The organism is Serratia sp. NPDC087055 (genome assembly GCF_044900985.1).
GTDB lineage: Bacteria > Pseudomonadota > Gammaproteobacteria > Enterobacterales > Enterobacteriaceae > Serratia.
Map to the genome: position 1 here is coordinate 115,149 of NZ_JBJDOG010000003.1, position 115,343 is coordinate 230,491.

96 protein-coding genes, 1 tRNA gene and 1 riboswitch (2 of these 98 cut by a window edge) are annotated in these 115,343 nt (G+C 54.9%); of the genes, 45 read left to right on the forward strand and 52 right to left on the reverse strand.

Annotated elements, in window-relative coordinates; all coding sequences use genetic code 11:
- The 9 genes from ACI2J2_RS16760 to ACI2J2_RS16800 all read left to right on the forward strand — a co-directional run.
- On the forward strand, nt 1–81 hold the 3' portion of the coding sequence (locus tag ACI2J2_RS16760) for a GNAT family N-acetyltransferase (RefSeq protein WP_209637428.1). The gene continues 330 nt to the left of window position 1, outside the view; only the last 81 of its 411 coding nucleotides appear in the window; its start codon lies beyond the left edge, outside the window; the stop codon is at nt 79–81.
- Nucleotides 82–106: 25 nt separating this feature from the next.
- Entirely contained in the window at nt 107–796 is a 690-nt protein-coding gene (locus ACI2J2_RS16765) for a PAS and helix-turn-helix domain-containing protein (RefSeq protein ID WP_209637426.1), read from the forward strand.
- A gap of 20 nt (nt 797–816) precedes the next feature.
- Entirely contained in the window at nt 817–2,112 is a 1,296-nt protein-coding gene (locus ACI2J2_RS16770; protein ID WP_404760472.1) for a cytosine permease, read from the forward strand.
- A gap of 622 nt (nt 2,113–2,734) precedes the next feature.
- The gene (locus tag ACI2J2_RS16775; protein ID WP_209637424.1) at nt 2,735–3,349 is read left to right on the forward strand and encodes a helix-turn-helix transcriptional regulator; all 615 of its coding nucleotides are present in this window, start codon (nt 2,735–2,737) and stop codon (nt 3,347–3,349) included.
- On the forward strand, nt 3,350–4,246 hold the full coding sequence (locus ACI2J2_RS16780) for a queuosine precursor transporter (protein ID WP_037416671.1): 897 nt from the start codon (nt 3,350–3,352) through the stop codon (nt 4,244–4,246). It begins immediately after the preceding gene.
- Nucleotides 4,224–5,066, forward strand: a complete 843-nt coding sequence (gene queF / locus ACI2J2_RS16785) for an NADPH-dependent 7-cyano-7-deazaguanine reductase QueF (RefSeq protein WP_209637422.1) — start codon at nt 4,224–4,226, stop codon at nt 5,064–5,066. Before ACI2J2_RS16780 ends, queF begins: the two co-directional genes overlap by 23 nt.
- Nucleotides 5,067–5,189: 123 nt before the next feature.
- Nucleotides 5,190–7,337: a phosphocholine-specific phospholipase C gene (locus tag ACI2J2_RS16790; RefSeq protein WP_404760473.1), complete on the forward strand. Its 2,148-nt coding sequence runs from the start codon at nt 5,190–5,192 to the stop codon at nt 7,335–7,337.
- Between the two features lie 86 nt (nt 7,338–7,423).
- Complete coding sequence (locus ACI2J2_RS16795) at nt 7,424–8,560, forward strand: ABC transporter substrate-binding protein (protein WP_265555978.1); 1,137 nt, start codon at nt 7,424–7,426, stop codon at nt 8,558–8,560.
- A gap of 160 nt (nt 8,561–8,720) precedes the next feature.
- A complete protein-coding gene (locus ACI2J2_RS16800) occupies nt 8,721–10,850 on the forward strand; it encodes a TonB-dependent receptor family protein (protein ID WP_404760474.1) in 2,130 nt (709 codons plus the stop codon).
- A 30-nt stretch (nt 10,851–10,880) separates the two neighbouring features.
- On the opposite strand, the gene ACI2J2_RS16805 is transcribed toward ACI2J2_RS16800, so the two are convergent.
- On the reverse strand, nt 10,881–11,777 hold the full coding sequence (locus ACI2J2_RS16805; protein ID WP_209637635.1) for a LysR family transcriptional regulator: 897 nt from the start codon (nt 11,775–11,777) through the stop codon (nt 10,881–10,883).
- A gap of 271 nt (nt 11,778–12,048) precedes the next feature.
- On the opposite strand from ACI2J2_RS16805, the gene ACI2J2_RS16810 reads away from it, so the two are divergent.
- From ACI2J2_RS16810 to abgT, 3 genes are all read left to right on the forward strand, one after another.
- Complete coding sequence (locus ACI2J2_RS16810) at nt 12,049–13,365, forward strand: M20 family metallo-hydrolase (protein WP_209637414.1); 1,317 nt, start codon at nt 12,049–12,051, stop codon at nt 13,363–13,365.
- Complete coding sequence (locus ACI2J2_RS16815; protein WP_404760475.1) at nt 13,362–14,813, forward strand: M20 family metallopeptidase; 1,452 nt, start codon at nt 13,362–13,364, stop codon at nt 14,811–14,813. Before ACI2J2_RS16810 ends, ACI2J2_RS16815 begins: the two co-directional genes overlap by 4 nt.
- A gap of 103 nt (nt 14,814–14,916) precedes the next feature.
- Complete coding sequence (gene abgT, locus ACI2J2_RS16820) at nt 14,917–16,443, forward strand: p-aminobenzoyl-glutamate transporter (RefSeq protein ID WP_265555975.1); 1,527 nt, start codon at nt 14,917–14,919, stop codon at nt 16,441–16,443.
- Nucleotides 16,444–16,486: 43 nt separating this feature from the next.
- Here the strand turns inward: abgT and ACI2J2_RS16825 are convergent, their stop codons facing one another.
- The 6 genes from ACI2J2_RS16825 to ACI2J2_RS16850 form a co-directional block, all read right to left on the reverse strand.
- A complete protein-coding gene (locus ACI2J2_RS16825) occupies nt 16,487–17,062 on the reverse strand; it encodes an Ail/Lom family outer membrane beta-barrel protein (protein ID WP_209637408.1) in 576 nt (191 codons plus the stop codon).
- A gap of 857 nt (nt 17,063–17,919) precedes the next feature.
- On the reverse strand, nt 17,920–18,066 hold the full coding sequence (locus ACI2J2_RS16830) for a hypothetical protein (RefSeq protein ID WP_404760476.1): 147 nt from the start codon (nt 18,064–18,066) through the stop codon (nt 17,920–17,922).
- On the reverse strand, nt 18,059–18,403 hold the full coding sequence (locus tag ACI2J2_RS16835) for a hypothetical protein (protein WP_404760477.1): 345 nt from the start codon (nt 18,401–18,403) through the stop codon (nt 18,059–18,061). The genes ACI2J2_RS16830 and ACI2J2_RS16835 overlap by 8 nt, the downstream gene beginning before the upstream one ends.
- Before the next feature lie 5 nt (nt 18,404–18,408).
- Nucleotides 18,409–28,368, reverse strand: coding sequence for a hemagglutinin repeat-containing protein (locus ACI2J2_RS16840; protein WP_404760478.1), 9,960 nt, complete (start codon nt 28,366–28,368; stop codon nt 18,409–18,411).
- A gap of 10 nt (nt 28,369–28,378) precedes the next feature.
- On the reverse strand, nt 28,379–28,909 hold the full coding sequence (locus tag ACI2J2_RS16845; RefSeq protein WP_209637396.1) for a toxin-activating lysine-acyltransferase: 531 nt from the start codon (nt 28,907–28,909) through the stop codon (nt 28,379–28,381).
- A gap of 10 nt (nt 28,910–28,919) precedes the next feature.
- Nucleotides 28,920–30,635, reverse strand: a complete 1,716-nt coding sequence (locus ACI2J2_RS16850; RefSeq protein ID WP_404760479.1) for a ShlB/FhaC/HecB family hemolysin secretion/activation protein — start codon at nt 30,633–30,635, stop codon at nt 28,920–28,922.
- Between the two features lie 578 nt (nt 30,636–31,213).
- Between ACI2J2_RS16850 and ACI2J2_RS16855 the strand changes: the two genes are divergently transcribed.
- From ACI2J2_RS16855 to ACI2J2_RS16880, 6 genes are all read left to right on the forward strand, one after another.
- Nucleotides 31,214–32,143, forward strand: a complete 930-nt coding sequence (locus tag ACI2J2_RS16855; protein ID WP_265555971.1) for an aminoimidazole riboside kinase — start codon at nt 31,214–31,216, stop codon at nt 32,141–32,143.
- 231 nt (nt 32,144–32,374) lie between these two features.
- Entirely contained in the window at nt 32,375–33,784 is a 1,410-nt protein-coding gene (locus tag ACI2J2_RS16860; protein ID WP_404760480.1) for a carbohydrate porin, read from the forward strand.
- Nucleotides 33,785–33,849: 65 nt separating this feature from the next.
- On the forward strand, nt 33,850–35,220 hold the full coding sequence (locus ACI2J2_RS16865) for a sucrose-specific PTS transporter subunit IIBC (RefSeq protein ID WP_404760481.1): 1,371 nt from the start codon (nt 33,850–33,852) through the stop codon (nt 35,218–35,220).
- Nucleotides 35,220–36,629 carry a glycoside hydrolase family 32 protein gene (locus ACI2J2_RS16870; RefSeq protein ID WP_404760482.1) on the forward strand — a complete coding sequence of 470 codons (1,410 nt, stop codon included), beginning with the start codon at nt 35,220–35,222 and terminating at the stop codon, nt 36,627–36,629. Before ACI2J2_RS16865 ends, ACI2J2_RS16870 begins: the two co-directional genes overlap by 1 nt.
- Before the next feature lie 21 nt (nt 36,630–36,650).
- Entirely contained in the window at nt 36,651–37,715 is a 1,065-nt protein-coding gene (locus ACI2J2_RS16875) for a LacI family DNA-binding transcriptional regulator (RefSeq protein ID WP_209637385.1), read from the forward strand.
- 10 nt (nt 37,716–37,725) lie between these two features.
- Nucleotides 37,726–38,544, forward strand: a complete 819-nt coding sequence (locus ACI2J2_RS16880) for a shikimate 5-dehydrogenase (protein ID WP_209637383.1) — start codon at nt 37,726–37,728, stop codon at nt 38,542–38,544.
- 48 nt (nt 38,545–38,592) lie between these two features.
- On the opposite strand, the gene ACI2J2_RS16885 is transcribed toward ACI2J2_RS16880, so the two are convergent.
- The 4 genes from ACI2J2_RS16885 to exbB form a co-directional block, all read right to left on the reverse strand.
- Nucleotides 38,593–38,874 carry a type II toxin-antitoxin system RelE/ParE family toxin gene (locus ACI2J2_RS16885; protein WP_404760483.1) on the reverse strand — a complete coding sequence of 94 codons (282 nt, stop codon included), beginning with the start codon at nt 38,872–38,874 and terminating at the stop codon, nt 38,593–38,595.
- Nucleotides 38,874–39,134, reverse strand: a complete 261-nt coding sequence (locus ACI2J2_RS16890; protein ID WP_404760484.1) for a type II toxin-antitoxin system ParD family antitoxin — start codon at nt 39,132–39,134, stop codon at nt 38,874–38,876. Before ACI2J2_RS16890 ends, ACI2J2_RS16885 begins: the two co-directional genes overlap by 1 nt.
- A gap of 138 nt (nt 39,135–39,272) precedes the next feature.
- On the reverse strand, nt 39,273–39,695 hold the full coding sequence (gene exbD / locus ACI2J2_RS16895) for a TonB system transport protein ExbD (protein WP_404760485.1): 423 nt from the start codon (nt 39,693–39,695) through the stop codon (nt 39,273–39,275).
- 3 nt (nt 39,696–39,698) lie between these two features.
- Nucleotides 39,699–40,673, reverse strand: coding sequence for a tol-pal system-associated acyl-CoA thioesterase (exbB, locus tag ACI2J2_RS16900; RefSeq protein ID WP_209637377.1), 975 nt, complete (start codon nt 40,671–40,673; stop codon nt 39,699–39,701).
- A gap of 455 nt (nt 40,674–41,128) precedes the next feature.
- Between exbB and metC the strand changes: the two genes are divergently transcribed.
- Both metC and ACI2J2_RS16910 read left to right on the forward strand, forming a co-directional pair.
- Nucleotides 41,129–42,325 carry a cystathionine beta-lyase gene (gene metC / locus ACI2J2_RS16905; RefSeq protein ID WP_209637375.1) on the forward strand — a complete coding sequence of 399 codons (1,197 nt, stop codon included), beginning with the start codon at nt 41,129–41,131 and terminating at the stop codon, nt 42,323–42,325.
- 153 nt (nt 42,326–42,478) lie between these two features.
- Nucleotides 42,479–43,141: a DedA family protein gene (locus ACI2J2_RS16910; protein WP_209637373.1), complete on the forward strand. Its 663-nt coding sequence runs from the start codon at nt 42,479–42,481 to the stop codon at nt 43,139–43,141.
- Nucleotides 43,142–43,197: 56 nt separating this feature from the next.
- Here the strand turns inward: ACI2J2_RS16910 and ACI2J2_RS16915 are convergent, their stop codons facing one another.
- On the reverse strand, nt 43,198–44,085 hold the full coding sequence (locus ACI2J2_RS16915) for an AraC family transcriptional regulator N-terminal domain-containing protein (RefSeq protein WP_404760568.1): 888 nt from the start codon (nt 44,083–44,085) through the stop codon (nt 43,198–43,200).
- 221 nt (nt 44,086–44,306) lie between these two features.
- On the opposite strand from ACI2J2_RS16915, the gene yqhD reads away from it, so the two are divergent.
- Together yqhD and dkgA are read left to right on the forward strand one after the other, a co-directional pair.
- Nucleotides 44,307–45,470 (forward strand): alcohol dehydrogenase, encoded by a 1,164-nt coding sequence (yqhD, locus tag ACI2J2_RS16920; protein WP_404760486.1) that lies wholly within the window; start codon nt 44,307–44,309, stop codon nt 45,468–45,470.
- A 414-nt stretch (nt 45,471–45,884) separates the two neighbouring features.
- Complete coding sequence (dkgA, locus tag ACI2J2_RS16925; RefSeq protein WP_209637366.1) at nt 45,885–46,709, forward strand: 2,5-didehydrogluconate reductase DkgA; 825 nt, start codon at nt 45,885–45,887, stop codon at nt 46,707–46,709.
- Nucleotides 46,710–46,753: 44 nt separating this feature from the next.
- On the opposite strand, the gene ACI2J2_RS16930 is transcribed toward dkgA, so the two are convergent.
- The 4 genes from ACI2J2_RS16930 to ACI2J2_RS16945 form a co-directional block, all read right to left on the reverse strand.
- Nucleotides 46,754–48,157 (reverse strand): GH1 family beta-glucosidase, encoded by a 1,404-nt coding sequence (locus tag ACI2J2_RS16930; RefSeq protein WP_209637364.1) that lies wholly within the window; start codon nt 48,155–48,157, stop codon nt 46,754–46,756.
- Complete coding sequence (locus ACI2J2_RS16935; RefSeq protein ID WP_020828661.1) at nt 48,154–48,483, reverse strand: PTS lactose/cellobiose transporter subunit IIA; 330 nt, start codon at nt 48,481–48,483, stop codon at nt 48,154–48,156. The genes ACI2J2_RS16930 and ACI2J2_RS16935 overlap by 4 nt, the downstream gene beginning before the upstream one ends.
- Complete coding sequence (locus ACI2J2_RS16940; RefSeq protein WP_404760487.1) at nt 48,480–49,799, reverse strand: PTS sugar transporter subunit IIC; 1,320 nt, start codon at nt 49,797–49,799, stop codon at nt 48,480–48,482. Before ACI2J2_RS16940 ends, ACI2J2_RS16935 begins: the two co-directional genes overlap by 4 nt.
- An 86-nt stretch (nt 49,800–49,885) precedes the next feature.
- Entirely contained in the window at nt 49,886–50,197 is a 312-nt protein-coding gene (locus tag ACI2J2_RS16945; RefSeq protein WP_209637361.1) for a PTS sugar transporter subunit IIB, read from the reverse strand.
- A 281-nt stretch (nt 50,198–50,478) separates the two neighbouring features.
- On the opposite strand from ACI2J2_RS16945, the gene ACI2J2_RS16950 reads away from it, so the two are divergent.
- Nucleotides 50,479–51,084, forward strand: a complete 606-nt coding sequence (locus ACI2J2_RS16950) for a transglycosylase SLT domain-containing protein (protein WP_209637358.1) — start codon at nt 50,479–50,481, stop codon at nt 51,082–51,084.
- A 559-nt stretch (nt 51,085–51,643) separates the two neighbouring features.
- On the opposite strand, the gene ACI2J2_RS16955 is transcribed toward ACI2J2_RS16950, so the two are convergent.
- A complete protein-coding gene (locus ACI2J2_RS16955) occupies nt 51,644–53,809 on the reverse strand; it encodes a YgiQ family radical SAM protein (protein WP_404760488.1) in 2,166 nt (721 codons plus the stop codon).
- 182 nt (nt 53,810–53,991) lie between these two features.
- On the opposite strand from ACI2J2_RS16955, the gene ACI2J2_RS16960 reads away from it, so the two are divergent.
- Entirely contained in the window at nt 53,992–54,861 is an 870-nt protein-coding gene (locus tag ACI2J2_RS16960; RefSeq protein WP_404760489.1) for a PfkB family carbohydrate kinase, read from the forward strand.
- 35 nt (nt 54,862–54,896) lie between these two features.
- Here ACI2J2_RS16960 and ACI2J2_RS16965 read toward each other — a convergent pair whose 3' ends face one another.
- Nucleotides 54,897–56,156 carry a nucleoside permease gene (locus tag ACI2J2_RS16965; protein WP_209637352.1) on the reverse strand — a complete coding sequence of 420 codons (1,260 nt, stop codon included), beginning with the start codon at nt 56,154–56,156 and terminating at the stop codon, nt 54,897–54,899.
- A gap of 80 nt (nt 56,157–56,236) precedes the next feature.
- Nucleotides 56,237–57,058 carry a xanthosine phosphorylase gene (gene xapA, locus ACI2J2_RS16970; RefSeq protein WP_404760490.1) on the reverse strand — a complete coding sequence of 274 codons (822 nt, stop codon included), beginning with the start codon at nt 57,056–57,058 and terminating at the stop codon, nt 56,237–56,239.
- A 131-nt stretch (nt 57,059–57,189) separates the two neighbouring features.
- On the opposite strand from xapA, the gene ACI2J2_RS16975 reads away from it, so the two are divergent.
- Nucleotides 57,190–58,128: a LysR family transcriptional regulator gene (locus ACI2J2_RS16975; protein WP_404760491.1), complete on the forward strand. Its 939-nt coding sequence runs from the start codon at nt 57,190–57,192 to the stop codon at nt 58,126–58,128.
- Here the strand turns inward: ACI2J2_RS16975 and ftsP are convergent.
- The 3 genes from ftsP to parC form a co-directional block, all read right to left on the reverse strand.
- Nucleotides 58,125–59,540: a cell division protein FtsP gene (gene ftsP / locus ACI2J2_RS16980; RefSeq protein WP_209637346.1), complete on the reverse strand. Its 1,416-nt coding sequence runs from the start codon at nt 59,538–59,540 to the stop codon at nt 58,125–58,127. The genes ACI2J2_RS16975 and ftsP overlap by 4 nt on opposite strands.
- Nucleotides 59,541–59,797: 257 nt before the next feature.
- Nucleotides 59,798–60,532, reverse strand: a complete 735-nt coding sequence (locus tag ACI2J2_RS16985) for a 1-acylglycerol-3-phosphate O-acyltransferase (RefSeq protein WP_209637344.1) — start codon at nt 60,530–60,532, stop codon at nt 59,798–59,800.
- A 364-nt stretch (nt 60,533–60,896) separates the two neighbouring features.
- On the reverse strand, nt 60,897–63,170 hold the full coding sequence (gene parC / locus ACI2J2_RS16990) for a DNA topoisomerase IV subunit A (protein ID WP_209637342.1): 2,274 nt from the start codon (nt 63,168–63,170) through the stop codon (nt 60,897–60,899).
- A gap of 316 nt (nt 63,171–63,486) precedes the next feature.
- Here parC and ACI2J2_RS16995 point away from each other — a divergent pair, with 316 nt between their 5' ends.
- A complete protein-coding gene (locus tag ACI2J2_RS16995) occupies nt 63,487–64,068 on the forward strand; it encodes an NAD(P)H-dependent oxidoreductase (RefSeq protein ID WP_209637340.1) in 582 nt (193 codons plus the stop codon).
- 33 nt (nt 64,069–64,101) lie between these two features.
- Nucleotides 64,102–64,410, forward strand: coding sequence for a putative quinol monooxygenase (locus ACI2J2_RS17000; RefSeq protein WP_209637631.1), 309 nt, complete (start codon nt 64,102–64,104; stop codon nt 64,408–64,410).
- Between the two features lie 26 nt (nt 64,411–64,436).
- On the opposite strand, the gene ACI2J2_RS17005 is transcribed toward ACI2J2_RS17000, so the two are convergent.
- The 6 genes from ACI2J2_RS17005 to nudF form a co-directional block, all read right to left on the reverse strand.
- Nucleotides 64,437–65,333, reverse strand: a complete 897-nt coding sequence (locus ACI2J2_RS17005; protein WP_404760492.1) for a LysR substrate-binding domain-containing protein — start codon at nt 65,331–65,333, stop codon at nt 64,437–64,439.
- An 83-nt stretch (nt 65,334–65,416) separates the two neighbouring features.
- Nucleotides 65,417–67,312: a DNA topoisomerase IV subunit B gene (gene parE, locus ACI2J2_RS17010; RefSeq protein ID WP_209637336.1), complete on the reverse strand. Its 1,896-nt coding sequence runs from the start codon at nt 67,310–67,312 to the stop codon at nt 65,417–65,419.
- 80 nt (nt 67,313–67,392) lie between these two features.
- Nucleotides 67,393–67,968 carry an esterase YqiA gene (yqiA, locus tag ACI2J2_RS17015; RefSeq protein ID WP_209637335.1) on the reverse strand — a complete coding sequence of 192 codons (576 nt, stop codon included), beginning with the start codon at nt 67,966–67,968 and terminating at the stop codon, nt 67,393–67,395.
- Complete coding sequence (gene cpdA / locus ACI2J2_RS17020; RefSeq protein ID WP_265555957.1) at nt 67,968–68,795, reverse strand: 3',5'-cyclic-AMP phosphodiesterase; 828 nt, start codon at nt 68,793–68,795, stop codon at nt 67,968–67,970. The genes yqiA and cpdA overlap by 1 nt, the downstream gene beginning before the upstream one ends.
- Nucleotides 68,796–68,822: 27 nt before the next feature.
- The gene (locus tag ACI2J2_RS17025) at nt 68,823–69,248 is read right to left on the reverse strand and encodes a DUF1249 family protein (RefSeq protein ID WP_209637331.1); all 426 of its coding nucleotides are present in this window, start codon (nt 69,246–69,248) and stop codon (nt 68,823–68,825) included.
- Nucleotides 69,248–69,880 (reverse strand): ADP-ribose diphosphatase, encoded by a 633-nt coding sequence (gene nudF / locus ACI2J2_RS17030; protein ID WP_037416554.1) that lies wholly within the window; start codon nt 69,878–69,880, stop codon nt 69,248–69,250. The genes ACI2J2_RS17025 and nudF overlap by 1 nt, the downstream gene beginning before the upstream one ends.
- A 283-nt stretch (nt 69,881–70,163) precedes the next feature.
- Here nudF and tolC point away from each other — a divergent pair, with 283 nt between their 5' ends.
- Together tolC and dhaR are read left to right on the forward strand one after the other, a co-directional pair.
- Nucleotides 70,164–71,675, forward strand: a complete 1,512-nt coding sequence (tolC, locus tag ACI2J2_RS17035; protein WP_404760493.1) for an outer membrane channel protein TolC — start codon at nt 70,164–70,166, stop codon at nt 71,673–71,675.
- Between the two features lie 153 nt (nt 71,676–71,828).
- Nucleotides 71,829–73,775 carry a dihydroxyacetone kinase operon transcriptional regulator DhaR gene (gene dhaR, locus ACI2J2_RS17040; protein WP_404760494.1) on the forward strand — a complete coding sequence of 649 codons (1,947 nt, stop codon included), beginning with the start codon at nt 71,829–71,831 and terminating at the stop codon, nt 73,773–73,775.
- Nucleotides 73,776–73,783: 8 nt separating this feature from the next.
- Here the strand turns inward: dhaR and dhaM are convergent, their stop codons facing one another.
- From dhaM to ACI2J2_RS17060, 4 genes are read right to left on the reverse strand one after another with little or no spacing between them, the layout of a single operon-like run.
- Nucleotides 73,784–75,217, reverse strand: a complete 1,434-nt coding sequence (gene dhaM / locus ACI2J2_RS17045) for a dihydroxyacetone kinase phosphoryl donor subunit DhaM (protein WP_404760495.1) — start codon at nt 75,215–75,217, stop codon at nt 73,784–73,786.
- A gap of 11 nt (nt 75,218–75,228) precedes the next feature.
- Nucleotides 75,229–75,861 carry a dihydroxyacetone kinase subunit DhaL gene (dhaL, locus tag ACI2J2_RS17050; RefSeq protein ID WP_209637313.1) on the reverse strand — a complete coding sequence of 211 codons (633 nt, stop codon included), beginning with the start codon at nt 75,859–75,861 and terminating at the stop codon, nt 75,229–75,231.
- Between the two features lie 9 nt (nt 75,862–75,870).
- Entirely contained in the window at nt 75,871–76,941 is a 1,071-nt protein-coding gene (gene dhaK / locus ACI2J2_RS17055) for a dihydroxyacetone kinase subunit DhaK (RefSeq protein ID WP_404760496.1), read from the reverse strand.
- Nucleotides 76,942–76,993: 52 nt separating this feature from the next.
- Entirely contained in the window at nt 76,994–78,100 is a 1,107-nt protein-coding gene (locus ACI2J2_RS17060) for a glycerol dehydrogenase (RefSeq protein WP_209637309.1), read from the reverse strand.
- A gap of 354 nt (nt 78,101–78,454) precedes the next feature.
- Between ACI2J2_RS17060 and ACI2J2_RS17065 the strand changes: the two genes are divergently transcribed.
- From ACI2J2_RS17065 to ACI2J2_RS17080, 4 genes are all read left to right on the forward strand, one after another.
- The gene (locus ACI2J2_RS17065; RefSeq protein ID WP_037416536.1) at nt 78,455–79,123 is read left to right on the forward strand and encodes a DUF1190 family protein; all 669 of its coding nucleotides are present in this window, start codon (nt 78,455–78,457) and stop codon (nt 79,121–79,123) included.
- Between the two features lie 3 nt (nt 79,124–79,126).
- Nucleotides 79,127–80,287, forward strand: coding sequence for a glutathionylspermidine synthase family protein (locus tag ACI2J2_RS17070; RefSeq protein ID WP_265555951.1), 1,161 nt, complete (start codon nt 79,127–79,129; stop codon nt 80,285–80,287).
- A gap of 123 nt (nt 80,288–80,410) precedes the next feature.
- Nucleotides 80,411–80,974, forward strand: coding sequence for a glucose-6-phosphate isomerase family protein (locus tag ACI2J2_RS17075; protein ID WP_265555950.1), 564 nt, complete (start codon nt 80,411–80,413; stop codon nt 80,972–80,974).
- Nucleotides 80,967–81,749, forward strand: a complete 783-nt coding sequence (locus tag ACI2J2_RS17080) for a glucose-6-phosphate isomerase family protein (protein WP_265555949.1) — start codon at nt 80,967–80,969, stop codon at nt 81,747–81,749. Before ACI2J2_RS17075 ends, ACI2J2_RS17080 begins: the two co-directional genes overlap by 8 nt.
- Nucleotides 81,750–81,804: 55 nt before the next feature.
- On the opposite strand, the gene ACI2J2_RS17085 is transcribed toward ACI2J2_RS17080, so the two are convergent.
- The 5 genes from ACI2J2_RS17085 to ACI2J2_RS17105 are packed head-to-tail and all read right to left on the reverse strand — an operon-like array spanning nt 81,805 to nt 86,156.
- Nucleotides 81,805–82,626 (reverse strand): PTS system mannose/fructose/sorbose family transporter subunit IID, encoded by an 822-nt coding sequence (locus ACI2J2_RS17085; protein WP_209637294.1) that lies wholly within the window; start codon nt 82,624–82,626, stop codon nt 81,805–81,807.
- A complete protein-coding gene (locus ACI2J2_RS17090) occupies nt 82,626–83,426 on the reverse strand; it encodes a PTS mannose/fructose/sorbose/N-acetylgalactosamine transporter subunit IIC (protein WP_404760497.1) in 801 nt (266 codons plus the stop codon). The genes ACI2J2_RS17085 and ACI2J2_RS17090 overlap by 1 nt, the downstream gene beginning before the upstream one ends.
- A 22-nt stretch (nt 83,427–83,448) precedes the next feature.
- Entirely contained in the window at nt 83,449–83,943 is a 495-nt protein-coding gene (locus ACI2J2_RS17095; RefSeq protein ID WP_404760498.1) for a PTS system mannose/fructose/N-acetylgalactosamine-transporter subunit IIB, read from the reverse strand.
- A gap of 9 nt (nt 83,944–83,952) precedes the next feature.
- On the reverse strand, nt 83,953–84,381 hold the full coding sequence (locus tag ACI2J2_RS17100; protein WP_209637290.1) for a PTS sugar transporter subunit IIA: 429 nt from the start codon (nt 84,379–84,381) through the stop codon (nt 83,953–83,955).
- Nucleotides 84,382–84,386: 5 nt separating this feature from the next.
- Nucleotides 84,387–86,156, reverse strand: a complete 1,770-nt coding sequence (locus ACI2J2_RS17105) for a class I mannose-6-phosphate isomerase (RefSeq protein ID WP_404760499.1) — start codon at nt 86,154–86,156, stop codon at nt 84,387–84,389.
- Nucleotides 86,157–86,370: 214 nt separating this feature from the next.
- Between ACI2J2_RS17105 and ACI2J2_RS17110 the strand changes: the two genes are divergently transcribed.
- Nucleotides 86,371–87,396, forward strand: a complete 1,026-nt coding sequence (locus ACI2J2_RS17110; RefSeq protein ID WP_404760500.1) for a LacI family DNA-binding transcriptional regulator — start codon at nt 86,371–86,373, stop codon at nt 87,394–87,396.
- Between the two features lie 14 nt (nt 87,397–87,410).
- On the opposite strand, the gene ygiD is transcribed toward ACI2J2_RS17110, so the two are convergent.
- Together ygiD and ribB are read right to left on the reverse strand one after the other, a co-directional pair.
- The gene (ygiD, locus tag ACI2J2_RS17115; RefSeq protein WP_209637284.1) at nt 87,411–88,193 is read right to left on the reverse strand and encodes a 4,5-DOPA dioxygenase extradiol; all 783 of its coding nucleotides are present in this window, start codon (nt 88,191–88,193) and stop codon (nt 87,411–87,413) included.
- Between the two features lie 254 nt (nt 88,194–88,447).
- The gene (ribB, locus tag ACI2J2_RS17120) at nt 88,448–89,101 is read right to left on the reverse strand and encodes a 3,4-dihydroxy-2-butanone-4-phosphate synthase (protein WP_209637282.1); all 654 of its coding nucleotides are present in this window, start codon (nt 89,099–89,101) and stop codon (nt 88,448–88,450) included.
- 110 nt (nt 89,102–89,211) lie between these two features.
- A riboswitch (FMN riboswitch) is annotated at nt 89,212–89,373 on the reverse strand.
- Between the two features lie 145 nt (nt 89,374–89,518).
- On the opposite strand from ribB, the gene ubiK reads away from it, so the two are divergent.
- A complete protein-coding gene (gene ubiK / locus ACI2J2_RS17125) occupies nt 89,519–89,797 on the forward strand; it encodes a ubiquinone biosynthesis accessory factor UbiK (RefSeq protein WP_209637280.1) in 279 nt (92 codons plus the stop codon).
- Between the two features lie 29 nt (nt 89,798–89,826).
- Here ubiK and yjeH read toward each other — a convergent pair whose 3' ends face one another.
- From yjeH to ACI2J2_RS17145, 4 genes are all read right to left on the reverse strand, one after another.
- Entirely contained in the window at nt 89,827–91,080 is a 1,254-nt protein-coding gene (gene yjeH / locus ACI2J2_RS17130) for an L-methionine/branched-chain amino acid transporter (RefSeq protein WP_404760501.1), read from the reverse strand.
- Between the two features lie 122 nt (nt 91,081–91,202).
- Nucleotides 91,203–92,633 (reverse strand): bifunctional D-glycero-beta-D-manno-heptose-7-phosphate kinase/D-glycero-beta-D-manno-heptose 1-phosphate adenylyltransferase HldE, encoded by a 1,431-nt coding sequence (hldE, locus tag ACI2J2_RS17135; RefSeq protein WP_404760502.1) that lies wholly within the window; start codon nt 92,631–92,633, stop codon nt 91,203–91,205.
- 93 nt (nt 92,634–92,726) lie between these two features.
- The gene (gene glnE, locus ACI2J2_RS17140) at nt 92,727–95,564 is read right to left on the reverse strand and encodes a bifunctional [glutamate--ammonia ligase]-adenylyl-L-tyrosine phosphorylase/[glutamate--ammonia-ligase] adenylyltransferase (RefSeq protein ID WP_404760503.1); all 2,838 of its coding nucleotides are present in this window, start codon (nt 95,562–95,564) and stop codon (nt 92,727–92,729) included.
- A 45-nt stretch (nt 95,565–95,609) separates the two neighbouring features.
- Nucleotides 95,610–96,917 (reverse strand): inorganic triphosphatase, encoded by a 1,308-nt coding sequence (locus ACI2J2_RS17145; RefSeq protein ID WP_209637272.1) that lies wholly within the window; start codon nt 96,915–96,917, stop codon nt 95,610–95,612.
- Between the two features lie 280 nt (nt 96,918–97,197).
- On the opposite strand from ACI2J2_RS17145, the gene ACI2J2_RS17150 reads away from it, so the two are divergent.
- Nucleotides 97,198–97,818 carry a TIGR04211 family SH3 domain-containing protein gene (locus ACI2J2_RS17150; RefSeq protein ID WP_037416495.1) on the forward strand — a complete coding sequence of 207 codons (621 nt, stop codon included), beginning with the start codon at nt 97,198–97,200 and terminating at the stop codon, nt 97,816–97,818.
- A gap of 124 nt (nt 97,819–97,942) precedes the next feature.
- Nucleotides 97,943–99,187, forward strand: a complete 1,245-nt coding sequence (locus tag ACI2J2_RS17155; protein ID WP_404760504.1) for a multifunctional CCA addition/repair protein — start codon at nt 97,943–97,945, stop codon at nt 99,185–99,187.
- Between the two features lie 39 nt (nt 99,188–99,226).
- Here ACI2J2_RS17155 and bacA read toward each other — a convergent pair whose 3' ends face one another.
- A complete protein-coding gene (gene bacA, locus ACI2J2_RS17160; protein ID WP_209637267.1) occupies nt 99,227–100,051 on the reverse strand; it encodes an undecaprenyl-diphosphate phosphatase in 825 nt (274 codons plus the stop codon).
- Nucleotides 100,052–100,182: 131 nt separating this feature from the next.
- On the reverse strand, nt 100,183–100,542 hold the full coding sequence (gene folB, locus ACI2J2_RS17165; protein WP_209637248.1) for a bifunctional dihydroneopterin aldolase/7,8-dihydroneopterin epimerase: 360 nt from the start codon (nt 100,540–100,542) through the stop codon (nt 100,183–100,185).
- A 107-nt stretch (nt 100,543–100,649) separates the two neighbouring features.
- Here folB and plsY point away from each other — a divergent pair, with 107 nt between their 5' ends.
- Nucleotides 100,650–101,288, forward strand: coding sequence for a glycerol-3-phosphate 1-O-acyltransferase PlsY (gene plsY, locus ACI2J2_RS17170; RefSeq protein ID WP_209637246.1), 639 nt, complete (start codon nt 100,650–100,652; stop codon nt 101,286–101,288).
- A gap of 35 nt (nt 101,289–101,323) precedes the next feature.
- Here plsY and tsaD read toward each other — a convergent pair whose 3' ends face one another.
- Nucleotides 101,324–102,337, reverse strand: coding sequence for a tRNA (adenosine(37)-N6)-threonylcarbamoyltransferase complex transferase subunit TsaD (tsaD, locus tag ACI2J2_RS17175; protein ID WP_209637244.1), 1,014 nt, complete (start codon nt 102,335–102,337; stop codon nt 101,324–101,326).
- A 326-nt stretch (nt 102,338–102,663) separates the two neighbouring features.
- Here tsaD and rpsU point away from each other — a divergent pair, with 326 nt between their 5' ends.
- The 3 genes from rpsU to rpoD all read left to right on the forward strand — a co-directional run bounded on the left by rpsU (nt 102,664) and on the right by rpoD (nt 106,819).
- Nucleotides 102,664–102,879 carry a 30S ribosomal protein S21 gene (gene rpsU / locus ACI2J2_RS17180; RefSeq protein ID WP_001144069.1) on the forward strand — a complete coding sequence of 72 codons (216 nt, stop codon included), beginning with the start codon at nt 102,664–102,666 and terminating at the stop codon, nt 102,877–102,879.
- A 136-nt stretch (nt 102,880–103,015) separates the two neighbouring features.
- Entirely contained in the window at nt 103,016–104,764 is a 1,749-nt protein-coding gene (gene dnaG / locus ACI2J2_RS17185) for a DNA primase (protein ID WP_209637242.1), read from the forward strand.
- A 219-nt stretch (nt 104,765–104,983) separates the two neighbouring features.
- Nucleotides 104,984–106,819 carry an RNA polymerase sigma factor RpoD gene (gene rpoD, locus ACI2J2_RS17190; RefSeq protein WP_209637240.1) on the forward strand — a complete coding sequence of 612 codons (1,836 nt, stop codon included), beginning with the start codon at nt 104,984–104,986 and terminating at the stop codon, nt 106,817–106,819.
- 49 nt (nt 106,820–106,868) lie between these two features.
- Here the strand turns inward: rpoD and ACI2J2_RS17195 are convergent, their stop codons facing one another.
- Nucleotides 106,869–107,321: an ester cyclase gene (locus ACI2J2_RS17195; RefSeq protein WP_404760505.1), complete on the reverse strand. Its 453-nt coding sequence runs from the start codon at nt 107,319–107,321 to the stop codon at nt 106,869–106,871.
- Nucleotides 107,322–107,340: 19 nt separating this feature from the next.
- Nucleotides 107,341–107,829: a G/U mismatch-specific DNA glycosylase gene (gene mug / locus ACI2J2_RS17200; protein WP_404760506.1), complete on the reverse strand. Its 489-nt coding sequence runs from the start codon at nt 107,827–107,829 to the stop codon at nt 107,341–107,343.
- Between the two features lie 147 nt (nt 107,830–107,976).
- Here mug and ACI2J2_RS17205 point away from each other — a divergent pair.
- Both ACI2J2_RS17205 and aac(6') read left to right on the forward strand, forming a co-directional pair.
- Nucleotides 107,977–108,053 (forward strand) — tRNA-Ile (locus ACI2J2_RS17205).
- A gap of 440 nt (nt 108,054–108,493) precedes the next feature.
- Nucleotides 108,494–108,934, forward strand: a complete 441-nt coding sequence (gene aac(6'), locus ACI2J2_RS17210) for an aminoglycoside 6'-N-acetyltransferase (protein ID WP_404760507.1) — start codon at nt 108,494–108,496, stop codon at nt 108,932–108,934.
- Here aac(6') and ACI2J2_RS17215 read toward each other — a convergent pair whose 3' ends face one another.
- Nucleotides 108,935–109,651, reverse strand: a complete 717-nt coding sequence (locus tag ACI2J2_RS17215; protein ID WP_209637234.1) for an HPP family protein — start codon at nt 109,649–109,651, stop codon at nt 108,935–108,937. It abuts the gene before it with no gap.
- Between the two features lie 171 nt (nt 109,652–109,822).
- Here ACI2J2_RS17215 and yfcF point away from each other — a divergent pair, with 171 nt between their 5' ends.
- The gene (yfcF, locus tag ACI2J2_RS17220; protein ID WP_404760508.1) at nt 109,823–110,461 is read left to right on the forward strand and encodes a glutathione transferase; all 639 of its coding nucleotides are present in this window, start codon (nt 109,823–109,825) and stop codon (nt 110,459–110,461) included.
- Nucleotides 110,462–110,531: 70 nt separating this feature from the next.
- Here the strand turns inward: yfcF and ACI2J2_RS17225 are convergent, their stop codons facing one another.
- Genes ACI2J2_RS17225 through ACI2J2_RS17235 form a run of 3 tightly spaced genes read right to left on the reverse strand, consistent with a single transcriptional unit; the run spans nt 110,532 to nt 114,567 of the window.
- Nucleotides 110,532–111,776, reverse strand: a complete 1,245-nt coding sequence (locus ACI2J2_RS17225) for an amino acid permease (protein ID WP_265555918.1) — start codon at nt 111,774–111,776, stop codon at nt 110,532–110,534.
- A gap of 58 nt (nt 111,777–111,834) precedes the next feature.
- Nucleotides 111,835–113,289 (reverse strand): NAD-dependent succinate-semialdehyde dehydrogenase, encoded by a 1,455-nt coding sequence (locus tag ACI2J2_RS17230; protein WP_404760509.1) that lies wholly within the window; start codon nt 113,287–113,289, stop codon nt 111,835–111,837.
- A gap of 12 nt (nt 113,290–113,301) precedes the next feature.
- On the reverse strand, nt 113,302–114,567 hold the full coding sequence (locus ACI2J2_RS17235; protein ID WP_209637227.1) for a 4-aminobutyrate--2-oxoglutarate transaminase: 1,266 nt from the start codon (nt 114,565–114,567) through the stop codon (nt 113,302–113,304).
- A 121-nt stretch (nt 114,568–114,688) separates the two neighbouring features.
- Here ACI2J2_RS17235 and ACI2J2_RS17240 point away from each other — a divergent pair, with 121 nt between their 5' ends.
- Nucleotides 114,689–115,343 carry the 5' portion of a PLP-dependent aminotransferase family protein gene (locus ACI2J2_RS17240; RefSeq protein WP_404760510.1) on the forward strand. Its footprint extends 812 nt past the window's final position, so only the first 655 of its 1,467 coding nucleotides appear in the window; the start codon lies at nt 114,689–114,691; its stop codon lies beyond the right edge, outside the window.

Genomic DNA, 115,343 nt, shown 5'->3' on the forward strand with positions numbered 1-115,343 from the left:
AAATTGGGCTATCAGGTTTACGGCAACTTAGGCGATTATGCCAAAAAGCATACGCGTCACTACCTGGCGAAAAAGTTATAACCCAATCTTAATCGGTGAGGTCAGAATGGATTCGCCCGATAAAAGTAATGAATTCTATTTGAAGGGCCTGATTGCCATGATGGAGCACTTAAGTGAGCCATGGGGCATCAAGGATCTGGCATCCCGTCATCTTTACATGAACCGGGCCGCCTACCTCTATACCAACACGCCATTAAGTTTTGATATAGCCGGTAAGCGAGACGACGAATTCCCCGCCGACTGGGCCGAATCTGCCGCCGATTTTGTCGAGCATGACAAAATGACCGAGATCTCACGCGATCGGGTTGCCGTGATAGAAACCCATTATTGGTATGGGAAAGACAGCCTGACACCGTTTATCAGCGAAAAACTGCCCATCTACAACGATAAGAAAGAAGTCTTCGGGGTGATGTGGAACGCCAAGCCGCTCAACACATTATCCCCGCTTAATTATATCAATCATCATAAACCCAGCGTATTAACCACGGAAACCAACAGCACTATTTTTACCCGTGCTGAACTGGACGTTATCTTTTTAATGTTGCAACGGCTGTCGGTGAAAGAAATAGCCAAAATATATAACATCAGCAATAAAACCATAGAAAACAGAATATATAACATTTATCAGAAATCTGATGTCCACACACAGCAGCAGTTTGAGGAGTTTTGCAAATATGCGCGTCTGGACAGCTATATTCCCGATCGCCTGATAGCGAAAGGCATCCAGTTTATTTAAATAGCAAGGAATACCTCACCGTGATCAAAATTGAAGACTATCCGTTAACCCGGGTACCTCAGGATAAAAGAGTCTCCTTTTTAAGCGTAGCTATCGTGCATATGGGCATGTTGACCGCTCTGGATCAGTTTATGCTTGGCGCCGTGTTGGGCCATTCCATGACGCTGATCGATGCATTCACCGCCATTTTTGTCGGCAGCCTGATTTTTGGCGTAGTGACCTACGGCCTCGGGTTGGCGGGGATGCGCGAAGGGATCTCCGGTAGCCTGCTCGCCCGTTGGTGCGGTTTCGGCCGCTTGGGTTCGGTCCTGATCGGTGTCGTCGTCGCTGTCAGCCTGCTGGGTTGGTTTGGCATACAAAATGCCATCTTCGCCAAATCGTTGGATTTCGCTCTTGGCAATAAACTGGGCTTTGGTCTGGCGGCCGGGCTGTCCGGTACCCTATTGACCATCCTGGTGGCGTTTGGCTTCAAGGCCTTGCGCATTGCCGCCAGAATTGCGGTGCCGATGTTTATTATGTTGGTGGCCTATATTTCCTATATCACCCTCACCGGCCATAATCTGCCGGAGATTATCCAACTTATGCCGCCGGGTGATCCGCTGTCGATCAGCGCCGGTATCACTATTGTGGTCGGCGGCGCTATTGTTGCCAGCCTGATGACCCCCGATTTAACGCGCTACTCAAAAAACAGCAAGCATGTATTTGGCGTGACCATTCTCACCATTGTCGCCGGAGAGTTCGTGGTTAACGGCCTGGCGCTGCTGATTGCCAAAACGCTCGGCACGGCGGATGTGGTCACCATCATGTCGCAAGTTGCCGGCGGTGCGGGCTTGCTGGTCGTCGTGTTCTCCACTTTGAGGGTTAACGACCTCAACCTGTATTCATCGTCACTGGGCATCGTCAACGCCGTTGAAGGCATGACCGGTAAAAGGCTGAAATACACCGCAACCACGTTAGTGATTGGCGTATTGGGCACCACACTTTCCGTATTGGGCATTCTGGATCGGTTTGTCGATTTCCTGACGGTACTTGGTGTGGTATTCCCGCCGATTATCGGCGTTATGTTGGTCGATTATTATCTGTTGCGCACTCACCGTAAAATTCTGGATGAGAGCCGCCAGGAAGGAAAACTGCCTGACCAGACGCCAACCATTGGCTGGACGGCCATCATCGCCAGTATTGCCGGCAGCATCGTCGGATTGGTGACTGAGTGGGGTGTGCCTACCATCAACTCGTTACTGGCCGCCAGCCTGCTGTACTGGGCGCTCAAATTGACAGTGAGCCGCTCTCAGAAACCGGCGTCTGCACAAAGCTAATCTGGCCTGAGTGATATTCTCCACTCTCTCACTGCCGGAGAGTGGGGAAATAAGAAACAAGTAGAAAAAGAAATAGAATCGCCGAGTGATAACGTCAAGGCATAAATAGATATCGGTCGGCTAACTAGCCGACTGGCATCAATATAGATTGGTGGGTTTTAAACTGTAGCGTTACAGCCGATGGCGTAATTGGGATTCCCTGGTGTCAGTAGCTAAAATATCCTTTATTACTCAGAGAATGGAAACGCCCCCTCTCCGAGCTTTTTATTATAGAAGCGGTCAGACGATTGCCTATTAACCCTTCTGATCGTCAATAAACACTTCAATATGGGTGAACATTAGCTCACAAAATCCACCCTGGTCAACACAAAAGTAGACACAAAACCCACTTTTGTGTTCACTTTTTACAGATTAAGACGTAAGTGATTGATTTGTATTTGATTACCTTTATTTCTCATTATGCGCACATTAATAAAAGCCTTCATGACCACGGCAAGGGATAGAGCCCCTTTCATTTTTAAAGTGTAATCAGCCGGTTACCGGCATAATCTCTGTGTCCGTTCTGGACAATGCCGGTGCGTGCGATATAGTAAAGCCGGCCAGAATATTGTAAGGAATGCTTATGAAGACCACTAACGCCCAGCGCAAAGTCAACATCATTAAGAATATTGAATATCTGATGCGCACACGGGGCGAAACCAAGGCATCCTTCTCTAACCGTACTGGCCTGACACGCACCACCATCTATAAAATCCTGGATGGAAAGGTCAACAATGTGCAGCAAGCCACCGTTAACCGGATTTCAGACTTCTTTGGCGTTTCCTGTGAGGAGATCGAAGACTATGATCTGGAAAAACTGGAGCTGCTCAACGAAACCCTTTCAACCGAAGGGAATAAAAACCCTTCTGCCATTCCTGTTATTCCTCAATCGCGATTTTTATCCGTTACGGGCTGGAAGATTGGGCAGTTGGTGACAGAGTTTCCTTTGACTTATTTCTTCGGCGATGAGTCAAATATGGTAGCAATGAAAATAGAGACCGAAATAAAAGGTTCATTTATCCCTGGCGAGGTCATTATTATAAAACGCCCGCCGGTGCTGGTTTGCAATTCGCCTTTATTGTATCACTCGGGAAAAAACGGTTTCTTTGTCATTAATGACAAAGAAGAAAGCAGCATGGAGAAAAACAATCAGGATACCGTGCAATTCCTGGGTTATATCTTTGGAGAAAGGCTATAAATGGAACCTAATCAAAAGTTCAAGCTATTGGGCTTTACCCGGCATGGCACCCTCGCGGCCAATGTCATGGTATTAGCCACCGGCAAAACCATCACTATGGGGCTCAATGAGCTGGCCGACAGCGAAATATCGGAAGATCTTAGCCGACATGAACTGCAGGCACTGTACCGCAAGATTTATGGCAACAATCAGCAGCAAACCGCTTATGAACTTAGCGATCGCCATGAGCGCTCTTGGTACGCCTACTTGATCATTACCGTGGCACTCAGCGTGATTTATATTTTTTCAACGCTGTGCGGCGTAAAGCCGATTCAAATTCCCGCGTTAAACCTGATCACACCACCAGCCATTTTTATTTATCCTCTCACTTTTATCCTCGTCGATATTTTAAACGAGTTTTACGGACTACGATTGGCCAGGCGCACCATCATCATCTCGTTTATGGCCAACCTGATTTTTGTGCTGGGCGTTTGGGCCACCACCCTGGTGCCGAGCATTCCACAATGGGAGTTCAGCAAAACTTATGACGGTATCGTCCACAGCATTATGGCGGTACTGGTTGCCTCCTCTGCGGCTTATTTAATTTCCGAGAATGTTAACTCCTACCTGCTTTGCAAAATCAAAGAGTTGACCAACTCCCGCTACCTGTTTGTGCGCGTGATCACCAGTACCGTTGTCGCCTCAGCCATCGACAGCGTGGTGTTCTGTACACTGGCGTTCTACAACGTCCTGAGCTGGGACATCATCAAAACCATGATCCTGTCGCAGTTCCTGATCAAGGTGGTCTATGCCCTGGTGGGCGTCGGCCCGATTTACGCCGCTCGTAGTCTGTTTAACCGCTATATCAATACCGATCTTGCAAGGAGCAACGAATATGCATATCAAAAAACAAGATAAAATCACCCATCTTGGCGCTAACTCCGATTACCCGGACCAGTATGCTCCCGAATTGCTCGAGGCCCTGCCGCGCGCACGCGGCCGTGATCTGATCGGTGTAGATGAACAAAACCTGCCGTTCCACGGCGTGGATTTATGGACCGCCTTCGAACTGTCCTGGCTCAACGCCAAAGGCAAGCCAGTGGTTGGCATTGGCGAGTTCACTCTGCCGCATTCTTCCACCAATCTGATTGAGTCCAAGTCATTCAAGCTGTATCTCAACAGCTTTAACCAGACGCGCTTTGACAGCGTTGAACAGGTGAGCGCCGCGATGCAAAAAGATCTGTCGCAGGCCGCCAACGGTCAGGTCGGCGTCAAACTCTATCCAGGATTGGACGGTTATTCATCGCAAATAGATCGCCTGCCGGGCATCAATATTGACGATCTGGACATCGCCGTGGATGACTTTGACTTCAAACCAGAATATTTGCACGGTGCAACCTGCGATCAAGCGGAAACCGTGACGGAAACGCTGTCCTCCAACCTGCTGAAATCCAACTGTCTGGTCACCAACCAACCGGACTGGGGCAGCGTGGTGATCCACTATCAAGGCCGGAAAATCGATCGCGAGCGCCTGCTGCGCTACCTGATCTCTTTCCGCCAGCACAATGAGTTCCACGAGCAGTGTGTCGAACGCATTTTTAACGACATCAAACAAAGCTGCCGGCCGGAAAAACTCAGCGTTTTCGCCCGCTACACCCGCCGCGGTGGTCTGGACATCAACCCGTTCCGCAGCGATTTTGAAGCCGAACCCACACTGGGTCGCCTGATCAGGCAATAAGCCTTCCTCAATAATGCCCCGATCCGGGGCATTATTTCTCCCCCTTTCATCTCCTTGTTATTTTTCGCCATTACCGTCGTTAACGACTATCTTCAAAGCAAACCTTGGGGAGTAAAACGACGCATGCCTGATTTTTCGCGCAGAGAAGTACTGCGGGCTGCCGCCATCGGATCGGCTTTTTCACTGTTACCTGCCTCGATCCGTAAAGCCCTGGCAATATCGGCCAATAACCGCACCGGCACGATTAACGATGTCGAACACGTCGTGATCCTGATGCAGGAAAACCGCTCTTTCGATCATTACTTCGGCACGCTGCCTGGGGTGCGCGGCTTTAGCGATCGTATTACCATTCCATTGCCCGACGATCGCCATGTGTGGCAACAACAAGGGACAGATCGACTGGTCTTGCCCTATCACCTGGACAGCAAACGCGGAAATGCTCAACGGGTTAGCGGTACACCCCACTCGTGGGTAGACGAACAGTCCGCCTGGGACAGCGGCCGCATGAGCGCCTGGCCCACGTACAAAACGCCGACCTCGATGGGTTATTACCGCCGCCACGAATTGCCCTTCCAGTTTGCGCTAGCAGAAACCTTCACTCTGTGCGACGCCTATCATTGTTCGATCCACGCCGGTACCAATACCAACCGCCTGTTCCACTGGACCGGGACCAACGGCCCGACTGCGGCCGACGTCGCGGTCGTGGTTAACGAATGGGACAGCCCCGGCCCCGTAGAGGTCGGTTACCAGTGGCATACCTATCCTGAGCGGTTGGAAGCCAGTGGCGTCAGTTGGAAGGTCTATCAATTTTTGCCGGATAACTTCACCGACAACCCCTTGGCAGGTTTTCGCCAATACCGCGCCGCCAGCGTTAAGGTCGGTAATCCGGCGCAGCCGCCGAAAGACTTCACCGCCTTTGTGCCCTACCGCGATGAACTCAATGCCGAAGCGCCGCTGTACAAAGGGAATGGCAATACCCTGCCCGCCGCCAACGGCAATGATTTGGGCGCGATGATAGCCGGTTTCCGCGCCGACGTTCAGCAGGGCAAACTGCCGCAGGTGAGTTGGATTATCGCACCGGCAGCCTATTCGGAGCATCCCGGGCCGTCCAGTCCGGTGCAGGGGGGCTGGTTTACGCAAGAAATTCTCAATGCGCTGACCGACAACCCCGAGGTGTGGAGCAAGACCGTACTGCTGGTCAATTACGACGAAAACGACGGTTTCTTCGATCATATGCCTTCACCTTCCGCGCCATCGCTACGCGAAGATGGCAGCTTTGCCGGCAAATCGACGGTGCCGTTCGACAGTGAAATCTTTCAACACGTTGCTCCACCTGGCTCGCAGGACCAACCCCCACCGGACGGCCGTATTTATGGCCCCGGGCCACGCGTGCCCATGCTGGTGCTATCGCCCTGGAGCCGTGGCGGTTGGGTCAATTCACAGGTGTTCGACCACACCTCGGTACTGCAATTTTTGGAGAAACGCTTTCAGGTGCATGAACCGAATATCAGTGCCTGGCGAAGGGCGGTGTGCGGCGATCTCACCTCCGCGTTCAACTTTGTCGATCCGAACGGAGAAACCTTACCCCGTTTGCCGGCCATCAGTCGCCACGCCGCCGACAGCCTGCGCCAACGACAGGAACAGTTGCCGCAGGTACCTCTGCCCCCCGCGGATAAGCAGCAATTGCCACACCAATCCCGATTGGCGCGTCCATCACGTGCACTGCCTTATCAACTGCACGTTGAGGCCACCAGCTACCCCGAGCAGCACAGGGTGACGCTCAATCTCTACAATACCGGGGCGCAAGGCGCGGTATTCCACGTTTACGATCGGCTGAATCTGGATCAGATCCCACAGCGCTATACCGTCGAGGCCGGCAAAGCCGTCAGCGATAACTGGTCAACAACAGACGAATACCATCTGTGGCTACTCGGCCCCAACGGCTTTCACCGTGAGCTACGCGGCACCCTTCTCCAATCACAGCCGGAAGTGCGTTTGAACCCACAGGGTGACGGCCTGTCGCTCACGCTCACGAACCCCGGTAGCCAGACAACAACGGTAACGATCGCCCGCTGCCCCTATACGCAACATGGCCCTTGGCACATTGAACTGCCGGCAGGTGGCCGCCATCAGCAAGCCTTTGACGCCAAAACCAGCGGCGGCTGGTACGATCTTTCACTAGAAGGTTCCCATGGCTGGCGACGGCGGTTGGCGGGCAGGCTGGAAACGGGCGAACACAGCGTCAGCGACCCACTCATGGGTAAAGCATAAGATATCCGCACTGGGGTGTTCAAAAAGCGAAAGGATATGGATTATCATTAGCTTCTTTATTCAACGCCCCATGCTCAAGGATCTCCATGCTCGCCGTTCTTATTGCCAAAACCAGCCGTTGGCTGGCCGCCTGCGCCCTGCTGCTAGCCAGTGCCGTTCAGGCTGCGCCAATCGTCGTGACCGACGTTGCCGGCCGCCAGGTTACCCTGCCACAACCGGCGAAACGCGTGATCCTGGCTGATGCCCGTGCACTGCTGGCGTTGAATATCCTGCACCCGCAGGAGCCGTTGAAAAACATCATCGCCTGGGACAATTCACTGAAGGTCAAAGCGCCAGATCTGGTGGAGGCCTACGCGAAGAAATTCCCGCAGGTGATGCAGATCCCCACGTTCGATAACCCATACGTCAGTGATTTCAGCGTTGAAAGCGCGGTGGTTCGTAAGCCAGATCTGATCATTTTCGACATCGGCCTGTTGAGCAAGTTGAAAGACAGCGGCGTGTTGACCCAACTGGAAAAAATCGGCATCCCGGTGCTGATTATCGATTTCCGCCAACAACCCCTCACGAACACCGTCGCCAGCATGCAGCTGTTGGGCAACGTATTTGATGAACAGCAGAACGCCGATGCCTTTATTCAGCTCTACCAGCAACGGCTCGCTCTGGTACGCCAACGGGTGGCGACGCTCAAGCCAGAGCAACGCCCTAGTGTATTTATCGAACGCAGTGCCGGCATGAAAGGCGAGCAATGCTGCAACACCTTCGGCAAAGGCAGTTTTGGCCAGTTTATTGATACCGCCGGTGGCAACAACATCGGCAGCACGCTGTTTGCGGAAATGGGCGGCGAAGTCAATGTGGAGCAGATGATCGCCAGCAACCCGGATTTCTATCTGATGACGGGTGCTGACTGGAGTCGCGGCCATAAAGGCACGATGGCAGTCCCCTTGGGTTACGCAACAGATGCCGCCACCACTCAGCAAAAGCTGGCTGTGTTGATGAACCGCACCGGTCTGAACGTGCTGAAGGCCGTCAAAGAAAAACGCGTAATGGCGATTTATCACCAATTCTATGATACGCCGTTGAATTTCATCGCGGTCGAGGCGATCGCCAAATTCCTGCATCCGGACTTATTTAAAGATATTGATCCGCAAGCGGATATTGAAATGGTACACCACAAATTCACCGCATTGGATTACAGCGGTGTGTTTTGGGTCACCGCGAAATAATCCTCACACAGGGCCCGTCAGCCGGGCCCTGACGTTCCTGTCGTCATTTAATTGCCCGCTGAATTATTCCGCAACAAAGTTATTTACTTGCCAATAATTATCATTAAGATTGTCATTTCTAAAAAAACACATCTGGGTTTGAAACTTTTAAGGCATTATTATGTCAATCCTTTTTCGTCTTTCTCTGTTGGCAGCGTCCGTTGCCATGGCGCTACCCGTCCTTGCTGCTGATAATAAATCTCAAAACCAAACGCCCACTGACAACATAACCGTTGTTGGCAACTGGCTGGATAACCCCGACACCAGCTCCGTATTGCTTAACCACCCTGGCGCAAGATCCATCGTTACCGAACAACAGATGCATGAGCAAGGCGATCAGACCATCGCCGATACGCTGCGTGGCGTGCCTGGCGTACAGGTACGCGACAGCAATGGCACCGGCGGTAGCGATATTTCGCTCAACGTCGGTGTGCGCGGCCTGACGTCTCGCCTCTCTCCCCGCTCCACCATTTTGATGGACGGCGTACCTTTGGCGGTTGCCCCTTACGGCCAGCCACAGCTGTCGATGGCACCGCTGTCGATTGGCAGCCTGCAGTCGGTTGACGTGGTACGTGGCGGCGGTGCGGTGCGTTACGGGCCACAAAACGTCGGTGGCGTGATTAACTTTGTCACCAAAGACATTCCGAAAACCTTTGGTGGCTCAGCCAGCGTGCAAACCCAGGGGGCCAGCCACGGCGGGTTGAAAACCCTGACCAGCACCTCGCTCGGTGGCACCGCTGACAACGGCTTCGGCGCAGAACTGCTGTATTCCGGCCTGCACGGCCAGGGCTATCGCGACAATAATGACAACACGGATATCGACGACGTCATGCTGAAAACGCGCTATGCGTTTACCGATCGTGATGAGTTTCTGGCCAATTTCCATTATTACGATGCCAAAGCAGGAATGCCGGGCGGGCTAAGCAGCGCGCAGTACGCACAAAACCCGTTCCAGTCGACCCGCCCGTGGGACCAGTTTGAAGGCCGTCGCAAGGACATGTCGTTCAAATATAAGCACCAGGAAGACGACAAGCAGTTCGAAGTACTGACTTACTTCACCGACAGCTATCGCGGTAGCAGTATCGAATCGGAAGGCACCGGCAAAAACGCCGGTATGAAGCGCATGGTGTCTTACCCGCGCCACTACTCCACCTGGGCGATTGAACCCAGCTATTCGCAGGTCTTCCGCTTCTGGGACATGGCACACGAGATCACCCTCGGCTACCGCTACCTGAACGAAACCATGGACGAGAAAGCCTCGCGCTCCGCCTGGTACAACCCGGCGAATATCGGCTCCACGCCGGAAACCCCGGATTACTACCAGCACACCTCCGGCGGCACGGCGGCCCACGCACTGTACATTGACGACACCATTAACGTCGGTAACTGGACGCTGACCCCTGGCCTGCGCTATGAAAGCATTCGCACCCATGTCGATGATTCATTCAACAACATCAGCCGCGAGAAGAGCTACAGCGAACCGCTGCCGTCACTGAATGTCATGTACCACATGTCGGACGCCTGGAAGCTGTTCGCCAACGCCAATACCTCATTCGGCAGCATGCAATACTTCCAGCTGACCAAAGGCGGCAACGGCAACCAGCCGGCACCGGGCCTGACAGCAGAAAAAGCCCATACTTATGAGTTCGGTACCCGCTATGACGACACCATCGTCAAAGCCGAAGCCACGCTGTTCTACATCGACTTCGACAACCAATTGCAGTACATCAGCAACGATGTGGGTTGGACCAACATGGGGGCGACCAAGCACAAGGGGATCGAGCTGGCACTCAGCTATGATCTCAGCGAACTCAGCCGCATGCTGGACGGCGCCAGCGTCTATACCAGCTACACCTACACCAAGGCCAGCACCGACAAAGGCGACTTCGCCGGTAAAGACCTGCCGTTTTATTCACGCCAGGTGTATACCGTCGGCACCCGCTACGCCACAGGTAACTGGGTGTGGAATCTGGACAGCTATGCTCAGTCCAAGCAGCACTCTCCGGGCACCGGGCCGGATTACGTGACCCAGGAAAGCGCCGACGGCCAGTTTGGTAACATCGCCGGGTATATGGTGTGGAATATGCGTGGGGAGTATAACTTTGGGCCGCAGTTGTCGAACCTGACGCTGGGTGCCGGGGTAAAAAACCTGTTCGATCAGCGCTACTTCACCCGCTCCAACGACAACAACTTTGGTAAGTACGTCGGTGAACCGCGCACCTTCTTCGTGCAGGGTTCCGTGGCATTCTAAGCATCAGCGCCCTCTTCGGGGGCGCTAATCTCACCGACAGTGCAGCCGAAACAAGCGCGCCAAGTGTGCGCCCATCGGCGTCAGCGTGGTGTCTTTACGCTGAATCAGATAAAACGTCGCCTTTGGCAGACTTTCCTCTAGCGCCAGCGGCACCAAATGCTTGCCCAATATCGGATCAGAGATCACATCTACCGATAAAATACTGACGAAGTCACTTTGCGCCACCAGGCTGGTGCAGGCCATAAAAGTCTCGCAGGTGACACTGATCGACGGCGCCATCCCCAAATCCCCGAACAAATCATGCAGCAGCCGGTAATAGCTGCCTTTTGGCGTCGGCATGGTCCAGTCGCAGTGCTGCAATTGCTTGAGCGACGTGGCCCCTTCCATCGGGTGGCCCTTCCGTACCACTACCTTGTACTCTTTCTCCATCAGCCGTTCGTACTGCAATTCGTTATCCAGGCTGCTGGGGTAATAGGTATTGACGGTAAAATCCAGTTCACCCTGGCGCAGCTCCGGGATCATCGACACCAACTGCCCTTCAACAATCCTGACTTTAACCTTCGGGTATTCACGATGAAACTGGGTAATCACCTGTGGCATCACCGTTCGCGCAATACTGCCGCCGACGCCGATATTCACCGATCCCCCTGCCAGCCCCAGCCGTTGCTGAATATCCTCCTGCGCTACGCGAAGTTCTTCGAGGATCAGACTGGCATGTTGGAAAAAGTTATCGCCGCAGTCGGTCAGCACCACACCCTGACTACGGCGAACAAACAACTTGGCTCCCAGCACCTGTTCCAGTTCCTGAATCGACTTGGTCAGTGCGGGCTGTGAAAGGCGTGAGGTGCGGCTGGCGGCGCGGATGCTGCCCTGTCGGCTGACTTCGACAAACGCACGTAATTGGTGCAATTTTATTGAGGCGGGCATAGGCAAAGGGTGATAACCGTTGTTTATCAATAGCAAGATATTGGCATCTTATTTAGCCTGATTCCATTGTGTACATTCGAAAAAAACATAATAAATAACCAAATTCTTATTTCGCTTAATTAAGCACATTTTCTGCGGCGATAAGCGCTCTTCACGGTAGTTAGTCACTAAATACGCCATTTTCATTAAATAGTTTCACCCTCTGATTCCAGTTCAGAGCACCACTGCTGCCCAGCGTTTATCTGGGCGCGATAACTAATGAGATATCCCAATGAATAATCCGCTTTCGATGTTGGTGACCGATTTGTACCCGCAACTCCAGGCCTGGCGCCGTGACTTCCACCGCTATGCCGAGTCCGGTTGGTTTGAGTTCCGCACTGCCACTTTGGTGGCTGAAGAACTGGACAAGCTGGGCTATCGCCTGCAACTGGGCCGCGAAGTCATTAATGCCGATGCACGCATGGGGCTTCCGTCAGCCGAAGCCTTACAAAGGCAAGAACAACGCGCCCGTGAACAAGGTGCGCTGGAAAAATGGCTGCCGCACTTTTCCGGCGGTTTCGCCGGTATTGTTGCCACGCTGGACACCGGACGCCCTGGCCCGGTGATCGCCTATCGGGTGGATATGGACGCGCTCGATCTCAACGAAAAGCTACAGCCGGACCACCTGCCGTTCCGCGAAGGGTTCGCCTCCTGCAACAGCGGCATGATGCATGCATGCGGTCACGATGGCCACACCACCATTGGCCTGGGGCTGGCACACGTATTCAAGCGCCTGGCACCACAGCTTAGCGGCACCATCAAACTGATTTTCCAACCGGCGGAAGAAGGCACCCGCGGGGCAAAATCCATGGTGGAAGCCGGCGTGGTGGACGACGTTGATTTCTTCACTGCGGTGCATATTGGCACTGGCGTACCCGCCGGTGAACTGGTGTGCGGCAGCGACAGCTTTATGGCGACCAGCAAGCTGGATGTGACCTATCGCGGCATAGCCGCCCATGCCGGTGCCAAACCGGAAGATGGCCGTAATGCCCTGCTGGCGGCGGCGCAGGCCACATTAGGGTTGTACGCCATCCCACGCCACAGCGAAGGCAGTTCACGCATCAACGTCGGCGTATTGCACGCCGGCACTGGCCGTAACGTGATTGCCGATCAGGCCTTTATGAAAGTGGAAACCCGTGGCGCCACCAACGCCATCAACGAATTTGTCTACCAACAGGCACTGAACGTGATCGACGGGGCAGCCAAAATGCACGGTGTGGAATACAACGTCACACTGATGGGGGCGGCACAAAGCAGCAAACCAACCCAACCCTGGGTGGACTATATCCACCAACAGGCGCAGAGCATCACAGAGCTGTCCTCCGTCGTTGATCGCCGTGAGCAGGCTGCCGGTTCAGAAGACGCGACCTACATGATGGAACGGGTCAAATCCCACGGCGGACAGGCCTCCTATGTGATTTTCGGTACCGAACTGAGCGCGGGGCACCACAACGAGAAGTTTGATTTTAACGAACAGGTCATGGCGGTTGCGGTGAAAACGCTGGCGTCTCTGGCGCTGAACCTGCCTACTTTCAGGAGCAAAGCATGAGCCATCCGCAACTGCTGGCATTTATCAATCACTACATTGACCAACACCAGCCACGTTTTAGCGCACTGAGCGACAGTATCTGGGATCACCCTGAAACACGCTTTACCGAAACCTATTCCGCCAATTTGCTGGCTGACGCGTTGGAGCAGGAAGGCTTTACGCTTGAACGTGGCGTTGGCGGCATTGAAACCGCGTTTATCGCCAGCTTCGGCAGCGGCCAGCCGGTGATCGCCCTGCTGGGCGAGTACGATGCCCTCGCCGGGCTCAGTCAACGGTCAGGCTGCGCCACACCAGAACCCTTAGTGGAAAATGGCAACGGCCACGGCTGTGGTCACAACCTGCTGGGCACTGCCGCGCTGGCGGGCGCCTTTGCCGTGAAAGCCTGGATGCAGCAGCAGCGCTTGACCGGCACCGTGCGTTTCTATGGTTGTCCCGGCGAAGAAGGCGGTTCCGGTAAAACCTTCATGGTGCGCGAAGGGCTGTTCGATGACGTCGACGCCGCCCTCACCTGGCACCCCGAAGGCTTCAGCGGCATGTTCAACACCAGCACCTTAGCCAATATTCAGGCAGCCTTTCAGTTCAAAGGGATCGCCGCTCACGCCGCTAACTCGCCACATCTTGGCCGCAGTGCGCTGGATGCGGTGACATTGATGAACACCGGCGCTAACTTCCTGCGCGAGCACATCGTGCAGGAAGCGCGGCTGCACTATGCGGTGACCAACACCGGCGGCAGTTCGCCCAACGTGGTGCAAGCCGACGCAGAAGTGCTGTACCTGATCCGCGCGCCGCAGCTCGATCAGGCGCAGGATATTTACCAGCGGGTGATCAACATCGCTAAAGGCGCGGCGCTAATGACCGACACCCAAATGACGGTGCGTTTCGATAAGGCCTGCTCCAACTACGTGCCGAACCGCAGCATGGAGCAGGTGATGTATCGGTATGTCTGTGACTTCGGCCTGCCGGAATACAGTGAGGAGGAGCGCAGATTCGCCACCGAGATCCGCCAAACGCTGAACAAGGACGACCTGCGCAATGCCAGGCTGAATATCGCCCGTACCGGCGGTGCGGCTGGCCGTGAATGGGTACAGCAGTTGGGTGACAAGGTGTTGATGGATGAGGTCGCACCTTATGTGGCATCGGAGGATTTGTTGTACGGATCGACCGATGTAGGCGACGTCAGCTGGGTGGCACCGACCGCGCAGTGCTTCAGCCCGTGCTTTGCATTCGGCACCCCGCTGCACACCTGGCAACTGGTAGCACAGGGCCGTACCTCTATCGCCCACAAAGGCATGTGCCTGGCGGGCAAGATCATGGCTGCCACTGCCATCGAACTGCTGAGCGACAGCAACCTTCTGGCAGACTGCCGACAAGAGTTCAAACGCCAACGCGCAGAACACCCCTACAGTTGCCCAATCCCCGCGGGCATTAAACCTTCACCGTTAAAATAACGACTACGCTGCAAAGGCCCGCAAACCGGGCCAGTAACAATAATTATAATTAAATCAAATAATAAAAAATAAACACAACAGGACAAACACAGAGGGTAAGTCAATGAGTGAGGTCACAACGTCAGCGAATAAAAGCCCCGGCCGCGTTTTTTACTGGGTAGAACGCATCGGGAATAAAATCCCCAATCCATTTTTACTGTTCGTCTATTTAATCGTTGTTTTAATGCTGGCCACCGCGCTGTTCTCCTGGCTGGACGTGGCGGTGAAGAACCCGGCCACCGGCGAGCTGATCAAGGTGAATAACCTGATGAGCGTGGCGGGCATGCAGTGGATCTTCCCGAATATCATTCATAACTTCAGCAGCTTTGCGCCGCTGGGTGCCATTTTGGCGTTGGTCATCGGTGCAGGGTTGGCCGAGAAAGTCGGGCTGTTGCAGGCATTGATGTACAAAATGGCCTCACGCGTTAGCGCCCGCTATGCCAGTTACATGGTGCTGTTTATCGCCTTCTTCAGCCATATTTCATCGGATGCCGCACTGGTGGTGATGCCGCCGCTCGGCGCGCTGATGTTCCTGGCGGTGGGGCGCCACCCGATAGCCGGGCTATTAGCCGCTATTGCCGGGGTGGCCTCCGGCTTTACCGCCAACCTGTTGATCGTGACCACCGACGTGCTGCTCTCCGGGATCAGTACCGAGGCCACCAAAGCGGTAGACGCCGCCGTTCACGTCAGTGTGATCGACAACTGGTACTTTATGGCTACCTCAGTGATCGTGCTGACCATCGCCGGCGCACTGCTGACCGATAAGTTTATTGAACCCAGGCTGCCAGAATGGCACGGCAGCGCGGAGGACAAGATCGAGGCGCTGACCCCGCTGCAAAACCGCGGGCTGATGATGAGTGGCATCGCCGCACTGGTGTTTATCGCCATTATCGCCGCCCTGGTGGTGCCGGAAGCCGCCCCGCTGCGCGATCCGAAAACCGGCTCGGTGATCCCATCGCCGTTCATTAAAGGCATTGTGCCGATCATCATCCTGTTCTTTTTCACCGTCGGCATTACCTATGGCGTGGTGACCAAACAGATCAAGCGGCCTGACGATATTCCCCACCACCTGATAGAGCCGATGAAAAGCATGGCTGGCTTTATTGTGATGGTGTTTCCGCTGTCGCAGTTCGTGGCGTTCTTTAACTGGAGCAACATGGGCAAGTTTATGGCCATCGGCCTGACCGACATGCTGGAAGCCGCCGGCATGAGCGGCGCCCCTGCGTTCCTTGGCCTGATGTTCCTCTCCGCCTTCCTGTGCATGTTTATCGCCAGCGGCTCTGCTATCTGGTCGATTCTGGCGCCGATCTTTGTGCCCATGTTTATGCTGCTGGGCTTCCACCCGGCGTTCGCACAGATGATCTTCCGCATTGCCGACTCCTCGGTGCTGCCGTTGGCACCGATGTCGCCGTTCCTGCCGCTGTTCCTCGGTTTCTTGCAGCGTTACCGCAAAGATGCCCAGCTCGGCACCTATTACGTGCTGATCCTGCCTTATCCGTTGGTGTTCTTTGCCGTGTGGATTTTGCTGCTGCTGGCGTGGTACGCACTCGGCCTGCCGATCGGGCCGGGGGTCTATCCAAAAATGGGGTAAGCGTGTTCGGCCTCCCTTCGGGGAGGCCTGGCTCATTCAACTATCAGAAACGGTAGCCAATGCCGATGTTGAAACCGTTGATAGAGCGATTTTTACCGCCTGCATCCAGGCTGGAGCCTTCATAACCGATATCCACCGCCAGATTTTCCATTGGGTTTACCTGGAAACCGACGCCGTACATAAAGGAGGTTTTCTTCTGGTTACCGCTTTCTTCACCCATATATTCGTAAGTGTCGTAAGCGTAATTGCTCCAGGAGGACGTGTAATCAACCTTGTTATAGTTCAAACCCAGCAACCCGTAAACGCTGATATATTGATTAAAACGGTATGCCGGGCCAACGGACAGCGAGTAATATTTCACTTCGGCATGATTATTAACCACATCACGATAAACATTGTACGATTCGTCCTTATCACCGCTCATATAGGTAAATGAGCTGATAACGCTGATTGGCGAATCCCACTCATAGCGGTATTTGATATTCACGCCGTTGATGTTTTTGAAGTCCTGCACCTTGCTCTGCGCATATCCGGCGGTAATAGTGCTTTGGCCAGCCTGTGCCGCAGCGCCGAAGCCCAAGGTAGAAAGGGCCAGAGTGGCAATAGCTAACTTTTTCATGCAATCATCCTTAATAGTAAGTGGAACAACTTAGGTACAAAAATAGCTTTCCATGCCGTATTAACGGCATAAATAATTGAATTAATCTTATCAAACCCAATAATAGATAAGGTTAAAGACTAGCAGGTCCGACATAATAATTAATCAGTGAAACCGGTAACTTGCGAACTGCCACGCATCAATAGTAATTCCTCCCGCCCAGCAAACCCGTTTTATAGTTATATCATTTGTATTTTCTTCAAACATTCATTAAGACTCTGGTGGCTCATCAGGGGGGTAGTTTTTTATTAGCGTTATACTCATCTATCTTTGCGAAAACCCATGAACCAACACCGGCTGCAACACCAACGATACCACTAACTACCAAAGAGTCTTTAAAAGATTGTTGAGTAAAGCGCAACTCACAAAATTTCAACAAATTACCACCCTTTCACTAACATAATGAATATAAGAAAACAAAAAAAGCAGTAAGCTAAGCTAAGCTAAGCTAAGCTAATAAATAACGTTTTAATTTTAGATTTATATAATGCTACATAAGAAATAATGTGATCACACCCGAGATCACTGCCCATTATCTCGTATACCTTTCAGACCTTTTTATGACGCCAACTGATGTCGTCGTGGCCCACTTCAACACAGTTAGAATCCTTTTATTTTCAAATACCGTACCAAAACTATCCCAATACCTAATATGCCTCCCCCCAAAACCTAGCTTTGCTGTATGCAATGCACGTTGCCAAGTCATATCAAAGTCACCATCCAGGAACCATAACACTCCGGCAAAGAACAAGTTCGACTAACAGTTTTTTCAGATCTCCCATCGTTCTCCCATCAGGATCGAACCAATATAAATCTCATTAAAAATCAACATAGTAAAACGCACGTGTGCAACCATAACCTTCAGGGAACAGCTCAGCTCTAGCTATGATCTTCTTCGCATCTTCCGGCCCTGCATTTATCAGGAGTTGACCTATTTTCTGATAATTCTCTTGCTCATTAATCATAATCCATCTCCTGATTATATCTTGGATCCAACACAACTAATGGTTCAGCCTCTTCCTCCCAGACTTTCTTCTCTCGTAATTGCCATTCCGTCGGTGCATCCCAAGAGGAAATGCACTGACGAATCGCTCTAATCACCATATTGAATTCATGGCTATCTAGCTCGACGAAATGGATTTGGTCAAGTGGAAGCATTTCCATTATCTTCTCATGGAGTTTGGGATGTTTTTTTTCCAACGCATCATCAATAAGTAACTCCAAAGCATCCGAAGCCCCACGATTCAATGTCACATGTAAACTTTTATCCGTAGTGTAACCGAAGAAAACTGTAGACCCCATAATACTTACCTCATAATAATAATTTTTGATTGCTGCGACTCAGGTAGTTTTTTTACAAAGTCTAAGAACACCTTTTGATTACCCGGTGTCAGCACACTAAAGTCCACAGGAACAATATCTGCCTTACCTAAATGGTCAAGAATTTGTTGTTGCCCTGCTGGAATTTTCCCCTCAATTGGAGATGTGGTCATATTTTTCTCATAGAACTTATTTAGACCATCAATTTCTTTCTGCGAAAGATTTTTCGTCGTATACATCAAATCAACAGTCTTTCCAGCCTGTGGTCCGCTGGTAATAACAAAGTCAGCACTTTTCTGCCCGGCGACTGAATCAGGTAAGCGCTCCATTGAGCCTAAAACCGTCTCCATTCTCGCTGCGGCTGCTGCCTCTGCAGGATTAAGTTTACCATTACCCATTGTATCGACCGTATTGAGACGCTTTTGCCCTTCAATTGGAGTGGCATTGATATTAATCTCATAAATGCCATCACTATTTTTTAGCAATGATGCATCTTTCAACACTATCTTATCAACTTTCCCAATAACCTTAGCAGCAACCTTCTCCGTGATTACCACCCCACCTTTCACTAGCCCGGCACCGCCAGCTGCTAAAGATGCAATATCAGTCAGCAGTTTACCGCCTTCAATACCCGAGTTAAACGAACCACTCGCACCTGCTTTTTGATACTCAGCTTCCATATTGTCGATGCGCTCAATATACGACTGTTTTACCGCATCAGACACATTACCGAGCACATCTCCACTGTTGAAAAGCTGTTTCAAAGCATCATAGGTTTCTACTGGGCTCAAGCCCATTTGCACGATACCTTCAACCGTGTCATATAGCCCAGCCGGAACCCCTGCAACCATCCCCGCCGCAAAGCTACCATCTTGGCCCGCATCTATCGCAGCCCATTTAGCCTGAGTACCCGCTTTACAGACCAGCGAGCCACAATCTGCTAACTCTTTATCTTTTTGAATTTTTTGGGCATCACTCAGATAATTATTCTCCACCGCGTTCTTGCCGCTTTGCGCACCTGCGACTGCATCCCCGGTGCCGTCACCCACTAGTCCGCCGGCCAGCCCTGCGGCTAATGTTCCCAGCGCACTCAGGGTCTGTTTTTGGTCTTCCGTCAGGTTTTCGGGCTTCACATCCGGGTAAAGCTCACCCGCTATGTAGCGCGCCATCAGTTCCCCGCTGGCCGCACCGGCTGCCCCCGCCAGGGCGCTGTTACCGCTGGCTTTGGCCGCTACCGCCCCCCACACCGCATGCGCCATCGCGTTCGCGGCAACGTTGGTGCTGCCGTCAGCATTGGTCGTCATCGCCTTGATGACCCCGGCCGCATAAGGGCTAAGCCCCCCGGCCATCGCCTGCGCAAGATTGTTGCCCGCCAGCCCCTGAATCGCCGCCGTGGCCGCCTGCATGCCTTTTTGAACTGAGCTGCCGGTACCCCACTCTTTCTGCGTCGCTTTGTAGCTGTCTGTCGCGTGCAACTTCTCGTTGTAGGCTTTCCACTCTTCCTTGTCAGCCCCTTTCTCCGGCTCTTTGATCCCTTTCTTCGCTAGCTCTGCCTTGCCCGCATTGATGGAGCGGATATCCCCCTCCGTCCGCGCAATGTCCATCGCCTGATTGCCGATCTCGCCGATCAGCTGTGCCTGCTGCAACCGTTTCTGCTCTTTCTCTTTGTCGAAGATCGGGCTTAACGTCTGGTTGGCGTGCTCGACGTCGCGGCTCAGATCGTTGACGTTCTGCGTCTGTTTGTCCTGATCGCGGATGATGATGGTGCCGTCACTCACCGCAGATTTGGTGGTGGAGCTGTCATGCCCACTGTTGTTGGCGCCCACCAGCAGGCCGTTGGCCATGTTGCCGGCGAACTGGCTGCCGATGCTGCCGCCGGAGCTGATGCCCACGCTCTGGTGTTCTACCTCGAAGTCCGCCTGATTGTGGATGTCCTTAAAGCCCAGCGTGCCGGTATCGAGTTTGTTTTTATCCGCCGTGGCGGTGCTGCCGATCACCGCGCCGTTAAGCTGGGTGTGCTCGCCCACCGTCAGGTCAAAGCCACCTTTACCGGCGAAGATACCCGTCTGCTCCTGCACGCTGTCGTAATTGCTGTGCATCTTGTCTTTGCTCAGGCTGATGCTGCCTGAACCTGTCATGGAGCCAAAGGTGAAGCTGCCGCCGGCGCTGGCGTTCTGCTGTTTGGAATCGTAACGATCGCTGTCCTGCTGGCTTTCCAGCAGCAGGTTGCGGCCCACGTCGGCCTTGACCGATTCGCCGGTGACCTGTGCACCGATCAGGTTGGTATCGCGCCCGCTGATAATGTTGACCTGATTACCGGCGTTAACCGTGGTTTCGGTGTGGCTGGTGCCGTTGCCTTTCTCGTTGCCTTTGCCCTTGTTGACGCTGGCGGAAACGCTCAGCCCAATGCCGCCGGACCCGACACCGATACCCACGCCCAGCGTACCGCCCTGGCTCTCGTTCTTGCCGTCCAGATACTGGGTGTTTTTGGCGGAAAGCAGGTTCACGTCGCGGTTGGCGTTCAGGGTCACGTCTTTGCCCGCTTGCAGTTGGCTGCCCTGCACCAGAATGTCGCCGTCCTGGCCCTTCACGCCGTTGCCGCTCGCGGTGATGCTCAGGTTGTTGCCCGCCGTCAGGCTGCTGCCCTGCGCGGTGCTCTGCCCGCTGTTTTGAGTAGAGGTGGAAGACTGGGAGCCATAGGAAATGCTGATCCCCACCATGTTGTTATTGGCCGGATCCGCGCCCTGTGCCTGCGCCAAACGCGCAGCCTGCACGGCCTGCACACCGCTCAACGCCGCTTTGGTACCCTGCAGTGCCGCCAGGCGGCTGTCGTCAGTGGATTTTGCCTGTTGCGAGGTTTCTACCGCGGTGTTCAGCGCACTGCCGACTGTACCGGAAAGCGCCAGCGTCAGGCCGGATTTTTTCTGCTCGACCTTGTGGGTCTGGCTGTTTTCATCCTGCGCCTGCGTCACCGACACATTCTTGCCGCTCAGCGCCATGTCCTTGCCGGCCACCAGCTCGGAGCCGGTCACCGCCAGATTATTGCCGGCCCCCAGGGTGACATTGCCGTTTACGCTACCGACGGTGCTGCCCTGATTGGTCAGCCCCTGTGCGGTGTCCGTGGTTTTCAGGCTTTCGGTACCGTAGCTGATGCCGATGCCGCCGCTGCTCATCAGGCCGGATTTTTTCTCCTGCTTGAGGTGCAGTTCGCTGTTGCTTTCGGTCGCACCGGTGATGCTCAGATCGTTACCTGCCAGCAGTTTCACGTCCTGAGTCCCGGCCACGCTGCTGCCCTGTACCCGCAGATCGTTGCCCGCCAACACATTAATGCTGTCGCCGCTCAGGGTGCTGCCCTGCACGGTCTGGCGATCCAGGGTGTCGCGGGTGGTGGTGGTGGTTTTCGACATAAGGCCGTTACCACCGGTCACCTTGTGGCGCTCGTCCAGATCGAGGGTGTTCTCACCGCTGAGAATATTGATGTCATGACCGGCATTGAGGTTCAATGCATCGCCGGCAGAAACCGTTGCCGCATGGGCAGTGATATCGTTCCCCGCGTTGAGGGTTACGGCCCCTTTGCCCACCACTTCGCTGCCTACCTGCTGGCTGTTGCCCTGTTTCAGGCTGTTGTCGCCATCCCAAACCAGGGTGTCGCGGCTGGCGGTAGTCACCGTATTCAGGGTGAGATCGCGCCCGGCATTCAGCACCGTTTGGCCGTTCTCACCGCTATTGACCACCTGCGCCGCATCCAGTTTGATGTCGCGACCGGCGTGCAGCATCAGCTTGCCGTCGGCCCCCTGCACGTACATGCCCGCCACGCTGTCGATGTTAGTGCGCTCGAAGCTGTTGGCACCGTTAACGCTCTGCGCCGTTCGGGTGGTGCTGATGGCATTGATGTCACGCCCGGCGCTGGCCAGCAGCGCGTTGTTGCCCTGGATCACCCCACCGATATTGTTGATGTCGGTACGAGCAATCAGGCCAACGTCAGCCCCCTGAATGTTGCCCGCCACGTTGGTGATGTTGGCGGCACTCAGTTTCACCACTTCACGCCCGGCGATATGGCCGCTGTTGAACAGGCCTTCGCCCAGGTTGAGGTTAACGTTACGCCCGGCAATCAACGCACCGGAACCGTCCAGATCGCCCGGTTGCATGCGGGCATACACCTGCGGCACCAGTACGTTTTGCTGGCTGCCGTCCGGCAGGGTGACTTTGGCATTCACCAACCAAACGATGTCTTTGGTCAACAGCCCCATTTGCTCTGGCGTCAGCGCCACGCCGACCTTCAGGTTATATTGCTGACTGAAAGCCACCCCCTGATCCATCAGCGCCTTAAACTGTTCTTCGTCGTTGTTGTAACCGTCCAGATAGCGCTGGCCGGTCAGATTGATCACCTGTTCACGGATCAGCCGCTGCTCGTAGTAACCGTCACCCAGGCGCTTCAGCACGTTGTTCGGGTTATTGGTCGCTTTAGCCAACATGTAATCCGAACCCAACCAGGCTTTTTGGTTGGTGAAACGCGGATCGGTCTCCACCAGGTACTGACCACCCGGTGCCGGATTGGTCTTGAACAGGCTGTTGTCTGGCAAGCGGGTGTCTGGCCCGACAATACGCACCACGCTGTCTGCCGCGTCACCCTGTTGGCTATTAACCTTGTTGGCGACTTCGAACTGCTGGCCCGGTTGCAGTGCCACCGCTTGAATCACCGGCAGCGCACCGCTGCCGATGGTCTGCATTCCAGCGGAAATATCGGTGCCGGTGACCACCGCATTGACCCCACCAGCAGCGCCGATGGCGGTATTGGTGCCCTGCTGCGTCAGCGGTGCAATGGCGATCGGGTTGCCTGCCACCTGGCCGTGGTCAATCAGTTGGCTCGGTTTCAGTGCAATGGTCTGAATGGTGGTCGGCGGCGTATAAGCCGTGGCATCGTGCCCCTGCTTGTCTTTCCCTTTCTTCTTGATGCGGTAATAGCTGGTCACTTCGCCGACGTCGGTGGTCAGGCGCTGGCCCGGTACCGACACGTTATCCACACTGCCGGCGTTAATCGCCAGCGTCCCCCCCGCGATCACCTGGCTCTTGTCGTTCAGCAGATGCCCGGCGTTGATCGCCATGTCGCCGCCCGCAATGATTTTGGCCGGATCGCTTTCCTTGATCTGGGTTTCCTGCACCCTGCGGTTGTAGTCGTATTGGCTGAATCTGTCGTTGTTATGACCGGTTTTCCCGGGAGTGTTCAGGTTCAGCAACGAGTCTGATGAATTGCGGTCAACAAAGACGCCCTCTTCCCCTGCTTTCCAGCGCACCGGATCGCCCGACTGCTGGTACTCGGTGACTTTTTCGTTGGAAACGGTGACCAATTCGGTACTGAAACGGTCGTTGACGTTATTGATCTGCCCAGCCGATATAGCCATGTTGCCCGCAGATTCAATGGTCGAGCTGTGATTGTTAATGGTGCCTGCCTGACCACTGGCCAGAGAGTTGGCATCCAACAATCCGCCAACGGCCATATCGCCACCGCTGTAAATCAACCCGTGATCGTCGTTATTCAGCGTTTGGGTGCCGATATCCACCCGCTCGCGCCCGGCTAGCGTCGCGGCGGTGCCGTTTTCCGCCAGATTGTTGAAGGTCGCAGTTTGCACGCCGATGGCGTCGCCATAAATACGGCCGGTGCCGATGTTGTTCAACGTGTTGGCCGTCAGCAGGGTGTGCTTGCCGTCGATCAGACCGTAGTTGGTCAGGGTGCCGTTCACCGTCAGCCAATCCTGCCCGGCGTTGATCTCGCCGCTGACGGCGTTAAACAGGTTATTGGCGTGCAGATCGAGCTTGGCACCCGCCAGCAGTTTGCCGCTGTTGGTCACATCGCCCGGCGTGGTGAAGTTGAAATTACCGTTGGCAATCATCTCACCGCTGTTATTGATGCCCTGAGCGCTGACCAAATTGATATCGCCCAGCGACAACAATTGCCCATCACCGCCGATCGCGTTGGCGTTAATCTCCAGCAGCTTGCCGGCTTTGATCGTGCCGCCGGTGTTCAGAAGATTAAGCCCTGCCCCCTGCAACTGCAGGTTTTCACTCGCGGCCAGTTGGCCAGCGGTATTATCCAACTGCCCATCGTTGGTCAGGGTGAGTTGTTGGTTAGCCAGAATGCTGCCACCACGGTTGCTTAACGAACCGGTGTTAAGCGCTACGGATTGGCCTTCCAGCCCTTTATTTTCCGCCTTGGTGCCGTCGTTGATGAACTGCAACGCATTAAGCGTCACGGTAGCACCGCTGCGGATCAGCCCCAGAGCGTTGTCGATAAGCCCCTGCGCGCTGTCCAGCAACAAATTGCCGACCGCCTGAATTTGCCCGTTACGGTTATCCAAACCCGCGCTGGCAAGCCGGACCGCCTTCTCACCGATGATCCGCCCGCCGTTACTGTTGTCCAGTTTCAGTGCCGTCAGGGTGAAATCGCCTTTGGCGCCCAACGTACCGCCCTGGTTATTGAGGTCACCGCTGCTGAGTTGCAACTCGCCTAAGCTGTGCAAGGTGCCGTTCAGGTTATCCAACAACTGTCCGTGGGTGTCGACGCGCATATCACCGCCCGACTGCACCAGGCCACTCTGATTATTCAGGCCGCCCGCGCCGGTGGTATTCAGCACCAATGCCTGTTGCGCCACCAGTTTGCCGCCACCGTTCAACAGCGCTTCGGCGTCAAGCTGCAAGCCTTTACCGGCGATGACTACGCCCTGGCCGTTATCGAACACACCAGTGGTAAGGGTCATGGCGCCCTGGCTGGTGATGCCGCCTTTGTCACCGCTGTTGGCATTAGTCAGCCGAGCGACGGTCAGATCTAACCCTCCACCGCTCTGGATCAAGCCACCGTCGTTGTTATTGAGGCTGTTGCCGTGCAGCTCCAGCGCCGTCTGCGCCGCCAATTGGCCCGCGCGATTTTCCAGCAGGCCAACGTTAATCTTCGCCGCATCGGCGCTGACCAAGGTGCCCCGATCGTTCACCAGGTGCGCGCTGTCCAACTGCAGTTTTTTGCCTGCGCCAATCACCCCCAGATTGCTGTTATCCAGCAATTCTTCGGCGTTCAGCACCATATCCTGGCCGGATTTAATCGCCCCACCCTGATTATTGGTCACCTTGGTGGTCGCCGACAGTTGCTTCTCGGAAGCCAGCGTGCCGCGGCGGTTATCCAGTTGATCGCCATGCAGTTGCAGGTCACCTGAACTGGCGATAAAGCCGGCCTGGTTATTCACGTTACCGCTGGTGATCGCCAGTTTGCCCAGGCTGCTGATCCCGCCATTCTTGCCGCTGTCGAGGTTGCTCAAGGCCTGGCCCTGAGTATCGATGCGTGCATCGCCACCCGCCTGCAATAGACCACCGTCGTTAGTCAGCGCCAGGCTGTTGATGTTTAGTGTTTGCTTGCCGACCAACGTGCCTTTGCTGTTATCGAGCGTTCCGGTGAACAGATCGGTCGCGCGCGCGCCCACCAGCATGCCCTGGGTGTTGTCCAGCGCACCACTGTGGATAGTCAACGTACCCTGGCTGAGGATACCGCCGGTCTCACCGCTCAGGCGGTTGCTCAATGCTGCGCCCTGGGTGTCAAGATGCATGTTACCGGCAGATTGCAGCAGGCCGCCGTCATTGGTCAGCGCACCACTGCTCAGGCTCAGATCGCCTGTGGCGGCGATAATACCCTGCTGGTTGTTCAGCGCACCCTTGCCGAGCGCCAGTGAAAGCGCACCACCTACCACCTGCCCGGCCTGATTTTCCAGCCCGGCACCGGTCAGTTGTAGGGCCTGTTTGGCCTCGATACGACCACCGTGATTATCCAACGCCTGTCGCGCCGCCACTTCAGCGCTGCCCGTCGCGGCAGAAACCAGCCCTTTGCGGTTATCCAGCTTGTCCGCCTGCAGCTGCGTGTTGCCGCTGGCTGCCAGTTGCCCCTGTCGATTATCGATAGCGCCACTGACCTGAGCCTTCAGGCTGCCGTCCTGCGCGGCAATCACTTTGCCGCTCTGGTTATTTAACTGCGCGGCATTCAGCGTTACATTGCCGTTGGCCGCCAGTTGGCCGTCCTGATTATCGATCCCCTTCCTGGTGCTAAGGCGCATTTCACCCGTGCCGCTCTGTACCAGTTGCCCCTTGCGGTTAGACAGGCTCCCGGCATCCAACGCGATGTGCTGCGCCGATGTCGTGCCGCCGTCCAGCACGTAGTCGCCGCCCTGCATACTGAGCTGGCCGTTGGACAGCAGTTTGCCGCTATCGCCCTGCAGGCGGCCAGTATTCACCGCCAGCGAGCCTTTGCCCGCATGTACGATTTCACCGCTCTGGTTATCGATCGCCTCGGCCGTCAACGTCAGCCCGTTACCGTTACTGGCGATGCGACCGCCGGCATTATCCAATTTACCCTGTGGGTTCAGCGTTAAATCATCACTGCCAAGCTGGGTGATTTCGCCCTTCCGGTTCGACAAATCATGTGCATTCAGCGCCAGTTTATTCGCCGCCAGCTTGCCACCCTCATTATTGAGGAACTTGCCGCTGCTGGCCGTCAGCTGCTGCGTGGCTTCAACCTGCGCATTGGCCGTGGTCAAGTCCCCAGGCCCCGCATCCAGCGTGACTTGAGTAGCAGCAGTGCGGCTGCCGCTGATGTCCATACCCTGCCCATTAGCGTGCAGATTACCCGCCGCCAAATTTTGGCCCTGCGCGGTCAGTTTGCCGCTGGTGGTTAACGCCAGTTCGCCGCTGCCACCCAGCTTGCCATCTTGCTGCACACCGGCTGCCAGCGTACTGCCTTTGCTGCTGTTCAGGCTGGCTGCCTGGAGGCGCACATTATTGCGCGCGGCGATAGAGCCGCTGTTTTGCACATCACTTTCACTACTGACACCAGCATTACCGGCTGCAAACAGCGAACCGCTGTTACCGACGCCGCCTTTCGACGCCAGCTGCATGTCGCCGCCGCTGCTGATTTTGCCGCTGTTTTCAATACGACCGTCGGCGGTTACCACCACGCTACCGGCTTGTGCGCCGATATTACCGGCATTGCGCACCCCGACGCCGGTTTCGGTACCGATCATGCGGATCTTACCGGCATACATACCGCCCAACTTCGCCACGTCTACCGCCAATTGCGGGCGTGTAGCGGGATCGTCACCTTGTTTGTCGATCTGCTGATGCGCCGCATCGACCTTGTTGCGACCGGTCGTGACCTGAAGATCGTTAGCCCAAAGCCCAGCGTTGATCTTCGTCGATCGCGCAATGATCTCGGTATAATCCTGCCGTGAACTGTCCATACCGGCACCTTCAACCACCACTTCGCCGCGTTCAACGTTAAAGCCCGTCAGGTTGCCGTTATTCATTTGCGCCTGGCCGGTGGTCAGGGTGGCTCTGTTGGCATTGATAAAGCCGCAGCCATTACAGGTAATGCCGGACGGGTTGGCGATAACCACTTGCGCACGCTGGCCGGCCACTTCGATATAACCGTTCAGGCGACTCGGATCCCGGGAGTTGACCTCATTGAGGATCACCTTGGCTTCGCCTTTTGCCAGCCAGGGGTTACCGTCGACCCAACCGCCCTGCTGCGTCTGGGTCATTTTATGGGAGTTGTTGAGGATCGCGCCCTGCTTGTCGACATCAAACTGGCTGTAGGTATTACGAGAAACCCCGCCGGCGCTTGGCGTTTGGATATTGACCTGTGGCGTACCGTTGGCGCTGTTGACGATGGTCGGCTGCTGGCCACCCGGCGCATTACCGTCGGCAATAATCGCTGCCTGCACCGGCTGTATAGCCCCCAGAGCTATCAGTAAACTGAAGCTAACGGGGCTGATTTTGCCGATACACTGGCTCAGCGTATGGCCCAGACCCGGTGAACGAGCAGACCCGGCACGACCGGAACGGGCGATATCCGCCACCACCATCAGCATGCCACGCGCTTTGTTGAAAACGATACGATACAGGTTCTTGTTCATGGCAATGTCCTTATTGAATTTCTGATGGCTCGACGGCTAACGGGCGGTCCGCCCACCATTGCTGCGCTTGCTGATGGCTGACCTGTGCACCTTTAAAGTTCACCACGCGTTTGCCGCGTTGCGCCCCCCGGTGATACAACGCCCGTACACACAGGTGCGGGAATATCTCCCTGACCATCAGATTACGCATTTCCCGCGTATGGCCGAACGGCGCGATCCAGTCGCAGAACCACAAGCGATCGCCGCTGTTCCAGTCACTTTCTTGCATATTTACTGCCGGTTGCGTCAAATAGCGTGCTTCAGCGTCTTGACTCATCCAGGCCCAACTGAGGAAAAACACCGGCTGATTTTGCTGTGAAACCAACACATATTGTTGTCGCTTGATGATCGGCAGCAACAGTGTCGGTAGCGTGTGCAGCGGCGCATCGCGATGCATCGGCGAATGCATCCACAACCAGACGGCAGCCCCAAAGGCTTCCGCTTCACTGTCGTCACCACCGAGGATCAGCGGTGCTCTGATATCGTATTCGCCTATGCGCATCGTCGTGCCCTCAGTAGTTCCAGCTCAGGTTAAAGCCCAGGGTGACCGGGCTGGTGCTGAACCTCTCAGGTTTGGAAAACGGCACGCCGGCAAACAGATCGTAACCGACCTTAAAGGCATAGCCGCGCAGGCCAACCACGCCACCGGCCAAGTGTTGACCGGCCAGATAGTCAGAACCGTAGCCCCCCACTTCGCCGTAGTCGGCACCGAGGTACAGTTCTTGCCCCTGCAATGGCGTGCGCCAGGCCAGATCGTTACGGACGAACCAGCCGTGGTTAGCGTTCAGGGTGCGCTCGCCATCAAAGCCGCGTACCGTCCAACGGTTGCCGATAGCAAACTGGTCTTGCGGCGTCAGCGGCGTATTGCTGATCTGGCGCTGGTATTGCACGTTGTAGCGGAAGTTCTGGCTAAACAGGCTGAATGGCACGTCAAGCTGGGCATTTAGCTGCACAATTTTGCTCAGTGCAGTGGCTTCGCCAAAGGTCTCTTCCGGCGCAGGCAATGCGCCGAACCAGCGGGTTCCGCGTTGATAACTGACGCCCGCGTCCAACGTAGCCTGTTGAATATAGTGGCGATGCTGTAATCCCAGCCGCCAACCGGAGGTACGCCGTCGCTGCACGTCCAATTCGGTGTCATTGATGTAGTTGCTGGATTCGCGTGCCAGCACGTCGTAGGTCAGCGTGGTTTTCTGGCTGCCGTTGCGGTGCAGCACTCGGCTAAGCTGGAAATCCAGATTTTTGCTCTTGCCGCTATAGCGATAATCCACATAGGGGCCAGCGACGGTCTGGTGGTAGTCATAACTGTTAGCGGTCACCCCGGCCATCCAATAACCGAACGGCACCGAGTAGTGCCCAGTAATGTTTTTGGAGCCTTTGCCACCCTGGTTTTGCAGATCGGTAGATCCCGAGATATAGAACAGATCGCTGAGTGAGAACGGGTTATCCAGCGATAGCGTCAAGCCCCCCTGATAACGCCCGGTGCTCTTGGTGCCAGAATCATCCAACGAAGCGCCAATGCGCCACATGCGCTCCTGCTTCCAGCTCAGGGCAATATCACTTTCTCCGGGTTGTTCACCGGGAATGATTTCCATGTTGGCCTGTACCGTCGGCAAACGCTGGAGATTTTCCAGCCCTTGTTCGATATCGCGCAGATCCAGCAGGTTGCCGGCATGGGCCGGGAATGTGCTGTAGGGTTGAATGTAATGGCCGCTGTCCGCCGTCAGTTTCACCTGCCGCACGTAGCCCGGCACCACCACCAACCTCAGCTTACCGCTTTTCAGATCCTGCGTCGGTGCCAACACGCGGGTGGTGATATAGCCGTGATCCACCAGCCGGTTTTGCAGGGTGCTCATCAGCAGGTTAATGCCCTGCCCGCCCAGGCAGCGGCCCTGCGCCTGATCGGCGATACGCTGCAACGGCAGCCAATGAGGGAGTTTGTCCTGACCGGTTAACACCACCTGATCGATAGGGAAGCAGGTTTTTTCCTGCGGGAAAGCAATGCGGCCAAAGCTGGACGAAGGTGGAGACAAACGCACATCCGGTGTCGGTGGTGTCAGCTGTTGCTCCAGCGCCTTTTGTCGCTGCTGCTGTATGATCAGCTGTTCGTTGCTTGTCGTTGCCGCGTGAAGCGGTAGGCTGTATATAAACAGCGGCAAGACAACGGAGCCTAATGGAATACAACCCTTACGCACAACAAGGCTGAGCGACGAGTAGGCGGAATGGCGCATGACTTTTTCCCTGTCGAAAGACAAATAAAAGATAAGAATTGTAAAAAAACGCAAACATTATGCGCACGAATAGCTCACGATCAACTTAATTTTGGTCCGTAATGGGCGCCAGATAACAAAATACCTAATATAAACACCGTGCGTCACTCATATATCCGCCCTAAATTACACCCAAAAGAAACATGTAAGACATTGATATATTTAAGATAAAATTAAAATAAACTTGAGGGATCTATTAATTAACATGAATAATTGCATCTAAACCATGCAATTATTCATCACGGCGCGATTATACCCAGCAGCCACCTTGATTTAGGAAATATCCTATTTAAAATCACCGCCACATTTTATTATCCGTATTTGGAAATTACACTTTCCATTAATCTGACTTTTATTTTTTAATTATAATTGTCAACACGTTACTTATTCCCTCTTGCTATAACTTATTTCCTATTTCTGCATTTTATGGCCCGCCATATGCGACTTTACCAGCAGGTTTCGGATTCTTTCGTTGCAATGCTAAACCGGTTCTTCTATTTTAGCTCGCCATCTGACACGGGTGAAAACAGGGGTTGAACATGGTTAATCGCGTATGGGTGCTGGGCGACGCAGTCGTCGATCTGGTTCCTGAAAATTCAAACAGTTATCTTAAATGTCCCGGCGGTGCTCCCGCCAATGTGGCGGTGGGTATCGCCCGCCTGGGCGGCGACAGCGCCTTTATCGGCCGTGTGGGTCAAGACAGCTTTGGCGCGTTCTTACAGCAGGTGCTTAGCGAAGAGCAGGTCGATACCTACCATCTGTCACAGGACCCCGACCACCACACGTCCACTGTGGTAGTGGATCTCGATTTGTCGGGCGAACGCTCCTTCACTTTCATGGTCACCCCCAGCGCCGACCTTTTCCTGCAACCTGATGATTTGCCCGATTTCAACGCAGATGAATGGCTACACGTCTGCTCTATCGCCCTGTCGCAGGAGCCAAGCCGCAGCACCACGTTTACCGCCATGGAGAACATCAAGGCAGCCGGTGGCTGGGTCAGTTTTGACCCAAATATTCGCGAAGAGGTTTGGCGTCAGCCGGAAGCTCTGCGTCCCTGTTTGCAAAAGGCGTTGCTACTGGCGGACATCGTGAAAATCTCGAAAGAAGAGCTGAATTTTATCAGCAGTATCGGTGAGTTAGAGAGCGGCATCGATTGGATGATGCAGCGCTACCCGCTCCGTTTACTGCTGGTGACACTCGGCAGCGACGGTGTGTGCATGCACGACGGTAAGCAAATTCGTCACTTCCGCGCCCCATCGATCACCCCCGTCGACACCACCGGCGCCGGCGACGCTTTCGTCGCCGGTTTGCTGGCGGCACTGGCACAGCTTGGTACTCTGCCACAAGAAGAACAGTGGTCAGCAGTCATCGCTCAGGCCCAGGCCTGCGGCGCACTGGCCACCACGGCCAAAGGTGCAATGACCGCGTTGCCACGGACCGACGAGTTGCAAGATTTTCTCCAGCGTTAGTCCGTTAAGCGTACATCCGGCCCCCAATCCCCTCGCCTGAACCATTGGCTCTGGGGGCCAGAGCACACCATTTTCATCATTAGGGTGTAATTTGCGGGCTTGATCACAATAGCTGAATCGGGTTAGCAAACTTGATTGCAAGCCGCCTTTCAACTCACTATCTTCCATCATGAAAAACCGGTTTAGCATTTTAGCAAAAATAATAACAACCTTCCCGGATGATAGAAAATCATGAAGAAACTAAGCTATCTGGCAGTAACAACAGGGCTCCTTATCTCTACCTCTGCGGCAGCAGCAGGCGCCAACGACAGTATCGAAGCGCGTCTGAATGCACTGGAACAACGGCTGCAACAGGCCGAACAGCGGGCCAGTCAGGCAGAAACGCGTGCTACGGCAGCGGAACGCAAGGCCCAGCAATTGGAGCAACGCACCGCCAACACCGAGCGGCAAACCGTGCAGGTGGCACAGCGCACCACGACGTTGGAAACCCACGCCGCACCAGCCAGCAACCTGCAACTCACCGGTTTAACCGATCTGAAGCTGTACGGGGACGTCGAGTTCAACCTGGACGGAGCCAGCCGCAGCGGCCAGCTTACGTCGCTGAAAGGCAGCGACAATAAAGACTGGAAGCCCGGCAACAAGGAACGTTGGGATATCAACGGCCGTATTCTGGTCGGCGTTGACGGCTACCGCCGCAACCCGGACGGCAATTTCTCCGGCTTTAGCGTGCAGCCGCTGGCGGACATGACCGGCAAGATGAACCTCGACGATGCGGCCTTCTTCTTCGGCAACGAAAAGAACTGGCAGACCAAGATTGGCCGCTTTGAAGCCTACGACATGTTCCCGCTCAATCAGGACACCTTCATCCAGTATTCCGGTAATACCGCCAACGATCTGTACGCAGACGGCTTCGGTTATATCTACATGATGAAAGAAGGCCGTGGCCGCAGCAGCAGCGGCGGCAACCTGATGCTAAGCAAGTACGCCGGTGACTTCTACTTTGAACTCAATACGCTGGTGGAAGACGGCACCTCGTTGTTCCAGGACGACGCCTACCACGGTAACAGCCTGGATAAGAAGAAAAACGTCACCTACCTGCGGCCGGTAATTGCCTGGAAAAAAGACCAGCTCAGCGCGGCCGTCGCGATGGAAAGCAACGTGGTCAACAATGCCTACGGTTATCATGACAACCAGGGACAATTCGTCGACCAGTCCAAACGTAACGGCTACGGCATGACCCTCAGTTGGAACAACACCGCCACCCATCCAGACAACGGCGTGGTCGCCAACCTGAGCACCGCCTATCTCGACGCCTCTGGCGAGCAGGACTTCACCACCGGAATAAACGTGCTGTGGCGCCGCTTTGAAGTGGGTTATATCTACGCCCACAATAACATTAAAGAGTTCAATACTGCCGGTATGGCGGCCGACATCAGCAACCCGCTGAGCGAGCCGGGCAAATATGACATACACACCATTCATACTTCGTACCAAATACCAAACATCATGAATATGAAGAACTTCAATTTGTACCTCGGCGCTTACGTTTCAATGCTGGAAGCCAATGCCGAGAACAAGATCGCCAACGCCAACAACGATCAGCGCTATGGCGTACGCGCCAGATTCAAGTACTTCTTCTGACGCTGCTGAACTGATTTCCGCCGCGAAAAACCGCGGCGGTATTTTTATTGATTAAGGGAGTGAACATGGACATTACCGCAACCGCCAACGCGCTGTTGCCGCTACTCGGCGGCAAAGAAAACATTGCCAGCGCCGCCCACTGCGCCACGCGTCTGCGCCTGGTGTTGGTGGATGACAGCAAGGTAGACAAAGTGGCGATCGGCAAGCTGGACGGCGTGAAGGGCTGCTTTAGCAACGCCGGACAGATCCAGGTGATTTTCGGCACCGGTTTGGTCAACAAGGTACACGCGGAATTTATCAAGGCGGCCGGCGTCAGCGAATCCAGCAAGTCTGAAGCCGCCGACATCGCGGCAAAGAAACTTAACCCACTGCAACGTATCGCTCGCCTGCTGTCGAACATCTTTGTTCCGATCATCCCGGCGATCGTCGCCTCTGGCCTGCTGATGGGCCTGCTTGGCATGGTGAAAACCTACGGCTGGGCCGATGCCAACAGCGCTGTGTTCGTGATGCTGGACATGTTCAGCTCTGCGGCGTTTATTATTTTGCCGATCCTGATCGGCTTTACCGCAGCACGTGAATTTGGCGGTAACCCCTATCTGGGAGCCACACTCGGTGGCATTCTTACCCACCCTGCGCTGACCAACGCCTGGGGCGTCGCCGGCGGTTTCCACACCATGGATTTCTTCGGGTTGGAGATCGCCATGATCGGCTATCAGGGCACGGTGTTCCCGGTGCTGCTGACAGTGTGGTTTATGAGCGTGCTGGAAAAACAGCTGCGTAAAGTGATCCCCAACGCGCTGGATCTGATCCTGACGCCGTTCCTGACGGTGGTCATTTCCGGCTTCATCGCCATGCTGTTTATCGGCCCTGCCGGCCGTGCGCTGGGTGACGGCATCTCCTTTGTCCTCAGCACGCTGATCACCCATGCCGGCTGGTTTGCCGGCTTGCTGTTCGGCGGCCTGTATTCCGCCATCGTGATCACCGGTATTCACCACAGCTTCCACGCCGTCGAAGCCGGGCTGCTCGGCAACCCGAATATCGGCGTCAACTTCCTGCTGCCGATCTGGTCGATGGCCAATATTGCCCAAGGCGGTGCCTGTCTGGCGGTCTATTTCAAAACCCGCGACGCCAAGATTAAAGCGATTGCGGTGCCTTCAGCCTTTTCCGCCATGCTCGGTATTACCGAAGCCGCGCTATTCGGTATCAACCTGCGTTTTGTGAAGCCCTTCCTGGCGGCGCTGGCGGGCGGTGCACTCGGCGGTGCCTGGGTAGTGGCCAATCACGTCGGTATGAACGCGGTCGGGCTGACCGCAATCCCGGGGATGGCGATCGTGCAGGCCAGTTCATTGGTGAGCTATATCATTGGCCTGGTGATCGCCTTCGGTAGCGCCTTTATTCTCTCATTACTGCTGAAATACAAAACGGACAGTGAATAATGGAAGAACACGACTTAATGAAACAGGCTGTTCAAGCCTTGATGAGCGGCATGCCAAAGGCGCTGCGCGATCCGCACCGCCCGGCGTGGCATTTGGCGCCTAGCGTCGGCTTGCTTAACGATCCCAATGGGTTCATTCAGCATAACGGCGTCTACCATCTGTTTTATCAGTGGAATCCGCTGGGCTGCGATCACCGCAACAAATGCTGGGGCCACTGGCAATCGACGGACCTGGTCAATTGGCAGCATCAGCCGGTAGCCCTGGTGCCGGGTGCCTGTTACGACAGCCACGGCTGTTATTCCGGTTCGGCGGTCGTGGCGGACGGCAAGATCACGCTGGTCTATACCGGCAACGTGAAATACGCCGAGGGTTCTCGCACCGCTTATCAGTGCCTGGCGCAAGAGAATGCGCAAGGGGGCTACGACAAACTTGGCCCAGTGTTGCCGCTGCCAGCAGGCTACAGCGGCCACGTCCGCGATCCAAAAGTTTGGCGCCATCAGGACGCGTGGTACATGGTGCTCGGCGCACGCGATCTGCAAGATCGTGGCAAAGTCCTGCTGCTGCGTTCCGACGATCTACGCAGTTGGCAATTGCGGGGGGAAATCGCCGGTTCGCAGCTTAATGGCATCGGTGACTTCGGTTATATGTGGGAATGCCCCGACCTGTTCACGCTGGACGGTGTCGAGGTGCTGATCTGCTGCCCGCAAGGGCTTGAAGCGCAGGCCGAACGTTACCTCAACGTTTATCAGGCTGGCTATTTCACGGGTAAGCTGGATTATCAACGGGCCACTTTTGACCATCAGGACTTCCACGAGTTGGATGCCGGATTCGAATTCTACGCACCGCAGACCACTCTGGCCGAAGACGGCCGCCGACTGCTGGTGGGTTGGATGGGCGTGCCAGAACAGGACGAGGATTATCATCCGACGCGGCAATATGGCTGGATCCACACCATGACTTGCCCGCGCGAACTGTCATTGCAGAACGGCAAACTGTACCAACAACCGGCACGCGAACTGCAACAGCTGCGAGGCACAAGCCAACAATGGCAAGGTGCCGCCGACAGTGCGCCATGCTTGCCTGTCGATAGCGCGGAGCTGCTGCTGACACCGCAAGGGAGGTTCAGCGCTAACGTCGGCGATGCCATTGTGCTGGACTGGGACGGTGCCTTGCTGCGGCTGACGCGTAACAACCTGCGCGACGGGCAGCCGGAACACCGCTACTGGCGCGGTGATCTGGCCCACTTGCAGATACTGTTTGACCACTCCAGCGTGGAGATCTTTATCAACCACGGCGAAGCGGTCATGAGTGCACGCTACTTCCCCGGCCCGCAACCGCTGTTGCAACTCGGTGGTGATGCGCACCTGGCGCTCGAACACTGGTCGCTGGCGCCATGCATGCTAGAATGACGCATCCTTCGATGAACTCAGATGCCGTCAGTGAAAAAAAATAAACGCATAACCATCAGTGATGTTGCCGCACTGGCCGGCGTGTCTAAATCGACCGCCAGTCTGGTGCTTAACGGCCGCAGCAAGGAATACCGGGTGTCTGATGACACCCGCGATCGTATCTTGGCACTCGCGGCCGAGCACCACTACCAACCCAGCTTCCACGCCCGTTCGCTGCGTTCTACGCGTAGCCATACGTTGGGGCTGGTGGTGCCGGAAATGACTAACTACGGTTTTGCGGTAATCTCACGCGAGCTGGAAACCCTGTGTCGCGAGGCCGGTTTGCAGTTGCTGATCGCCTGCACCGATGAGAATCCGGCACAAGAAATGATGGCGGTGAACAGCCTGGTACAGCGCCAGGTCGACGGTCTGATTGTCGCCTCCAGCCAGCTCACCGATACCGAGTATCAAAAAATCAATGCTGGCCTGCCGGTGGTACAGATGGACCGTCTGATTACTGGCTCCGACCTGCCGCTGGTGATCACTGACTCGCTGACATCGACCGCCACCCTGGTTGAAAACGTGGCGCGCCAACACCCGGACGAGTTTTATTTCCTGGGCGGACAACCGCGCATCTCACCAACACGTGACCGGCTGGCCGGTTTTCAGCTCGGCCTTGAACGTGCCGGAGTCGTCTGTAAACCAGAATGGATCATCAACGGCAATTATCACCCCAGCTCCGGCTACGAGATGTTCGCTCAACTGTGCGCACAGCTGGGCCGGCCGCCAAAAGCGTTGTTTACCGCCGCCTGCGGCCTACTGGAAGGGGTATTACGTTACCTGAACCAGCACCAGTTGATGGAAAGCGATTTGCATCTGTGCAGCTTCGACGATCACTATCTGTTCGACGGCCTAACGCTGAAAATCGACACCGTGGCGCAGGACTGCCGCGCGCTGGCACAACACAGTTTCGACATGGTCAGCGCACTGATTGACGAGCGGCCATTAGAACAGAATGCGCTATACCTGCCGGGCAGTATCCACTGGCGGCATGCCGGTTCTAAAGCACTGCTCGACCAGCACCCGGTTTTTCCTTTTCCCGGTTAAGGAGCTCAACATGAGCCGTGAGATTAATAAAGATACCCAGCTGTGCATGTCGCTGGCAGGCCGCCCAGGCAACTTCGGTACTCGTTTCCACAATTACCTGTATCAGGAACTGGATCTGAACTTCATCTACAAGGCGTTTACCACCCAAGATATTCAGGCTGCGGTGGGCGGCGTTCGCGCATTGGGTATTCGCGGCTGCGCGGTATCGATGCCATTCAAAGAGAGCTGTATTCCCTTCCTGGACGCGTTGGATGCTTCCGCCACGGCGATTGAGTCAGTCAATACTATTGTCAATGACAACGGTTTTCTGCGGGCTTACAACACCGACTATATCGCCATTGCCAAACTGTTGGCGCAACATCAGATCCCGGCAGAAACATCCTTTGCCCTGCGCGGCAGCGGCGGCATGGCGAAAGCGGTCACCGCAGCACTGCGTGACGCCGGTTTCAAAAACGGCCATATCATCGCCCGCAACCCGGAGGCTGGACAGGCTCTGGCTAGCGCATACGGCTACCAGTGGCTGGCAGAAGTGGGTGAGTTACAGGTGGATATGGTGATCAACGTAACGCCAATCGGCATGGCCGGCGGTGTAGAAGCGGAGCAACTGGCCTTCGCGCCAGCGACTGTCGATGCGGCGAAAATCGTCTTCGACGTCGTGGCGCTACCCGCGGAAACGCCGTTGGTTCGTTACGGGCGTGAACACGGTAAACGCGTGATTACCGGGGCAGAAGTGATTGCATTGCAGGCGCTCGAGCAGTTTGTGCTTTATACCGGCGTACGCCCAACCGATGAGCAAATCGCCCGCGCTGCGGCGCACGCTCGCGGCTAAAGGATGTTGAACGTTAGGGGCTGAGCAGATGAGCCAGCGCTTAACGTTCTAACGACAAGCCAGCAAACGCAAAATATTCCTCGCACCGTGGAATACTCGCTGGATCCTGACATTATGTTGCATCGCAGTAAAAACGATAAGGTATTTGCCATAGGCGCTAATCCTGACGTTCCGGCCAAGCTCAGGGCGCTTTTGATAGGTGTCCGGCGACTCGCCGATACGCTGGCATTGGCTATACAAACTCAGAGCACGCACCGGATTTTCCTGCGCAATAGAGTCGCCAATATTTTCAATGCCACATATCGCCGCCGACGATATTGTTAGCCCCATTAGCCACTTCCATTATCCACCATCCGTTGGTATTTAGTCCGTAAACGCGCAAATGCTTCCTCCGCCGGAACTCCCTCACCACTTTCGACTCCCTGCGCAATAGCGACTCGCAACTGTTCAATTTTCATCGCCCGCTCATGCTCTTCGAGCAGGCGTAGACCTGCTCGAATCACTTCGCTGACGTTGCCATAACGCCCGCTGTCAATTTGCTCATGAACGAACTTTTCAAAATGAGGGCTTAAAGCAATGCTTGTTGGCATGGCCGACCCCGGAAAGTAGTGTTAATTACTATCTATTAGTATTTTCATGTGTTGAAGGCGCGTCAAACTTTTGTACAAAATTCAGGCAATAAAAAAGGGCGCCTGAGCGCCCTTCTATCCATTGGTGATGTCAGCCCGTTATTTGGCGGCGCCTTCCATCCCCACCAGCCCGACTTTCAGGTAACCGGCTTTACGCAGCGTATCCATCACGCTCATCAGCGTTTCATAGTCCACGCTCTTATCCGCCTGGAAGAAGATAGTGGTCTCTTTGTTCGCCTGCGTCCGTTGATCCAGCACCGACGTCAGTTGCTCTGCACTGACAGCTTGCTCGCCAACATAGAGCTGTTTGTCCGCTTTCACCGACAGGAACACCGGTTTTTCCGGGCGCGGCTGCGGTTTGGCGGAGGACGCCGGAAGATCGACACGGATATCTACCGTTGCCAGCGGCGCGGCCACCATAAAGATGATCAACAGCACCAGCATAACGTCGATAAACGGCGTCACGTTGATTTCATGCAGTTCGCCGCTGTCGTCCAAATCTTCATTTAAGCGCATCGCCATAACTCACCCCACCCGCAGTTGGTGTGAATGCTGTGAACGTTTGGCTTCCGCCGTAGCGGCCAGATCCAAATCGCGACCCAGCAGCAGCAGAACCTGCGCCGCTACGTCGCCAACCTGTGCACGGTGGCCACTGATCACGCGGGCAAAGATGTTATAAATCACTACCGCCGGGATCGCGGCGACCAAGCCCAGAGCGGTGGCCAGCAGCGCTTCTGCGATGCCGGGTGCAACGACTGCCAGGTTGGTGGTCTGCGAGTGAGCGATGCCGATAAAGCTGTTCATGATGCCCCAAACGGTACCGAACAGACCGACAAACGGCGAAATGGCACCGATGGTCGCCAGGAAGCCATTGCCACGGCCCATATTACGGCTGTAGCCCGCTACGCGGCGCTCCAGACGGAAACCGGTACGTTCCTTGATGCCGTTGTTGTCGTTGGATGCCGCCGACAGCTCCAGCTCGTTCTGTGCATCGTTCAGCAATACGGAACTGATGCTCTCGTCCGAGAAGCTTTGCGCCAGCTCAGAGGCTTCGTCCAGCGAGCGGACGTTGGCTAACGCCAACTGTTCACGGCGCAGACGGCGCTTGGCGCGGAACAGTTCGCTGCCTTTAGAGAACAAGATGGTCCAGGTGACAATAGATGCCAGCACCAAACCGATCATCACGATTTTTACCACGATGTCCGCATGTTGGTACATGCCCCAAACGGACAGGTCCATACCGCGGGTTTCTGGCGGTTGGATGGTCGGTTGTGGGTTCACCGGCGTGACATTTTCCGGCGTGGCTGCAACAGCAGGCGCCGCAGCCGGAGTAACGCTTTCGGTAACGGCTGGATTAGCCGCCGGTGCTGCCTGAGCGCTACCGGCCAGACCCACCACTAATACCATTGAAGCGATCAGACCGCGGCCGAATGCCTGGCCCCATTGCGCCCGGCCCTGACCGAACGATCCTTGATTTAAATTCTTGCCAGCCGTTTTCACGCTGTGCCTCCACCCGTTACCAATCAAAATTGAGGAATAATTCAGCGTGCGATCATATCAAACCACTCAGGGATTGATAGTAGTTCTCATTATTATTTACCAAATAATCGGGAAAATTATCGCCACGGCGTCCGCAACGCTCTCCCGCTAACCCATTCGCGACCTGTTCGGCCCTATAAGCACCTTTTATAAGGTTTTTCGTCACTTTTACGGCACAGGGCTGCAACAACGTCATCGTTTTATCGCATTTTGTCGTCACATCACGAATTTACCGATAAATCCGCTTGGTCATTGCAGCCCTGCAGAAGGATGACGTCCAGGAACAGCATCAGACAGAGGATTGCATCCGTTTCTGCATTTGGCAGTTAAAACGTCTGGATGGCTATTAAATGTCATGCTACCGTAAGGACTCTCGTAAATGGCCCGTGAAGACCCAATAAGGTGAGCCCGCTCCCATGACGTCAAAGAACATCGAAACCACCCTGATCGGCGCCGGGCGCAGCAAGCGCTATACACAGGGCTCCGTCAATCCCGTCACCCAGCGCGCTTCTTCACTGGTCTTTGATTCCGTCGCAGCCAAAAAACACGCCACCGCCAAGCGTGCTCATGGCGAGCTGTTTTATGGCCGGCGCGGCACCCTGACCCATTTCGCGTTGCAAGATGCGATGGTCGAACTGGAAGGCGGAGCGGGTTGTGTGCTTTACCCTTGCGGTGCGGCGGCGGTTTCCAACGCCATCTTGTCCTTCGTCAGCGCTGGGGATCACCTGTTGATGACCGGTTCTGTCTATGAACCAACGCAGGATTTTTGCACCCATATCCTGAGCCGTATGAACGTAACGACGACCTATTTCGATCCATTAATAGGCGCCGATATCGCCGGGCTGATTCAGCCCAATACGCGCGTGGTGTTCCTTGAATCGCCGGGTTCGATCACCATGGAGGTTCAGGATATCCCGGCGATGGTGCAGGCTATTCGTGCCGTGGCGCCGGACGTGGTGATCATGATCGATAACACCTGGGCAGCCGGCGTACTGTTCAAGGCGCTGGATTTCGACATCGATATTTCGATTCAGGCGGGCACCAAATACATTATTGGTCATTCCGATTACATGCTGGGCACTGCCGTAGCAAACCCACGCTGTTGGGATCAGTTGCGTGAATACTCTTATTTGATGGGCCAAATGGTGGATGCCGATACCGCGTATATGGCCAGCCGCGGGCTGCGCACGCTGGGTGTGCGTCTCAAACAACACCAACAGAGCAGCATTGAGGTCGCTAACTGGTTGGCCGACAGGCCTGAGGTGGCCGTGGTCAATCACCCCGCGCTGCCCAGTTGCAAAGGCCATGAGTTTTACCGTCGTGACTTCAGCGGCTGCAACGGCCTGTTCTCTTTTGTACTGAAGCAGCGTCTCAGTGACGTGCAGTTGGCCGATTACCTGGATAACTTCAACCACTTCAGCATGGCGTATTCCTGGGGTGGCTATGAATCACTGATCCTGGCTAACCAACCGGAAGAACTGGAAGCCATCCGTCCGGCGGGCGGCGTCGATTTCTCCGGCACGCTGGTACGCCTGCATATTGGCCTGGAAAACGTGCAGGATCTGATCGCCGATCTCGCTGCCGGGTTCGAGCGTATTACCAACGCGCACTGATACATCGCCTGTTACAGCGGTAATTTTATTCGCCTCGTTTAATGTGTGCTTAAGCTATTAGCGGTACACTAGGCGGGTAACTGTCAGATACGGTCAACACCGCATCCTGGGGTACGTAGCTCCAGGCGCAACCGGCATGCAACAGGATATATAATGGATGTATTACGAGAGATTGTTCATGCGCTTTGGCAGCAGGACTTCATAGCCCTTGCCGATCCAAGCGTCATTTGGGTGGTTTATGCTGTACTTTTCACCACGCTATTCTTAGAAAACGGATTACTGCCAGCTTCCTTCTTACCCGGTGACAGCTTATTGCTGCTATCTGGCGCATTGATCGCCAAAGGCGTAATGGCCTTTGTGCCTACGCTGATCATTTTGACCCTTGCCGCCAGCCTTGGTTGTTGGCTGAGCTACCTGCAAGGCCGTTGGCTGGGCCACACTAAACTGGTAAAAGGCTGGTTGCTGCAGCTGCCCGCCCAATATCACCAGCGGGCGCACAACCTGTTTAACCGTCATGGCCTGATGGCACTGGTGATTGGCCGTTTTCTGGGCTTTGTCCGTACCTTGCTGCCCACCATGGCCGGCATCTCTGGCCTGAACAGCACGCGTTTTCAGTTCTTTAACTGGTTGAGCGCCGTAATTTGGGTGGGTGCCGTAGTTGGCCTCGGCTACGCCTTCAGCCAGATCCCGTTAGTGAAACGCTACGAAAGCCAGGTGATGACAGGGCTGATGATCCTGCCGCTGGTTCTGTTGCTGGCTGGCCTGCTGGGTGCCATGTTGGTTATCTGGCGCAAAAAACGCGCAGCCTCTTCCTGATGCGTTAACGGGCGGCAGTTGCCGCCCGTACAGTTCAATCCGCATTAACCTGCAATCTACCCTTCCATCATCAGTGGAGGGTTGTCGCGCAGCCGGGCCACTTCGTCGCTCGGCGTCACGCCGAAGAAGCGTTTAAATTCGCGACTAAACTGCGAAGCGCTCTCATAGCCAACGCGGATCGCCGCGGTGCTGGCCTTTAAACCATCATGCACCATCAGTAAACGGGCTTTGTGCAACCGATAGGATTTCACATACTGCAACGGCGAGGTATTCGTCACCGCTTTGAAGTTATGGTGGAACGCCGAAATGCTCATGTTCACCTCACCCGCCAGCTGTTCGACGTTGAGGCTGTCCGCGTATTGGTTCTCAATGCGCCGCAGCGCCTTGGCGATTTGGCTAAAGTGGGTATGGCGATTAACCAGCTCCTGCAGCGACGCTCCACAGGCACCACGCAATATGTAATACAGGATTTCACGTACAATCTGTGGCCCCAGCACCCGCGCGTCGAGCGGTTTGGCCATCACATCCAACAAGCGTTCGGTGGCGCACAATAGCTCTTCCGATAATTCAGCCAGGTTCACCCCACTGCTTTCTCGGCGCGGTTTCATCAGGTAGTCATCGTCGCCGATGTCGATCAGCAAATCCTGCAGCATCTGGCTATCGATATTCACGGATAACCCCACCAGTGGCAATTCTGGGCTGGCAAAGGTTTCACATTCGAAGGGCAAGGGCACCGTCATCAGCAGATAATTACGCGGGTCGTATTGGAATACCCGGTTACCGCAGTAACCCACCTTGTGACCCTGGAAAATGATCACTACCCCGGGTTCGTACATCACCGGTTGACGTGGGCAATGGCGGTCGACGTAGAGGATTTTCACCAGTGGCACTGGCGAGGGCGTATAACCGTTACTCTCGGCAAAACAGGCTGCCTGGCGCGCCATGCGGCTGCGCAGCTCATCAATGTCACTCACAGAAACACCCTCTTACACTAAGAATAATCCGGCATAAATAATAGTTTAAAACTCTATTTTTCTACAACGCTTTGTAGAAATAGGCAAGACTCGGGCAGGAATGTGCATTGTGCTGCGGGGCCAAGTTACTGACAATACCCCTCAGATATTTTGCGCCACCGGCGCTTGTCTTATGCAGAAGAGAAATAACCATGCAAAACTTTATTCTTCATACCCCAACCAAAATTCTGTTCGGCCAAGACCAAATCGCGGGTCTGGCGCAACAAATCCCTGCCGACGCCCGCATTTTGATCACCTACGGTGGTGGCAGCGTGAAAAAAAACGGTGTCTTGGATCAGGTCTATGCCGCGCTGGCGGGCCGCAATGTCCTGGAATTTTCCGGCATTGAGCCTAACCCAACCTACGAAACGCTGATGAAAGCGGTCGAGGTCGTGCGTGCAGAAAACATCGACTTCCTGCTGGCTGTTGGCGGCGGCTCCGTCGTGGACGGCACCAAGTTTATCGCTGCTGCAGCCCGCTACACCGCAGATAACGATGCCTGGCATATCCTGAAAACCGTCGGCAGCGAGATCAAAGACGCAGTGCCTATGGGTTGCGTACTGACATTGCCGGCCACCGGTTCTGAATCCAACAGCGGCGCAGTGATCACCCGTAAAAGCAGTGGTGATAAGCAGCATTTCTTCTCGCCACACGTACAGCCTTTGTTCGCCGTGCTGGATCCGGTCGTGACCTATTCACTGCCACCGAGCCAAATCGCCAACGGTGTGGTCGACGCCTTTGTTCACACCCTCGAGCAGTACCTGACCTATCCGGTTGACGCCAAGGTGCAAGATCGCTTTGCCGAAGGCCTGCTGCTAACCTTGCTGGAAGATGGCCCACGTGCGCTGGCTGAGCCGGAAAACTATGCGGTGCGCGCCAACGTGATGTGGAGCGCCACTATGGCGCTGAACGGTTTGATCGGCGCGGGTGTGCCGCAGGATTGGGCAACCCATATGCTGGGTCATGAACTGACCGCCATGCACGGCCTGGATCATGCCCAAACGCTGGCTATTGTCCTGCCTGCGTTGTTGATCGAGAAAAAAGCACAAAAACGCGAAAAACTGCTGCAGTATGCCGATCGCGTTTGGGGTCTGCGTGACGGTAGCGAAGACAGCCGCATTGACGGCGCTATTGCCGCCACTCGCGCCTTCTTCGAAAAAATGGGCGTGCCGACCCGCATGTCAGATTACCAGCTCGACGGCAGCTCAATCCCAGCGCTGCTCGATAAGCTGCACCAGCACGGTATGACCGCGCTCGGCGAACACCAGGACATTACCCTGGAAGTGAGCCAACGCATTTATGAAGCGGCGCGTTAATCGCAAACTCGCGATTTACTGCTAGGCTTTAGTTTCAACGACCCTCCTGCGCCCGACCGATCACGCTCGCCGGGCGCAGTGCCAAGCACGATTCCGATATCGTTGAAATTTGCTTAGCGAACTCAGCACTACCCCTGTTTGCCAGCTAGAATCTACTGATATAGCCTAAATAATTCGAGTTGCAGGAGGGCGGCAAGAGCGTGCATCCCGATGAGCTTACTCAAATAAGTGATTTGGGATACAAATCTGCCGGGAGCAGATTTGAACGCTGCTTGCAGCGGCCCCTTTAGGGGCGTGGCCCACGGATGGGCCACGTAACCGTTTGCAGCCAACACCGCTGCAGCTTGAAGTATGACGGGTATCGCTGTTCCTGGTGCATGCAGCACCGGGCAATCCGTTGACAAGGAGATACGCATGACAACGCAACAACCCATCATCAAACTCCACGATGGTAATCTGATGCCGCAGTTGGGTCTCGGCGTTTGGCAGGCGAGTATTTCAGAAACCACCAATGCGGTGCTTAAAGCGCTGGAGGTGGGCTATCGCTCGATCGATACCGCTGCGATCTACAAGAACGAGGAAGGGGTCGGCGCTGCGCTGCAAACCTCCTCGATTCCCCGCGATGAACTGTTTGTCACCACCAAACTGTGGAATGACGATCAGGGCGACCCACAGGGCGCACTGGAAACCAGCCTGGAAAAGCTCAAGTTGGACTATGTCGACTTGTATTTGATCCACTGGCCGAAACCCCAGCAAGACCAATACGTGGACGCCTGGCGCGGGCTGATCAAACTGCGCGAACAAGGGCTGGTTAAAAGTATCGGGGTATGTAATTTCCATACCCCGCATCTCCAGCGCCTGCTGGATGAAACCAATGTCGCCCCGGTGATTAACCAGATCGAACTTCACCCACTGCTGCAACAACGCCAATTGCGTGCCTGGAATGCGACGCATCACATCGCTACCGAATCCTGGAGCCCTCTGGCACAGGGTGGTGAAGGGGTATTCGATCAACCCGTCATTAAATACCTGGCAGAAAAATACGAGAAAACACCGGCGCAAATCGTGGTGCGTTGGCATCTGGACAGCGGTCTGATCGTGATCCCGAAATCGGTCACGCCTTCCCGCATTCGTGAAAACTTCGAGGTCTTTGATTTCAAACTGGATAAAGACGAACTGAGCGAAATCGCCAAGCTGGATATCGGCAACCGTCTCGGGCCGGATCCAGACTCACTGTAATCTGACTCGGCCCTCTCCGCCTGAGAGGGCCACTTTATTCCCCGCTACAGCTGCTCACCGTTGGTGGCAATCACCCGCTGATACCAGCCAAAGCTCTGCTTTTTCTTGCGGGCCAGATTGTTGTCGTGATCGACATACACAAAGCCGTACTGTTTCTGATAGCCGTTAAGCCATGAGAGCAAATCGATAAACGACCAAGGGTAGTAGCCGCGTACATCAGCCCCCTGTTCGATCGCCGCACCGATCGCCTGAATATGATCGCGCAGGTAGTCAATCCGTGGTTGATCACGCACTTCTCCCTCGACGATCGGATCTTTGGCGCCCAATCCGTTCTCGGTAATGTAAATGGGGATGTTGCCATAGCGTTTGACGATACGCCCAATAGCATCGGTTAGCCCCTGTGGGTACACTTCCCAGTCCCAATCGGTGTAAACACCGTTCGGATTGCGTACCAGTTTGAACAGCCCTTTGAAACCCAATTCACGCCCGCTGCCCTTTTGGCCACTGGTGTTGATGGCATAGCCGTCCACGTCGTCGTTATGCGCCACCATTTCACGCTTGTAATAATTCAGGCCGATAAAATCTACGATGTTCTCCTTCAGCAGTACCTCATCGCCAGGTGCAAAATAGGGTACGCCAAAGGCCTGCTGCGCCATCGCCAAGAGCTCAGCCGGGTATTCCCCTTTTAGCACCGGATCGTACAACCAATGCGTGAAGATCCCTTCAGCGATCTCGCAAGCGCGTCGATCCTCCGGTGAATCGCTGATCGGATCGTTCGGTTGCAACACGTTGACGAAGCCGATCTGCCCCTTGATCTGCATTTCCCGGAAGCTTTTCACCGCACGGGCATTCGCCAAAAACACATGGTGGCAGGCCTGAATACCCTTCTTAGGATCGGTTAACTTGGGCGGATGCGCCCCGGTGATATAGCCCATACCGATAAACACGATGGTTTCATTAAAAGTGGACCAAAGCTCAACCCGATCGCCAAAACGTGCATAGCACAGACGCGCATATTCATCGAAAGCATCGACGATCTCTCGCGATTCCCAACCGCCAAAAGATTCTTGTAGCGCTTGCGGCAGATCCCAGTGGTACAGGGTGATCATCGGCTTGATATTGTGCTTAAGCAATTCGTCGATCAAGTCGCTGTAGAATTGGATCCCTGCTTCGTTCACTTCTCCCCGGCCCTGCGGCAACAGCCGTGGCCAGGAGATCGAAAATCGGTAGGTCTGCATACCCAATTCGGCCATTAGCGCCACATCTTCGCGGAAGCGATGGTAGTGATCGACCGCGACATCGCCGTTGGTACCCTGATAAGTGGTGCCGGGCAGATGGGAGAAGAGATCCCAGTTGGACAGGCCTTTACCGTCAGCATCAAAACCGCCCTCAACTTGGTATGATGCCGTCGCGGCCCCCCAGAGAAAATCCTTCGGAAATACGCTCATTGGTTTTTCACCCCGTTCTGTTCCAGTAATCGGTAAATTCTCACCAGCTCCTCCACCAGATCGCGCGCTAGCATGGCGTTCATGATGTGATCCTGTGCATGCACCATAATCAGGTTGACCGGTAACTTGCCTTCCCCCTCGTCAAATCCAATCAATTCAGTTTGAGTGGCATGGGCACGCTTGGCTGCCAACTGCGATTCCGCCAGCAAAATGTCTACCTGATCCCACTGGTATTTACGCGCAGCGTACAGCGCCTGCATGGCGCAGCTGCGCGCCTCACCGGCGTTGATGATCAACTCCATGACTGCCGTTTCCATATCCATCATTCTGTGACTCCTTGCGTCTGTTCTATCTGATCCGCTTCGCTCACTTCCTGGTCCAACAGCTGTTGCTCATAGACCTTGAAGAACGGGTAATAAATCAGTGCTGATACCGCAGCCAACAGCAGCACCAACAGCGCCGCGCGGAAATCCCAACCGGTGGCCCAGGCCGCACCAATCGGGGCGGGTGCCGTCCAGGGTACTACCGAGATCACTCTGCCGATCAGATCCAGTTTCACCGCCACATAGGCGATGATCGAATTGACGATCGGCGCGGTGATAAATGGGATAAAGAAGGTGGGATTCATGACGATCGGTGTGCCGAAGATCACCGGTTCATTGATGTTGAAGCAACTGGGCACCAGACTCAGCTTGCCGATCGAACGCAGATGCGCCGACCGGCTGCGCAGATAAAGCAGCACCAGTCCGAAGGTGGCGCCAGATCCGCCGATAACGATAAAGAAGGTCCAGAAGGCTTCCATAAAAATGTGTGGCATCGGCTGGCTGGCGGCCAACGCGTCCTGGTTGATACCCAGGTTGGTGAGCCAGAACGCCTGCAGCATGCCAGAGACGATCACCGCACCATGTATGCCGGCAAACCACAGCAAGTGGCCGATCAGCACAGCCAGCAGGATCGCCGGCAATGAGTCGGCGGCGGAAATCAGTGGCTGGAACAACGCCATGATCGCCTGCGGCAACAACAGGTTGAATTGGTGCTGCACCAGCAAACTAAGTGGATACAGCGTGATCACCACCGCCAGGATCGGAATCAGCAGATCGAACGATTGCTTGATCTTGGCTGGCACCTGTTCCGGCAGTGAGATACCGATGTTTCGCACCTTGAGAAAACGGATCAACTCAGTGGTATAGATCGCCACCAGAATGGCGGTGAAGATCCCCACGCCGCCCAAGGCCGCCGTCGGTAACATCTTCTCGGTTTGCGGCGCGGCGACCAATAAAAACGACATCAGGGCCAGCATCGCCGCCATAAAGGGATCGAGTTTATAACTTTGCGCTAAATTGTAAGCAATCGCAGCCGTTATATAGATGGACATGATCCCCATCGTCATATTAAACGGGGTAAGAATGGCAACCTGATGTTTTTCTGCCGTACCCAACCACCATTGGGCTATTCCCCAACTGCTGTCAGCAGAAAAAGGCGGATACGCGAAAACCAGTAAAAATGAGCCGACGATCATAAACGGCATGGCGGAAATAAAACCGTCGCGGATCGCCATAATATGTCGTTGAGTCGATAATCTACCGGCAATCGGGCTGATGCGGTTTTCAATAAAATTGAATGCGGCCTGGCTGATACTCATGGTTCAACCCTCGGGACGTTCTGAGTCAATGGTCACAGGGCGAGAAAGCCTACGGCAGCGCGCTGCGGCAGGCGGCCCCGGTAGGATTAGCGTGGTTCAATCATCGCCAACGCTTCGGCAAGGATTTTATCGCCACGCATCATGCCGTAATCCATGCTGTTTATAACCGCAATGGGTTTATTTTCCCTGTCGGCGATCTTTTTAAAGTCGGCCAATTTATATTTAATCTGCGGACCAAGCAGGCAGCACTGGTAATTTTCCAATGTTGCTTCAAATTCATCTATACCGACGGCGATAATATCAACCTCAATACCCTGCTGTTCGGCAGACTTTTTCATTTTATTCACCACCATGCTGGTCGACATCCCGGCTGCGCAGCATAAGAATATTTTTTTCATCCGTTCTCCTGGGGTCAATAGGTGCAAATGATTCAGTTGAGGAATGAGTATGGTTTCAAAAATGAAAAAACAGCAACCGGTTTCAGTAACCGGTTACAGTGTTTGAACAGGTTCTGTGAAGGAGATCCAAAATTGCTGCCGATACCTCATTCATCCTGTCGAAAGCGCCCGATCCCCCTGTTTTTTACTAAAGATCTTTCCGGCAGCTGACGTTATGATGGCGGCACCCGGCCCCGTCCGCCGGCCCAATACCGTTAAAAATAGATAACGCACGGAGCACAATGAAATCTTCCCTATCACAGTGGTCACGCCTGAGCATACTTTGCGTCATGCTGATCCTGGCCGGTTGTTCCAGCAAAAAGCCACGTACCAGCTACGATGCTCATGCTTTTGATGATGCGATCGAAGATGCTGCGGATAAATACAACGTCGATAAGAAGCTGATCACGGCAATGATCAAAGTAGAATCCAGCTTTAACCCAGCCGCAATCAGCCGATCCAATGCTATCGGTTTAATGCAGTTGAAAGCAGATACCGCGGGGTGCGATGCCTATCGCTACAAAGGTAAACGCGGTTGCCCGGACGACGACGATTTGCTGGATCCTGATACCAACATCGATCTTGGAGCAGCCTATCTGGCCGTCTTGCAAAAACAGCAGCTTAAAGGCATCAACAATCCCGTCACCCTGCGTTATGCCACCATTATCGCCTACGTCAACGGCACGGGCGCACTGTTACGGACGTTCTCCAGTAACCGTCAGCAAGCCATTTCGATGATTAATAATCTGTCACCAGAAGCCTTTAACTGGCATGTGCGTAAGTATCATCCAGCCCCGCAGGCACCGCGCCATTTGATGAAAGTGGAAGCCGCCTACGATCAATTGTGATTTTCAGACGTAAAGAGAAAACCTTGGGGTGAATGCCAATCGGTTAAGGTGTTTTTAGCAAGTTCAGCGTTCTTTTCGGTCGATAAACGCGCAAAGCACCATGAGGATCTTGCGCCTCGACCGAGCAAGGGGCCGTAAGCGCGGCCCCTTGCAAACCGCGCTCTTCCCCGCTCAGACGGTTGGCTACGCCAACGGCTCTCACTTCATCACGCCGCATCACGGCTGGCTATGACAGGCGTCCATGGCGGTTTCGCCTATGCGTTGTGCTTGCGTTCGACGTCTTCAGGGCGCCCAACCGCGTGCTCATCTCATCATTTCCACTGTATTTCATCGCGCAACGTCAAACTGAGGCACAGGATGCTCAGTGGCTACCAATGTGGGTGGGGTAAAGGGGCCACGCCTTCGGCCCCTCCAATTGCCGTTCATTGTGGCTACAGAGAAATAGAGGGTATTTACGGCAATTCTACCTGCACTGAACCAACAGGAACCGAATAAAAAAATGCCGACCAGCTTTAACTGATCGGCATTAAACCCAGGGACGGAAGCCAATACCTACCCGTTACGGCTTACCATTACGGATAGGCTTACGCGGTGGCTTATTGGTCGGCGTACGCTGACAGGTAATATCAGTATGCTTGGTCAGCGCCGGACGAGTATGGCGTTGCAGACGCTTCGCTTCACGCTGTTCGTCGATGGTCGGTGCCGGCACCAGGCACTCGCGACGGCTGCCGATCAGGTGCTTCATGCCCATCTCTTCCAGCGCGGTGCGGATCATCGCCCAGTTGGCTGGATCGTGATAACGCAACAACGCTTTGTGCAAGCGACGCTGACGATCGCCCTTAGGTATCACGACGTCTTCACTCTTATAACCCACGCGGCTCAATGGGTTTTTGCCGCTGTAATACATGGTGGTGGAGTTAGCCATCGGTGACGGATAGAAGTTCTGCACCTGATCAAGGCGGAAACGGTTTTTCTTCAGCCACAGCGCCAAATTCACCATGTCCTCATCACGGGTGCCCGGATGTGAGGAGATGAAATACGGGATCAGGTACTGTTCTTTGCCTGCCAGCTTAGAATAATGGTCAAACAGCTGTTTAAACCGATCGTAGCTGCCCATGCCCGGCTTCATCATTTTCGACAGCGGGCCTTCCTCGGTGTGTTCCGGGGCAATCTTCAGGTACCCCCCCACGTGGTGGGTCGCCAGCTCTTTGATATAACGTGGGTCTTCCACAGCCAGGTCATAACGTACGCCAGAGGCAATCAAGATCTTCTTGATGCCCTCCAGTGAGCGTGCACGGCGGTACAGCTTGATGGTTGGCTCGTGATTGGTGTCCATGTAGGTACAAATCTCTGGATACACACACGAGGCGCGGCGGCAGGTCTGCTCAGCGCGCGGATTGGTGCAGCGCAGCATGTACATGTTTGCCGTCGGACCACCCAAATCGGAGATTACGCCAGTAAAGCCCGGCACTTTGTCACGAATTTCTTCGATTTCACGAATAATGGAGTCTTCTGAACGGCTCTGGATGATGCGCCCTTCATGTTCGGTGATCGAACAGAATGAACAACCGCCGTAGCAGCCACGCATGATATTTACCGAGAAGCGGATCATGTCATAGGCTGGAATGGTTTCCTTGCCATAGGACGGATGCGGAATACGCTGGTACGGCAGGGCAAATACGCTGTCCATTTCCGGCGTAGTCAACGGGATCGCCGGTGGGTTAATCCACACGTAGCGATCGCCATGTGACTGCATCAGTGCACGCGCACAGCCCGGGTTGGTTTCGTGATGCAGAATACGCGAAGTGTGCGCATACAGCACCTTGTCGGCCTTCACTTTTTCAAAGGACGGCAGCAACACATAGGTTTTTTCCCACGGCTTGGGTTTGGCTGCGCGTACGGTCACCGGCTTGGCTTCCGGCTCCGGCTTGCCACCGTCTGCGCACGGCAGATCGTCACCGTAAGGATTTGGAATTGGCTCAATGCGGCCCGGCTTGTCCAAACGGGTAGAGTCCACACCGGTCCAACCCGGCAACGCACCTTTGCGCATCACCGCCGTATTGCGGATATCGTGGATCTCGCTGATTTTCTCGCCCGCAGCCAGACGGTGTGCCACTTCCACTAACGGGCGCTCGCCGTTACCGTAAATCAGCATGTCAGCTTTAGAGTCAACCAGCACCGAACGACGCACGGTATCCGACCAGTAATCGTAGTGAGCGATGCGACGCAGGCTGGCTTCGATGCCGCCCAGCACGATCGGCACGTCTTTATAAGCTTCTTTGCAGCGTTGACTGTAAACCAGCGTCGCACGATCCGGGCGTTTACCGCCCACGTTGCCGGCGGTATAGGCATCATCGTGGCGCAGTTTACGGTCGGCGGTATAACGGTTGATCATCGAATCCATGTTACCGGCAGTGATGCCGAAGAACAGGTTCGGTTTACCCAGGCGCATAAAGTCTTCTTTATTGCTCCAGTCCGGCTGGGCAATGATGCCAACGCGGAAGCCCTGCGCTTCCAGCATGCGGCCGATGATTGCCATACCAAAGCTTGGGTGATCGACATAAGCATCACCGCTGATAATGATCACGTCACAGCTATCCCAGCCCAGTTGATCCATCTCTTCGCGCGACATGGGTAAAAATGGCGCAGTGCCATAACATTCGGCCCAATAAGGCTTATAGGAAAATAATTCACGATCGGGTTGGATTAGGCTGGTGGTGCTCATTCTCGTGCTCTTTTACAGGTTAATTAATCGCCGGGCGGCGATTATACGCACTAGTAGCAAAAAGAGCATGGTTATTTCACACATTAGTCACATCACAACGGGCTTGCCTCTCGACTCTGCACGCCTGCGCCGTCATCATAGCGCATTCTGTTCGGCCCACCGGTCGGCAGCGGAGGACATGAATGAATGAGTTTTTAGCAGTAAAGCCGGTCCTGGTTCTGGGCAGTGCGATCGGTGAAGTGACGCTCACGCAGGAACGGAAGATTGGCGGCAGTGCGTTTAACATTGCGCGAGCACTGGTGCATTTGCAGGTGCCGGTGATCAACGGCATGCCAGTCGGCAACGGTGACTGGGGGGCCGCGATTGAAGCAGAAATGGAGCAGATGGGCCTGCCGGTGCTGCTGCGCCACGGCCAAATGGACAATGGCCAGTGCCTGATACAGGCGTCGTCCAACGGAGAGTCGGTTCTTGTTATCGAGCCCGGCTGCGAAACCCAGTGGAATAAAGCCCAGCTGTCCACCCTCCCGTTGACTGAAGACACCCTGATCTACATCAGCGGTGAGCAATTGGTTGGGGACAACGGTGAAGCATTGCGCGATTGGCTGACGCGCCTCCCCTTCGACCAGCGCCGTCTTATCGTTCCGGGTTCCTATGTCGGCCAACTCGATGAAGATTTCTTCGCCATGCTCAGCGACAGCGACAGCCTGCTGATGTTGAACCGTAGCGAAACGACCACATTGTGCGGTACAGGTGATGTACTTGCCGCTGCCCGAGGGTTCGCCAGCGCTCATAACCTGACGCTGATTTGCCAATTGGACCGCGATGGTATCTGGCTTTGTGATGGCGACGCCCAAGCGCTGCAAATTGCCGGCGGTTCGGTTGAAGACGCCAGCCCAAGCGACGCTCGCTGCGTCGGTCTGTTGGCTGGGCTGTCGGCCGGTTGGTCCGTGCCACAGGCCGTCGATCTGGCCAACCGTGTCGCTGCTGAATGGGGAGCAAATCCGGGCTCTGTCGAGGTACCGAGCAGGCAACAATGCTTTCCTCACGTTTGAATCAAAATGGGCGCATCCAGGCGCCCGTTTCATTTTTAATGTGCCCGTTGTACTGGCCCCGCATGCTCCTCGGGCCGATGCTGATAATTAAAGGTCAGCGCAAAAACGATGCCCAAGACCAACGTATACAACGCGAAGATCAACCAGATACTCTGCCAATCTTTTATGCCGTTGCTAGTGAAGTAATCCACGACTTCGCCGCTGGCAATCGCCCCCACATAAGCCCCGATCCCGTTAACCATGGTCATAAACAGCCCCTGAGCACTGGCGCGGATACGATGGTCCGCCTCTTTCTCAACAAAAATAGCCCCCGAAATATTAAAGAAATCAAAGGCACAGCCGTACACGATCATCGACAGCAGCAGTAAGACAAAACCGAAACCGGCTGGGGTGCCATACGCCAAAAACAAGAAGCGCAGCGTCCAGGCCGCCATACTGATCAGCATCACCTGTTTAATGCCGTATCGGCGCAGGAAGAACGGGATCGTGAGGATAAAGAACACCTCGGAGATTTGTGACAACGACAACAGCACCGCCGGGTATCTGACGCTTATGCTGTCTTGATACAGCGGATTGCTCGCAAAATCGTGCAGGAAGGGATTACCGAAGGTGTTAGTCACCTGCAGCGCAGCGCCCAGCAGCATGGCAAACAGGAAAAATAACGCCATGCGTCGCTGACGGAATAGCACCAGGGCGTCCAGCCCCAACACGCTGAGCACACTTTTTGATGTTTCCACCCTGCTGGTCGGACAGTTCGGTAACGTCAGCGAATAGAAAGCCAACAGTAGCGATACCCCAGAGGCCAAATACAGTTGCATATTGCTGAGTTCAATCTTGCTAAAACCGACCAACCACATCGCGACAATAAAACCGACGGTGCCATAGACCCGTACCGGCGGAAAATCTTTCACCGTGTCGTAACCCTGTTTCTCCAGACAGAAGTAGGAGATGGCATTGGAAAGCGAAATCGTGGGCATATACACCATGGCATTGAACAGCATGACCCAGAACATCACCATGGGCTGATCAACCTGCGCCGCGCAGTAAAGTGCTCCTGCACCGAGCAAATGGCACAACGCATACAGGTAGTTGGCTTTGATCCAACGATCGGCCAGGATGCCCGCCAATCCTGGCATAATCAGCGCTGCGATCCCCTTCGCGCTGTAAACCATGCCCACCTGCAGCCCACTGAAATGCAGGGTGTTAATCATGTAAGATCCCAGCGTGACCAGCCAGGCTCCCCAAATAAAGAACTGCAGAAAAACCATCACCTTCAGTCGCGTTTTTATAGCCATCACCATCACCTTATTATTTTGATTAAAACGATGATTTGCACGGCAAGGCCCCTGTGCCCTGCCGCGAAGGGACTAGAGCATTACAGCGTTTTGAAGAACTCACGGATCAGGCGCATAAAATCCTCTGCCGCCAGTGCAGCGCAGCTCAGGGTTTGCTCATGAGACAACGGCGTATCGGACAACCCTTCGGCGTAGTTGGTCATCGCGGACACTACCAACACCTTCAGCCCGCAATGGCGTGCAGAAAGCACTTCCGGCACGATAGACATACCCACCACATCACACCCCAGCGTTTGCATCATGCGGATTTCCGCTGGGGTTTCGAAGTTAGGCCCGGTGTAAGCGGCAAAGACCCCTTCTGCCAGCGGGATACCCACGCGTGCAGCCACCTGAGCCAGTTGGCTGCGCAGTTCGGGATCGTAAGCGTTCGCCAGGCTAAAGAAGCGCGGGCCGAAACGCTCATCGTTGTCACCGACCAATGGCGATTCAGGCATGAAGTTGATGTGATCGGTAAGCGCCACCAGGCTGCCCGGCGGTACCGATTGACGCAACGAACCGGCGGCGTTGGTCGCCAGCAAGAATTCGCAACCGAGCAATTTGAAAGTGCGCACGGCAGTGGTCATGACCTGCATGCCGCGGCCTTCGTAGTAGTGTCCGCGCCCTTTCATGCACAAGACTGGTACGCCCTCCAGCCAACCGGCAACCAGTTGCCCAGCATGGCCCACTACACTGCTTACCGGGAACCCCGGCAGCTCAGCGTAGTCGATGGTCACCGTGTCGGTCATGACCTCTGCCAACGCACCCAGCCCCGAGCCCAGTATCAGCGCCGCTCGCGGTTGGAAACCCGGCAAGCGGGTGCGGATTACATCAGCACAGGAAAAAGCATCTTCTTGATTAAACATTGTATTCTCTTCTGTGAGGGGGGAAGTCACCCCATAGTAGAGAGCGATGTCCAACGGCGACCAATACATTATTGGCAGCCTATTTATTCCATTTACCTATAAATTGTCAGTCTCAGGAGGCCATCATCAGCATGAAGCAGCCCCAGCAAATGCCCGATCCGAGCCGGATTAATTTCCGCCTGCTGCACTATTTCCGCGTCGTGGCAGAGGAGATGAACTTCACTCAGGCGGCACTCCGGCTAAATATTTCGCAGCCGCCGCTTAGCAAACACATCAAAGATCTGGAGAGCCAGCTGGGCGTCGCATTATTCAAACGCACCACACGCTCAATGGCGCTGACACTGGCTGGCCGAACGCTGTTTCGCAACGTGGAAATGTTGTTGGATCAAGCCGGGCATGCGCTGAATCAGGTTCAGCAATTGGGCCGCGGTGAGGCGGGCCACATGGTCGTTGGCATGGTCGGTACCTCGATATGGGGTGGATTGATACCAGCACTCAAGCGCTTTGCCGGGCAAACGGCCAATATCACCTGGGCTTTAAACGAACTGACGCCCAGCCAACAGATCACGGCACTGCAAAAGCGTCATATCGATATTGGCGTCTGGCGGGAAGCCAGAGAACAAGTATTACCGGGGTTGGCGAGTCAATTACTGGCGCGGGAGAATATTGCGGTGGTGCTGCCACTGGAACACCCACTGGCGCACGCAGAAAGCCTCCCGCTCTCGGCGCTGAGGCATGAAAAGTTCATGGTATTGCCGCCACACGAGGCCAGCCTGGGCTTGTACCTGCATAACCTCTGCCTGCAGCAAGGGTTTAAACCCGATATCGCCTATCAGGTCAACGAACCGCAAACCCTGATGGCGCTAGTGGCCGAAGGTTACGGCATCACACTGCTGCCGGACAGCTATGGGCGCATTCCGTGGCCTGGCGTGCGTTTTTGCCCGCTACAGCAGGCGCCATCGGCAGATTTGTATGCCATTTATCATGCAGACAGCGCAACGCCGGTCGTACAGGCATTTCTGGACATGCTGCGTGCGGGTACGCAAGAGGAGTCCACACAACATGCTTAAAGTGCCGGCTGCACCATAAACTGACCTGCGCTACCGCGATCCGCCATTTCAAGCGTCTGGCTGTAGAAAAGGAACGGGAAGTGCTCCGAAGTGGACTGATTGAAATACACCAGCAGCTCGACGTCGCCATCGACCCATACCGTGTCCTTCCAGCCGCGATCTTCTGCCATCGGCTGCGCGCCGTTGACGCGTTTCACCAGGAACTGTACGCCCTGAATATGGAACGCCTGCGGCGTATCCGCATGGATATTCCAGCGTTCCCAGCTGCCTTGTTGCGTTTGAACATCAATGCGGTTCATGTCCCAGATCGCCCCGTTGATCCCAGCCTGGCTGTCGCCCAAACGGAATTCGCGGGTACGGCTGACGCTACCATCCAGCAGTTGATCCGCCAGCAGGCGCATTGGCAAATTATCGGTCACCAGTGGCAATAGCCCTGTCGGTTTCAACGTCAACACCTGGGTTGAAACCAGAATACTCGACGGCTCAAACAGCCCGCGCAGACGATCCATAATACCCGCTGCTTCACCGGCGGTGATTGTCACTTCATCGCCTTTAGACATGTCGATAAGCACTTCACGGCGCTCACCGGGTGCCAACGAAAGCTGTTGTACCGCAACCGGCGCAGGCAGGAAACCCTGATCGCTGGCGATAACGTTAAGTGGCCGGCCATCACTCAATTGCAGCATGTAGCGACGCGAATTGGAGGCATTGAGCAGACGCAAACGCACCCAACCACGTGATACTTCAACGTACGGGTTTTGCACACCGTTAACCAACAGCGTATCGCCAACAAAACCGCCCTGTGACGGCGGATCGTATTCCGGCGTACCGAAGTTATCTAATCGCTTGTCTTGAATAATCAGCGGGAAATCATCAACACCATAATGATTTGGCAGCGGCAGCGCCTTGCTGACTTCATCTTCAATCAGCCACAGCCCTGCCAAACCGTTGTAGACGTGAGGTGCCATACGGTTAGGCGTGCTGGCGTGATACCAGCAGGTGGTTGCGTTCTGGCGGATAGGCAGCACAGGTGACCAGTCAACGTTAGGCGACATCATGCGGGGGGCGCCGCCCACCAGCGTCCCCGGTACCTGCAGACCGCTGATGGTCATCGCCACCGGCTCTGGCAGACGGTTGCTGTAGATCAGCTTTACGTCATCACCGTTATAAACCCGCACTGTCGGCCCAAGATACATGCCGTTAATCCCCCACACCGAGGCTTTACGGTTATCCATAAATGCCCAATGGGCACGCTGCAGCGTTAAAAACAGCGGCTGTCCACGACGGGATTCAAGCAGGGGGGGAATAGGTAACGGGGTCTGCATTCCGCTCGCCTCAGCCCTCAGCGGCACGGATCCTGCGCACAGCGCCAAGCCCGATGCCTGAATAAACTGACGTCGACTGAGTGACATATTTTCTCCATGAAAAACAATAACTACACCCAAAATACTCGGCGTTCCATCAAGGCAGTAAGAGCGAGAATCCCCAAGAGCCTACGCAAGTCAGTGGCTGAGGTAAGCGCGCGTCGCCAACACAGATGCAACGTTTACTATAACGGGTATAAACCGTGTGCAAAGACCGGGCCCCTGACCATCAGATTAGCAGGAGCCCGGGCGTTAACGGCATTTGACGCCGTTTAAAAGTTCATTCTTTGAAGCCGGTAGGAATATTATTTTCCGGCTGCGTTGCGCTGGGCCACTTCTGCATCCAGCTCGGCAATTTTCGCCAGCATCAGCGCATGGCAATGGGCCGCCAACTCACGCACATTTTCTTTACTGTAATGACTAATATCGACCGGTTCTAACATTTCGACGATCGCATGGCCATTATTCCAACGGTTAAGATTAATTTTACCGCTGGTCGTGGAAACGCAAATCGGCACAATTGGCACCCCAGCGGCAATCGCCGCGTGGAATGCGCCCGTTTTAAACGGCATCAGCCCGCGCCCGCGGCTACGGGTGCCCTCTGGAAACATCCAGATCGAAATATCGCGTTTTTTAAACTGTTCGGCTACCTGTGCAATGGTGCCATGTGCTTTGGCACGATTATCACGGTCAATCAGCAAGTTACCCGTCAGCCAATACAATGGGCCGAAGAAAGGAACCCACAGCAGGCTTTTTTTACCCACGGTCACGGTGCGCGGCTGCACCGCCTTGGCGGCCGTCACCATGTCGTAGTTATTCTGGTGGTTGGCGATGTAAATGCAGTTGCCGTTTTTGGCCGCATCGGCCGGCACGCGAACTTCCACCTTCAAACCGAATAACCCGGACAGGCGGCCAAACAGGTGACCGAAGGTCGCCACATGGCGGGGATCACGCGGGCTGAACAAACAATAAATAGAACCGAAGATGCACACCAAAATACAATACAGAGTGGCAAGAATGGCACGCAAAATTAATAACATAACAACCTCATTAGCACACTGCCGACGCAGCCTGATGCGCTGCGTAGATCCCTTTTTCCCTTCATACTTGAAGCTGCATCTGTGTTGGCTGCGTCCGCGCACCCCAGTCACTTAGTTTACTAAGCTCCCAGGGATTTACGGCCTTGCCGCCTTGATGCAACTTCAATTATTTTGGGTAAACTCATTCTTTGATTGCAGGGGCTGAAAACCTGCCCTGCATTTTTTTGCTATTTTCCCGCCAGCCGGCGATACGCACAATAATTTTATGCAGAGAAATGTTAACTATTTGAAAATAATTGCCGATGGTGGGAAATCAAGCGGGCGCAGCATGCTGCGCCCGCTTTGTTATCCTGCTGCAGTGAGCTTACTCTTCGCTGTCACCTGTAGGGGCGCGCGCCGGTGCGTCAATCTCTACGCGATCGATTCGCTGCAGCCCGCGTGGCAGTGAGGTACCTTTACGGCCGCGCTCCGCACGGAATTTCTGCAAATCTTCCGGACGCAACGTCAGCTTACGTTTGCCCACATGCAGAGTCACAGAGGTTTGCGGCGGCAGCACGAACAACCACGCTAACTTGTCTTCACCCGATGCGGCCTGCGCTGATGGGATAGAGACAATCTTGTTGCCCTTGCCCTTCGACAACTGCGGCAGATCTGCAACCGGGAACAATAACATGCGCCCTGCCGCGGTGATCGACAACAGCATGTCGTCGTTACCGTGAATCTCCATCGGTGCCAGCGCCTTGGCGTTATCCGGCAGGGTAATCATCGCTTTGCCGGCACGGTTACGCGCCACCAAATCGTTGAAGGTACAGACGAAGCCATAGCCGGCATCGGACGCCATCAGCAGCTTCTGATCGTCTGCCGCCATCAGCACTTGCTCAATGGTCGCACCCGGCGGTGGCGTCAGCTTACCGGTCAATGGCTCGCCCTGACCACGTGCCGAAGGCAACGTCAGCGGATCAAGCGCGTAACTGCGGCCTGTGGAGTCGATAAACACGACCGGCTGGTTGGTCTTGCCGCGGGCCGCACTGCGGTAGCTGTCACCGGCCTTGTAGCTCAGACCACTTGGATCGATATCATGGCCCTTGGCACTACGCACCCAGCCCATTTCAGACAGCACGATGGTCACCGGCTCAGACGGCACGAAGTCATGCTCGCTCATCGCCTTGGCTTCTGCACGCTCGGTAATCGGCGAACGACGATCGTCGCCATAAGCCTGCGCATCTGCCTGGATCTCTTTTTTGATCAGAGTATTCAGCTTGCGCTCGGAGGCCAGTAACGCCTGCAGTTGATCGCGCTCTTTCGCTAACTCATCCTGCTCACCACGGATCTTGAACTCTTCCAACTTCGCCAAGTGACGCAGTTTCAGTTCAAGAATGGCTTCTGCCTGCGTATCAGAAATGCCAAAACGCTGCATCAGCACCGGCTTGGGTTCGTCCTCACTGCGGATGATGTGGATCACTTCATCGATATTGAGGAACGCCACCAGCAAACCTTCCAGGATATGCAGGCGTTTCAGGACTTTTTCCAGACGGTAGTTCAAGCGGCGGCGCACTGTGTCACGGCGGAATGCCAGCCATTCGGTCAGGATTTCCACCAGCCCTTTAACTTGCGGTCGGTTGTCCAGGCCGATCATATTCATGTTGATTCGGTAGCTTCGCTCCAGATCGGTCGTGGCAAACAGGTGATTCATCACCTGCTCCAGATCGATACGGTTGGAGCGCGGCACAATCACCAACCGCGTTGGGTTTTCATGATCGGATTCGTCACGCAGGTCTTCAACCATTGGCAGCTTTTTGGCGCGCATTTGGCTGGCGATCTGTTCCAATACCTTGGCACCGGAAACCTGGTGCGGCAACGCGGTGATCACCGCACTGCCGTCTTCTTTCTTCCAAACGGCGCGCATGCGAACTGAACCGCGGCCATTTTGATAAATTTTGCGGATTTCGTCGCGCGGCGTAATGATCTCGGCTTCCGTTGGGAAGTCCGGCCCCTGTACGAACTCGAGCAAGTCTTCAAGCGAAGCACCCGGCTTGTCGATCAATGCCACCGCGGCGGCGGCCACTTCACGCACGTTATGCGGTGGAATATCGGTCGCCATACCGACGGCAATGCCGGTAGTGCCGTTCAGCAGAATGTTGGGCAGGCGAGCCGGTAACATCTTCGGCTCCTGCATGGTGCCGTCAAAGTTCGGTACCCAGTCAACGGTACCTTGACCCAATTCGGCCAACAACACTTCCGCATACTTGGACAGGCGGGATTCGGTATAACGCATCGCGGCGAAGGATTTCGGGTCATCCGGTGCACCCCAGTTCCCTTGGCCGTCGACCAGCGGATAGCGATAAGAGAACGGCTGGGCCATCAATACCATCGCCTCATAACAGGCGCTGTCGCCATGCGGATGGTATTTACCCAGCACGTCCCCCACGGTACGGGCAGACTTTTTGAATTTGGCGCTGTTATTCAGCCCCAGCTCAGACATGGCGTAGATGATGCGGCGTTGTACCGGCTTCAAACCGTCACCAATGTACGGCAACGCCCGATCCATGATGACGTACATGGAATAGTTCAGATAGGCGTTTTCAGTAAACGTGTGCAGCGGTAAACGCTCTACACCGTCATGAGTCAGATCACTCATTACTCAATTATCCTCAGACCGTGGCTTGGCAATCCCTGGACGACAAAGGGTTGATTCTGTCCGCGATAGTAACTCATCAGCGGGGTGGCTGTCACAGATGGCGCAGCAATCGTCCGGTAAAGCCCGCTCATCCGCTCGTTTTATTCGAAATCCCGTCATTTGACGCGCATTTGTTGACTCAGAGTCAACACTGTTGTGCGCTGGATCCCATTTTTACTTACACGGCTAACAATTACACTCCCTATCAGCGAAAAGCTTCCCGCCCCTCTGGCGCGGAAAGCATCACATATTTTCATTCTGACAGGTGCCGTGAAAAATGAGCAATATCCTGATTATCAATGCGAAAAAACAGTTTGGTCATTCTAATGGCGAACTCAACCAGACCATGAGCGACGTCGCGGAAAGCTTCCTTCGCGATGTGCAACATGAGGTACAGGTCACCGTCGTCGATGAAGGTTACGACATCGACGCCGAAGTGCAAAAATACCTGTGGGCAGACGTGGTGATTTACCAGATGCCGGGTTGGTGGATGGGCGAACCCTGGATCTTGAAAAAATATATCGATGAAGTGTTTACCGCCGGGCACGGTAGCCTGTACGCCAGCGACGGTCGCACCCGCTCCGATGCCAGCAAGAAATACGGCTCAGGTGGCCTGATCCAAGGCAAGAAATACATGCTGAGCCTGACCTGGAACGCGCCACTGGAAGCCTTTACCGACCCAGATCAGTTTTTCCATGGCGTCGGGGTCGACGGGGTGTACCTGCACTTCCATAAAGCCAATCAATTCCTGGGCATGGAAGCGCTGCCGACCTTCATCTGTAATGATGTGATTAAACAACCGGATATCGACAGCGACATCGCACGTTATCGCGCGCATCTGACAGAAATTTTTGCTTAACTGGCATGATGCATGTCAATCAATGAGGTAGTGATGATCACCGTAATTGCAGAAATCAAGACCAAACCCGGCCACCGTGAAACCGTGCTGAAAGCGATTGAGAAACTGGTCCCCTTAGTGCTGGCGGAAGACGGTTGTAGCGAATATACGCCGATGGTAGACAGCCACACGCAGGCACCTTGGCAGAAGTTATCGCCAGATTCGGTGTTTATGCTGGAAAAGTGGGCCAGTCAGGCGCATCTGGAAAAACACCTGGATATCGCTCACATGCATCGCCATCGTGACACCATCAAAGACAGCGTGTTGGGCGTAACCATTCACGTGCTGGGTAACGCACTGTAAGCCCTTCAGGGGCCGCCTGACGGCCCCTACAATGTCTGCGTATCAATATGCGCGCTGACATAGTCCAGAAAACAGGTAATACGCGCTGCCAATTGGGTATTGCGGTAATACACCGCATTAATGGGCTGACGCACGTCCAATGTCTCCGATGCCAGTAATGGCACGAGCCGCCCGTTACGTTGATCGTCTCTCGTCATAAAATCAGCCAACTGCACGATCCCTTCACCACGCAAGGCCAACTGACGCAGCGTTTCACCGCTGGAGGCGGATATTGTCGGTGTAATGGCAAAATGCTGTGCCTGCTGATAGCGCAGCGGCCACAGATTGAGCGATTCCGGCTGCGTGAAACCGAGCAGGCAGTGGTCACGTAACGCCTCGACACTGCCAGGGATGCCATTACGGGCAAGATAGTCTGGGCTGGCTAAAATGCGTAAGCGGCTGGCACCCAACAAACGTGCATGGATGGTCGAATCTCTCAAGGCACCAATACGAATGGCAATATCGGTACGTTTCTCGAGCAAGTCGATAATCAGATTGTCGGTATTGAGCTCCAGCTCAATCTGCGGATAACTGTGGCGAAACCCTGCGACCAACGGCACGATCACGTGCTCCATAAAGGGTGCGGCGGCGTTGACTCGCAGCTTGCCGGCCGGGATCAGCCTGCGTAGCGCCATCTGTTCTTCCGCATTCTCCACCGAGCGGATAATGTCTCGCGCATGACTGAGAAAGTTTTGCCCTTCTTCAGTCAATTCCAAGCGACGCGTGGTGCGGCGCATAAGGGTCGTTTCGAGTTTTTTTTCCAACCGGCTGAGCGCCCGGCTGATACCGGAGGTGGTTTGGCCGAGCTGTTCGGCGGCGGCGGTGATGGAGCCGCTGTCGACAACCGTGGTAAACGCCAATAATTCTTCGAGGGTGATTTTCATGCATTCCGCCCTGAGTGGTCAGGCGCCACACGCAACGCCCCTACGGGAAGAAGGCCCGGCAAGGTGCCGGGCCTGACAGTCGGTCAGACAGAGAGCTCTGCCATATCGCCTTTGTCTTGCAGCCAGTTACGGCGGTCTTCAGAACGCTTCTTGGCCAACAGCATGTCCATCATCGCCAGCGTTTGATCCACGTCATCCGCATCCACCGTCAATTGCACCAGTCGGCGGGTATTAGGATCAAGTGTCGTTTCACGCAGCTGCAATGGGTTCATCTCGCCCAGCCCTTTAAAGCGCTGAACGTTTGGCTTGCCCTTTTTGCGTTTCAACTGATCCAACACGCCCGCCTTTTCTTCTTCATCCAGCGCGTAGAACACCTCTTTACCAAGGTCGATACGGTACAGAGGTGGCATAGCCACATATACGTGGCCGCCTTTGACCAGCGAGCTGAAGTGGCGCACGAACAACGCACACAGCAATGTAGCAATATGCAAACCGTCGGAGTCCGCATCCGCCAGGATACAGATCTTACCGTAACGCAGTTGGCTCAGGTCTTCACTGTCGGGATCAATGCCGATCGCTACGGAAATATCGTGTACTTCCTGCGAGGCCAACACTTCGTCCGAAGACACTTCCCAGGTATTCAGGATTTTGCCTTTCAGCGGCATGATCGCCTGATACTCGCGATCGCGCGCTTGCTTGGCTGAACCGCCCGCCGAGTCCCCTTCTACCAGGAACAATTCGGTCATGTTCAAATCTTGAGAAGTACAGTCGGCCAGTTTACCCGGCAGTGCCGGGCCGCTGGTCAGCTTCTTACGGACCACTTTCTTGGCGGCACGCAGGCGGCGTTGGGCGCTGGAAATAGCCAGTTCAGCCAACTGTTCCGCCGCTTGGATATTCTGATTCAGCCATAGGCTGAAGGCGTCTTTCACTACGCCGGAAACGAATGCCGCACACTGACGCGAAGACAGACGCTCTTTGGTCTGCCCGGCAAACTGCGGATCCTGCATCTTCACCGACAGCACATAGGCGCAGCGGTCCCAGATATCTTCAGCAGACAGTTTCACGCCACGCGGCAGGATATTACGGAACTCACAGAACTCGCGCATGGCGTCAAGCAGGCCCTGACGCAAACCGTTAACGTGGGTGCCGCCTTGCATTGTTGGGATCAGGTTCACGTAGCTTTCGGTTAACAGCTCACCGCCTTCCGGTAGCCACAACAGCGCCCAGTCTACCGCTTCGGTATCGCCGGAGAAGTTACCGACGAACGCCGCTTCCGGCAACGTGATCAGGCCGTTGACGGCTTCCATCAGGTAGTCGGTCAGACCGTCCTGATAGCACCAGCGTTGCTCGGTGTTGTTCACCTTGTCGATGAAATAGATTTCGACCCCAGGGCACAACACCGCTTTGGCTTTCAGCAAGTGACTGAGGCGCGATACCGAGAAACGAGGGCTGTCGAAGAACTGTTCGTCAGGCCAGAAATGGATGCTGGTACCGGTATTGCGCTTGCCGCAGCTGCCCGTCACCGCCAATTCCTGCACTTTATCGCCGTTTTCAAAGGCAATGCTGTAGACGTTGCCGTCACGCTTTACGTTAACTTCCACCCGCTTCGACAGGGCGTTAACCACAGAGATCCCTACGCCGTGCAGGCCGCCGGAAAACTGATAGTTCTTATTGGAGAATTTACCCCCCGCATGCAGACGACACATGATCAACTCAACCGCAGGCACGCCTTCTTCAGGGTGGATATCCACCGGCATACCGCGGCCATCGTCGATCACTTCCAGTGACTGATCGGCGTGCAAAATCACGTCGATGCGCTTGGCGTGACCGGCCAACGCTTCATCGACACTGTTATCTATCACCTCTTGACCAAGGTGATTGGGGCGCGTCGTGTCGGTATACATGCCGGGACGACGGCGCACTGGTTCTAGACCGCTGAGTACTTCAATGGCATCAGCGTTATAGCTGGATTGAGTCATCGTTGATTATTTTTTCGTGGTTAAAGGAAGGTGCCGGAAGCGTCTGCTCGATTCCCTTCGTGGTTCAAACCGCAGCCGGGTTATAGCCCTAAAAAATCCACAATCTGGGGGAAGTAGTGCTCGAAACCGACGAAGGCATGGTTTCCACCCGACTCCACCGTCTGTCGGCACGCGGTGTAATAGGCGACCGCTTGCCCATAATCGAGAATTTCATCGCCCGTTTGTTGCAGTAACCAGATTAAATCCGGTGACTCCAAGGGATCGATCTGCATCGTTTTCAGATCGTAAACGTGACGTGACTCTAACACATATTGCTGACCGGTGTAGGGGTTCTCGTTTTCGCCAAGGTAGTCAATCAACAGCTCAAACGGCTTCACCGCAGGGTTAACCACTACCGCTGGCAGTGAAAAACACTGTGAAAGCCAGGTCGCGTAGTAGCCTCCCAGTGAAGAACCGACCACGCCTATCGTCTGCCCGGCACGCTCCATCACCATGTTCTCGATCATCTCGGCGGCATCCGCCGGGAAAACCGGCAACTGCGGCACCAACATCTCAATATGCGGATGATGCTCAGCCAGCCACGCCTTGAAGGACGTTGCCTTCGCCGAGAGCGGTGAACTGTTAAAGCCGTGCAGGTAGAGCAATGTAGAAGGCATCAATATCCATCCGAATCCATGTCGGGGCGGAAATCGTCGTTTTCCAACCGGAAAACCTGTGTCTCGATGCGGCCATCGGGCAGCAAGTCAAGGTAGCGCCAGCCGGGCGAAACGTCGTCGATAGTAAAGTTGGTGCAATGTGGTTTGAATTGCACGCACGTAGACGGCGACGCCAATAAACGCCGCCCCTGCCACTCCAGATCCAGCTCCTGGTGAATATGTCCACACAGCAGCGTGTTCACTTTCGGGTAACGCAGCAATACTGCCCCCAGCATATGCGGGTTGCGCAGGCTGTGTTGATCAAGCCAGGTGCAGCCGGAAGGCAGCGGATGATGGTGCAACAGCATCAAAGTATAGCGATCGGGGTAGGCCTGAAGACAGCGCTCCATCCATTCGAGCTGGTATTCACTCAGTTCACCGTGCGGTACACCGAATACCTGGCTGTCCAGCAACAACACCTGCCAGTGATCGCCCACCAGCACGTGTTTTGACGGGGCAATGCCCGCAGCGGCCAGCGCGTCGACCATCGCTGGCTGAAAATCATGGTTACCCGGGAGCCAAACGCAAGGCGCCGGCAATCGTGCAATACCTTCAGCAAAATGCCGGTAGGCAGCCAATGAATGATCCTGCGCCAAGTCACCGGTGGCGACGATCAGATCAAAATCACGCTGTTGCGCCTTGATAGCGTCCAATACCGCATGATAGCTACGATAGGTATTGATGCCGAGCAACGTCTCATTTTCGCCGGCAAAAAGGTGGGTATCTGTTATTTGTAGAATCCTGACCCTGGCCCCACTTGCCACGGTCGGTTTAAACAGGCTTTCCAAATGGTGTCCTTTGTTATCTCAGTCTGTCTAACAAACCGGAACCGCCATCGCTCCATGCGCCAAACAGTAGCGCAACCAATCAGCAAGAAACTGGTTAATTTGATGCTTTTCGTCGCGTTGATGCAACTTTTTGTTGGGATAATCATAACGTGCTTTAAAGCGATAGATCTGCTGACTTGAACACACTTCCGCAACCATCGCATCATGATAAAGCCTTACCGTCATCGCAGGCAGGCTCCAATAGCTTACCGCCGGTGCGGTCTGCTCAATCTGCACCAGCGAGGTATAGCGCGTGGATTCAACAATAGTCAGACGATAACTGGCGCCGTTCACCTGATAAGTCACCGTTTCACCCACTTCATCATTGCGCGGCAGCAAGCGGCGCAATTGCGCGAAGTTGGTTTCGCACACTCTCATCATTTCGGGGAAATCAGGGGTATAGCGCTGTTTCATTAGTTAGCCCACTCTTTTCTTAACGATTCATGGTGCAACGCCAGCCACTGCAAAGCAATCACTGATGCCGCATTATCAATCGCGCCCTCTTCAACCCAGCGGTAAGCCTGTTCGCGGCTAACCACATGGACACGGATATCTTCATGTTCCTCTTCCAGTCCATGGATACCTTCCGCTGTGGTAGCGTCCACCTCACCCACCATGATCGACAGACGTTCACTGGTGCCGCCAGGGCTGGCCAGGTAGCTCAATACGGGCTTACAACGTCCAACCACAACGCCGGCTTCTTCTTGCGCCTCGCGGCGGCAGACGTCTTCGACACTCTCACCGGTTTCGATCATACCCGCCACCATTTCCAGTAGCCAGGGCGAACTACTGGTATCGACCGCAGCGATCCGCAGTTGTTCAATCAGCACCACTTCGTCGCGTACCGGGTCGTAAGGCAGCAACACCGCCGCATGCCCACGCTCGAAAATTTCGCGTTTAATCTCAGGGCTCATTTCACCGTTGAACAAGCGGTGGCGAAAGCGATATAAATTGAGTGAAAAAAAACCACGATAAAGCGTCTCACGTGCAATAATTTCTACATCATTTTTATCGAGAGTAACGGGCGATGGCTGTGAGTGGCTCATAAGCGAATTCTCCTGCATGAGTATGCCGATAAAATAAACAGTTTTGATGACAGAAACGGCGGGATAATCTTCCGCGGCTTTATGTTAGATTGTGAGCCATGATATCAGGTGTGACGTGCGCAGCCAGTTGAACTAAGGTAAACAGGCGCCCTGAAAGGTAAAAGTTACGCAAGATGGCACATTCAGCCACCTGAGGCGTACAAGAGACTCTGCTAGAATCGGCAACTATTTCGTCTATCGTCAGCGCTAACATAGCAATATTGCTGCACAACAAGGAATGCAAATGAAGAAACTGCTCCCCCTTCTTATCGGACTGAGCCTGGGCGGCTTCAGTGCAATGAGCCAGGCAGAGAACCTGCTGCAGGTCTACAAACAGGCTAGGGAAAGTAACCCGGATCTGCGCAAAACCGCCGCTGACCGTGACGCCGCATTCGAAAAAATCAATGAAGCGCGCAGCCCGCTGCTGCCGCAGTTGGGTTTGAGTGCCGGTTACAATTACAATAATGGCTATCGTGACAGCAATGGCGTCAACAGTAATGTAGCCAACGGCTCGCTGGCCCTGACCCAGACTATTTTCGACATGTCCAAATGGCGCGCGCTGACGCTGCAGGAAAAAACCGCCGGGATTTCCGACGTGACGTATCAAACCGCCGCGCAAACGCTAATCCTCAACACCGCTACGGCTTATTTTAACGTGTTGAGCGCCATTGATACGCTGTCTTATACCCAGGCGAATAAACAAGCGGTTTATCGTACCCTGGATCAGACCACTCAACGCTTTAACGTGGGTCTGGTAGCGATCACCGACGTGCAGAACGCCCGTTCATCCTACGACACCGTGCTGGCGGCAGAAGTGACTGCCCGTAACAACCTGGATAACGCGCTGGAATCCCTGCGCCAGGTGACCGGCACTTTCTACCCGGAACTGGCATCGCTGAACACCAGTGCCTTCAATACCAAGCGCCCGGAAGCCGTCAACAACCTGCTTAAAGAAGCCGAAAGCCGCAACCTGAGCCTGCTCTCAGCCCGTCTGAGCCAGGATCTGGCGCGTGAGCAAATCCGCTCGGCGCAAACTGGCTACATGCCAACGGTGAACCTGAACGCATCAACTGGCCTTACCAACACCCAATACAATGGATCGGTGACCCACAACAACGATCGCTATAAAGACTCTGATGCAGGCCAAAACCAAATTGGCGTATCGCTGAGCGTGCCATTGTATAGCGGCGGCCAAACCAACTCACAGGTGCAACAGGCGCAGTACAACTTCGTCGGTGCCAGTGAACAACTGGAAAGCGCGCACCGCAGCGTCGTGCAGACAGTCCGTTCTTCGTTCAATAACGTGAACGCGTCTATCAGCAGCATCAACGCATACCAACAGGCCGTTGTTTCTGCGCAAAGTTCATTGGACGCAACCGAAGCCGGTTATCAGGTGGGCACCCGTACCATCGTTGACGTGCTGGACGCAACCAGTACGCTGTATAACGCCAAGCAACAGCTCTCCAGCGCGCGTTATACCTATCTGATTAACCAATTGAACATCAAGTCCGCACTCGGTACCTTGAACGAGAACGACCTGATGATGCTGAACGGTGCATTGGGCAAGCCAATTTCTACGTCGCAAGACGTGGTCGCGCCACAGACCACCGCACAGGACGCTTACGCTGAAGGCTATAACGGTAACGCACCTGCGCCGCAAACGGCAGCACCGGTTGCGGCCACCCGCGCCTCTGCGCCAGCAGCAAGCACCACAACCCAGCCAGTACGCAATAGCGGTAACCCATTCCGCAATTAATACGCGCACGACGCTGAAAACGGAGTTCGGCCTTTGCCGCACTCCGTTTTTTTTTGTTTTGTCACGGCTTCTGCCAGCCGTCTCACAGCCCGCCCCCCACCCAGTGGTGGTATCATTATGCGATGGCTTTATACCCAAAATAAACGGGATCAGATGGATAACACTTCGCGTTGGCAACGCCTGATAGAAGGTGAACTGCCTGCGGCACAACGCCCTGCCCCCACCATTTATGCGTCCTGGCTGCGTTGCCGCAGCCTGATGCAACCGGCGGTCTGGAAAGCGCCGCACTGTGCGCTCGGTGCCACTTTCAACTCCATCTGTCAGCGTAAGAATGACCTGCTGACGCTCGGCCAGGCGGCGTTGGAAGACGCCTGTGAATACATGGAACAGCGCCGCTGCTTGCTGATGATCCTCGACGAAAGCGGCTGCATGCTATGGTTGTGCGGCGATCCCCTGACGCGCGAGCATTTGCAGCTATTGGGTTTCACCCCCGGCGCCTATTGGGCCGAAGGGGATATAGGCACCAATGCGCCGTCGCTGGCGGCGGCGGAGGGGCACCCGGTCCAGGTGCGAGGCAGCGAACATGTGCGCCAGGCGCTGCACGACTGGTCCTTCTGCGCCACGCCGGTTTATGACAACAGCGGCCGTCAGCGCGGTTCCATTGCGCTGGGCTGCCTGCTGGCCGACTGTGCCGCCGGCGATCTTTCTCTGACGCTGGCACTGGCACGCGAGATCGGCAATTCACTGAATGCCGACAGCCTGCTGGCAGAGTCCAACCGCCATCTGAACCAGCTTTACGGTCTGCTCGATGGGGTGGATGACGGCGTCATGGCCTGGGATCATCGTGGCTACCTGCAATACATCAATCAGCGTGCCGCGACGCTGCTGAAGCTCGACGAACAGCACAGCCAAGGCAAACCACTGACACAGTTACTCACGCTACCCGCCTTACTCAATCGGGCCATTGCCCAGCGTCAGCCACTGCAACATGTTGAAGTGACCTTCGAAAGCCAGCGGCAGTTTATCGCCGCGCTATTAACGCTAAAGCCGATCTTCGACGGCGAGCGCTGTAGCTTTATCGCCCTGTTGCACCCTATTGAACGGCTGCACCAGTATGTCAGCAGCCAGTTGGGGCGCGTCAGCCACAGTTTTGAACAGATGCCTTCCGCCTCATTGGAGATGCGCCGGTTGATTCGTTATGGCCAACAAGCGGCAAAAGGCCAGCATCCCATCTTGCTGTGCGGCGAGGAAGGTGTCGGCAAGGAGCTGCTCAGTCAGGCAATCCACAATGCCAGCGAGCGCGCCGCCGGGCCTTATATCGCCATCAACTGCCAGTTATTGCCGGAAGCACAAGGGCTTCGCGAACTGCTGGGTAGCGATGCCAACGAAGAAGAAGCGGGCCAACTGAGTAAGTTTGAACTTGCCAATGGCGGCACGCTGTACCTGGAGCAGATAGAGTATCTGCCGGCAGAAATGCAGTCGGCTCTGTTACAGGTGCTGAAGACTGGCGTGGTGATGCGGCTCAACTCTAACCGCGTGATCCCGGTTGATGTACGGGTGATCGCCAGCAGTGCAGCTAATCTCCCGTTGCTGGTGCAGCAGAACCGCTTTCGCCGCCAACTGTTTTACAGCCTGCAGGCGTTTGAGATCCAGATCCCCGCACTGCGCCAACGGCTTAGCGACATTCCACTGCTGGTAAAGCACCATTTGCGCACGCTGGAGCAACATTTCCAGTGTCGCTTCCGGGTGGATGATGAAGTCATGGCCCAGCTTGGGCTGTATTTGTGGCCCGGGAACGATCTGGAGTTGAAAGGCATCGTCGAACGCACGGCGATGATGTGCCACGGCCACCACCTTCAATTGGCGGATTTACCCGATCACCTGCTGAGCCACCAACCTTTGTTAGAAAGTGAACCACAACCGGGTATGCCGCTGTTAACGCTGGCGGAAATGGAACGCCAGGCGATTATCCGCGCGGCTAAAATCAGCCGCGGGCAATTGAACGAAATGGCGCAGCTACTGGAGATTGGCCGCACCACGCTGTGGCGGAAAATCAAACAATATCAGATTGATATCCGCCAGTTTAAGCTGCGTGCCTGAACGCCCTCTCAGTGGCTGAGTTGCAGCACACCGCGTGCTGCATCCAGCATCGCTTTCTGGCCGTTACGGGTTTTACTCATACAGTCGTTCATACCCACCATCATCGGTATACCCATCGCCTTGGCGAGGATCGCGCTGTGTGACAGTGCATTGCCACCACTCAGGCAGATGCCAAGCACTAAACGACGATCGAGCATGACCACATCAGACGGCATCAGTTCATCCATCACCAGAATTGCCGGGGCTGTGAGTGTAATCGGCGGCAATGGCTGCTGCTGCAGATGGCTCAGGGTGCGGCGCAGCATATCGCGAACATCCAACTCACGCGCCCGCATATATTCGTCGTCCAGCGCACGGTATTCCTCGGCTATTGCGTCCATTTCCTGCTGCCAGGCCTGCTCGGCGCTGCATTGCTGGCGGGCAATACGGCTGTAGGCCGCCTGCTGCAGATCCGGATCGTCCAGCAGCATGCTGTGGGCACCAAAAATCGCCGCCTGCGGTTTACCAATTAATGAGCCGGTACGTTCCGCCAACCGGTTCAGATCACTCAACGTATGCTGTAGCGCCTGCCGTAACCGCTGTTGTTCATTCAGTACGTCGTCGGCACCAATCTGGCGTTCAACACCCTTCGGCCAGAAACTGTAGGCCTGCCATACTGGCCCGCTGGTTACGCTTTCCGCCACCGGAATGCCGTGTAACGAAGGCAGGCTCTGCTCAGAAACCGTTTCGCCAAAGTGCTGCTCTGCCAATGCGCGAAACGCCGCCAGCGCCTGTTCGGCCTGCACGCCATCTGCAATCAGCTGGATGGTGTCGCCGTGGCGAACCTGCAAAAGTGCCAGTTGGTTAAGGCTACGCGGGTTGGCATACTGGCCTTGCTTTTCCAACACCAGTTCTGCATCAAAAGGTGCCAGTACTTCCGCCAACCGTGCCGCTGGGCGCGCATGCAGCCCATGCGGGTTCTGCACCGTCCAACTCACACGTTTTCCCTGGATCAACGGTACTTCAACCTTTGAGGTGGCCGGCGCAGCGGCTTCGCCTAACTGCGCCTGTTTGGCCTGTAACGCCCCCTGTGCTTCAGCCAGTACCTGTTCTAACCCCGCACCGGCATTAGCGGCGACCACGGCCGCCAATGTGCCTTCAACCAGCGGTGCCGAACACAGCCTGACTTTAGCGGCCAAAGCCGGATCCAACAGATCAATTGCAGTTTCAGCGCTCAACAGTGCGCTGCCCAAATCCATCAGCACCACAATGCCCACGCCGTCGGCCACTGACTCGATCGCTTCCATCACTTTGATCGCATCCGTACCTATCGGGTTATCCACATCATCGACACCCGCCGCCAACACCAGTTTGCAACCCTCGCCGCGCATCATCTGCAACGACAGCTCCTCAACGCCGCGCGCCAATTGCGCACTGTGTGAAACTACAACGATATTGATCATCTCGCCTCCTGCTATTGACCCGCGACCTCTGCCAGCGTTTTCATCATCAACATTACGGACGTCGCCCCCGGATCCTGATGACCGATACTGCGCTCACCCAGATAGCTGGCTCGCCCTTTCCGCGCCTGCATGGTGATCGTACTTTCGACCGCCTGTTCTGCCCGTTCGCCGGCACGTTGCAAAGCTTCCGCCACGCTCAGCTGCTGTTGCGCTGACTGGCCGAGGCTTTCAACGACCGCCCACCAAGCGTCACACATGGTTTTATCACCCGGCTCTGCCTTGCCACGCATCACCACGCCATCAACGCCTTCCTGCACCATTTGATGCAGCTCAGCCAAATCCAGGCTCTGTTTGGCGTTCGCCGCCTGCGCCGCCCGAATAAAGAATGTGCCAAACAGTGGGCCACTGGCACCACCGACACTGGACAACAGCGTCATGCCGGTGTTTTTCAGGATAAAACCAATGTCTTTGTCCGCGACCGAAGGCAATTTCTCCACGACCTTATTGAAGCCACGATTCATGTTCAGCCCGTGGTCGGCATCGCCGATTTCGGTATCTAACTGGGTTAAAAAATCGCGCTGCTGGGTAAATACCTCACCGCAGCGCATTAGCCAATCGACCACCTGTTGTTTGGTTAACGCCATGATTCCTCCTCAGCAACCCCAACGCAGCGCAGGCGTTTTCACCGGCGCATCCCACAAGGACAACAACTCGTCATCCACCTTCAGCAACGTGATAGAGACCCCTTGCATATCCAAAGACGTGCAGTAGGAACCCACCAGGCTGCGCTCAACGATCATCCCAGCTTCTGCGCAACGCTCTGCCAAGCGGTGATAAACGCCATACAATTCGGACAGGGGTGTCGCGCCCAGGTTATTGACCAATGCAATCACTCGGTCGCCGCGCGTCAGCGGTTGTTTGGTCTGCACTTCATCGCGCCATTCCCCCTGCTGGCGATCCCAAACGCGAATCGTACGCTGGTAGTGGCCGTGCTCGATCAGCGTATGGAACATGTCGTCCACCGCCGCATTGAGTGTGGTGAAGGGACGCCGTGCAATGCCCGGTTCGCCATGGATACCGACACCGAATTCCATCTCGTTTTCCGCCAGCACAAACGACGGCTTACCCGCTGCCGGGACGGTACAGGCACCCAGCGCAATGCCGATCGAATGTCCGTGGTTATTGATGCTGTGGCCCAATGTCACGATGCTATCCAAATCGTCACCGCGCGCCGCAGCAGCACCGAGCAATTTTTCCATCAATACGGTATTCGCCACTCCGCGCCGTCCTGCGGTGAACAGGCTGTCTTTAACCGCGACATCGTCGTCGACCAGCACCGTCGCCACCTGGGTACCGCTGTCATGCAGCAGTTCGGTCGCCGTTTCAAAGTTCAGTACGTCGCCGGTGTAGTTTTTAATCAGCAACAATACCCCGGCACCACCGTCAATCGCCTGGCCACATTCGTACATTTTGTCCGGCGTGGGTGACGTGAAAATCTCACCAGGGCAAGCCCCATCGAGCATGCCTTCGCCGACAAAGCCACAGTGCATCGGCTCGTGGCCACTGCCACCACCGGACAGGATCGCCACCTTGCCCGCAACCGGCGCGTCAACACGGGTGACAAACACCGGCTCCTGATGCACCAACAACTCAGGATGTGCCTCTGCCAACCCCAGCAGTTGCTCTTCCAGTACCGACTCAACGTTATTGATCAGTTTTTTCACGGTTATTTCCTCATGTGAGCAATGGGGCGCAGCCTGCTGCGCCCCTGCGCGATTAGCGTGAGTGTTGTTGCAGCCAGGCGCTGCCCAGCCGATCTGCCGTCAAGATTGCTGCCTGCACGCTGGCCGGCGTGACCTTGAACGGCATATTGTGGATAGTTTCGCCGGCAGCGCAGCTCGCCTCGGCAACGGCCATGATTTTCTCTGCCGGATCGCCACTAACCCCCATCTGCGCCAGCGTGATTGGCAAGCCCAGGCGCTGGCAGAAATCCAACACCGTTTCGATCTGCGCCATGCTGCTGTTTTGCAGCACTAACTGCGACAACGTACCAAATGCGACTTTTTCGCCGTGATACAGGTGATGACACTCTTCCAGCACGGTGAAACCGTTGTGGATAGCATGCGCAGCAGCCAGACCACTGCTTTCAAAACCGATGCCACTCAAATACGTATTGGCTTCAATAATGCGCTCGACCGCCTCCGTTACCACACCGGCCTCAACCGCCAGCTTGGCCTTAACGCCCTCCGCCAACAGCGTTTCGTAGCACAGACGTGCCAGGCTGAGCGCCGCCAACGTTGACTTGCCACCCGCCATGCTGGTGGCCTGCGCATCAAAACACGCCTGCGCCTCAAAATAGGTCGACAGTGCATCGCCCATACCCGCCACCAGCAGCCGCACCGGCGCCTTGGCAATAATCGCGCTGTCCATCACTACCATGTCAGGGTTGCGTGGGTAGATCAGGTATTCGGCAAATTCACCCTGTTCAGTGTAAATCACTGACAGCGCACTGGTTGGCGCATCGGTAGACGCAATCGTCGGGATCAACACCACCGGCAAATGCTGGTAATGCGCGATGGCCTTGGCGGTGTCCAGCGTTTTACCCCCACCAACACCGATCACGCCACGGCAGCCATGGGCCTTCAACTCTTGGCCCAACCGGTCGATTTCCTTATGGCAGCATTCGCCGTTGAACACGCAGGCGTGATGCTTCACCCCGTGGTGTTGCAAGCTGCCCATCAGGGTATCGCCCGCCAGCTTCATCACGAAGTCGTCGGCAATCACAAAATAATGGTCGGCAAGGGCTTTAGCGTATTCGCCCACGGCGGCCAATGCGTTGGCACCCTGGATGTACTTGCCTGGAGACTGGATGATTCTCAACATAACCGGATCCTTTTTGGGAAATTGGCGATGGTAACGTTCAGATATCAGGTGATGGTGCGCCGGGCCTTGTGCCGTCGCGTTGTTATGGACTGACTATAGAGCCTGCCCGCCGCTTTGCGATCTCTCGTCTTTTTCGTTCCAAAGTGGAACGTCGCTTTGCCCATGACGTTTCATAATGGAACTCTTACGCAGCTTTTTTAGCCAGTAAAGCGAACTGGCGCACAGCCTAACGTATAGCTGCGTAAAGAGTGGATTCTATGGGCGTTTCAGCTTTAATTTTGACCATCTTTCCCCTATTCTTACGGCCACTACTGGGAAAGGGCGAAAACAGCCCGACTGATGGGATTAATAACGATGAAACGGACAAAAAACATCAACCAAGAGACGTTCCGCAAATCCTGGCGCAACTACCGTGTTGCGCCCGTAGCCTTGGCGATCAGCGCAGTCTTTATGCTGGCCGGCTGCGAGAAAAGCGATGAAACGGTCTCGATGTATCAGAATGCCGACGACTGTTCGCGCACCAACCCTTCCATGAGCGAGCAGTGCACCACCGCCTATAACAACGCCCTGAAAGAAGCCGCAAAAACCGCGCCAAAATACGCCACCCGTGAAGACTGCGTCGCTGAGTTCGGTGAAGCTCAGTGTACTCAGGCACCGGCTCCGGCACAGGCCGGCATGGCCGCTGAATCACAGAGCAGCGGCAGCTTCTGGATGCCACTGATGGCAGGTTACATGATGGGCCGTATGATGGGCGGTTCCGGCTTTGCTCAGCAGCCGCTGTTCACGTCTAAAAACGCCGCCAGCCCGGCCAACGGTAAGTTCGTTGACGCGACCGGTAAGAGTTACGGCCCAGCCACCGCCGGCGGCCGCACCATGACGGTACCAAAAACCGCAATGGCGCCAAAACCAGCAGTGACCAACACCGTCACCCGCGGTGGCTTTGGTGAGTCCGTAGCCAAGCAAAGCAGCATGCAACGCAGCAGCGCAACCTCCAACTCCAGCTCTCGCAGTATGGGCGGCTAATACATGAAACGCGTTGCGATTACCGAGCGTCCGGACTGGCGCGAAAAAGCCACCGAATTCGGCTTCCGCTTCCACACCATGTACGGCGAACCGTACTGGTGTGAGGATGCCTATTATCAATTTACGCTGGCGCAGATTGAAGAGATTGAAAGCGCCACTGCTGAATTGCACCAGATGTGTCTGCAGGTCGTAGAAAAAGTGATCGGCAGCGATGCGCTGATGGCCAAGTTCTGCATCCCGAAACACACCTGGGATTTCGTGCGCAGCTCATGGCGTACTAACCAGCCTTCACTGTATTCGCGTCTTGATCTGGCCTACGACGGTGTTAACCCACCCAAGCTGCTGGAAAACAACGCCGATACGCCTACCTCGCTGTACGAGGCGGCCTTTTTCCAATGGCTGTGGCTCGAAGATCAGATCAACGCCGGCAATCTCAGCCCGGAGTCCGATCAATACAACAGCCTGCAGGAAAAACTGATCGAACGTTTCGCCGATCTGAAAGCACACCACGGTTTTGGCCTGCTGCATCTGGCCTGTTGTCAGGACAGCGAGGAAGACCGCGGTACCGTGCAATACCTGCAAGATTGTGCGCTGGAAGCGGGAGTCCCGACCGAATTCCTGTTTATGGAAGACATTGGTCTGGGTGAAAAAGGCCAGTTTACCGACCTGCAAGACCAGGTCATCGGTAACCTGTTCAAACTTTACCCGTGGGAATTCATGCTGCGCGAGATCTTTTCCACCAAGCTGGAAGATGCTGGCGTGCGCTGGCTGGAGCCGGCGTGGAAAAGCATTATCTCCAACAAGGCACTGTTGCCAATGCTGTGGGAAATGTTCCCGGATCACCCAAACCTGCTGCCAGCATACTTTGCACAAGATGAGCACCCACAGCTCGATCACTACGTGACCAAGCCACTGTTCTCACGCGAAGGCGCTAATATCCAGATCGTGCAAAACGGTCAGGAAGTGGCACGCGTTGACGGCCCTTACGGTGAAGAAGGCATGATCGTGCAGCAGTTCCACCCACTGCCCCAGTTCGAAGGCAGCTATACGCTGATCGGCAGTTGGCTGGTTGACGATCAACCCTGCGGTATCGGTCTGCGTGAAGACCGCGAACTGATCACCCAGGATCTGTCGCGTTTCTACCCGCATATTATTCTCGGTTAACGCTCACATTCGTGAGTAAAAGGCGCGACAATGTCGCGCTTTTTTTATGTCTTCCTTCTGGTGATTAATCGATTAACCTTTTATACTCGATATGTCTGTTCTCCTCGGGCGGAGCAACCAGATATGAAACTGACGTCCATTATTCCACCGCAGGTCAACCTGGCGAACGGATGCTTTACCGCGCCTGATATTCAGCGTAAATCCACAACCTTGGGCAGTTTGGCGGGGATCTTCGCCGATCCCGTCGCATGGGGCGCAATGCCTGCGGAGCTTGCCGTCTATCAGGTAGAAATGCTGCCCTCCGTCCAGCAAGAAGGCGAACTGTTTGTTGGTACCACTCACCTACAACCGGGCCGGGTGGGTAACGAATTCTTTATGACCCGCGGGCATTTCCATCAGCGCCCTGAACAGGCTGAATTTTATTTTGGCCTGCGCGGTCAGGGCTTGTTGTTGCTGCAACACCGGGACGGTGATTGCGTGCTGGAACAGGTTTTCCCCGGCAGCGTTCACCATATCCCTTCCTTTACCGCTCACCGACTGATCAATACCGGTAATGATGTACTCTCTGCGCTGGCCGTCTGGCCAACGGTTGCCGGTCATAACTACGATGCGTTGCAACCCCAGGGCTTCAAGCTGCGGGTCTTTGCCAACGCCGAAGGTTGGCAAGCGGAGGCGCAATATGAGTGAGTCGATGCTGCGATTTGGTCTTGATGTACACATAAACGACAACCCGATGGGGTTTGGCTACGGGGATGAAGTGATTGGGCCATTGCCAGAGATTCGGACGTTGGAACACATCCGCCGTTCGTTACGTGATCCGGACTGCAGCGGACCAGAACAGGTCTATGCCATCGCCATGGACGTCGCCAAACAGCGGCATTTGGCTGAATTGAAGAAACGCATGTTGTTGTTCGGCATTGTCACCTATGCCAAAGGCCAATTGGGTCAGGAGCCGGTACGCAGCCAGGGGCATATACACCGCATCAGCGCCCACAGCGGCTGGTCGCCGCCGGAGCTGTATGAGATCTGGCAAGGGAAGGCGATCATTTATATGCAAGAACGCGTGGAGCATGATCCCGGCCGCTGTTTTGCCGTCCATGCCGGCCCTGGCGAGAAAGTGCTGGTACCACCGGGATGGGCGCACGCCACAATTTCAGCCGACCCCAGTCAACCACTGACCTTCGCTGCCTGGTGCGATCGTGAATATGGCTTTGAATATGATGCGGTACGCGCATACAAAGGGCTGGCGTGGTATCCGTTATTGCAGGGCAATAATATTATCTGGCAGCAAAACCCGCGCTATCAATCCGGCAGGCTACATGCCATCGGGCCACGCCAATATCACGAATTCGGTCTGAGCGACGACCCTTTGTACCTACAGTTTGAAGTCGATCCAGCGCGTTTCCAGTTCATTTCCAAACCGGGCAACGTAGCGGAAAAATGGCAACGATTTGAGCCGTGAAAGAGAAAGGGGCGAATTTATTCGCCCCCTACGCGTCACTCATTATTGCTATAGCTTACGAGAACAAACCGCAGGCTACACCGGCCGCTGCCAACACTAATAACCCAAGCATCGCTTTCACCGGAGAAAGCCCTCGCTTCGCCATCAGATACCAGGTCACCAGCACCACCATCAGCGGCATCAGGTTAGGGAAAATGCCGTCCAGCATTTGCTGCAGGTGAATATTCACCCCATCTTTGGTAACAAACTCCAAACCCGTCCCCAGTTTGACATAACTCGCCGCGACGCCGCCCATGACAAACACGCCCAGCAGGGAAAGGGCTTCGCGCAGCCGCGAGGACTTGCTACTGACCAACATCTCCACCGAGCCGGAGCCCATATGGTAGCCTTTCATAAACAGCCAGTAGGAGCCTGGAATGACGATCAAACTAAACGCGATGATGTAAAACAGCGGGCCAATCACACTGCCACCGGCCGCCAGCGCCATGCCGATACTCAATAAAATCGGGATCAGCATGCCCGGCACCATCGAGTCGCCAATACCGGCCACCGGCCCCATCAGCCCCACTTTGAGCGTGTTGATGGTTTCCCCGTCGATCGGCTCGCCGTTGGCGCGTTTCTCTTCCAATCCAATCACCATGCCGTTAACAATCGCGCCCAGCTGCGGCTCGGTATTGTAAAACGAGGTATGGCGGCGAATGGCCTCAATGCGCTGTTGCTTGTCCTGATAGAGCTTTTTCAACGCGGGCATCATGCTCAGACAAAAACCGTAAGACTCCAGGCGTTCAAAGCTCATCGATGACAGGTTGTACATCATCCAACTGCGCCAGCAACGGCGCAGATCCTGCTTATTCAGTTTTGGTGTTGGCGTATCCATCAGAATTCATCCTCATCATCAGCCTGAGGCGCGGCCTGAGCGGCAGCCACCTGTGGCTCTGGCTTATAGTTGTAGTGAATAAGTGCCAGCAGCGCGCCGACGATGACCAGCGCCACCATATTCAGCTTGAGGAAAACAATGCAGATGAACCCCACCAGGAAGTAAATCAGCATGCTGTAGCTTTTAATGATCTGTTTGAGAAGAATGGCGATGCCGACTGCGGGCAGAATACCCCCCACCACGTTCATGGTGGTCAGCACCAACGCCGGCAAGCTGTCCATAAAGGCGTTGATATAACGCGCCCCAAAAAAGACGGCGATAAACGTCGGCACAAAACGCAGCAGGAAGTTGGTAACCTGCGGCCAGATAGCGCTATTGAGGTAAATCCCTGGCTCATCTCCGCGTTCTACGGCCAGATCTGCACGGTGATTCCAGTAAGAATTGAGTACCATCATGGCATTGAACAGCACGGTCCCCATGATGCCAATCGTCGCCGCCAGCGCAACCGCCACCTCCGTCCCTTTACCGGAGAGGATACCCAGCGCGATCGCCGGGAACGCCACAAAGTTGAGATCGGCCGGCATCGATCCACCCGGCGTTACCATGGCGATATACACCGCCTGTACCGCAACACCGATGATAATGCCGGTCTGTACATCGCCGAGAATAGCCCCCACCAGCATGCCGGAAACTAACGGGCGGCTGAGAATATACCAGCCTCCGGTCAGCCCCAGCAGCCAAGGGCTGCTCAGCGCGCCGAGATAACACAGAATCCCGATAAGCGTCGCTTCAAACCACATAGTTAACTCCTGCCGTTTAGGCTTATTTGAGTTTCTTTTTTGCGTCCAACCAACTGAAATGACTGGCGTCAGGGACCAAACGGAATTCAATGGCATGCCCGTGTTTGGTCAGGAAATCAAAAGCAGCGGCCTCTGTGGCACTCACTGATTGATTCGGGCCAATCGTCACCGTTTCCTTACGGGCAGACATAGGTCCAACGTTAATCTTCTTGTTCCGGTTACTGAGATCTATCCCTGCTTCCATCAACCTACGCAGCGTGACCGGAGATTTGCCAATCACAAAATATTGCTTGTCACTGGCGATCACTTTCGGCAATTTTTCTATTGCCTGCTGTACGGTAAATAACCACACCTTGGTGTCCTGTACCGCCCCTTTCATCACCGATGACAGTAGCGGATCGGCCGCCACCTCATCATCGATCGCCACGATGCCGTCACAGGGCAATTCCTTTGCCCAGCGGGTTACCAGCTGACCGTGGATGACCCGGTCGTCGATACGTACAAATGAAATGGCCATATTCTTTCCTCAGAAATCGTCCAATTGCGCCGTTGGTACCGGACGGGCAAGGGCTATTGCCTCTCCCCCCTGCGCCACCAGCTCCTGTGCCGCCTGTTGAACATCCTTCCCCTCCAGCAATTCGGCGCTCATCAACAACATTGGGAAATTCACCCCCGTTACCACGGCCATTGGCACCGGCGTCTCGGGGTCAAAAGCGTGGCGGCAGGCCACGTTGTAGGGCGTGCCACACAGCATGTCGCACAGCACCAATACACCCTCCGCGCCGGTGCTCACCCGGCGCAGTTCGACAGCAAAATCGTGTTTAAAAGCCTCAATACCGGCGTTTTCACTCAGGCCGACATGGCTGGTTCCAGGCAGTTCGCCATAAACCATACGTGCGCTGCTTATCAGCGCTTCAGCCATTGGGCCATGAGAAATCACAATCACTTTCAACATGATACTTATCCCCTTACCCAAGCTTTAATCGTGCCAAGGGTTTTACCCAAGCTACGGCCATGAGGGCGAATGCGATACGCGCCTACGGCGGCCGGTACGATAAAGGTTTCCGCGTAATGCACCACAAAGGGAGCAAAATGCCCGTCGGGGCTTTCGATCACCGCCTCTTCGCCTTCGACCAAGTTCAGCACATTGACCCGGCCCTCTGTATGGTGCAGCACCGGCTCACTAAACCAGTGGCGTCGCGTTTCGATAAATTCGCGCTCATGCAGACCCGTCCGTTCCTCTTGCCAGCCTTCCCCCTCGGCAACGGGTTCAATGCGGTTCACCAGATGCTTCGTTGCCCAGTCGGTATCACATTGCCAGTTAATCACTTGCTCGCCGTGCCGTAGATGCACGGGGCGTGGTTGACCATCTAATCCCAGGCGGCCCCAATCCCACAATTTGAAAGTGAAAATGTATGGCGTAGCGCTGATCTCCAACACCATGGAGCCTGCGCCTGAGCAATGCACCGTCCCCGCAGGGATTAAGAAGTGGTCGTGTTTACGCGCCGGAAACCGGTTAACAAAACGCCGATCATCAAACGCCTTTTCGCCTCGTTGGGCCGCGGCAAGATCGGCCATCATCGCTTGCGGGTCTGTGCCATTTTTTATACCCAGGTACACGTCAGACCCCGGCTCAGCGGCAAGAATGTAATAGCTTTCATCCTGGGTATAATGCATACCAAAGTGCTGTTGGATGTATTCCGTCAATGGGTGAACCTGGAAGCTAAGATTCTGCCCACCGACCGTGTCCAGCAGGTCAAAACGAATGGGGAATTCGGCACCAAAGCGGGCATGGACCTGCTCACCGAGTAAAGACTGCGGATACAGCAGTACCAAATCCTGTGAGGGGATCTCGACCCGAACGTCACCAAAACGCATTAGCAGGCTGTTTTCCTCGGGCACGCAGTCAAAACACCACGCGTAGTTGGCTGCCGTCGGGTCGAGATCAAACTGGTGTTTCATCCACTGGCCGCCCCAAATACCGGGGTCAAAAAACGGCACTACGCGGAATGGGCGTTGAGCCGCCTGCTGTAATCCGGCATGGAATGCCGTACCGGATACTAACGTTGGTTTACCGGCCTGGTTCGTGTCCAGTACAAAATCCGCATGCTGAAGCAACGGAGTTTTATGGCGATCGAAGACCCGCCATTCCACAAAGAATGCCCGCTTGTAGCGGCGTAACACATCTTCATCCACATTGCCCGCGCCCCAGTTACCCAGCTCGCCACGGCGGAAACGCTGCTGGATTTCCCAACGGGCCATATCGGCATACACCAGCACGTCCCCTTCGGCGATCAACGCGGCGCCCGGCCCGTAGACCACGACCAGCCCATTATCGACACGTTCGATCTGGTCACGTAACCGCTGTACACGCGCAGTATCAAAAAATTCGGGCATTTCATGGCACGACAGCACGCCAAAAACACGATCATCCGTTAAATTACGCTCTATCATCGCGTGAATATGCGGTTCATCGTATTTGGCCGACTCGGCGTTGATACTGCAGGCCGGTTGCAGAGGATTGATGAAATGCTCTGTGAGCTCTGCCAGATTGACCCCATGGTAGCAATCCACGATCAACAGCGTTTTGCGCAACCCAAGAGCGGTAACTTTGCGACTGACAGCCTCAGTCACCGCCTGCCAACCTTGCCAGGCGGCGTCGTCATACCCTTGGACGGCCACTTCCGGGAACTTGTCGTAGCTTGTAGCCTGATACTGTTGCTCTGCCATATTGTTCTGCCTATGAACTGAATACATGGCAAAAGATTAATCGATTAACCTCATTTCAAACAGGCTGATTAACGAGATTAACCTCATATAACCGATAATAAACGCGTAAAAAACCGAAATCCCGTGACGGCCATCACGAATTATTTGCGCTATTTTACAAATTAAGATTAATCGTTATACCTTAGTTCGATAGGCAGTACCCACAGGACATAAAATGAGCACAGTCACCTTGGCGGACGTCGCCGCACATGCAAAAGTTTCCACCGCCACGGTATCGATGGTATTGCGCAACCGTGGACGCATTTCGGATGAAACCCGTAAACGCGTCCTGAGCGCCATTGACGAACTGGGCTACGTTTATAATCAGACCGCCGCCAACCTGCGCAACCGCAGCAGTAACCAGGTCGGCCTGCTGCTGCACGATATCACCAATCCGTTTTATGCCGAGATGACCGCAGGGTTGAGCCAGGAGATGGAACGTCATCAGTTGATGCTCTTTCTCGCTAACAGCGAAGAGTCGGCTGACCGACAGCAAAAGTTTGTCGACTCGCTGCTACAGAACAGTGCCAGCGGTATGGTGCTGTGTGCCGCCCGGCAAACGCCTACCCTGTTTTTTGAAACACTGAAACGTCGCAAGATACCGGCCATCATGGTGGTCCGCCCGGTGGCCGATGCGCACTTTGACTTTGTCGGCACTGATAATTTCCTGGGTACCCAATTGGCGACTCAGCACCTGTTGGATTTGGGGCACCGTCATATCGCGTTTATTGGCGGCTCCATCAATTCCACCACCCGCGCACAGCGGCTCGGCGGCTACACCAGTAAGTTGGTTGAACAGGGTATTGGGGTAAAAGGGGAATGGATCGTAGACAGTGAAGCCAGCCAAAGCTCAGGCGCCAAAGCTGCAGAACAGTTATTGATGGCCCACCCTGAAATCACCGCAGCGCTGTGCTATCAGGACATTGTTGCGTTGGGTGTGATGCAGACATTACGCAAGTTCAACCGTCAAATCGGCAAAGACTTTGCGCTGATTGGGTTTGATGATATTACCGAAGCGTCGTTGGTGCAGCCGGGTTTGACCACCGTATCGGTGGCCTCACGCGAGATTGGCCGTAAGGCTGGTGAGTTGCTGTACAGCCGCATTCAAGGCAATGATGAGCCGCCAAAACGCATCATTCTGCCACCGTCATTGGTGATCCGGGAATCTTGCGGTTTTGCCGATAAAGCCACGCCAGCCTAAGCTGGCGGGGCAAATCAGCCGACCTGTACCGACAGCATGCTCAAAGAGCTCATCTCGATGCCATCTACCGGTATGGTGATTTCTTCCTTACCGTCCCATCCACCGAGCACATACAACAGCGGCAGATAGTGTTCCGGCGTTGGGTTCGACAGCGCCGCCCCTTCGTGCTGCATAAAATTCACCAGCGGATGGTTATTCCCCTGATAAGTCAGGTTATCCCGCACGAATTTATCAAACGATGTTGCCCACGGATACGGACTCGCTTCGCCCTGCCATTTGACCATCCGCAGGTTATGCACCACATTGCCGCTGGCGACGATCATCACCCCTTGATCACGTAATGCTGCCAGCTTGCGGCCTAGCTCATAATGATATTCTGCCGGTTGGGTACCATCGATGCTGAGCTGTACAATCGGGATATCCGCTTCAGGATACATCTTGATCAGCACACCCCAGGTACCATGATCCAACCCCCACTCGCTGACGTCTGCGGTGACGTTGACTGGCGCCAGCAGTTGCTGGATTTGCGCCGCCAATTCAGGTGAACCCGGTGCCGGATACTGCGTATCAAACAACGCCTGTGGGAACCCACCAAAATCATGGATAGTTTTCGGCTTTTCCATCGCCGTCACCGCGGTGCCACGGGTGTACCAGTGGGCAGAAACAGCGACGATAGCTTTTGGACGCGGCAACGTTTGACCCAGCCGCCGCCATGCCTGGGTATAGCGGTTTTCTTCCAGTGCGTTCATCGGGCTACCGTGACCGAGGAAAAGTGCAGGCATACGAGAGGTGTTCATACAGGATCCTTGGTTAGTCACAATATATTCTGAGGACTAGACTACGCCGTTTGTCACTGCGGCACAGCCGGATAACCGTGATGATGATTTTCAATAAATTTGAATGATTAAAGCCATAGAAGCAACCCGCAGTATCAGCCTGCGCAACTTCCCAGGTTTTTCTACCGACGTTAGCGTCAGCATCAGTTCATTATTTTCAGGCACAAAAAAGCCGCATTACGCGGCTTTTTCATATTCAGAATATCAGTCTGATATCAGCTGGCTTTCTGTTCGTGAGACTGGCGATAAGCCACCAGATCTTCGATAGTCAGCACAGTCATGCCATGCTGTTTGGCAAACAGGATAACTTCCGGTGCATGCGCCATGCTGCCGTCATCGTTAGTCAGTTCACACAACACACCGGCAGGTTTGAAACCCGCCATTGCCACCAGATCAATCGTCGCTTCGGTATGGCCACGACGGCTCAGCACGCCACCCGGCTGCGCACGCAGCGGGAACACGTGGCCAGGGCGATTCAGATCGCTCGGCTTGGCGTTATCAGCGATAGCCGCGCGGATCGTGGTCAGGCGGTCGGAAGCAGAAACACCGGTAGTCACGCCCTGCGCCGCTTCGATAGTCACGGTGAAAGCCGTCTGGAACTGACTGGAGTTGTTAGTCACCATCATCGGCAGCTCAAGCTGCTGACGGCGGTCTTCAGTGAGACACAGGCACACAATGCCGCTGCCGTGACGAATGGTCAGTGCCATCTGCTCAACGGTCATGGTTTCTGCGGCGAAGATCATATCACCTTCGTTTTCACGATTTTCATCATCGAGCACCATCACACCGCGCCCGTTGCGCAATGCTTCAAGAGCGCGTTCTACGCGTTCTACCGGCGTGCCGAAATCTGAAAGTAGGGTCTGATTCATGGTAAAAAACCTCATTAAAAAATTATGGATTACCAGAACCAGGGCGAACTTGAGGAGTAGCTAGCAATAGCTAAAAAAATAACGCAAGCGGGCGCAAACCCGACAGATACCGTTACTCTCTCCCATCCGGACTATAACCGTCGGCCCCGGAATTACACCGGATCTGCTGACCTCTAACCAAACTGCAAGAGATTGGCTGAGCGCTCGCGGGCTTTCACCGTAACAGGTGATTTACCGCCGGTGGGGACTTGCACCCCGCCCTGAGAATAAGCCTCTCGACTATAACGCTAATGATTAATCAGGGCAATTGGCAAAAGCACAATTCGGCCAGCGTCAGGGAATGCGGTTAATGGTTTATCCGGCGGGCAACTCGCATTACACTAAGGGAAAGCTATTAAACTCTGAAAGGGATACGCCATGATTGACCCGAAAAAAATTGAACAGATCGCACGCCAGGTACATGAGTCCATGCCTAAAGGCGTGCGTGAATTCGGGGAAGATGTTGAGAAGAAAATCCGTCAGGTGTTGCAGTCACAGCTCACCCGTCTGGATTTGGTCAACCGCGAAGAGTTCGACGTGCAAACCCAGGTGCTGCTGCGCACCCGTGAAAAACTGGCGTTGCTGGAACAGCGTATGAGCGAGCTGGAAAGCAAGCTGAACGCCGCACCGGTAGCACCGCAGCCTGACGCAGAGTAAGTTATTGATAAGGGCGCAGTACCGCGCCCTTATTGCTGTTTCAACGCTGCCTTCGACGTCAATTGCAATACCAGCCCAATCAGCGCAAACATCCCCAGCGCATACAGGCTTTTCCAACCGATGATCACCATCAACAGCACACACAACACCAGCCCCGTCGCCGCCATTAAGCGCGAACGTCCATGCAGAATCCGACAGCCCGCCAGCATGCACAGCAAATAAATGAACACGAAGATCCCATTGGCGTACACCAGCAACGTATCCAGCGGCAGATTCAATGTATAAATCAGCAAGGTGAATAACAGGCAGCTGCCGACCACTGCGCTGAGTGCGTTGATCGGTGCCTGCCCGGCGGACAGTTTGGCCAGCGCACTGGAGGGACGATCTTGCGCCTGCGACCACACCAGCCGGGCGAAGCTTTGTGTATAGATATTCACGCTGGCAAAACAGGCCAGATAACCAATGATACAGGCCACCCACAGCGCATGCTGGCCAAACAGTTGCACCACAATACCTGGCAACGACGCAGCCGCCGCCTGATGCTCACCGTAGGCGTGAAAATGCAATACCGCCACGGTACATCCCCAGTACACCGCCCCGGCGACCAACATGCCAAACAGCAGCGCACGCGGGAAATCGCGCTCCGGGTTACGGAATTCTGTCGCCAAATGCGCAAACGCTTCCAAACCAACAAAACACCAGAACATCACTGCCAGTGCATGGAACAGATTAGGGGGAGAAATTTCGTTGAACGTCGGCCAGGGAATATGCGTCAGCGAGATATCGCCTCGCCACCAAATAGCGGCGACCAGCGCCACCACCAAAATAGCGATCAACGTTTGAATATTGGCGCTGGAACCGGCACTGCGCATGCCCAGCAACCAGATAACAACCAGCGTGGCAATTTGCACCAACAGCAGGCCGTTGGCGCTCCAGCCGAAAGTGGCCTGCCAAAAACCGGCGGCAATCTGCAATGCCGCTGGCAATCCTACGGGGATTACCGACAAAAACAGCCAGCCGGCCACTTTCGCCATGCGCGGACCAAAGGCCAGGCCGACGAAGTGCGCAGCCCCCCCGGCACTGGGGAAATGACGCCCCAGAGCCGCAAAGGTAATAGCAATAGGGAAAACCAAGGCAATCAGCACCGGCCAGGCCCACAGGCTATCGCCCTGCGCCACCTGAGCCGCCAACGCCGGAACGGCAAATACGCCGGTACCCAGCAGTGAAGTGGACAATAGCCCAACGCCCTGCGCTAAACTCAGCTCTTGCTTCAGTCCACTCACTGCTCACCGCCGTTTATCCGTCATACTTCAAGTGGCATCCGCACACATGGCCAGTAACTCGCTCAACCTCGTAGCGAATCAGCCGGTGCCACCTTGATACCACTCGAATTATTTAGGCGAAATTAGCCACGTCCGTCTTTGATTGCCTTGATGATGTTGGTGGTCGACAGGCCGTCTTCAAAGTTCAGCACTTTGACGTCGCCGCCATTGGCCCACACCTCAGTGCTACCGGCGATATCTTCAGGCTTGTAGTCACCGCCCTTCACCAGCAGATCTGGCAGGATATCGGCGATCAGGCGTTGTGGCGTGTCTTCTTCGAAAGGCACCACCCAGTCCACAGCTTCGAGTGCACCCAGTACAATCATGCGGTTTTCCAAGGCGTTAACCGGGCGGGTTTCGCCCTTCAATCGTTTGGTAGAAGCATCACTGTTTACCGCTACGATCAGGCGATCGCCCAGTTTGCGGGCATTCGCCAAATAAGAGACATGACCGGCATGCAGAATGTCGAAGATGCCGTTGGTCATCACAACTTTCTCTCCGCGCTGACGAGCTTGCGCCACAGCGGTTTTCAACTGGGCTTCGGTCATCACGCCAAAGCCGGTTTCAGCACGGCCGCGTACCGCGTTTTCCAATTCTATCGGTGAAACGGTAGACGTACCCAGCTTGCCCACTACCACACCGGCAGCGGCATTGGCCAGGAAACAGGACTCTTCCAGTGTGTTGCCGGCAGCCAGTGCCGCCGCCAGTACGCCGATAACCGTATCGCCGGCACCGGTAACGTCGAACACTTCCTGCGCCAACGTTGGCAAATGCAGCGGTGCAATACCCGGCTGCAACAGCGTCATACCGTGTTCGGAACGGGTCACCAACAGGGCAGAAAGCTCAAAATCTGTGACCAGCTTCATGCCGCGTTCAACCAGTTCAGCGTCGTCTTTACAGTGGCCTACCACCGCTTCGAATTCGGACAGGTTTGGCGTCAGCAGCGTCGCGCCGCGATAACGTTCGAAATCAGATCCTTTAGGATCGATCAGCACAGGGACTTTGGCAGCACGAGCCAGTTGGATCATGCTCTGCACCTGGCTCAGCGCACCTTTGGCGTAATCTGACAGTACCAACGCGCCAATCTGCGGCAATGCCTGCTGAATACGTTCCAACAGTGGCTGCGGATCGACGTTAGAAAAGCCTTCTTCGAAATCGAGACGAATTAATTGCTGATTACGCGATAGCACGCGCAGCTTGGTGATGGTCGGGTGCGTCGGCACCGAGACAAAATCACAGCGCACGTTCACTTCGTTCAATTTGGCGCTCAGCGCACGCGCCGCATCGTCAATACCCGTCAGGCCTACCAAGCGTGAGTTAGCACCCAGCGAAGCAATGTTCATCGCCACGTTAGCCGCACCGCCAGGACGCTCTTCAATGGTTTCAACCTTGACCACCGGCACCGGCGCTTCCGGTGAAATGCGGCTGGTCGGCCCATACCAATAGCGATCCAACATGACGTCACCCACCACCAATACCCCGGCGCGGCGAAAATCAGGCAGTGTAACTTTCATCCGATAACTCCAAAAAAGTACAAAATTTTAGTGGCGCAGATATTACCACAGACGTTTGTAATAGCGGCAAAACGTATTGCGCAACTGGCCTGCTCAGCCCAGCCACTTCGCCCAACTGGCGCGGACTTGCTCACGTTCGGCAACGAATTGCCCATTACTGACCTTGCTGGAATGCTCTTGCAACGCCAGGTGGTGGATCTCATCGCGCATGGTGACATACGCCTGAGTCAGCGCACGCGCTTCCTCTTCCGGCATGATGTCGTAATTCGCCATCAGTTCGAAAATACGCACGTTATCAGACCAGCGCGTCAGGCGCGGTTCGGCCCCCGCATAGCCTAAGACCAGATACTGGGCAATAAATTCGATATCGGTGATCCCGCCTTCATCCGCTTTGATATCAAAGAGATCGCGTTGCTTGCTGCCAAGATGATTGCGCATTTTCTCCCGCATCTCGCGGACCTCACGCCGTAGCGTTTCCGCATCACGCGGTTTGCACAGGATCTCACGACGGATAATGTCAAACTGCTGATGCAACGCCGGATCGCCATGCACAATGCGCGCCCGCACCAGCGCCTGGTGTTCCCAGGTCCAGGCTTCGTTTTGCTGATAATCCGCAAACGCCTCGACGGTACTGACCAACATGCCCGCCGCACCCGATGGCCGCAGGCGGGCATCAACTTCATACAATATGCCCGACGAGGTACGGGTACTGAACAGGTGCATCACACGTTGTGCCAGACGCAGATAGAATTGGCGACCATCGATGCTACGCTCCCCGTCGGTCATCACTTCCGGTGGGCAATCCAGGATAAATACCAAATCAAGATCAGAACTGTAACCCAGCTCCCACCCGCCCAGCTTGCCGTAGCCAATTACCGCAAAACCGCGCCCTTCGCGCTCTTGCAAATGCGTCGGCTGGCCATAACGTGCAACCATGTCATTCCACGCCTGCTGCACCACCGTATCGATGATGGCTTCAGCCAGATAAGTGAGGTGATCGCTCACTTTCATTACCGGCAACGCGCCCGAGATATCTCCTGCGGCAATGCGCAATTGTTGGGCCTGCTTGAACTGGCGTAACGCCTCCAGTCTCTGCTCTTCGTCGTCTTCGGGTACCCGTAATAGGTATTGGCGTAGTTCGCTACGATAGGCATCTGGGGCCACCGGCTGGTACAGCGTCGCCGGGTCCAGTAGTTCATCCAACAGCAACGGATAGCGCGACAGTTGGTTGGCAACCATCGGCGAAGCCGCGCACAACCGAATCAAATGGCTAAGTGCCGCATGGTATTCCACCAGCAGTTCAAGGTAGGTGGTGCGGGTCACGATACTCAGTAATAACTGAGTCAAACGCAGCAAGGCCGTCGGCGCATCCTGACGCGGGCACACTTCCGCCAGTAATCGCGGCATCAGTTGGTCAAGCACGTCCCGACCACGTGGCCCAATGGTGCGTTTGTCGACGTCATGACGGAATTCAGCAATGGTGCGCAACATTTGCTTGCGCGCATCTTCGTCCAGGTGCGGCGTCAACGGCGCCAATTCGTTTTCTTCCAAGGCATCCTGCCACAAGCTGTGGTAGTTCTGATAATCCGGATCTTCACCAACATCCGGGCTATCATCGCCAATCAAGTCGTTAAATACGGCCCTTACCGCTTGCATATGCCCGTCGAGCGTAGCCAGCAGTGCAGACCAGTCGCCGAACCCCATCCCCCAAGCCAAACGCGCCTGATCGAGTTCATCTTGCGGCAGTGTTTGTGTCTGTTGATCGGCAATCGCCTGCAGCAAGTTTTCCAAACGACGCAGGAACAGGTAACTGGCGCTCATTGCCTGTACCTGTTGGGGTTCCAGTAATCCCAATTCCCCCACGGCCTGTAACGTCGGCAGCAGCGAGCGCCCCTGCAATGCAGGCTCACGCCCACCACGGATCAGTTGGAACACCTGAGTGATAAATTCAATTTCGCGAATGCCGCCGGCGCCCAGCTTGATATTGTCTTTCAGCCCACGCCGCCGCACCTCACGCGCAATCATGCCTTTCATATTGCGCAGTGACTGGATCACGCTGAAGTCGATATAGCGACGGAAGACAAACGGCCGCAGGGTTTTGCGTAACTCCTCGCTGTAAGCATCTTCTGAACCGCCCATCAGCCGCGCCTTCACCATCGCATAACGTTCCCAGTCGCGCCCTTGCTCCTGGTAATAGTCCTCCAGCGCGGCAAAGCTCATGACCAACGGGCCGCTGTCGCCGAATGGCCGCAGCCGCATGTCCACGCGATAAACAAAGCCGTCGATAGTTTGTTGATCCAGCGCTTTGATCAGCCGCTGCCCCAGACGGGTGAAGAACTGGGCATTATCCAGTTCACGCCGTCCGCCCTGAGTTTGGCCGTTTTCCGGGTAAGCAAAGATCAGATCGATATCGGAGGAAAAATTCAGCTCGCCGCCGCCCAACTTCCCCATACCGAGGATCAGCAACGGCTGTGGCACGCCCTGCGCGTTGCACGGCGTTCCCCATTCACGGCAGCAAGTTTGGTACAACCAATCGCGAGCGCTGACAATCAGCGTCTCCGCCAACCCACTCAGCTGCAACAGCGTCTCTTGCGTGCTGCATAGCTCTTGTGCCTGCGCCCAAGCGATCCTCACCAGCGTCTCGCGGCGGAACAGGCGCAGTACGCGCATCAATTGCGCTTCGTCGCGAACCTCTTCCAAATCATCCTGCAGCCAGGCGGCGTAATGCTGCCACTCGCCCGCCACCGGCGGTTGTTTGCGCAGCGTCTCCAGCCATTCCGGCTGATTGAGTAACATGTCACAGACAAAGTCACTCGACGCTAAAACCCGTTGTTCCTGATCGCTGAGCGCGTAGCCCGCGCCCAGAGTTTCCTGAAAACGCTGCACGATGTTCTGTGCCTGAGCCTGTAACGCTGCTGAGAGTGGCAACATAATGAATGATCCGTTTTGCGGCCCGCGACTCGCAGGCCAGCTTAATTAGCGGAGCGCGCCATTTAACCAGAATGGCGCATGCAATAAGGCTTGCTTGCGGCTACCTTCGTACCAGCCCTGGCGCCGCTCGGCTATCGCCAGCTGCAGCTCACGCCAGCCGTCGATATAGGGGCCGGTTTCGTCGTCAGGGTAAGCACCTGACAGCAGGATAAATGCCGAGATCTGACGCGTCAGACGCGGCAACTGTTCTTCGTATTCATCATCGTTCAGCGTACGGGTAAAAGCGTCTTTCAGCTCCGCAGCGCTACGCCCCAGCATAATGTCACTGAAACGTTTGAAAGAACCGTCAAGTTTGGCCTGCGCCTTGGCGTCAATGAACGGGCGCCATGCGCCAGTCACCAACCAAGATGTGAGCGCCAACTTACATTGTAGATACTCTGCGCTGTAGCACAGCACCTGTGGCTGAGTGGTTTTATCGATCAGCAGCGGCTCCAGCGCCGTCAATCGGGCGCGCAGATCGGCGCTGGCCTTGCGCGGAACCAGGCCGCCGAAGATCACCAGAGCCTGACGGATCAGCGCAATCGCCTCCATAACGGAACGGCGTGCCTGAGCATCGCCGCGCAACCACAGTTCTTCGTGGTACTGCCAATGGCTCAAACCCCATTCAAAACTGGCGATCATCCCTTGTTCAACGCTGGATTTGGCGGCAGGCTTCAATACCGCCAAAGGGCGGCGCTCGCGCGGGGCATTGCCTTGTGCCAAATGATAACCGCGCGCCGCTTTACTCAGGCTACCCTGGCGCAGGCCGCCGTGTTCTGCCAATGCGTTGGCCAGCGCCAGCAAATCTGCGGTATTCCCGGTTTTAAGCTCCAGTTCGATCTCACACAGCGCTTCGCTCAGCTCACCTGCCTTCACTTCACCCTGGTCAAGCCCCACTTCTATCTCGCTCTTACCGTAAGTGACCACCCACTTTTCACGCACAAAATCGGTACGGAACAGCGGTTGGAGCGCCTGTTGCAGAGCGTTGATATCACAGCCCTGTGGCCAGATATCTGCCGGAAACTGTGCCAGTGCCAGTTCTGGCGTGGCAATCGCGACATTGTATTCCGGGCGCTGATGCAAGCCTGCGACGACTTTACCGGCGGTTTTGATGGTCATTTCATAGCTGTCATCAAACCCGCGGATACGCAGCCCCATGTCATGACCACGCAGAAAATTATCCGCGGTTTCGAAATAAATATTGGTCAGTTTTTGCGGTGCGGAATGTTGGTTCGGCCAAACCGCCAGTTGCTGTGGCAACGCGGCAACGGCATCCGGGGTAGCAATAAATTTCAGTTCTATTTCAACGGTCATAAGTCTTTCACACCAATAAGTTACGCATTCGCGTCAGCCTTCACGGCGGCAAGCCTTACCTGCCACGTTCTGCCCGGCGACGCACAGTTACCCTTATCTTACCGCGATTCCCGGCGCCTTAACCCTGCTAACTGCAGAAAAAACCTGTTACGTTATAAAACACCGCGCAACTCACAGAATCTGCCACAGTAAGATAGTTCTCATTCCGGTTTTTGCGTTGCGTCGTCAGACTGAACGCTCTACTATCGTTCCCATAAATTCACACAGAAACGATGAACTAATGCAGAAATTACGCCTAATTTGCCTTGCCGTGCTGAGCTTCAGCATCACTTGGGGCGCACATGCCGAAGATAAGCGCTATATCTCCGATGAACTGAATACTTACGTCCACAGCGGCCCGGGTAATCAGTACCGTATTGTCGGTACCTTGAACGCCGGTGAAGAAGTGACCCTGTTGAGCGTAAATGACAGCACTAATTATGGCCAGATCCGCGATGCCAAAGGCCGCACGACTTGGATCCCACTGGATCAACTTAGCCAAACGCCAAGCCTGCGTACCCAAGTCCCAGCGCTGGAGCAACAGGTAAAAACCCTGACCGACAAGTTGGCTAACATCGACAACAGCTGGAACCAACGCACTGCGGAAATGCAGCAAAAAGTGGCGGGCAGCGACAGCACCATCAGCGGCCTGCAACAGGAAAACCAGGATCTGAAAAACCAGCTGGTCGTCGCACAGAAAAAGGTTAACGCGGTTAACCTGCAGCTTGACGACAAACAGCGCACCATTATCCTGCAGTGGTTCATGTACGGCGGCGGTGTCGCTGGCGTAGGCTTGCTGCTTGGCTTGTTGTTGCCACACCTGATCCCACGTCGTAAAAGCAACAACCGCTGGATGAACTGATTTTCAGTCTCCTTCAGTTTGAAATCGGGCGCCTGCGGGGCGCCCTTTTTATTGGCGCCAACATCCCGCCACCAATTCATGTAATCTGATAGACAGAGCCTTAAGAAAAATTCAGGAGTTAACCGTGAAGATTTACCTGGTCGGCGGCGCTGTCCGCGACAGCTTGCTTGAGTTACCGGTGTTTGATCGCGACTGGGTGGTGGTGGGTGCCGCGCCGTCAGAGCTGATAGCACTGGGGTATCAGCAGGTCGGTAAAGACTTTCCAGTTTTTCTCAACCCGGAAACTCATGAAGAATATGCGCTGGCCCGTACCGAACGAAAGTCCGGCCAGGGCTACACCGGGTTTACGTGCTACGCCGCACCTGACGTCACGCTGGAAGAAGATCTGCAACGCCGCGATTTGACCATCAACGCCATCGCTCGAAGCGCCGACGGTGAACTGATCGATCCTTTCCACGGCGTAGCCGACCTACAAGCACGCGTACTGCGTCATGTGTCTGACGCTTTTGGTGAGGATCCCTTGCGAGTGCTGCGCGTGGCGCGCTTTGCCGCCCGTTTTGCTCACCTGGGCTTTACCATTGCCCCAGACACCCTTGCGTTAATGCGTCAAATGGCACGCAGCGGCGAATTGGTCGCGTTGACGGCCGAACGGGTATGGAAAGAAACGGAGAAGGCGCTGCAAAGCCAAAGTCCGCAGGTGTACTTTCAGGTGCTGCGAGACTGTGAGGCACTGAGCGTGCTGTTCCCAGAGATCGACGCTTTGTTCGGTGTGCCGGCCCCCGAAAAATGGCACCCGGAGATCGACACCGGCATTCACACGCTGATGACGCTGGCTATCGCTGCCCAGCTTAGCACTGAAGTTGACGTTCGTTTTTCGGCGCTGTGCCATGACCTCGGCAAGGGGCAAACGCCAAAAGAACTCTGGCCACATCACCATGGCCACGGGCCAGCCGGTGTTTTGCTGGTCGACACTCTGTGCCAGCGGCTGCGGGTTCCTAATCCAGTGCGCGATCTGGCTAAATTGGTCGCCGAATATCACGATCTGATTCATACCGTAAACAAGCTGCGTCCAGAAACGTTGTTGAAGCTGTTTGACGCGATCGACGTCTGGCGCAAACCACAGCGCCTGGAACAGATGATCCTCACCAGTGAAGCAGATGCCCGTGGCCGAACCGGATTTGAAAATAACCCTTATCCGCAGGGCGACTATCTGCGCCGGGCTTTCCAGGTGGCAAATGCCGTCTCGGTAAAAGAGGTGGTGGCTAGCGGACTGCAAGGATTAGCCATCCGCGACGAACTCAAACGTCGACGCCAGCAGGCACTGGCAGACTGGAAGCAAACGCTGGATACTCCACAGGAGCAGGCATAAAAAAACCCCGCAATGCGGGGTTTTTTATTGGTGAATCGCTTACATGAAGACCATGTAAACCACTCCGGCAACGATAAAGCGATAGATAGCGAACGGCACAAACGAAATACGTTTGATCAACGACAGGAAGGTCTTGATCGCAATCAGCGCCACAACGAAAGCGGTGGCAAATCCGACCGCGAACATCGGTAAATCGCCCATGGTCAGGAAGTGCAAGCTCTTGTACAAATCCAACGCGCTGGCACCAATCATCATCGGCACCGCCAGAATGAAAGAGAACTCCGCAGCCGCGTAACGGTTCACCCCGACCAACATACCACCGGCAATGGTGGAACCTGAGCGAGAGAACCCCGGCCACAGTGCCAGGCATTGGAAGCAACCAATCATAAATGCCTGTCGATAAGTGATGTCATCCAGCCCTTCCGCACTCGGTTTCTTCGGTTTCAGCCATTCTGCAGCCAGGAGCAGGAAACCACCGACGACCAGCGCATACATCACGTTTTTCGGCGCGAACAGCGATTTGATGAAATCATGGAGCAACAGCCCCAGCACCACCGCAGGGATCATCGCCAGCAGAATATGGCCCAGTTTCAAATGGCCCGTCGTTTTGCCTTCGTGCTCAACCGGTTTGCCACCAAAATGAATGCCGATCAACCCAAACAGACGGCGCCAGAACATCACCACCACTGCCAGAATTGACCCCAACTGGATGATTACCTCAAAGGTTTTAGCCTTATCTCCGGTAAAACCCAGCCACTCGCCCACAATGATCATGTGTCCGGTAGAAGATACGGGTAAAAATTCAGTTAATCCTTCGACAACCCCAAGAACAAACGCAATAAACAGTGAATGCATGTCCGCCATGTGCTTCGATCACCCTATAAATTTACGGCTATAAACATAAAAAAGCGGCAGTGTTCAATACATTGCCGCTAAAACTATTCTCAGGTTCGGACCAAATTAACGGTCTTAAGTTGCATCTTTATGACAGAACGTCACGCCGGGCGAGTACCGCGCTCAATGATCACCCCAACCCGGTTGGCATGTGCAACTGCGCCCGGTTTGCTGACCTTAATACGGACCCACGGGGAATTGAAGCGCTGGAGTAATATTTCAGATATTTCCTCTGCAACCCGCTCTACCAGCGCAAAGCGATTGGGCTCCACGTGTTGGATGATGGCTTCACTAATATCGGCATAGCTCAGGCAGTCATTCACATCGTCACTGGCAGCAGCGCGACGGTTGTCCCAGCCCATTTCGATATCGAACACCAACTTCTGGCGAATGTTTTGTTCCCAGTCATAAACGCCAATGGTAGTAATTACGGTAAGCTCTTCTATAAATACGATATCCATCACGTCATTCTCTGTTTTTGGCCTTGCCGGATACCACTTCCAGCGGAATATGCGTATTATCCATATATGTTGCGAGTAAAACGACCCTTATTAAACGGAACCGCGTTATGAGTGCTACCGCGCTTGGCATGATTATCTTCGCGTATCTGTGTGGCTCAGTTTCCAGTGCGATCCTGGTTTGCCGGATCGCCAGGCTGCCCGATCCGCGTGCAAATGGCTCAGGGAATCCAGGGGCTACCAACGTCCTGCGCATCGGCGGTCGTGTCGCCGCGGCGGCAGTGCTGGTGTTCGATATTTTAAAAGGGATGCTGCCGGTCTGGCTGGCATACAAGCTCAATGTCCCACCGTTGTACCTGGGGCTAACGGCGATCGCTGCCTGTTTGGGGCATATCTATCCCGTATTCTTCCACTTCCGCGGCGGCAAAGGCGTAGCAACGGCATTTGGTGCCATCGCGCCGATCGGCTGGGATCTTACCGGCCTGATGACCGGCACCTGGCTGCTGACCGTGTTGCTCAGCGGCTACTCTTCACTCGGTGCCATCATCAGCGCGCTGATTGCTCCTTTCTACGTCTGGTGGTTCAAACCGCAATTTACCTTCCCCGTGGCCATGTTGTCGTGCCTGATCCTGATGCGACACCATGACAATATCCAGCGCTTGTGGCGCGGCCAGGAAGGGAAAATTTGGGGTATCTTCCGCAAAAAGAAAACCGATGCGGTAGAACAGGACGAGAAAAAAGAAGAGTGATCAAAAAGGCCGGAACTCTCCGGCCTTTCTCATATTTATACTGCAGGCAGTTCCGCCAGCGGCCAACGCGGCCGTACCGAAACACCCAGCTCCGGGTTGGCTCCGCTTTTCAACCGCACCAGGCCTGCATAAGCGATCATCGCGCCGTTATCCGTGCAGAACTCCGGACGGGCATAGAACACTTCACCGCCACGTTTTTGCATCATTTCCGCCATTTTGACCCGTAGCGTACGGTTGGCGCTGACGCCGCCGGCCATGACCAAACGTTTAAAACCGGTGTGCTCCAGCGCGCGTTTGCATTTGATCGCCAACGTATCGACAACGGCATCCTCAAACGCCCGCGCGATATCCGCCCGCGTCTGATCGTCATTGCCGCTGGAGCGGATAGTATTGGCCGCAAAGGTCTTCAGACCGGAGAAGCTGAAATCCAGACCGGGACGATCGGTCATCGGGCGCGGGAAGGTGAAACGACCCGCAGTGCCCTGTTGCGCCATTTTTGACAGCATCGGGCCGCCAGGATAGTCCAGCCCAAGCAGCTTGGCGGTTTTATCGAAGGCTTCACCGGCCGCATCGTCCACTGACTCACCCAGCAGTTCGTACTGACCAATGCCGGTCACGCTGATAAGTTGGGTGTGACCACCGGAAACCAGCAGTGCAACAAACGGGAAAGCCGGAGGATTATCTTCCAGCATCGGGGCCAACAGGTGACCTTCCATGTGATGCACCGGCACCGCCGGCACATTCCAGGCAAACGCCAATGCGCGACCAATGGTAGCGCCGACCAGCAGCGCACCGACCAGGCCTGGCCCGGCCGTATAGGCAACGCCGTCGATATCGGCTGCAGTCAAGTTCGCTTCCTTCAACGCCGCCTGAATCAAAGGTACGGTTTTACGCACGTGATCGCGGGAGGCCAGTTCCGGTACCACACCGCCATAATCGGCATGCAGCTTCACTTGGCTGTATAATTGATTGGCTAATAAACCGGTCTGATCGTCATACACTGCAATTCCGGTTTCATCGCAGGATGTTTCTATACCCAGTACTCGCATTACATTTCCCATCATTCACGTGCGGCCGTCAGTTTAGCACAATCAGACCTGTTTACCGCCAGCACAGCGCATCTTGTCCGAGGTTATAGGCTATGTTGATGATTCCAGCCATAAATGCCGGTTTGATTAAAAACGAGCATTTTTTTCTGATTAGTCTATAATCAGCGCCCGATGCAAAATTGCGCATGTTTTACCAGGGTGGCCGCAGGTTTCAATTTGCTGTGGTGCTTTACAAAGCAGCATCCGTTGAAGTAAAATTCCGCACCATTTTGAAATTGCTGGCGCTTGGCCAGCAGCAAACCGAATTTTATTGAGGTGAGAGGCACATGCCTGTAATTAAAGTACGTGAAAACGAGCCATTTGACGTTGCTCTGCGTCGTTTCAAACGCTCTTGCGAGAAAGCAGGCGTTTTAGCTGAAGTTCGTCGTCGTGAGTTCTATGAAAAACCGACTACCGAACGTAAGCGCGCTAAAGCTTCTGCTGTGAAACGTCACGCGAAGAAACTGGCTCGCGAAAACGCACGCCGCACTCGTCTGTATTAATTCTTCGGGGGTAACCCCGCCGCGTGAATTTCTGATTTTAAAAATCGCGCAGACTGAGTAGTTGCATACGAAGGCCGTGCTTTCCGAAAGGAATGCGCGGCTTGTTCTCGTTTATAGGCTAGTAAAGTAAGGGCTTATGGCTGGACGAATTCCGCGCGTATTTATCAATGACTTGCTGGCTCGCACCGACATCGTCGATCTGATCGACGCACGTGTAAAGCTCAAAAAGCAGGGCAAGAACTATCACGCGTGCTGTCCGTTCCACCACGAAAAAACGCCTTCATTTACTGTTAATGGCGAAAAGCAGTTTTACCACTGTTTTGGTTGTGGTGCGCACGGTAATGCCGTCGACTTTCTGATGAATTACGACAGACTTGAGTTTGTTGAAACCATCGAGGAACTGGCGACCATGCACGGACTGGAAGTGCCTTACGAGGCAGGTTCCGGGCCAACCCAAATCGAACGTCATCAGCGCCAGAGCCTGTATCAACTGATGGAACAGCTCAGCGCGTTCTATCAACAGTCACTGCATCAACCTTCCGGTGCGCCGGCGCGTGATTATCTGCAACAGCGCGGGTTGAGTGACGACGTTATCCGCCATTTCGCTATCGGCTTTGCACCTGCCGGTTGGGATAACGCCTTAAAGCGTTTTGGTCGCGATGCCGACAGCCGTAGCGCATTGAACGATGCCGGCATGTTGGTGACTAACGATCAAGGACGTTCGTACGATCGTTTCCGTGAACGCGTGATGTTTCCTATCCGCGACAAACGCGGGCGAGTAATCGCCTTTGGCGGTCGCGTATTGGGTGACGGTATGCCGAAATACCTGAACTCGCCGGAAACTGAAGTATTCCACAAGGGTCGTCAATTGTACGGCCTTTATGAAGCACAACAGAGCCACCCTACCCCGCAACGGCTGCTGGTAGTGGAAGGTTATATGGACGTGGTGGCGTTGGCGCAATACGGTATCGATTATGCCGTCGCCTCGCTCGGGACTTCAACGACAGCTGAACATATTCAGCTGCTGTTCCGCGCCACCGATAACGTTGTCTGTTGCTATGACGGTGACAGAGCCGGCCGTGAAGCGGCCTGGCGGGCGCTGGAAACTGCGCTGCCCTATCTCAACGATGGGCGTCAGCTGCGGTTTATGTTTTTGCCTGATGGCGAAGACCCGGACACCTTGGTACGCAAAGAAGGTAAAGAGGCCTTCGAACAACGAATGGAGCTGGCGCAGCCGCTTTCCACTTTCCTGTTCGAAACCTTGATGCCACAGGTTGATTTGAGCAGCCCGGACGGTCGCGCCAAGCTGAGTACGCTGGCACTACCCCTGATCACTCAAGTGCCGGGCGAAACGTTGCGCTTGTACCTGCGCCAACAGCTCGGCAGCAAGCTGGGTCTGCTGGATGACAGCCAGCTCGACAAGCTGATGCCCAAGCAGGCTGAAAATGCGAATACTTATCAGGCGCCCCAGCTAAAACGCACAACCATGCGTATACTAATAGGGCTACTGGTACAAAATCCGCAACTGGCTACACTTATCCCTTCACTCGAGGGGTTAGAGCAGACTAAACAGGCGGGGTTACCGCTGTTTGTCGAGTTGGTGCAAACCTGTTTGGCCCAGCCAGGCCTGACAACCGGTCAGTTGTTGGAGCAGTATCGCGACAACAAATTGAGCCAACAGCTTGAAACCTTGGCGACATGGAACCATATGATCGTTGAGGACAGGGTCGAACAGACCTTTTTGGATACCTTAGCTAGCCTCTATGACTCGGTACTGGAGCAACGGCTGGAAACATTGATCGCGCAGGCCAGAACGCACGGCCTCAGCCCAGAAGAACGTGAAGAAGTCCGTTCTCTTAACCAAGTGTTAGCAAAGAAAAACTAATTTTTGACCAAAATGATTCATGTTTAGGCTGCCAATAACGCCGCCAAAACGTGAAGAATAAAGAATACAACGGCTTAAGTGCCGATAAATGCGAGGGCAGAGCCCTGCAATATGCCGCCACAGTGGGCCGCGGCAACAACAAAAACGCCCCAAATGCTATTGTTGGCGGTTTCGCCGACCGACACCAACCCAAATACTCTGAAGTGTGGATACCGTCTTATGGAGCAAAACCCGCAGTCACAGCTAAAGCTACTTGTCACCCGTGGTAAGGAGCAAGGCTATCTGACCTATGCTGAGGTCAATGACCATCTGCCGGAAGATATCGTCGACTCCGACCAGATCGAAGACATCATCCAGATGATTAACGACATGGGCATTCAGGTTCTGGAAGAAGCGCCAGACGCCGATGACCTATTACTCGCTGAAAACTCAAACAGCACAGACGAAGATGCGGAAGAAGCTGCCGCTCAAGTGCTGTCGAGCGTTGAGTCTGAGATTGGCCGTACCACCGACCCGGTGCGCATGTACATGCGCGAAATGGGTACCGTTGAACTGCTGACGCGTGAAGGCGAAATCGACATCGCCAAGCGTATTGAAGACGGTATCAACCAGGTTCAGTGCTCCGTTGCCGAATACCCTGAAGCCATCACCTATTTGCTGGAACAGTACGATCGCGTCGAAGCAGGCGAAGCGCGCCTGTCCGATCTGATCACCGGCTTCGTTGATCCTAACGCGGAAGAGGACATCGCCCCTACCGCTACCCACGTGGGTTCTGAGCTGTCGACCGAAGAGCAGAACGACGACGACGAAGAGGAAGACGAAGAGGAAGAAGAAGACGACAACAGCATCGATCCTGAGCTGGCGCGTCAGAAATTCGCCGACCTGCGCGATCAGTACGAAGCGACCCGCATCGTCATCAAAAAGAACGGCCGCAGCCACGCCAGCGCAGCAGAAGAAATCCTGAAGCTGTCTGAAGTGTTCAAGCAGTTCCGCCTGGTGCCAAAACAGTTCGACTTCCTGGTCAACAGCATGCGCACCATGATGGATCGCGTTCGTACTCAAGAACGTATCATCATGAAACTGTGTGTTGAACAGTGCAAAATGCCGAAGAAAAACTTCGTCACTCTGTTCGCCGGTAACGAAACCAGCACCACGTGGTTCGAAGCGGCACTGGCAATGGCTAAGCCATGGTCAGAAAAGCTGAAAGACGTAGCGGAAGACGTACAGCGCAGCCTGCAGAAACTGCGTCAGATCGAAGAAGAAACCGGCCTGACCATCGAGCAAGTGAAGGACATCAACCGTCGCATGTCTATCGGTGAAGCGAAAGCCCGCCGTGCGAAAAAAGAAATGGTTGAAGCTAACTTGCGTCTGGTTATTTCTATCGCCAAGAAATACACCAACCGTGGCCTGCAGTTCCTGGATCTGATCCAGGAAGGTAACATCGGTCTGATGAAAGCCGTAGACAAGTTCGAATACCGTCGTGGTTATAAGTTCTCAACTTACGCCACCTGGTGGATCCGTCAGGCTATCACTCGCTCTATCGCCGACCAGGCGCGTACCATCCGTATCCCGGTGCACATGATTGAGACCATCAACAAGCTCAACCGTATTTCGCGCCAGATGCTGCAAGAGATGGGCCGTGAGCCAACGCCGGAAGAGCTGGCTGAACGTATGCTGATGCCGGAAGACAAAATCCGTAAAGTGCTGAAGATCGCTAAAGAGCCGATCTCCATGGAAACGCCAATCGGTGATGATGAAGATTCACATCTGGGCGATTTCATCGAGGATACCACCCTCGAGCTGCCACTGGATTCTGCAACATCAGAAAGCCTGCGTTCTGCAACGCACGACGTATTGGCTGGCCTGACTGCACGTGAAGCGAAAGTGCTGCGTATGCGTTTCGGTATCGACATGAACACGGACCACACCCTGGAAGAAGTGGGCAAACAGTTCGACGTTACCCGTGAGCGTATTCGTCAGATCGAAGCCAAAGCTCTGCGTAAACTGCGCCACCCTAGCCGTTCCGAAGTGTTGCGTAGCTTCCTGGACGACTAAGGTTTCGCTGCTTGCAAAAAAACCCCGGCATGCCGGGGTTTTTTATTTTTTAAAACATGCTATTACCGCTGGCCGTTTTTTCTGGCACCGGCTGGATCACGTCCCAATGCTCAACAATTTTCCCCGCATCGTCGAGACGGAAAATATCAATAATCGCGCCTGTTTTTCCCTTCTCACGCCCGCTGGTCTCTACGTGCAAGATCACATAGTTGCCGTCCACAAACGCTAGTTTAATTTCGCTGTGGGAATCGGGGTAACGCGTTTTCAGCAGTTCGACAAACTTACGGAACCCCTCTACGCCATCCTGCGCGTTAGGATTATGCTGTTTGTACTCATCGCCCAAATAGGGTCGTGCCGCCGCAAAATCCTTGTTGTTCAGCCCCTGCTGATAAAACTCCAGCACGTTATTTTTATTCTGCACTTCCTTTGGCGTGTTGCCTGCCTGAGCGGCACCGGCAATCAACAACAGACCAACTACACAGCCTTTGATTATCGATTTCATACGCGAGCTCCAATAAAGATCATTTAAGGGCCAGATACAGCGCATGATAGCTCGCTGTAAGTTGCTCCAGCGTGGCACGGTTCAATCCGCTGGGGTTAGGCAATACCCAGACCTCCGTTTTGCCAATCGTCATCTCTTGACGACCCCAGGGCGCGTTACGCACGCCAAAAGCGCTACTGAACGCCTGTTTGCCCAAGATCGCCAACGAACGCGGCTGGTAACGCAGAATCTTTTCTTTTAACGCTTCGCCACCGCTGAGTAACTCGTCACGCGTCACTTCACTGGCGGCTACCGTCGGTCGCGCCACCAGCGCCGTGATGCCACAGCCCGTATCCTGCAGCTGCTGCCACTGCTCCGGGGCAAGCTGACATTCGGTGAAACCGGCCTGATGCACCACCTTCCAGAAGCGGTTGCTGCCGTTAGCAAAAGGGTAGCCTTGATGGGCGGAAGAAAGGCCGGGGTTGATGCCGCAAAACACCACCCGTAGGTTTGGCGCCAAGAGTTCCATAGGGTTTGCGCGTCCATTAAAAGGATTTACAGCGGTTATCGCAAAATCCGTCAGTAATTACAACAGGCTAGAACTGCTTATAAAAGCAACATACAGATGGGTAACAGTAGACCTGCGCCGAAAGATTACCGTATAATCTCGCCGCTTGGCCCCTTAGCTCAGTTGGTTAGAGCACGCGACTCATAATCGCTTGGTCACTGGTTCAAGTCCAGTAGGGGCCACCAAATTTTAGCTGATATAACAGCGTCAAAAACCACCTCTTAGCAGGTGGTTTTTTGTTTCCGCAGGCTCAGCGCTGCCAAAGCGAATCCCGACCTTCCCGACGGACATCGCAAGATCGCAATCCGATATCACGCAATTGCCAGCAACGCATGGCATCCAAAGACTTTCTGCCAGCAGAACTAAAACTTCGACGCCGCCAATACTGGCACCAATTGCGCCATAGGCTCCACCGCTGCGATTTAATGTCGGCGCGCAAACTCTCTGTATTTTTCATTGCCTTCCCCCGTTTGTCACTCAGGGATATAGGGTGACTCAAGTCACAAAAACAAGACAGATTCACCGAGTTACTATAATCATCATACAGATCGAGCCGCGGTGATTCTGTATGGTACCCTGCATCCCCCTTTGTACCGGTCTGCTGTCCCATAAAACAGGAAATCCCATGATCGTCATTTGTAACAACGCCAATTTTAATGCCTGGCTGACACTGCGAAGTGCATTGTGGCCAACTTGCCCACAGGAAGAACACCGGGCAGAAATGAATGAGATATTGGCTTCGCCACATCACACCGCGTTTATGATCCAAACCAAGGATGATGCTTTTGTCGCCCTTGCTGAAGTCGCGCTGCGCCATGATTACGTCAACGGCTGCGAATCATCGCCGGTGGCCTTTCTGGAAGGGATTTATACTACGGAATCAGCTCGTCGCCAGGGCTGCGCATCGCGATTGATTGCACAGGTTCAGCAATGGGCTAAACAGCAAGGGTGCAACGAACTGGCGTCCGATACTGACATAGCCAATCTCGACTCCCAGCGCCTGCATGCGGCACTGGGTTTTAGCGAAACAGAACGCGTCGTGTTTTACCGAAAAACGCTCGCGTAATCAGGCTTTTCCAGCCTGCCTCTGGTGCGCCAACTGTTCGGCACGCAGCAGAATGTCCTGCAAATCGTCCTCATCGATATCAAAGAGTTCGCCCTGCATCAGCGCCTCGTGCAGATCGGCGCGGGTAATAGACACCGCATCAATCGGCAGATTGGCCGGTTTTGTCTCTGTCGGTGCCAAAGGGTGCGGGTAACGTCGTCCTGCCAGGTTATTGAAGATAATCGCCAACAGCGCCAATAACACTGAGTTAAGCAGCACTGGGTACAGCACGAAGCTATAGCCGAGTTGGTGAATGCCCGGCCCACCGAGGATGGCCGTCAGTGCCACCGCGCCGCCGGGCGGATGCAAACAACGCAGCTTGAACATCAATCCAATCGCCAGCGCGGCCGCTACCCCACAGGCCAAACCAGGATCGGGAATCAACAAACCGGTACTCACCCCCACCGCAGCAGCCGACATATTGCCACCCACGATTGACCAGGGTTGCGCTAACGGGCTATTCGGTACACCAAAAAGCAGCACAGCAGATGCGCCCATAGGTGCGATAAACCACAGGTTCACCTCGCCCAGCACAAAATGACTGATCCACCCCGCAATCATCAACCCCAGCCCGGCGCCGAGGCTGGAAAGTACAATCTCTTTTTTGCCTACCGCCAGAGGATGCGGCCACAAACGTGCACAGCCCACTTTCAATCTTGCTTTCAACGACATCTTCATGTTACTTCGCACTGCCAAATTCAACTTAATGGCAACAAATATATCACAACGCAGGCCTCTGCTGCTTACCGCACCAAACTCGCCAGAAATAACTTTAAGCTAACAGATTGATCTTTAGCCACTCCTCGTCAATTATCAAAGTTCGCATCCCTTTGCCTTGAGGAAAACCCAATGTCTCAGCCGATTGCCGAACTCTATACCGATGCTGAATTTTTCAGTCCTTATGCCATGTCGGCGTTTATTACGTTGACGGAAAAAGGCATCCCCTTCACCGTAAAGCCGGTCGACCTGGCACAGGGGAAAAACAAAGAAGCAGCCTACGCGGCGCTGTCCTTGACGCGCCGTGTGCCTACGCTAGTGGTCGGCGAGTTTCAGCTTTCGGAATCCTCAGCCATTGATGAATACCTCGATGAGATCCATCCGGCCCACCCAGTGTACCCACGCGATGTCAAACAACGGGCCAAAGCCCGCGAGGTTCAGGCATGGTTACGCAGCGATTTACAGACCCTCCGCGCCGAGCGCCCCACCGAGGCGGTATTCATTAACAGTAAGTTTCCGCCGTTGTCCGCCACGGCGCAGGCTGCCGCCAACAAACTGATCTTCGCGGTCGAAAAGTTGTTGAGCCACGGCCAGGATAACCTGTTCAGGGAATGGTGCATTGCCGATACCGATCTGGCCTTGATGCTGAATCGGTTGGTGATACACGGAGATACCGTACCCGAAAGTATTCGCCACTATGCACACAAACAGTGGCAACGCCCTTCGGTGCAGGCCTGGTTGGCGCTGCCGGGGAAAATAAGCGGGGAGTAAAAAATCGGCGGCCACGACGCCGCCGTTCTCAATGACCGAGAAACAACATCACTTCTTGAGGGAAGGCAAGTCACCATCCAGAGGGCAGATAACCTAATAACGAGGCAATGGCATATCCCGCGCTGGACAGATACAGCAACACAATGCTGATCTGCAAAATCGGATGAGTGATCCAGCTACACTGCCAACGCGGCGTCTGATCGCCGTGCTTACGCGCACCACGCAGGATCAACATCGGCATAATCGACAAGATCACCCCGCTGAATACCCCCGCGAAATACAGCGCATTGACGAACGACACCAGCCCGCTATAAGCCAACACAAACGGCGGCAATACGACCAACATCAACACACCGAAGCGGCGCAGCGGCTGCTCGTCGTTGCCCAACCTGAACTGGTCAAAAATATTGGTCAGGAAGCTCCCGCCCAGTCCCCAGTAAGACGTCAGCATCGCGCACAGTGCAAAAATGTTGGCTGAGAAGAAGGCCCACTGCCCCAGCGCCTGTCCCCATGAAATGGTTGCCACGTCAGAGATACCATTCAGCCCACTGAGGGCGATCACCGACATCGGTACCGCTGCCAACAGCACGAAGGTCACCGCCATGCCGACCATAATCGCTTTTGGCAGTTGCTCTGGTTTGTCAGAGAAGCCGCGCGCCATTTCTGGCACGATGTATTGCGCAGAGAAGCAAAACACCACCACGTTAAATACCGGCACCATAAAGCGCCAATCACCGTCCAGCAGGTTGCGCATCTGGGTGGTGTCCTTGACCAGCGTGGCCGTCACCAATGCGGTCAACATCACCACCATGCCGATACTGATAAACTTTTCACCGCGGCCAATCGCTTTAAGCCCCAGGTACAGCACCCCTGCCGCAGGCACGAAAAACAGCAGGCTGCCTATCGCCGGGGAAATGCCAAACAGGGATTGCAACAGCTTGCCGCTGCCGGTCATATAGGCGGTCAAGGCCCCAACGCTGTTGACACAGACAGAAGCAAACATCAGCCAGGCACCGATACCGCCGACATAACGTTTCGCCAACCCGCTCAGCTGCAAATGAGCGCGGGTGCGCAAGGTCGATTCGGCGACGTACAGCATGGTGATCGTGGTCAAACTCCCCACTAACACTAACCAGAATAACAGGGGTAAAAAACCGGCCTTGCTTGAGGCATAAGCGATAGACAGTACGCCGGCCCCAATATTGGTGCCGACAATCATCGCTACCCCTTCGAGGAAGCTCAGTGATTTGGTGGGTGCAGACGTTCGCACCCCGGCGGCAAGCGCCGGAGAAATAACGGTATTATCAGAAGACATGCGGCATCCTTTGTCTCCCGGTAGCGCTGGCCACCGGGGTAGGTTAGTTTCCCGGTGGTTAACAGCTCACATCGATACACAGGTATTTCAGCTCCAGATATTCTTCAATCCCGTAACGCGCTCCTTCGCGTCCGAGCCCTGACTGCTTCACGCCGCCGAACGGCGCAACTTCATTGGAAATCAACCCGGTATTGATCCCGACCATGCCGTATTCCAAGGCTTCCGGCACCCGCCATTGGCGCGACGCATTCTGCGTGAATACATAGGCCGCCAGGCCGAATTCAGTATCGTTGGCCATCGCGATGGCTTCCGCCTCATCATGGAAACGGAACAGCGGCGCTACCGGCCCAAAGGTTTCTTCTTTGGCGAAACGCATTTTTTGCGTCACGCCTGTCACCACCGTCGGTTGGAAGAAGGTACGGCCCAGCGCGTGCGGCTGCCCCCCCGTTGCGATCTGTGCGCCTTTGATCAACGCGTCGTCGATGTGGTTCTGCACTTTTTCAACCGCATCCTGGTCAATCAACGGCCCCTGTGTGGTGCCTTCCTGGCTACCGTCACCGACGTTAAGTTGCTCAACCGCAGCCACCAGCTTGTCCACCAAACGGTCATAGATACCGTCCTGCACGTAGATGCGGTTGGCGCAGACACAGGTTTGGCCGCTATTGCGGAATTTAGAGGCCATAATGCCCGCTACCGCGGCATCCAAATTCGCGTCGTCAAAGACAATCACCGGTGCATTACCCCCCAGCTCCAGTGACAGCTTCTTAATGGTTGGCGCACACTGCGCCATCAAAATACGGCCGACTTCGGTCGAACCGGTAAAGCTCAGTTTGCGCACCACCGGGCTGTCGCACAGTACTTTGCCCACTTGGGCTGCGTCGCCGGTCACTACCTGCAGGACGCCGGCAGGAATACCCGCGTCCTGCGCCAATTTGCCCAACGCCAGCGCAGTCAGCGGCGTTTGTTCGGCCGGTTTGACGATAATGGCGCAACCTGCCGCCAATGCCGGTGCCACTTTGCGGGTAATCATCGCAGCCGGGAAATTCCACGGTGTGATCGCCGCACAAACGCCGATCGGTTGCTTCACGACGACCAAGCGCTGTGAGGCTAACGGCGCCTGCAAGACCGCTCCGTCGACCCGTTTGGCTTCTTCGGCAAACCAGGTGATAAACGAGGCCGCATAAGCCACTTCGCCACGCGCCTCCGCCAATGACTTGCCCTGTTCAGCCGTCATCAACTGCGCCAAATCCTCTTGCGCTGCCAGCACCTTATCGGCCCAGGCCTGCATCAATGCAGAACGTTGCTTAGCGGTCAGCTGCTTCCAGCTTTGCTGTGCCACCTGCGCAGCATTGATCGCCTGTTGGGTCTCTTCGCCGCTGACCAGCGGTATGCTGGCCAGTTCAACACCGGTTGCCGGGTTGATGACCGCTTCGCGTTTACCACTTAACGCATCACACCACTCACCATTGATCAGGCACTGGCTGCGTAACAGTTCAGGATTAGTCAGTTTCATCGTAGCCACTCCTTATTGAGCCAGTGCGCGAGAAAGAATGCCCAACGCCTTGGTGAACTGGTCTTCAGGGATGGTCAGCGGATACAGGAAGCGGATTACGTTGCCGTTCACACCGCAGCTCAGCAGCAGCAGCCCTTCTGCCAGTGCTTTCTGCTGAACCTGGCGGGTAATCTCCGCCGATGGCTTACCGGTGGCCGGATCATTAAACTCCACCGCCACCATCGACCCCTGTGCGCGAATATCCGCAATCGCCGGGCTGGTTTGACGCGCCTGCTGCAATACCTCCACCAGATGCTGGCCCAGGCGTTGCGAACGCTGGCACAGCTGTTCTTCTTCAATCACGTCAAGTACTGCCAGCGCAGCCGCAACCGCCAGTGGGTTACCGGCATAAGTGCCGCCCAATCCACCCGGAGCTGGGGCGTCCATCACGTCGGCACGACCCGCCACCGCGGACAACGGCATACCCCCTGCCAGGCTTTTCGCCATGGTGATCAGATCGGGTTTAACGCTGTAATGATCCATCGCAAACAGCTTGCCGGTACGGGCAAAACCGGTCTGCACTTCATCGGCAATCAGCAAAATGCCATGTTCGTCGCACAGCGTACGTAACGCCTGCATAAACTCGGCGGGGGCGATATTGAAGCCGCCCTCTCCCTGCACCGGCTCCAGCACGATAGCGGCGACCTGCTTGGGATCGATATCCGCTTTAAAAATACGTTCCAGGCTGTTCATCGCGTCTTCGGTGGTGACGCCATACAAGGCATTCGGGTACTGCCCGTGGAACACCGACCCCGGGAATGGCCCAAAGCCCAACTTGTAAGGTGCCACTTTACCGGTCAACGCCATGGTCATGTAGGTACGCCCGTGGAAACCGCCACCAAAGGTGATCAACCCCGGACGGCCTGTATGGGCACGCGCAATTTTGACGGCGTTTTCTACCGCTTCAGCACCGGTGGTGAAGAACGCGGTTTTGCATGGGCCGTCGATCGGTGCGCGTTGGTTGATACGTTCAGCCAGCGTAACGTAGCTTTCGTAAGGAACAATTTGGTACGCGGTGTGGGTAAAGGCCTTCAGCTGCTTTTCAATGGCAGCGATCACCTTCGGGTGGCGGTGCCCGGTATTGAGCACTGCAATACCGGAAGCAAAATCGATAACCTCATTGCCTTCGACGTCCCACAGCGTGGCGTTCTCTGCACGCTCAGCGTAAAAACCACACATCACACCTACCCCACGCGGAGTGGCATCCTGACGACGTTGATTCAATTCTGCGTTTTTCATGTTGTTCTCTCCGGTCGGTGCCTGTTGTACGTTTTGTTCACATTCGTGAAACAATGACGTTTATTTACACAGGATGTGGCCCTATAATCGAGAGCCAGTTACGATTAATTGAGGGATCCAATTGCGCTCACTGAGTGGTGACCTGCTATTGCAACGGCTTGGCGAACAGCCCGAAGATAAGCTGCATAAACGGCTATATAACGCGATTCGCACCAGCATTCTGGACGGCAGCCTGCCGCCCTCCAGTCGCTTGCCTGCCTCACGGGATTTGGCGCAGGAACTTGGCCTCTCACGTAACACTGTATTAACCGTTTACGAACAATTATTGGCAGAAGGATATGTTCTGGCTCGTGCCGGGAGTGGCACATTCGTCGCCGAAACCGTGCCGGATAGTTGTTTATCCACTACGAGTGCGCCAGCAGGCAGTGACGGGGAGCAACGGCGTATAGAGCTGTCAGCGCGCGGTAGCACCCTGCTGCACCACGCCAGCGCCAGCCCAAAACAGTGGGGGGCATTTATTCCCGGCGTCCCCGACGTTAACGCCTTTCCACACCAGTTATTCAGCAAAATCCAGGCGCGCATCAGCCGCCGTCCGACACCACAACGGCTGACATACAGCAATCAGGGCGGCAGCCCGGAACTGCAACATGCCCTGGTGGATTATTTACGGGTGGCACGCTCGGTCCGCTGTTCACCAGAGCAAATTCTGATCACGGAGGGCATTCATCAGGCGATAGATCTGGTGACACGCATGTTGTGCAATCCGGGTGACGATG

What these genes read in the sequence shown, in the direction of transcription:
- ACI2J2_RS17215 (WP_209637234.1), bottom strand. Translation starts at nt 109,651, where the DNA reads ATGAAGATGTCGTTGAAAGCAAGATTGAAAGTGGGCTGTGCACGTTTG.
- dkgA (WP_209637366.1), top strand. Translation starts at nt 45,885, where the DNA reads ATGACAACGCAACAACCCATCATCAAACTCCACGATGGTAATCTGATG.
- ACI2J2_RS17145 (WP_209637272.1), bottom strand. Translation starts at nt 96,917, where the DNA reads ATGACCGTTGAAATAGAACTGAAATTTATTGCTACCCCGGATGCCGTT.
- ACI2J2_RS17065 (WP_037416536.1), top strand. Translation starts at nt 78,455, where the DNA reads ATGAAACGGACAAAAAACATCAACCAAGAGACGTTCCGCAAATCCTGG.
- ACI2J2_RS16870 (WP_404760482.1), top strand. Translation starts at nt 35,220, where the DNA reads ATGGAAGAACACGACTTAATGAAACAGGCTGTTCAAGCCTTGATGAGC.
- ACI2J2_RS17075 (WP_265555950.1), top strand. Translation starts at nt 80,411, where the DNA reads ATGAAACTGACGTCCATTATTCCACCGCAGGTCAACCTGGCGAACGGA.
- nudF (WP_037416554.1), bottom strand. Translation starts at nt 69,880, where the DNA reads ATGAGCCACTCACAGCCATCGCCCGTTACTCTCGATAAAAATGATGTA.
- ACI2J2_RS16815 (WP_404760475.1), top strand. Translation starts at nt 13,362, where the DNA reads ATGAGCCATCCGCAACTGCTGGCATTTATCAATCACTACATTGACCAA.
- ACI2J2_RS16965 (WP_209637352.1), bottom strand. Translation starts at nt 56,156, where the DNA reads ATGGCTATAAAAACGCGACTGAAGGTGATGGTTTTTCTGCAGTTCTTT.
- ACI2J2_RS16890 (WP_404760484.1), bottom strand. Translation starts at nt 39,134, where the DNA reads ATGCCAACAAGCATTGCTTTAAGCCCTCATTTTGAAAAGTTCGTTCAT.
- ACI2J2_RS17105 (WP_404760499.1), bottom strand. Translation starts at nt 86,156, where the DNA reads ATGGCAGAGCAACAGTATCAGGCTACAAGCTACGACAAGTTCCCGGAA.
- parE (WP_209637336.1), bottom strand. Translation starts at nt 67,312, where the DNA reads ATGACTCAATCCAGCTATAACGCTGATGCCATTGAAGTACTCAGCGGT.
- tsaD (WP_209637244.1), bottom strand. Translation starts at nt 102,337, where the DNA reads ATGCGAGTACTGGGTATAGAAACATCCTGCGATGAAACCGGAATTGCA.
- ACI2J2_RS17225 (WP_265555918.1), bottom strand. Translation starts at nt 111,776, where the DNA reads ATGTCTTCTGATAATACCGTTATTTCTCCGGCGCTTGCCGCCGGGGTG.
- ACI2J2_RS16960 (WP_404760489.1), top strand. Translation starts at nt 53,992, where the DNA reads ATGAATGAGTTTTTAGCAGTAAAGCCGGTCCTGGTTCTGGGCAGTGCG.
- ACI2J2_RS16880 (WP_209637383.1), top strand. Translation starts at nt 37,726, where the DNA reads ATGAGCCGTGAGATTAATAAAGATACCCAGCTGTGCATGTCGCTGGCA.
- ACI2J2_RS16850 (WP_404760479.1), bottom strand. Translation starts at nt 30,635, where the DNA reads ATGCGCCATTCCGCCTACTCGTCGCTCAGCCTTGTTGTGCGTAAGGGT.
- ACI2J2_RS17230 (WP_404760509.1), bottom strand. Translation starts at nt 113,289, where the DNA reads ATGAAACTGACTAATCCTGAACTGTTACGCAGCCAGTGCCTGATCAAT.
- ACI2J2_RS17080 (WP_265555949.1), top strand. Translation starts at nt 80,967, where the DNA reads ATGAGTGAGTCGATGCTGCGATTTGGTCTTGATGTACACATAAACGAC.
- glnE (WP_404760503.1), bottom strand. Translation starts at nt 95,564, where the DNA reads ATGTTGCCACTCTCAGCAGCGTTACAGGCTCAGGCACAGAACATCGTG.
- yqhD (WP_404760486.1), top strand. Translation starts at nt 44,307, where the DNA reads ATGCAAAACTTTATTCTTCATACCCCAACCAAAATTCTGTTCGGCCAA.
- ACI2J2_RS17085 (WP_209637294.1), bottom strand. Translation starts at nt 82,626, where the DNA reads ATGGATACGCCAACACCAAAACTGAATAAGCAGGATCTGCGCCGTTGC.
- ACI2J2_RS16995 (WP_209637340.1), top strand. Translation starts at nt 63,487, where the DNA reads ATGAGCAATATCCTGATTATCAATGCGAAAAAACAGTTTGGTCATTCT.
- plsY (WP_209637246.1), top strand. Translation starts at nt 100,650, where the DNA reads ATGAGTGCTACCGCGCTTGGCATGATTATCTTCGCGTATCTGTGTGGC.
- ACI2J2_RS17070 (WP_265555951.1), top strand. Translation starts at nt 79,127, where the DNA reads ATGAAACGCGTTGCGATTACCGAGCGTCCGGACTGGCGCGAAAAAGCC.
- ACI2J2_RS17095 (WP_404760498.1), bottom strand. Translation starts at nt 83,943, where the DNA reads ATGGCCATTTCATTTGTACGTATCGACGACCGGGTCATCCACGGTCAG.
- ACI2J2_RS17090 (WP_404760497.1), bottom strand. Translation starts at nt 83,426, where the DNA reads ATGTGGTTTGAAGCGACGCTTATCGGGATTCTGTGTTATCTCGGCGCG.
- ACI2J2_RS17235 (WP_209637227.1), bottom strand. Translation starts at nt 114,567, where the DNA reads ATGAAAAACGCAGAATTGAATCAACGTCGTCAGGATGCCACTCCGCGT.
- ACI2J2_RS16825 (WP_209637408.1), bottom strand. Translation starts at nt 17,062, where the DNA reads ATGAAAAAGTTAGCTATTGCCACTCTGGCCCTTTCTACCTTGGGCTTC.
- yfcF (WP_404760508.1), top strand. Translation starts at nt 109,823, where the DNA reads ATGTCTCAGCCGATTGCCGAACTCTATACCGATGCTGAATTTTTCAGT.
- ACI2J2_RS16985 (WP_209637344.1), bottom strand. Translation starts at nt 60,532, where the DNA reads ATGTTATTAATTTTGCGTGCCATTCTTGCCACTCTGTATTGTATTTTG.
- ACI2J2_RS17195 (WP_404760505.1), bottom strand. Translation starts at nt 107,321, where the DNA reads ATGAAATCGATAATCAAAGGCTGTGTAGTTGGTCTGTTGTTGATTGCC.
- dhaM (WP_404760495.1), bottom strand. Translation starts at nt 75,217, where the DNA reads ATGATCAATATCGTTGTAGTTTCACACAGTGCGCAATTGGCGCGCGGC.
- ACI2J2_RS16800 (WP_404760474.1), top strand. Translation starts at nt 8,721, where the DNA reads ATGTCAATCCTTTTTCGTCTTTCTCTGTTGGCAGCGTCCGTTGCCATG.
- dhaL (WP_209637313.1), bottom strand. Translation starts at nt 75,861, where the DNA reads ATGGCGTTAACCAAACAACAGGTGGTCGATTGGCTAATGCGCTGCGGT.
- ftsP (WP_209637346.1), bottom strand. Translation starts at nt 59,540, where the DNA reads ATGTCACTCAGTCGACGTCAGTTTATTCAGGCATCGGGCTTGGCGCTG.
- rpoD (WP_209637240.1), top strand. Translation starts at nt 104,984, where the DNA reads ATGGAGCAAAACCCGCAGTCACAGCTAAAGCTACTTGTCACCCGTGGT.
- ACI2J2_RS16805 (WP_209637635.1), bottom strand. Translation starts at nt 11,777, where the DNA reads ATGCCCGCCTCAATAAAATTGCACCAATTACGTGCGTTTGTCGAAGTC.
- ACI2J2_RS16795 (WP_265555978.1), top strand. Translation starts at nt 7,424, where the DNA reads ATGCTCGCCGTTCTTATTGCCAAAACCAGCCGTTGGCTGGCCGCCTGC.
- tolC (WP_404760493.1), top strand. Translation starts at nt 70,164, where the DNA reads ATGAAGAAACTGCTCCCCCTTCTTATCGGACTGAGCCTGGGCGGCTTC.
- yqiA (WP_209637335.1), bottom strand. Translation starts at nt 67,968, where the DNA reads ATGCCTTCTACATTGCTCTACCTGCACGGCTTTAACAGTTCACCGCTC.
- ACI2J2_RS16885 (WP_404760483.1), bottom strand. Translation starts at nt 38,874, where the DNA reads ATGGGGCTAACAATATCGTCGGCGGCGATATGTGGCATTGAAAATATT.
- rpsU (WP_001144069.1), top strand. Translation starts at nt 102,664, where the DNA reads ATGCCTGTAATTAAAGTACGTGAAAACGAGCCATTTGACGTTGCTCTG.
- ACI2J2_RS16950 (WP_209637358.1), top strand. Translation starts at nt 50,479, where the DNA reads ATGAAATCTTCCCTATCACAGTGGTCACGCCTGAGCATACTTTGCGTC.
- mug (WP_404760506.1), bottom strand. Translation starts at nt 107,829, where the DNA reads ATGGAACTCTTGGCGCCAAACCTACGGGTGGTGTTTTGCGGCATCAAC.
- ACI2J2_RS16910 (WP_209637373.1), top strand. Translation starts at nt 42,479, where the DNA reads ATGGATGTATTACGAGAGATTGTTCATGCGCTTTGGCAGCAGGACTTC.
- ACI2J2_RS16810 (WP_209637414.1), top strand. Translation starts at nt 12,049, where the DNA reads ATGAATAATCCGCTTTCGATGTTGGTGACCGATTTGTACCCGCAACTC.
- ACI2J2_RS16975 (WP_404760491.1), top strand. Translation starts at nt 57,190, where the DNA reads ATGAAGCAGCCCCAGCAAATGCCCGATCCGAGCCGGATTAATTTCCGC.
- ACI2J2_RS16855 (WP_265555971.1), top strand. Translation starts at nt 31,214, where the DNA reads ATGGTTAATCGCGTATGGGTGCTGGGCGACGCAGTCGTCGATCTGGTT.
- ACI2J2_RS16845 (WP_209637396.1), bottom strand. Translation starts at nt 28,909, where the DNA reads ATGCGCATAGGCGAATACGATATCAGAGCACCGCTGATCCTCGGTGGT.
- metC (WP_209637375.1), top strand. Translation starts at nt 41,129, where the DNA reads ATGACGTCAAAGAACATCGAAACCACCCTGATCGGCGCCGGGCGCAGC.
- ACI2J2_RS16930 (WP_209637364.1), bottom strand. Translation starts at nt 48,157, where the DNA reads ATGAGCGTATTTCCGAAGGATTTTCTCTGGGGGGCCGCGACGGCATCA.
- ACI2J2_RS16945 (WP_209637361.1), bottom strand. Translation starts at nt 50,197, where the DNA reads ATGAAAAAAATATTCTTATGCTGCGCAGCCGGGATGTCGACCAGCATG.
- exbD (WP_404760485.1), bottom strand. Translation starts at nt 39,695, where the DNA reads ATGGCGATGCGCTTAAATGAAGATTTGGACGACAGCGGCGAACTGCAT.
- ACI2J2_RS17150 (WP_037416495.1), top strand. Translation starts at nt 97,198, where the DNA reads ATGCAGAAATTACGCCTAATTTGCCTTGCCGTGCTGAGCTTCAGCATC.
- ACI2J2_RS17110 (WP_404760500.1), top strand. Translation starts at nt 86,371, where the DNA reads ATGAGCACAGTCACCTTGGCGGACGTCGCCGCACATGCAAAAGTTTCC.
- ACI2J2_RS16860 (WP_404760480.1), top strand. Translation starts at nt 32,375, where the DNA reads ATGAAGAAACTAAGCTATCTGGCAGTAACAACAGGGCTCCTTATCTCT.
- dhaR (WP_404760494.1), top strand. Translation starts at nt 71,829, where the DNA reads ATGGATAACACTTCGCGTTGGCAACGCCTGATAGAAGGTGAACTGCCT.
- ACI2J2_RS16765 (WP_209637426.1), top strand. Translation starts at nt 107, where the DNA reads ATGGATTCGCCCGATAAAAGTAATGAATTCTATTTGAAGGGCCTGATT.
- hldE (WP_404760502.1), bottom strand. Translation starts at nt 92,633, where the DNA reads ATGAAAGTTACACTGCCTGATTTTCGCCGCGCCGGGGTATTGGTGGTG.
- ribB (WP_209637282.1), bottom strand. Translation starts at nt 89,101, where the DNA reads ATGAATCAGACCCTACTTTCAGATTTCGGCACGCCGGTAGAACGCGTA.
- ACI2J2_RS17060 (WP_209637309.1), bottom strand. Translation starts at nt 78,100, where the DNA reads ATGTTGAGAATCATCCAGTCTCCAGGCAAGTACATCCAGGGTGCCAAC.
- parC (WP_209637342.1), bottom strand. Translation starts at nt 63,170, where the DNA reads ATGAGTGATCTGACTCATGACGGTGTAGAGCGTTTACCGCTGCACACG.
- ACI2J2_RS16780 (WP_037416671.1), top strand. Translation starts at nt 3,350, where the DNA reads ATGGAACCTAATCAAAAGTTCAAGCTATTGGGCTTTACCCGGCATGGC.
- ACI2J2_RS16830 (WP_404760476.1), bottom strand. Translation starts at nt 18,066, where the DNA reads ATGATTAATGAGCAAGAGAATTATCAGAAAATAGGTCAACTCCTGATA.
- ACI2J2_RS16865 (WP_404760481.1), top strand. Translation starts at nt 33,850, where the DNA reads ATGGACATTACCGCAACCGCCAACGCGCTGTTGCCGCTACTCGGCGGC.
- ACI2J2_RS16840 (WP_404760478.1), bottom strand. Translation starts at nt 28,368, where the DNA reads ATGAACAAGAACCTGTATCGTATCGTTTTCAACAAAGCGCGTGGCATG.
- ygiD (WP_209637284.1), bottom strand. Translation starts at nt 88,193, where the DNA reads ATGAACACCTCTCGTATGCCTGCACTTTTCCTCGGTCACGGTAGCCCG.
- ACI2J2_RS16915 (WP_404760568.1), bottom strand. Translation starts at nt 44,085, where the DNA reads ATGGCGCGCCAGGCAGCCTGTTTTGCCGAGAGTAACGGTTATACGCCC.
- ACI2J2_RS16835 (WP_404760477.1), bottom strand. Translation starts at nt 18,403, where the DNA reads ATGGGGTCTACAGTTTTCTTCGGTTACACTACGGATAAAAGTTTACAT.
- abgT (WP_265555975.1), top strand. Translation starts at nt 14,917, where the DNA reads ATGAGTGAGGTCACAACGTCAGCGAATAAAAGCCCCGGCCGCGTTTTT.
- queF (WP_209637422.1), top strand. Translation starts at nt 4,224, where the DNA reads ATGCATATCAAAAAACAAGATAAAATCACCCATCTTGGCGCTAACTCC.
- ACI2J2_RS17005 (WP_404760492.1), bottom strand. Translation starts at nt 65,333, where the DNA reads ATGAAAATCACCCTCGAAGAATTATTGGCGTTTACCACGGTTGTCGAC.
- ACI2J2_RS16790 (WP_404760473.1), top strand. Translation starts at nt 5,190, where the DNA reads ATGCCTGATTTTTCGCGCAGAGAAGTACTGCGGGCTGCCGCCATCGGA.
- ACI2J2_RS16875 (WP_209637385.1), top strand. Translation starts at nt 36,651, where the DNA reads ATGCCGTCAGTGAAAAAAAATAAACGCATAACCATCAGTGATGTTGCC.
- ACI2J2_RS17100 (WP_209637290.1), bottom strand. Translation starts at nt 84,381, where the DNA reads ATGTTGAAAGTGATTGTGATTTCTCATGGCCCAATGGCTGAAGCGCTG.
- xapA (WP_404760490.1), bottom strand. Translation starts at nt 57,058, where the DNA reads ATGTTTAATCAAGAAGATGCTTTTTCCTGTGCTGATGTAATCCGCACC.
- ACI2J2_RS17025 (WP_209637331.1), bottom strand. Translation starts at nt 69,248, where the DNA reads ATGAAACAGCGCTATACCCCTGATTTCCCCGAAATGATGAGAGTGTGC.
- bacA (WP_209637267.1), bottom strand. Translation starts at nt 100,051, where the DNA reads ATGGCGGACATGCATTCACTGTTTATTGCGTTTGTTCTTGGGGTTGTC.
- dnaG (WP_209637242.1), top strand. Translation starts at nt 103,016, where the DNA reads ATGGCTGGACGAATTCCGCGCGTATTTATCAATGACTTGCTGGCTCGC.
- ubiK (WP_209637280.1), top strand. Translation starts at nt 89,519, where the DNA reads ATGATTGACCCGAAAAAAATTGAACAGATCGCACGCCAGGTACATGAG.
- ACI2J2_RS16935 (WP_020828661.1), bottom strand. Translation starts at nt 48,483, where the DNA reads ATGATGGATATGGAAACGGCAGTCATGGAGTTGATCATCAACGCCGGT.
- ACI2J2_RS16955 (WP_404760488.1), bottom strand. Translation starts at nt 53,809, where the DNA reads ATGAGCACCACCAGCCTAATCCAACCCGATCGTGAATTATTTTCCTAT.
- ACI2J2_RS17000 (WP_209637631.1), top strand. Translation starts at nt 64,102, where the DNA reads ATGATCACCGTAATTGCAGAAATCAAGACCAAACCCGGCCACCGTGAA.
- ACI2J2_RS16775 (WP_209637424.1), top strand. Translation starts at nt 2,735, where the DNA reads ATGAAGACCACTAACGCCCAGCGCAAAGTCAACATCATTAAGAATATT.
- ACI2J2_RS16940 (WP_404760487.1), bottom strand. Translation starts at nt 49,799, where the DNA reads ATGAGTATCAGCCAGGCCGCATTCAATTTTATTGAAAACCGCATCAGC.
- folB (WP_209637248.1), bottom strand. Translation starts at nt 100,542, where the DNA reads ATGGATATCGTATTTATAGAAGAGCTTACCGTAATTACTACCATTGGC.